The sequence below is a fragment of the Paenibacillus sp. FSL R5-0623 genome, from assembly GCF_037974265.1.
Lineage (GTDB): Bacteria > Bacillota > Bacilli > Paenibacillales > Paenibacillaceae > Paenibacillus.
In genome coordinates, this window is the sequence record NZ_CP150233.1 from 5824821 (window position 1) to 5940163 (window position 115343).

At 46.1% G+C, this 115343-nt stretch carries 103 protein-coding genes and 1 riboswitch (2 of these 104 cut by a window edge); of the genes, 22 read left to right on the plus strand and 81 right to left on the minus strand.

Going from position 1 to position 115343, the window contains the following annotated elements; all coding sequences use genetic code 11:
- Both MKY92_RS25675 and yyaC read right to left on the minus strand, forming a co-directional pair.
- Positions 1–514, minus strand: partial view of an alpha/beta hydrolase gene (locus MKY92_RS25675; RefSeq protein ID WP_339298116.1) — the 5' portion only. Its footprint begins 278 nt before the window's first position; 514 of the gene's 792 nt are visible here — the first part of the coding sequence; the start codon lies at positions 512–514; its stop codon lies beyond the left edge, outside the window.
- A gap of 60 nt (positions 515–574) precedes the next feature.
- A complete protein-coding gene (gene yyaC / locus MKY92_RS25680) occupies positions 575–1132 on the minus strand; it encodes a spore protease YyaC (protein WP_339298117.1) in 558 nt (185 codons plus the stop codon).
- A gap of 158 nt (positions 1133–1290) precedes the next feature.
- Between yyaC and MKY92_RS25685 the strand changes: the two genes are divergently transcribed.
- Complete coding sequence (locus tag MKY92_RS25685; protein WP_017692283.1) at positions 1291–1515, plus strand: DUF1128 domain-containing protein; 225 nt, start codon at positions 1291–1293, stop codon at positions 1513–1515.
- Between the two features lie 96 nt (positions 1516–1611).
- Here the strand turns inward: MKY92_RS25685 and MKY92_RS25690 are convergent, their stop codons facing one another.
- Both MKY92_RS25690 and MKY92_RS25695 read right to left on the minus strand, forming a co-directional pair.
- The gene (locus tag MKY92_RS25690; RefSeq protein WP_036607001.1) at positions 1612–2337 is read right to left on the minus strand and encodes a pirin family protein; all 726 of its coding nucleotides are present in this window, start codon (positions 2335–2337) and stop codon (positions 1612–1614) included.
- 138 nt (positions 2338–2475) lie between these two features.
- Positions 2476–3495 carry an asparaginase gene (locus MKY92_RS25695; RefSeq protein ID WP_339298118.1) on the minus strand — a complete coding sequence of 340 codons (1020 nt, stop codon included), beginning with the start codon at positions 3493–3495 and terminating at the stop codon, positions 2476–2478.
- 177 nt (positions 3496–3672) lie between these two features.
- Here MKY92_RS25695 and MKY92_RS25700 point away from each other — a divergent pair, with 177 nt between their 5' ends.
- From MKY92_RS25700 to MKY92_RS25715, 4 genes are all read left to right on the plus strand, one after another.
- Positions 3673–4374 carry a phosphatase PAP2 family protein gene (locus MKY92_RS25700; RefSeq protein ID WP_339298119.1) on the plus strand — a complete coding sequence of 234 codons (702 nt, stop codon included), beginning with the start codon at positions 3673–3675 and terminating at the stop codon, positions 4372–4374.
- Between the two features lie 134 nt (positions 4375–4508).
- Positions 4509–4766, plus strand: coding sequence for a GlsB/YeaQ/YmgE family stress response membrane protein (locus MKY92_RS25705; RefSeq protein ID WP_145325797.1), 258 nt, complete (start codon positions 4509–4511; stop codon positions 4764–4766).
- A gap of 64 nt (positions 4767–4830) precedes the next feature.
- A complete protein-coding gene (locus tag MKY92_RS25710; RefSeq protein ID WP_339298120.1) occupies positions 4831–5238 on the plus strand; it encodes a YtxH domain-containing protein in 408 nt (135 codons plus the stop codon).
- 83 nt (positions 5239–5321) lie between these two features.
- Positions 5322–5687 (plus strand): DUF5665 domain-containing protein, encoded by a 366-nt coding sequence (locus MKY92_RS25715; protein WP_237178247.1) that lies wholly within the window; start codon positions 5322–5324, stop codon positions 5685–5687.
- A gap of 17 nt (positions 5688–5704) precedes the next feature.
- On the opposite strand, the gene MKY92_RS25720 is transcribed toward MKY92_RS25715, so the two are convergent.
- From MKY92_RS25720 to MKY92_RS25770, 11 genes are all read right to left on the minus strand, one after another.
- The gene (locus MKY92_RS25720; RefSeq protein ID WP_339298121.1) at positions 5705–6745 is read right to left on the minus strand and encodes a magnesium transporter CorA family protein; all 1041 of its coding nucleotides are present in this window, start codon (positions 6743–6745) and stop codon (positions 5705–5707) included.
- 118 nt (positions 6746–6863) lie between these two features.
- Positions 6864–7637 (minus strand): sigma-70 family RNA polymerase sigma factor, encoded by a 774-nt coding sequence (locus tag MKY92_RS25725; RefSeq protein ID WP_047841571.1) that lies wholly within the window; start codon positions 7635–7637, stop codon positions 6864–6866.
- Positions 7634–8086, minus strand: coding sequence for an anti-sigma B factor RsbW (gene rsbW / locus MKY92_RS25730; RefSeq protein WP_076212654.1), 453 nt, complete (start codon positions 8084–8086; stop codon positions 7634–7636). The genes MKY92_RS25725 and rsbW overlap by 4 nt, the downstream gene beginning before the upstream one ends.
- 18 nt (positions 8087–8104) lie before the next feature.
- Positions 8105–8443 (minus strand): STAS domain-containing protein, encoded by a 339-nt coding sequence (locus MKY92_RS25735; protein ID WP_036606989.1) that lies wholly within the window; start codon positions 8441–8443, stop codon positions 8105–8107.
- Positions 8444–8529: 86 nt separating this feature from the next.
- Positions 8530–10206 carry a response regulator gene (locus MKY92_RS25740; protein WP_339298122.1) on the minus strand — a complete coding sequence of 559 codons (1677 nt, stop codon included), beginning with the start codon at positions 10204–10206 and terminating at the stop codon, positions 8530–8532.
- Between the two features lie 16 nt (positions 10207–10222).
- Positions 10223–11095, minus strand: a complete 873-nt coding sequence (locus MKY92_RS25745) for a protein-glutamate O-methyltransferase CheR (protein WP_074096446.1) — start codon at positions 11093–11095, stop codon at positions 10223–10225.
- An 86-nt stretch (positions 11096–11181) separates the two neighbouring features.
- Complete coding sequence (locus tag MKY92_RS25750) at positions 11182–14907, minus strand: response regulator (RefSeq protein ID WP_339298123.1); 3726 nt, start codon at positions 14905–14907, stop codon at positions 11182–11184.
- Complete coding sequence (locus MKY92_RS25755) at positions 14904–16073, minus strand: fused response regulator/phosphatase (protein WP_339298124.1); 1170 nt, start codon at positions 16071–16073, stop codon at positions 14904–14906. The genes MKY92_RS25750 and MKY92_RS25755 overlap by 4 nt, the downstream gene beginning before the upstream one ends.
- Before the next feature lie 533 nt (positions 16074–16606).
- Positions 16607–16951, minus strand: a complete 345-nt coding sequence (locus tag MKY92_RS25760) for a general stress protein (RefSeq protein ID WP_076212661.1) — start codon at positions 16949–16951, stop codon at positions 16607–16609.
- A 94-nt stretch (positions 16952–17045) separates the two neighbouring features.
- On the minus strand, positions 17046–17579 hold the full coding sequence (locus MKY92_RS25765) for a hypothetical protein (RefSeq protein ID WP_339298125.1): 534 nt from the start codon (positions 17577–17579) through the stop codon (positions 17046–17048).
- Positions 17580–17647: 68 nt separating this feature from the next.
- A complete protein-coding gene (locus MKY92_RS25770; protein ID WP_339298126.1) occupies positions 17648–18157 on the minus strand; it encodes a DUF948 domain-containing protein in 510 nt (169 codons plus the stop codon).
- A gap of 220 nt (positions 18158–18377) precedes the next feature.
- Between MKY92_RS25770 and MKY92_RS25775 the strand changes: the two genes are divergently transcribed.
- Positions 18378–18542 carry a DUF1328 domain-containing protein gene (locus MKY92_RS25775; protein ID WP_017692264.1) on the plus strand — a complete coding sequence of 55 codons (165 nt, stop codon included), beginning with the start codon at positions 18378–18380 and terminating at the stop codon, positions 18540–18542.
- Between the two features lie 372 nt (positions 18543–18914).
- On the plus strand, positions 18915–19433 hold the full coding sequence (locus MKY92_RS25780) for a hypothetical protein (protein ID WP_339179422.1): 519 nt from the start codon (positions 18915–18917) through the stop codon (positions 19431–19433).
- Positions 19434–19524: 91 nt separating this feature from the next.
- Here MKY92_RS25780 and MKY92_RS25785 read toward each other — a convergent pair whose 3' ends face one another.
- Positions 19525–20412 (minus strand): cation diffusion facilitator family transporter, encoded by an 888-nt coding sequence (locus MKY92_RS25785; RefSeq protein WP_339298127.1) that lies wholly within the window; start codon positions 20410–20412, stop codon positions 19525–19527.
- 252 nt (positions 20413–20664) lie between these two features.
- Here MKY92_RS25785 and MKY92_RS25790 point away from each other — a divergent pair, with 252 nt between their 5' ends.
- Positions 20665–20853: a hypothetical protein gene (locus tag MKY92_RS25790; RefSeq protein ID WP_017692261.1), complete on the plus strand. Its 189-nt coding sequence runs from the start codon at positions 20665–20667 to the stop codon at positions 20851–20853.
- A 113-nt stretch (positions 20854–20966) separates the two neighbouring features.
- Here the strand turns inward: MKY92_RS25790 and MKY92_RS25795 are convergent, their stop codons facing one another.
- The 6 genes from MKY92_RS25795 to MKY92_RS25820 all read right to left on the minus strand — a co-directional run bounded on the left by MKY92_RS25795 (position 20967) and on the right by MKY92_RS25820 (position 29736).
- A complete protein-coding gene (locus tag MKY92_RS25795; protein WP_062836460.1) occupies positions 20967–22592 on the minus strand; it encodes an ATP-binding cassette domain-containing protein in 1626 nt (541 codons plus the stop codon).
- Positions 22593–22807: 215 nt separating this feature from the next.
- On the minus strand, positions 22808–23854 hold the full coding sequence (locus tag MKY92_RS25800) for an MBL fold metallo-hydrolase (protein ID WP_339298128.1): 1047 nt from the start codon (positions 23852–23854) through the stop codon (positions 22808–22810).
- Positions 23855–23921: 67 nt separating this feature from the next.
- Positions 23922–24095: a hypothetical protein gene (locus MKY92_RS25805; protein ID WP_157116253.1), complete on the minus strand. Its 174-nt coding sequence runs from the start codon at positions 24093–24095 to the stop codon at positions 23922–23924.
- A 32-nt stretch (positions 24096–24127) separates the two neighbouring features.
- Positions 24128–25162 (minus strand): cytochrome d ubiquinol oxidase subunit II, encoded by a 1035-nt coding sequence (locus tag MKY92_RS25810; protein WP_036668011.1) that lies wholly within the window; start codon positions 25160–25162, stop codon positions 24128–24130.
- On the minus strand, positions 25159–26505 hold the full coding sequence (locus MKY92_RS25815; RefSeq protein ID WP_339298129.1) for a cytochrome ubiquinol oxidase subunit I: 1347 nt from the start codon (positions 26503–26505) through the stop codon (positions 25159–25161). Before MKY92_RS25815 ends, MKY92_RS25810 begins: the two co-directional genes overlap by 4 nt.
- A gap of 384 nt (positions 26506–26889) precedes the next feature.
- Positions 26890–29736, minus strand: a complete 2847-nt coding sequence (locus tag MKY92_RS25820; protein WP_339298130.1) for an ATP-binding protein — start codon at positions 29734–29736, stop codon at positions 26890–26892.
- Positions 29737–30081: 345 nt separating this feature from the next.
- Between MKY92_RS25820 and MKY92_RS25825 the strand changes: the two genes are divergently transcribed.
- Positions 30082–30780, plus strand: coding sequence for a response regulator transcription factor (locus MKY92_RS25825; RefSeq protein WP_036668013.1), 699 nt, complete (start codon positions 30082–30084; stop codon positions 30778–30780).
- A gap of 47 nt (positions 30781–30827) precedes the next feature.
- Here MKY92_RS25825 and MKY92_RS25830 read toward each other — a convergent pair whose 3' ends face one another.
- On the minus strand, positions 30828–31247 hold the full coding sequence (locus MKY92_RS25830; RefSeq protein WP_339298131.1) for a hypothetical protein: 420 nt from the start codon (positions 31245–31247) through the stop codon (positions 30828–30830).
- A 242-nt stretch (positions 31248–31489) separates the two neighbouring features.
- On the opposite strand from MKY92_RS25830, the gene MKY92_RS25835 reads away from it, so the two are divergent.
- The 3 genes from MKY92_RS25835 (at position 31490) to MKY92_RS25845 (ending at position 35519) form a co-directional block, all read left to right on the plus strand.
- The gene (locus MKY92_RS25835) at positions 31490–32632 is read left to right on the plus strand and encodes a virulence factor (RefSeq protein ID WP_339298132.1); all 1143 of its coding nucleotides are present in this window, start codon (positions 31490–31492) and stop codon (positions 32630–32632) included.
- Between the two features lie 147 nt (positions 32633–32779).
- Positions 32780–32995: riboswitch (Lysine riboswitch) on the plus strand.
- A gap of 116 nt (positions 32996–33111) precedes the next feature.
- Positions 33112–34608 carry an amino acid permease gene (locus MKY92_RS25840; RefSeq protein WP_339298133.1) on the plus strand — a complete coding sequence of 499 codons (1497 nt, stop codon included), beginning with the start codon at positions 33112–33114 and terminating at the stop codon, positions 34606–34608.
- A gap of 269 nt (positions 34609–34877) precedes the next feature.
- Entirely contained in the window at positions 34878–35519 is a 642-nt protein-coding gene (locus MKY92_RS25845) for a class D sortase (protein ID WP_339298134.1), read from the plus strand.
- Positions 35520–35645: 126 nt separating this feature from the next.
- Here MKY92_RS25845 and MKY92_RS25850 read toward each other — a convergent pair whose 3' ends face one another.
- The 9 genes from MKY92_RS25850 to xylA all read right to left on the minus strand — a co-directional run bounded on the left by MKY92_RS25850 (position 35646) and on the right by xylA (position 52818).
- Complete coding sequence (locus MKY92_RS25850) at positions 35646–40160, minus strand: collagen binding domain-containing protein (RefSeq protein ID WP_339298135.1); 4515 nt, start codon at positions 40158–40160, stop codon at positions 35646–35648.
- Between the two features lie 141 nt (positions 40161–40301).
- Positions 40302–41429, minus strand: coding sequence for a transglutaminase domain-containing protein (locus MKY92_RS25855; RefSeq protein ID WP_339298136.1), 1128 nt, complete (start codon positions 41427–41429; stop codon positions 40302–40304).
- A gap of 201 nt (positions 41430–41630) precedes the next feature.
- Positions 41631–44024, minus strand: a complete 2394-nt coding sequence (locus MKY92_RS25860; RefSeq protein ID WP_339298137.1) for a YcdB/YcdC domain-containing protein — start codon at positions 44022–44024, stop codon at positions 41631–41633.
- Positions 44025–44252: 228 nt separating this feature from the next.
- Positions 44253–45179, minus strand: coding sequence for an alpha/beta fold hydrolase (locus MKY92_RS25865; RefSeq protein WP_339298138.1), 927 nt, complete (start codon positions 45177–45179; stop codon positions 44253–44255).
- A gap of 169 nt (positions 45180–45348) precedes the next feature.
- Positions 45349–45975 (minus strand): bifunctional 4-hydroxy-2-oxoglutarate aldolase/2-dehydro-3-deoxy-phosphogluconate aldolase, encoded by a 627-nt coding sequence (locus tag MKY92_RS25870; protein WP_339301910.1) that lies wholly within the window; start codon positions 45973–45975, stop codon positions 45349–45351.
- A gap of 249 nt (positions 45976–46224) precedes the next feature.
- Entirely contained in the window at positions 46225–48366 is a 2142-nt protein-coding gene (locus tag MKY92_RS25875; protein ID WP_339298139.1) for a glycosyltransferase, read from the minus strand.
- Between the two features lie 11 nt (positions 48367–48377).
- Positions 48378–49094 (minus strand): glycosyltransferase family 2 protein, encoded by a 717-nt coding sequence (locus MKY92_RS25880; protein WP_339298140.1) that lies wholly within the window; start codon positions 49092–49094, stop codon positions 48378–48380.
- Positions 49095–49315: 221 nt separating this feature from the next.
- A complete protein-coding gene (gene xylB, locus MKY92_RS25885) occupies positions 49316–50809 on the minus strand; it encodes a xylulokinase (protein WP_339298141.1) in 1494 nt (497 codons plus the stop codon).
- Between the two features lie 692 nt (positions 50810–51501).
- Entirely contained in the window at positions 51502–52818 is a 1317-nt protein-coding gene (xylA, locus tag MKY92_RS25890; RefSeq protein WP_036606941.1) for a xylose isomerase, read from the minus strand.
- Positions 52819–53016: 198 nt separating this feature from the next.
- Between xylA and MKY92_RS25895 the strand changes: the two genes are divergently transcribed.
- Both MKY92_RS25895 and MKY92_RS25900 read left to right on the plus strand, forming a co-directional pair.
- The gene (locus MKY92_RS25895; protein ID WP_339298142.1) at positions 53017–54183 is read left to right on the plus strand and encodes an ROK family protein; all 1167 of its coding nucleotides are present in this window, start codon (positions 53017–53019) and stop codon (positions 54181–54183) included.
- A gap of 146 nt (positions 54184–54329) precedes the next feature.
- Positions 54330–54527, plus strand: coding sequence for a hypothetical protein (locus tag MKY92_RS25900; RefSeq protein WP_017692236.1), 198 nt, complete (start codon positions 54330–54332; stop codon positions 54525–54527).
- Positions 54528–54666: 139 nt separating this feature from the next.
- On the opposite strand, the gene MKY92_RS25905 is transcribed toward MKY92_RS25900, so the two are convergent.
- Both MKY92_RS25905 and trxB read right to left on the minus strand, forming a co-directional pair.
- Positions 54667–54897 (minus strand): glutaredoxin family protein, encoded by a 231-nt coding sequence (locus MKY92_RS25905; RefSeq protein ID WP_076212704.1) that lies wholly within the window; start codon positions 54895–54897, stop codon positions 54667–54669.
- Between the two features lie 62 nt (positions 54898–54959).
- Complete coding sequence (trxB, locus tag MKY92_RS25910; protein WP_036668032.1) at positions 54960–55901, minus strand: thioredoxin-disulfide reductase; 942 nt, start codon at positions 55899–55901, stop codon at positions 54960–54962.
- A 256-nt stretch (positions 55902–56157) separates the two neighbouring features.
- On the opposite strand from trxB, the gene MKY92_RS25915 reads away from it, so the two are divergent.
- On the plus strand, positions 56158–56889 hold the full coding sequence (locus tag MKY92_RS25915) for a ZIP family metal transporter (RefSeq protein ID WP_339298143.1): 732 nt from the start codon (positions 56158–56160) through the stop codon (positions 56887–56889).
- A gap of 123 nt (positions 56890–57012) precedes the next feature.
- Here the strand turns inward: MKY92_RS25915 and MKY92_RS25920 are convergent, their stop codons facing one another.
- Complete coding sequence (locus MKY92_RS25920) at positions 57013–57822, minus strand: alpha/beta hydrolase (protein ID WP_339298144.1); 810 nt, start codon at positions 57820–57822, stop codon at positions 57013–57015.
- A gap of 132 nt (positions 57823–57954) precedes the next feature.
- Positions 57955–59865: a heavy metal translocating P-type ATPase gene (locus MKY92_RS25925; RefSeq protein WP_339298145.1), complete on the minus strand. Its 1911-nt coding sequence runs from the start codon at positions 59863–59865 to the stop codon at positions 57955–57957.
- A gap of 185 nt (positions 59866–60050) precedes the next feature.
- Here MKY92_RS25925 and MKY92_RS25930 point away from each other — a divergent pair, with 185 nt between their 5' ends.
- A complete protein-coding gene (locus MKY92_RS25930; RefSeq protein WP_339298146.1) occupies positions 60051–60203 on the plus strand; it encodes a hypothetical protein in 153 nt (50 codons plus the stop codon).
- A 184-nt stretch (positions 60204–60387) separates the two neighbouring features.
- On the opposite strand, the gene MKY92_RS25935 is transcribed toward MKY92_RS25930, so the two are convergent.
- The 26 genes from MKY92_RS25935 to MKY92_RS26060 form a co-directional block, all read right to left on the minus strand.
- Positions 60388–61695, minus strand: a complete 1308-nt coding sequence (locus tag MKY92_RS25935; protein WP_036606925.1) for a homocysteine synthase — start codon at positions 61693–61695, stop codon at positions 60388–60390.
- Between the two features lie 238 nt (positions 61696–61933).
- Complete coding sequence (locus MKY92_RS25940) at positions 61934–62779, minus strand: sugar phosphate isomerase/epimerase (RefSeq protein WP_339298147.1); 846 nt, start codon at positions 62777–62779, stop codon at positions 61934–61936.
- A gap of 37 nt (positions 62780–62816) precedes the next feature.
- A complete protein-coding gene (kduD, locus tag MKY92_RS25945) occupies positions 62817–63569 on the minus strand; it encodes a 2-dehydro-3-deoxy-D-gluconate 5-dehydrogenase KduD (protein ID WP_339298148.1) in 753 nt (250 codons plus the stop codon).
- Positions 63570–63646: 77 nt separating this feature from the next.
- Positions 63647–64405 carry a DeoR/GlpR family DNA-binding transcription regulator gene (locus MKY92_RS25950; RefSeq protein WP_339301911.1) on the minus strand — a complete coding sequence of 253 codons (759 nt, stop codon included), beginning with the start codon at positions 64403–64405 and terminating at the stop codon, positions 63647–63649.
- An 87-nt stretch (positions 64406–64492) separates the two neighbouring features.
- Positions 64493–65332, minus strand: coding sequence for a 5-dehydro-4-deoxy-D-glucuronate isomerase (gene kduI, locus MKY92_RS25955; RefSeq protein ID WP_036606918.1), 840 nt, complete (start codon positions 65330–65332; stop codon positions 64493–64495).
- Between the two features lie 354 nt (positions 65333–65686).
- Positions 65687–66274, minus strand: a complete 588-nt coding sequence (locus MKY92_RS25960) for a zinc-binding dehydrogenase (RefSeq protein WP_339298149.1) — start codon at positions 66272–66274, stop codon at positions 65687–65689.
- A gap of 222 nt (positions 66275–66496) precedes the next feature.
- Positions 66497–66826 (minus strand): cytochrome o ubiquinol oxidase subunit IV, encoded by a 330-nt coding sequence (cyoD, locus tag MKY92_RS25965; protein WP_036606914.1) that lies wholly within the window; start codon positions 66824–66826, stop codon positions 66497–66499.
- Positions 66827–67447 (minus strand): cytochrome o ubiquinol oxidase subunit III, encoded by a 621-nt coding sequence (gene cyoC, locus MKY92_RS25970; protein ID WP_036606911.1) that lies wholly within the window; start codon positions 67445–67447, stop codon positions 66827–66829.
- Entirely contained in the window at positions 67448–69418 is a 1971-nt protein-coding gene (locus MKY92_RS25975; protein WP_076212762.1) for a cbb3-type cytochrome c oxidase subunit I, read from the minus strand.
- 21 nt (positions 69419–69439) lie between these two features.
- Positions 69440–70414, minus strand: coding sequence for a ubiquinol oxidase subunit II (gene cyoA / locus MKY92_RS25980; protein ID WP_339298150.1), 975 nt, complete (start codon positions 70412–70414; stop codon positions 69440–69442).
- 318 nt (positions 70415–70732) lie between these two features.
- Positions 70733–70996 (minus strand): hypothetical protein, encoded by a 264-nt coding sequence (locus MKY92_RS25985; RefSeq protein ID WP_036606904.1) that lies wholly within the window; start codon positions 70994–70996, stop codon positions 70733–70735.
- Positions 70997–71313: 317 nt separating this feature from the next.
- A complete protein-coding gene (locus MKY92_RS25990; RefSeq protein ID WP_221820754.1) occupies positions 71314–72675 on the minus strand; it encodes a GH1 family beta-glucosidase in 1362 nt (453 codons plus the stop codon).
- Between the two features lie 16 nt (positions 72676–72691).
- On the minus strand, positions 72692–75073 hold the full coding sequence (locus tag MKY92_RS25995) for a glycoside hydrolase N-terminal domain-containing protein (RefSeq protein WP_339298151.1): 2382 nt from the start codon (positions 75071–75073) through the stop codon (positions 72692–72694).
- 189 nt (positions 75074–75262) lie between these two features.
- Entirely contained in the window at positions 75263–76948 is a 1686-nt protein-coding gene (locus MKY92_RS26000; protein WP_339301912.1) for an ABC transporter substrate-binding protein, read from the minus strand.
- A gap of 331 nt (positions 76949–77279) precedes the next feature.
- Complete coding sequence (locus tag MKY92_RS26005) at positions 77280–78983, minus strand: ABC transporter substrate-binding protein (RefSeq protein ID WP_339298152.1); 1704 nt, start codon at positions 78981–78983, stop codon at positions 77280–77282.
- 388 nt (positions 78984–79371) lie between these two features.
- Complete coding sequence (locus MKY92_RS26010) at positions 79372–81060, minus strand: ABC transporter substrate-binding protein (RefSeq protein WP_339179489.1); 1689 nt, start codon at positions 81058–81060, stop codon at positions 79372–79374.
- Between the two features lie 190 nt (positions 81061–81250).
- Complete coding sequence (locus MKY92_RS26015; RefSeq protein ID WP_036606894.1) at positions 81251–82153, minus strand: carbohydrate ABC transporter permease; 903 nt, start codon at positions 82151–82153, stop codon at positions 81251–81253.
- 15 nt (positions 82154–82168) lie between these two features.
- Entirely contained in the window at positions 82169–83152 is a 984-nt protein-coding gene (locus MKY92_RS26020) for a sugar ABC transporter permease (RefSeq protein ID WP_036606891.1), read from the minus strand.
- 278 nt (positions 83153–83430) lie between these two features.
- Positions 83431–86340: a sugar-binding domain-containing protein gene (locus MKY92_RS26025; protein WP_339298153.1), complete on the minus strand. Its 2910-nt coding sequence runs from the start codon at positions 86338–86340 to the stop codon at positions 83431–83433.
- 175 nt (positions 86341–86515) lie between these two features.
- The gene (locus MKY92_RS26030) at positions 86516–88108 is read right to left on the minus strand and encodes a response regulator transcription factor (RefSeq protein WP_339298154.1); all 1593 of its coding nucleotides are present in this window, start codon (positions 88106–88108) and stop codon (positions 86516–86518) included.
- The gene (locus MKY92_RS26035) at positions 88101–89891 is read right to left on the minus strand and encodes a histidine kinase (RefSeq protein ID WP_100529851.1); all 1791 of its coding nucleotides are present in this window, start codon (positions 89889–89891) and stop codon (positions 88101–88103) included. The genes MKY92_RS26030 and MKY92_RS26035 overlap by 8 nt, the downstream gene beginning before the upstream one ends.
- Before the next feature lie 389 nt (positions 89892–90280).
- Positions 90281–90703: an OsmC family protein gene (locus tag MKY92_RS26040; RefSeq protein WP_017692209.1), complete on the minus strand. Its 423-nt coding sequence runs from the start codon at positions 90701–90703 to the stop codon at positions 90281–90283.
- A 278-nt stretch (positions 90704–90981) separates the two neighbouring features.
- On the minus strand, positions 90982–91728 hold the full coding sequence (locus tag MKY92_RS26045) for an amino acid ABC transporter ATP-binding protein (protein ID WP_339298155.1): 747 nt from the start codon (positions 91726–91728) through the stop codon (positions 90982–90984).
- Positions 91729–91744: 16 nt separating this feature from the next.
- Entirely contained in the window at positions 91745–92389 is a 645-nt protein-coding gene (locus tag MKY92_RS26050; RefSeq protein ID WP_017692207.1) for an amino acid ABC transporter permease, read from the minus strand.
- Positions 92390–92421: 32 nt separating this feature from the next.
- Positions 92422–93273, minus strand: a complete 852-nt coding sequence (locus MKY92_RS26055) for a transporter substrate-binding domain-containing protein (protein WP_221820733.1) — start codon at positions 93271–93273, stop codon at positions 92422–92424.
- 114 nt (positions 93274–93387) lie between these two features.
- The gene (locus MKY92_RS26060; protein WP_221820732.1) at positions 93388–94020 is read right to left on the minus strand and encodes a TetR/AcrR family transcriptional regulator; all 633 of its coding nucleotides are present in this window, start codon (positions 94018–94020) and stop codon (positions 93388–93390) included.
- Positions 94021–94201: 181 nt separating this feature from the next.
- Between MKY92_RS26060 and bacA the strand changes: the two genes are divergently transcribed.
- Complete coding sequence (gene bacA, locus MKY92_RS26065) at positions 94202–95044, plus strand: undecaprenyl-diphosphate phosphatase (protein WP_339301914.1); 843 nt, start codon at positions 94202–94204, stop codon at positions 95042–95044.
- A gap of 269 nt (positions 95045–95313) precedes the next feature.
- Here bacA and MKY92_RS26070 read toward each other — a convergent pair whose 3' ends face one another.
- From MKY92_RS26070 to MKY92_RS26095, 6 genes are all read right to left on the minus strand, one after another.
- The gene (locus MKY92_RS26070) at positions 95314–95496 is read right to left on the minus strand and encodes a hypothetical protein (protein WP_074096490.1); all 183 of its coding nucleotides are present in this window, start codon (positions 95494–95496) and stop codon (positions 95314–95316) included.
- Positions 95497–95711: 215 nt separating this feature from the next.
- Positions 95712–96038, minus strand: coding sequence for a thioredoxin family protein (locus MKY92_RS26075; protein ID WP_017692202.1), 327 nt, complete (start codon positions 96036–96038; stop codon positions 95712–95714).
- A gap of 85 nt (positions 96039–96123) precedes the next feature.
- Positions 96124–97032, minus strand: a complete 909-nt coding sequence (locus MKY92_RS26080; RefSeq protein WP_339298156.1) for an aldo/keto reductase — start codon at positions 97030–97032, stop codon at positions 96124–96126.
- A gap of 179 nt (positions 97033–97211) precedes the next feature.
- Positions 97212–97385, minus strand: a complete 174-nt coding sequence (locus tag MKY92_RS26085) for a hypothetical protein (RefSeq protein WP_339298157.1) — start codon at positions 97383–97385, stop codon at positions 97212–97214.
- A 171-nt stretch (positions 97386–97556) separates the two neighbouring features.
- Positions 97557–98300, minus strand: a complete 744-nt coding sequence (gpmA, locus tag MKY92_RS26090) for a 2,3-diphosphoglycerate-dependent phosphoglycerate mutase (RefSeq protein ID WP_339298158.1) — start codon at positions 98298–98300, stop codon at positions 97557–97559.
- Between the two features lie 73 nt (positions 98301–98373).
- Positions 98374–98946, minus strand: coding sequence for a DUF420 domain-containing protein (locus tag MKY92_RS26095; protein ID WP_074096493.1), 573 nt, complete (start codon positions 98944–98946; stop codon positions 98374–98376).
- 376 nt (positions 98947–99322) lie between these two features.
- Between MKY92_RS26095 and MKY92_RS26100 the strand changes: the two genes are divergently transcribed.
- Complete coding sequence (locus MKY92_RS26100; protein WP_339298159.1) at positions 99323–100513, plus strand: cation:proton antiporter; 1191 nt, start codon at positions 99323–99325, stop codon at positions 100511–100513.
- Positions 100514–100726: 213 nt separating this feature from the next.
- Here the strand turns inward: MKY92_RS26100 and MKY92_RS26105 are convergent, their stop codons facing one another.
- From MKY92_RS26105 to MKY92_RS26150, 10 genes are all read right to left on the minus strand, one after another.
- Positions 100727–101212: a DedA family protein gene (locus MKY92_RS26105; RefSeq protein WP_221820722.1), complete on the minus strand. Its 486-nt coding sequence runs from the start codon at positions 101210–101212 to the stop codon at positions 100727–100729.
- Positions 101213–101225: 13 nt separating this feature from the next.
- Positions 101226–101771 carry a CDP-diacylglycerol--serine O-phosphatidyltransferase gene (pssA, locus tag MKY92_RS26110; RefSeq protein WP_339298160.1) on the minus strand — a complete coding sequence of 182 codons (546 nt, stop codon included), beginning with the start codon at positions 101769–101771 and terminating at the stop codon, positions 101226–101228.
- A 21-nt stretch (positions 101772–101792) separates the two neighbouring features.
- Entirely contained in the window at positions 101793–103541 is a 1749-nt protein-coding gene (locus MKY92_RS26115; RefSeq protein ID WP_339298161.1) for a HAMP domain-containing sensor histidine kinase, read from the minus strand.
- The gene (locus MKY92_RS26120; RefSeq protein ID WP_036606855.1) at positions 103538–104218 is read right to left on the minus strand and encodes a response regulator transcription factor; all 681 of its coding nucleotides are present in this window, start codon (positions 104216–104218) and stop codon (positions 103538–103540) included. The genes MKY92_RS26115 and MKY92_RS26120 overlap by 4 nt, the downstream gene beginning before the upstream one ends.
- Before the next feature lie 250 nt (positions 104219–104468).
- Complete coding sequence (gene thiD / locus MKY92_RS26125) at positions 104469–105281, minus strand: bifunctional hydroxymethylpyrimidine kinase/phosphomethylpyrimidine kinase (RefSeq protein WP_211084437.1); 813 nt, start codon at positions 105279–105281, stop codon at positions 104469–104471.
- 105 nt (positions 105282–105386) lie between these two features.
- Positions 105387–106094, minus strand: coding sequence for an ABC transporter permease (locus MKY92_RS26130; RefSeq protein WP_339298162.1), 708 nt, complete (start codon positions 106092–106094; stop codon positions 105387–105389).
- Entirely contained in the window at positions 106078–107001 is a 924-nt protein-coding gene (locus MKY92_RS26135; RefSeq protein WP_237178204.1) for an ABC transporter ATP-binding protein, read from the minus strand. The genes MKY92_RS26130 and MKY92_RS26135 overlap by 17 nt, the downstream gene beginning before the upstream one ends.
- A gap of 128 nt (positions 107002–107129) precedes the next feature.
- Positions 107130–108059 (minus strand): sensor histidine kinase, encoded by a 930-nt coding sequence (locus tag MKY92_RS26140; protein WP_339298163.1) that lies wholly within the window; start codon positions 108057–108059, stop codon positions 107130–107132.
- A complete protein-coding gene (locus tag MKY92_RS26145) occupies positions 108056–108772 on the minus strand; it encodes a response regulator transcription factor (RefSeq protein ID WP_339298164.1) in 717 nt (238 codons plus the stop codon). Before MKY92_RS26145 ends, MKY92_RS26140 begins: the two co-directional genes overlap by 4 nt.
- 152 nt (positions 108773–108924) lie before the next feature.
- Positions 108925–109776: a DegV family protein gene (locus MKY92_RS26150; RefSeq protein WP_076212843.1), complete on the minus strand. Its 852-nt coding sequence runs from the start codon at positions 109774–109776 to the stop codon at positions 108925–108927.
- A gap of 304 nt (positions 109777–110080) precedes the next feature.
- Here MKY92_RS26150 and MKY92_RS26155 point away from each other — a divergent pair, with 304 nt between their 5' ends.
- The 4 genes from MKY92_RS26155 (at position 110081) to MKY92_RS26170 (ending at position 113419) form a co-directional block, all read left to right on the plus strand.
- Positions 110081–110857 carry an ABC-2 family transporter protein gene (locus tag MKY92_RS26155; RefSeq protein ID WP_339298165.1) on the plus strand — a complete coding sequence of 259 codons (777 nt, stop codon included), beginning with the start codon at positions 110081–110083 and terminating at the stop codon, positions 110855–110857.
- Positions 110854–111654, plus strand: coding sequence for an ABC-2 family transporter protein (locus MKY92_RS26160; RefSeq protein ID WP_339298166.1), 801 nt, complete (start codon positions 110854–110856; stop codon positions 111652–111654). Before MKY92_RS26155 ends, MKY92_RS26160 begins: the two co-directional genes overlap by 4 nt.
- 22 nt (positions 111655–111676) lie before the next feature.
- Positions 111677–112645, plus strand: a complete 969-nt coding sequence (locus tag MKY92_RS26165) for an ATP-binding cassette domain-containing protein (protein ID WP_339301915.1) — start codon at positions 111677–111679, stop codon at positions 112643–112645.
- A gap of 96 nt (positions 112646–112741) precedes the next feature.
- Positions 112742–113419 carry a succinylglutamate desuccinylase/aspartoacylase family protein gene (locus MKY92_RS26170; protein WP_339298167.1) on the plus strand — a complete coding sequence of 226 codons (678 nt, stop codon included), beginning with the start codon at positions 112742–112744 and terminating at the stop codon, positions 113417–113419.
- An 88-nt stretch (positions 113420–113507) separates the two neighbouring features.
- Here MKY92_RS26170 and MKY92_RS26175 read toward each other — a convergent pair whose 3' ends face one another.
- The 3 genes from MKY92_RS26175 to MKY92_RS26185 form a co-directional block, all read right to left on the minus strand.
- Positions 113508–113696 (minus strand): hypothetical protein, encoded by a 189-nt coding sequence (locus MKY92_RS26175; protein ID WP_339298168.1) that lies wholly within the window; start codon positions 113694–113696, stop codon positions 113508–113510.
- A gap of 209 nt (positions 113697–113905) precedes the next feature.
- Positions 113906–114322 carry a MerR family transcriptional regulator gene (locus MKY92_RS26180; protein ID WP_339298169.1) on the minus strand — a complete coding sequence of 139 codons (417 nt, stop codon included), beginning with the start codon at positions 114320–114322 and terminating at the stop codon, positions 113906–113908.
- A 26-nt stretch (positions 114323–114348) separates the two neighbouring features.
- Positions 114349–115343, minus strand: the 3' portion of a protein-coding gene (locus MKY92_RS26185; protein ID WP_339298170.1) for a prolyl oligopeptidase family serine peptidase. 493 nt of this gene lie beyond the right edge of the window; the window shows 995 of its 1488 coding nt (coding positions 494–1488); the start codon falls outside the window, past its right edge — the gene reads right to left on this strand; the stop codon is at positions 114349–114351.

The window sequence follows — 115343 nt, forward strand, 5'->3', positions numbered from 1 at the left end:
CCTTCACACGTGTTACATGCTTAGATAACGATTCCACATGTTCCGGTGCAAACAGTCCGGGAACCAGTCCATCTACAAAATTTACGATACCTTCGGTCTGAATGGTGGATACAGCACGAAGGCGCTTTTCCTTAGCTTCTTCACTGTCCGGATAGGCTGTCGAATGGATCAGACCAAATGCATTCAAACGCTCCGGGTGACGTTGTGCAATCGAGAGCGCAATGTATCCCCCCATCGAGTGTCCCAAAAGGACCGCTTTTTCCACATTCAACTCATCCATCAACTGTAATACATCGTTGCCCATCTGTTCGATGGTATAACTTCCTACAGGTGCATCTGTTTTTCCGTGTCCACGCAGATCAGGTACGATACAGCGATAGCTGCGTGCCAGTTCAGGTACGACCTCATCCCAATACGATGAACTGCCACAATATCCGTGGAGCAAAATGAGTGCTTCTCCCTTACCTTGTTCGGCATAACAAATCGTTGTTCCATCACACATCACTTTTTCCATATGAATCCCTCTCTCTGCGCGAATGATATAATTCAGGTTGTATATTATTAAGCCTACATATCATGAATGAAACGTTTGTCTCCATTTCCATGCTTCAATTGCGGCGTCTGCAATCGTTCGGGACATCCCCATGACGAAGTGAAGCGAGGTCATCTGCAAAATGGAATAGGGCCTTGGTCCATTCGCATTAACCACAGCTGCTACACTGTATTGTCCAACAGGGGGTAGCTTACCTCCGACCGATTGGGCCGGGATGAGTGGGTTATTCGAGAGATAGTATGTACCTACGGCCTGCTTGGGACCCAGACATGCATCAATCGCTATGATGGCATGGTGTGCAGGAATAAGTGCCAATTTCTTTTCCAGCGTATCTGCATCACAAGGGGAAGACAGCGTGCCAATTACGTTCTCCATTCCACTCTCTTGCAGTAAACTTCCTGTCAGTGGACCCAGAGCATCCCCGGTGGAACGATCCGTACCAATGCAGACAAACGTGATTTCAGCTGGAGAATGAAGTTGAACGATGTTTTTGAAAAATAAGACCAGATTCTCTGCCGGTACGCCTTTGCGGACTTCCCTTGCTTGATGGCGAACCATTTCTCGCTTATACGCTGCCAAGCTGTATTCCCTCCAGTACACTCAGGTTTCCATGAAATCCTGTTGTTGTATCCATCATTGTAACCGATGCTTGGTTTCCTCGCAAAAGCATTAGCCTGAGCGCTTCCAATCATGATACAATAACAAGAGTTTCCGATACGGAAGGGATGAACTTAACGATGGATTTAACACAAGCAACAGCAGCCAATATGGAATATATGATTGAAGCGATCAAAACCAAACTTCGTATGGCAAGCGGTGCCGCCATGCAAGCTTCTTCATTCCCACTTGAGAAATACGAAGATCTGTTTGACCTGTATGAAATGATTCTGAGCAAGGAACATCTCAGTATCTCTGAAGTGGAAGCTGTCGCTTCGGAACTGGGTAATCTTCGTAAATCCTAAGCAAAAAAAGGACCTGTTTTCCACATCACCGTGGGAACAGGTCCTTTTTCACATGTTTATATTTCCAGACTATCCTTTACGGAATACATCCCATCCTTAAGGCAGGTCAACCAAAACAAATTCGGCAGGTTCACTGTCTGTGCTCGTGATTTGCAGATCACAGCTTTTGCGAATTCGTGCGGCATCCCCTGGCTTGAGGTTGAAGTTACCATCCGAACAATGAATCTCTACATGTCCACTGATCAGAAAAAGATGTGTCCGTCGATCTTCGTGTTGCGGGTACATTAACTTCTTCCCGGACTCCAAATGGGACAGGTAACAGGTTACATCCTGGGAAATAGGCAATGCGCCTTCGCTTCCCTCGCCCCCTTGCCCGGATACAATCGGACATAGACGATTCAAATGCTCCTGCGGCTCTATTCTCCGATTCGTATAGGAAGGTTTCAGCATACGCTCCGATGGCAAAAACCACATCTGTAGGAAACGTACCGGTTCATCCGCTGACGGATTGGTCTCGGAGTGTTCAACACCCGTACCCGCACTCATCACCTGGACCGTACCTGGTTCAAGCAATTGTTCTGTTCCCATACTATCTGTATGTTTGAGTGTACCTGATATGACATAACTGACAAGTTCAAGATCATGATGTGGATGTTTCTTAAAGCCTTCTTGCGGCATCAGCGTGTTTTCATTATGAGCCAACAGACAGCCAAAATGGGCGTTGCTTGGATCATCATAATCCGCAAAGGAAAAGCTGAATTCACTGTGTATCCAACCTCGATCCGACGTGTGCCTTTCTTCCGATGTCACCACTTTAATCATGTTCATCCACCTCCAAGGGTTTAGAGCTGCCACATTACCGCGGCAGTCCATGCGTGTATATGAATTGTATAGATGAATACCAGTTGGTATGCATCTTTACCCCGGGTCCGGCAACTCTAATCACGCCCCTTCTTAAGGTTATACGCTATCTTCAAGTGAGTGGAGAATGAACTCACTATCTGCATGACCTACAAGGGTACCCGCATCATTTCGAATGCCCGATGGAAAGACTTCAGCCAGTCGTGCAATAGTTTGCTCATTGGAATAACCAATCTGTTTCAGAATGGATTGGGTAATGATGGCCCACTCTTCTTCGGAACCATCAAGTACCTTGAAGGTGATTCCCAGTCGTTCCTTCTTCAGGCCGAATCCGAATACACCCTTGAATCCACCTTTCGCTACTATATTATCGTCTTCCAGGAGTACTGAATCTACCCGCTCCGTGCCACCTACCATCAACGGATGTTCATTCATAGCTGATGTTATGGTCTCTACAGCTGTTCTTGTGGAAGGATCAGGAATAAGATCCGGACAAGCTAGCTTCAGATAAGCATTCGACAATGCCGACAACGGCAAAGAAAATACCGGAAAGCCGCAGCCATCCGTCCCAAGCTCAATCTCTTTTTCCTCAATACCTGCCAAGTCGGCAAAGGTTTCAAAAATCTCACGTTGTACTGGATGATCCGGTTCAGCGTAACTGCCCAGATCAACCTGCTTCATCTGACTGTACCCCAGAATTCCCAGATGTTTTCCGGAGCAGTTGTGCAAGATGCGCCGTTTCTCTCCTTGTGCACGTAACCATTGATTACGGCTTTCTTCATTAAGCGGATAGCTTGGTGCACAGATCAGGCATTCTTCTCCCAATCCGATCTTACCGGATAACTGCTCCAGCACCCGAATGTGTTCCGGTTCCGAACGATGCGAGGAGGACATAATGGCAATCTCCTGTGCTGATAGGCCATAGTGACTGGCAATTCCTGCCCGAATACCTGGAATAGCTTGAAAAGGTTTGGCAGATGAGCGAGTGAACGCTCTAAAATGAGGGTCACCAGCCGAGTATACGATTCGGCCATACTCATCCGTAATACTTATGTGTCCGTAGTGGGCGCATTCCATAACGCCTGCACGGTATTCTTTAATTAACAAGGCACTCTCCATGCGAGTTCTCTCCTTTGTGCTCCCGATTTCATCTCTGCTTTGCGTCACGACGCCGCATGGGATATCTTAAATAGTATAGTACAAAAGCGACGTTTTTACAGTTTTTTCGACAGGCATTTCGGGTATAGCTTTATCATCTATGTTCATCTACTACAATAACTGAAGGAGAAACTCATTATGCCGCGCAAAACGTATTCACCAGCCTCATTCAGTTCAAATTCCGGCACGTTATTACGTCCACTCCTCAACTGGGGTTTGGCTGGTCTGGCCCTCAGCGCATCAGTCGTATTCATCCTGGCAGGTCTGGGTGCCTGGTTGGGTGCTGATGTTATTATTCGTCTGGATGATCAAATTCAGCAATTATTTTATCTGAATTCAGTTTCACGTCTTCATCTATTCCCTTACACTGCATTCATAACCGCACTGGGCTCATTCCAGATCTCTGCTGTGGCTGCAGGAGGTTTTGCTCTTCTTTTCTTCATACAACGCAGTCCAAGGTTTGTTATATATGGATATGCGCTCACAGGAAGTTTTGCCATGATGTGGGTTCTGAACACGTTATTGAAGGAATTTTTCAGACGAAGCAGACCGGAACTGGATCATCTGCTGGTCGTTCACGGGTACAGCTTTCCCAGCGGACATGCCATGATCTCCATGGGCTTCTACGGCATGCTCTTTGTAATCTGGGCCATTGAACGACAGCGACATAACTGTTCCGGTGTGTGGCTTCCTGTTCTATGTGGTATCAGTTTTATTTTCTTGATTGGTATCAGCCGGATCATGTTGGGCGTTCATTATCCTACGGATGTATTTACTGGATTTACTGCTGGATTGGCATGGATCTTCTGCATGGTTAAAGGCATTAAACAAAGCCGCTAAAGAATGAATTCCTCTGATTTCCAGTTCATTCATCCTCATCTTTATTGTTTCACAGGGTTGCACGGGGTTTATATACGAAGTAAGCAAACGCGAACAGACAACATCCTACATCAAGTTTAAAGGAGGCGGTTGTTATGTGGGGCATCATTATCAGCATTGTGATGGCGGTCATCATCGGTTTGATCGGAGATGCACTAGCCGGTCACAATATGCCTGGAGGCATCATCGGTGCAATGATTGCCGGATTTGCCGGAGCTTGGCTGGGAGCACTTTTGCTTGGTAACTGGGGACCGGTTATCGGTAACTTTGCCATTCTTCCTGCCATCATTGGTACAGCGCTCTTTGTTTTCTTGCTGGGGCTTGTGTCCAGACTGCTAAGACAGGCTGCCTGATTCGGGCAACAAGGTGTTCGGTGTTTCGTATTTGTTTTTTAATTTGAAGAAGGAGTGATTAGACATGAATAAAGTAGAAGAACAATATCCTGTACAGACGGGTTCGACTTTCGCCAAAGGAATTTTCATCGGGGGTTTGCTGGGAGCTGCAGCAGCACTACTCTTTGCACCTAAACCGGGACGTGAATTACGTGGTGACCTTTCCGAGAAAGTGGGCATCGTTACTGACCGCACCAAAGAAGTGGCAACTGTTGTAAGTGACAAAGCCACTGAACTGGCTAAAACGGTCTCTTCCAAAACTTCCGATATTGCAAAAACGGTAAATCAAGGCCGCAATGATGTCATGGACTCTGTGAGAAAAGCGTCAGCTGATGTCGCTAACGAAGCATCCCGTGCATCGGATGAAGTGGCTGCCGCTTCCGTTGAAGCGAAGGAAGATGCACGTAAAGAACTTAACTCGACTAGCCTGTAAGGCGATACAGATCGAGGACCAATAGCCAGCTGCACTTCAGCTGGCTATTTTTTATCCAATGCGAGTTGAGGAGGACGATTAATATGAGTAAAGTAACAATCAACGGTAATACTCCAATTACCGGAGGAACACCTACACAGCAGTATGATACAAGCGAGCATCCTTTTGAATTGCGTCATGAGGTAAAACGATTGAACACCCGTCTGGACCAGATTGCAGACAGTCTGGAGAGAGCACAGATCAAGGATATTATTGAGAATTACAGCAGCCCCAAGAAGCGGATCATTACTAACTTTACAGCAGGAATGGCAAGAGGACTCGGCCTAACTGTAGGTACCTTTGTTGTTCTGGGTTTGCTGGCATTCATTCTCAGTCAATTCGTGAATATGCCGATTGTTGGACAATACATTGCTGATTTACTTGGTTACATTGAAGATTACAAAAACTAAGAGGACTAGCCAATAGGCTATCCCCTACGCGTTTCAGTTGCTCCTTTTTTCTCGATCTCTTCAGCGGAAGGCTGTGAAGACTTCACTTTGAGCAGATCTCCTGTCCAGCCTTTCATCATCAGCCATACATACATGCTGATCATGCTTAAGATAATGACAACAAGGACCAGTACAACTCCCCATGATTTGTCGATAAAGGGCAGGTTCTCAAAGTTCATCCCCCATATCGCGCCAGCTGCCGTGGCAGGTATGAACACAGCGGTAACTATGGTTAGCGTCTTCATAATCTCATTCCCACGAACTCCTGAGATCGCATTATCAATGGAAATTAACGTATCGATCTCTTTCTCGTAATGATTGAACAGACGCTCCATACGTTCCACACGATATTGAAGCTGTAGAAAGAAACGATTGTCTTTCATCTCACTCAGGTAAGCTTCATGGGCAGCGGCCATGAGTTCCGAGTACGGGATAAACAGATTGCTCCAGTATAACAATTCAAATCGGGCAGCGAGAATCTGGTCCATCAAGGTACGTGCATTACGAGACTCCATCTTCCGTTCCAGATCACGCAGGTTCATCTCAAAGTGATCCATACCCACATGATAGTAATGCAGTATTGCTCGAAAAAGTACGAACATGCCATCCCTCGCCACTGTACATTGTTGCAACATATTTGCACGTTCATCTGTCTTCATAATACCTCTTGTATTTTCATCCATATTCAAGGTAACCAGGTTGGTGCGATCGACATAAAAGAACATCTGATTATCTTTTCTTTTGTCATCTCTTTCATTCTTAATCGCGTACAACAAGGAGCCAAATATGACGGGCTCAGTACCATTCACGAAACGGACGGACAGATAATTCGACTCCACTTCCGGAATTTTATCGAGCCAATACTGCATATCGGGAAAAGACTCTGCCAGCTCCTCCAAGGCATTTTTCATGCTATCCGTTTCAGGTGCAACCCAATCCCACCATTGCCAATGGTCTGAGCAAGATAACTTGTCGCGACGGGCTTCCAGCTTGATTTGGTTCACAATCACAATATCCACTCCTGCACATATGTTTATTGCATACAACCTTTTTAATCCCAAAAAGGACACGTATGTATTCCAATGGAATTACGTGTCCTTCTCTATGCCGTACTCAACAACATTTGGGTTCCATTTTTCATAACATTGAAGCATTAGACATGATCTGTTTCAATTTCTCTGTAGCTCGCTTCTGAATCCGAGATACACTCATCTGTGAAACACCAAGCTTCTGGGCAATTGCCCGCTGAGATTGGCCATCCTGGAATGCTAGAATAAGTACCTGCTGTTCTTGTTCCTTCAATTGTCCCAATGCCTGTTGCAAGTCCATCCGTTTTTCGACCGAATCATAGTCATTAACATCTGCACTGATCAGTTCTCCCAATGTTGCTGCACTATCATCCTGAGATAAAGGAGAATCCAGTGATACATAATGGTAACATTCCCGACCAGCCAGAACTTCAATCGTCTCTTCTGCAGTCAAATCAAGGTATTCAGCAATTTCGTTCACACCGGGTGAGCGCTCCAACTTGACGGTTAACTCATCAATGGCATGTTGCACAAGGGCTCCCTTTTCCTTAATCCTCCGGGGCACCTGAATATACCAGGATTTGTCACGCAAGTAGTTCTTCATATGACCGATCATGCTCTTCATGGCATAAGGTTCAAACGGAATACCTAGGTTGATATCGTATTGCTTAAGCAAACGAATCAAAGCCATCTGCCCGGTCTGATACAAGTCTTCGTATAGATCGGGGCGATTCCGAGCAATTTTACCTGCTGCCATCTTAACCATTGGTTCATATTTACGGATGAGAACTGTTGCAATTTCATTATCTTGGGTCTGCTGGTATTCCCAGATCAAACCTATAGCTTCAGACATGGACTCTGGGGGAGTCACTTTTTCATTCATACTTTCTCCTCACTTCTTGCAAGACGTTTTACGAGTACTACTTTCGTACCTTTGCCCGTCTCACTTTCCACACTGACATCGTCCATCAAGGCTTGCATCAGGTAGAACCCAAGTCCGCCAATCTGTGCTTCTGTCAGTTCTTTGTCGTGAAGACCAGCACGTGACACAGCAGGATTCATGTTCTCGAAGCTGGCACCTTCGTCCTTGACAGTAATGGACAATGTTTCGCCTTCCACTTCGAATACAACTTCAACCATGCCACCTTCGTGTGAGTAGGCATACAGTACAGAGTTGTTACAGGCCTCGGATACAGCAACTTTCATATCCTCAATGTCTTCATAAGAAAATCCCATTTTGGATGCTACCCCATAAAGATTAAGTCTTACAATATCAACGTAATCAGCTGTCGCCGGTAAATTAAGGGTGACTCTTTGAACTTCTGCATTCATTCCTTTTTCGATCCTTTCCTATTGGGAATTCTTCTGTGTGACAAAGAATTTGGCGATGCCCGTCATGTCAAAAAGTTTCTGAATCTGCGCAGGAACTTCCTGTACTTCAAAGCGAGCTTCCATTCCATGTCTTGCCTTCAGAACAGATAACAGGATACCAATCCCTGTACTATCGATATACTTCAATTCTTTCATGTTAATCACAAGATCCTGTTCCTTGTTATCCACGAGCGGCTCCATCACCAAGCGGAAGTCAGGAGCAACCGACAAATCCAGTTCGCCAGTCAGATACACCGTGCACACGCCGTCCTGAGTTTCAGTTCTTGCATTGAATTTTTCATTTTTATTTGTATTCATTAGACATCTCTCTCCTGATCAATGGTTTCCTTACCTAATAACCCAACTTCAGCACAAGTGAAACAGAAAGGAGTTTGGTAAATGTTTCAATTGGCCTGATTCATGGCTGAGGGACCTGGGTCTAACATTTGTCGTTGTTTCTGAAACTGGGCTATTTTTTGTTTTACATTGCCCATTTTTACCGGTTTACTAATATAATCATCCATGCCGGCAGCAATACAGCGTTGCTGAATACCTTCCATCACGTTAGCAGTCATCGCTATAATGATTGGCTGATTGGACTGGGACAGGCTCTCTCGAATCCGTCGTGTACATTCCAAACCGTCCATAACAGGCATCTGCAGATCCATAAACACATAGTCATAGGGATAACGGCTGCCGTTTACCATATCGAGTGCGCTCTGCCCATCTTCAGCAATGTCTGAGAGCAACCCAAGCTTACCGAGCATAATCGCCATCAACTTCTGGTTAATCGGATGATCATCCACGATTAATACCGTAGGATATTTATTCTCATTTTTCACATCCGTTGGATTCTCTTCCCCGTTCCTCTGGACCAGTTCAGTTTCTACATAACGTTTCGCCTGAATTGTGAATACAAACGTTGCTCCCCGTTGCTCTGTTGTATCCAGGTAGATCTGTCCACCCATCATTTCAACCAGAGTCTTGCATATTGCCAGTCCTAAGCCAGTTCCACCGTATTTACGTGTCATGGATGTATCCAACTGGGAAAACGGCTGGAACAGGCGATCCACTTTGTCTGAAGCGATACCTATCCCAGTGTCTTTAACGGCAAACTCCAATGCCATTTGTCCATCCTTTTCTTCCTTAACCGACACGATCAGATACACTCCACCCTGATCGGTAAATTTGATCGCATTTGCAATAAGATTCAAGAGAACCTGACGGAGCCTTGCCATGTCTCCATAGATTAATTCAGGGACAGAATCTTCCAGGAAATAATCCAGTTCCAGGTTCTTTTTGCCTGCTTCTGCAGCAAACAATCCCAGCACTTCCCGAATACAGGAGACAATTTCAAAAGGATGCTCTTCAAGTTCCATTTTGCCGGATTCCATCTTGGTAAAATCAAGAATGTCGTTGATGACCGTGACAAGTGCATCTGCGCTGCGACGAACGATATCTGCATATTCCTTCTGATCTTCCCTCAGTTCCGTTTCCATCAGCAGATCAACCATGCCGATAACTCCGTTCATCGGTGTACGAATCTCATGACTCATCATTGCCAGGAACTCGGTCTTTGCATTGGCTGCAATTTCTGCTTCTTCCTTGGCCTGAATGAGTTGTTGGTTCATTTTCTCCAGTTCCTGTGTCTTCTGGTGAAGAAGCATGGTCTGTGTCTTCAAACGTTTATTGGTGATAAACATCTCCACAAAGCCCTCGATTTTGGATTTCAAAATCTGAGGAATAAATGGTTTAACCATGTAATCAATGGCCCCGGCTGAATATCCGGCAAACAAGTGCTCCGCTTCTCTGCTATTGGCAGAGATGAATATAATCGGCACATCCTTGGACTTGTCCCGTGCCTTAATTAACTTTGCTGTCTCAATTCCGTCCATTCCAGGCATCTGCACATCGAGAACGATAACCGCAAATTCGTCTTTTAGCAGACAGCGGAGTGCCTCTTCTCCAGAAGTTGCCTTAACGAGTTTATATTGTTCCGATTCCAGAACTGCTTCAAGAGCAAGCAAGTTCTCAGGGCGGTCATCTACCAATAATATGTGGATTGGTTCATTGAGCCCCATGGCTAACCCTAACCCCCTATTTGATCTTCCGGTATATTTTTTCGGTCCGGTCTAACGGCTCATAGGTATCACTGAACTCTGTAAAATGTATCGATTCTTTCGACCCCAGAACCAGAATACCAAAGTGGCTCAAGCTCTCATGAAACAGCCCATGCACATGGTTCCGCAGTTCATCATTAAAATAAATCATGACATTACGGCAAAAGATAACATTAAACTCGTTAAATGACCGATCCGTTGCCAGGTTGTGCTCGGCGAAAATGATGTTCTTCCGTAGAAAAGGATGAAATATCACCGAATTGTATTTCGCTGTATAGTACTCGGAGAAGGCTCTGGTACCCCCTGCCTCCAAATAATTTGTAGTAAATAGTTTCATTTTTTCAATACCGTATACGCCTTCTTTGGCCTGTTGCAAAGAGCGGTCATTCATATCCGTTGCGTAGATTCTTGCCTTGTCATACAGTCCTTCCTCATGCAACATGATGGCCATGGAATAAACTTCCTCGCCCGTAGAGCATCCCGCATGCCATATTCGGATATACGGGTAGGTTCTCAGGATAGGAATAATCTGTTCCCGAAACATTCGGAAAAGCGAAGGATCTCGAAACATTTCCGTTACAGGGATGGATAAGTTCTGTACAAAACGGTCAAACGCGGAACGGTCATGAAGAACACGTTCCTGTAAGCCGGATATGCTCTTAACACCTTCAGCATGTGCATGATGCCAGATTCTTCGTTTCAGGGAGGGCAGTGCATAGTTTCTAAAATCATATCCATATAAACGGTGCATGCCTTCCAACAGCAACTCAATCTCGATCAGCTCGCGCTCTTCATCTTGCGGCATACGGACCAAATCTGCCCCCGTCTCGGTAGGTTCCCACGGTGTCATAAGTTCTCTCCACTTCTTCATTTGTTACTTACGTATTCGTTGTATTGTCTTTCATTACCCAAACAATGAACATACGAATAATGAACTTACGAATACAGCCATACGCGCATTAAGGATAACAATTGATCTGTCTGGATCGGTTTTTTCACATAATCAGATGCTCCGGCCTCAATACATTTGCCGCGATCCTCTTTCATGGCTTTGGCCGTAAGCGCAATAATCGGCAACTTTTCAAACTGCGGGATCTGTCTGATTCGTGTCATCGCTTCATAACCGTCCATCTCTGGCATCATCATATCCATCAGTACCAGATCAAACTCCGAATTTTTGTCCAAAATCTCCAAAGCCTCTCGTCCGTTCTCAGCAAACGTCACATCCATCCGATAGCCTTCAAGAACACTTGAAAGGGCAAATACATTACGAATATCGTCATCTACAAGCAATATTTTCTTGCCTTCAAACAACGTTTCCTTGTTGTGTAGTTTCTGCAAGATTCGACGCTTATCTTCCGGCAAATTGGCTTCTACCCGATGCAGGAACAATGTAGTTTCATCCAGCAAACGTTCCGGTGACTTCACATCTTTGATAATGATGGATTCCGCATATTTGCGCAGCTTCATTTCTTCCTTGGAATCCAGTTCTTTGCCTGTATAAATTATAATCGGCAGATCGTTCAGATATTCATCATCGCGAATCTGGTCAAGCAACTCAAACCCGGTCATATCCGTTAACATCAGATCAAGTACCATACAGTCATAACGCTGGCTGTGTAATTCATTCAAAGCCTCACTACCTGTCGATACAGCGGTGATTGCAACATCATCATGACCAATCAATTCAATAATGGCTTTACGCTGAATTTCATCATCTTCGACGATCAACAGTCGTTTCAATTGATTCTCGGTATATGATTTGATATGCGAGAATGCTTTATCCAGTGAATCCTTGCTCGAAGGTTTTTTCAGATACGCAATGGCGCCCATCATCAGACCTTGCTTCATATCATCAATGACTGAAATCACATGAACCGGAATGTGGCGTGTTGCCGAACTGCTCTTCAGCTCGCCCAGAATGGTCCAACCATCCATCACCGGCAATTGAATATCCAGGATAATGGCATCCGGCAGATATTGACGTGCCATTTCAAGTCCTTTATCCCCTTGCAGGGCAACAAGTGCTTTGAAGCCTCTTCCTCTCGCCATATCCATCAAAATATGTGCAAAGTTCACATCATCCTCGATGATGAGGAGGATTTTGTCACTCTCCATGATATTCTCCCGATCATCTTCGATCTGCGTGACATCTGGAGTATGGGTAGGAGACAGATCTGTACCCACGCTACGCTCCGGATCAGGAGAGAGAATGGACTGATGACTTGAAAACATGGTCCGTGCTTCGATGGACTGTTCATAAAGATCCTCTGAGGAAACAGCCGCTTCTCTTGAAGCACCTTCCTCTGCCAAGGCTTCCTCTTCATGATTATCCGGCAGGTACAAGGTGAAGCAGCTACCTTCCCCTTCGGATGATTCCACCTGGATTGCGCCACCAAGCAAACGTGCCAGTTCCCTGCTAATGGACAATCCCAGGCCAGTTCCACCGTATTTCCGACTTGTGGTCCCGTCTACTTGCTGGAACGCTTCAAAGATCAGATCCGTCTTGTCCGATGGAATGCCAATGCCCGTATCTTTCACACTGAATCCGAGATATTCCTGATTGGTGTTCATATAACCCGGCAGCTCTTCCGGTTTCATCCGTCGTCCAATCAGACTAACCGAACCTCGATTGGTAAACTTAAATGCGTTCGACAACAAATTCCGTAAAATCTGTTTCACGCGATGACTGTCGGTGTACACCCATTCGGGTAGATCGCTGTCGAAATCGATATTCAAGTTCAGTTCCTTTTTATTCGCCATCGGTCCAAAGTTCTGTTGAACAAAGCTGGTCAATTCTTCCATTCGAACTGTCTCATAATTGATATCCATCTTGCCTGCGTCCACCTTGGACAGATCCAAAATCTCATCAATCATCTTCAGCAGATCCGCGCCCGACATGTAGATGGTTTGCGCATATTCCTGCTGTTTGTCAGTCAGATTTCCACCCTTGTTCTCCGACAATAACTGGGACAAAATGAGCAGACTGTTCAATGGTGTACGGAGTTCATGTGACATATTCGCTAAAAATTCGGACTTGTACTTACTTGTCATCGACAGCTGTGTAGCTTGCTGTTCCAACTGTGTCTTCGTTTTCTCAATTTCGTCATTCTTCTCTTCGACTTCACGAACCTGCTCTTCAAGCGCCCGCGTCTTGGCAATGAGTTCCGTATTGAAATGCTCCAGTTCTTCCTGCTGACGCTGCAGCAATTCCTCAGATCGTTTAAGCGCCTCTGTCTGCTCCTCCAGATTCTCATTGGAACGACGAAGTTCTTCTTGCTGTGTCTGCAATTCTTCCGATTGAACCTGCAGTTCCTCAGTCAGTGCCTGGGATTCACGCAGCAGCTCCTCCACACGCAAACGACGTCGAACGTTGTTCAAAATTACGCCCAGGTTCATAATCAGTTGTGTGAACAACTGCTTGTGAAGTTCATTGAAACCTTCAAAGGAAGCCACTTCAACTACACCAATCAGTTCATCTTCAAACACGACAGGATAGATCATGATACCCGCAGCACGTGTTGAGCCTGAAGCTGAACCAATATGAACGTAATCTTCAGGCGTATTTTCCAGAATAATCGGTGTCATATCCAGCGCGGCTTGACCAATCAGGCCTTCACCGATGCGATACATTTCTTTACCAACATCTTCGTTCTCTTCAAATGCGTATGCACCGTAACGTCTCAATTCGTCGGGATGTTTCTCCTCATCGATCAGATAGACGACACCCAACTGAGCGCCAAGCACAGGTGTGAACTCACTGATAAACATCTGTGAAATTTGGCGAATAGAGCCAATCCCCCGAAGCAGCTCCGGGACTCTTGCGATGTTCGAACTCATCCAGTTTTGATCCTGCTGAGCCTGTACATAAGCCCTCTCGATTTCCAGTTTTTCTTCCAGATCACTGGATACATCTTGGAACACACTGGCAATCTGACCAATCTCATCCTTGGATTTGACCTGAATGCGCCGAATGGTTCGATAACGTCCTTTACCAAAGCTGGTAATCATCATAGATACAGTGTTCAGACCCCGTGTAATACTCGGCAGCACCCACATAATGACACCCAATGCAAGCAACAACCCTGCAATCATGATACTTATCGTGATCTGTACGGCTCTCGTATACGCTGCATTAGCGTTCTTGATCTCGGCATCAATCTCTTGGTCCTGATAACGGGAAAGAGCATTCAAACTATCCACAGCTTCTTTTTGCACCGCGAGTCCTGTTGAATTGCGGTAGTTATTCGCATCTTCTACCCTGCTTTGGGACATCAGGCTGATCTGTCTCGTTGCATAGGAAGTATAAGCCGTCCACGCAGTATTCACACGATCCACCAGTTGATGTTCAGGTGCACTGTCTGCTCGGTTTCTTACTTCTACGAGGTTGCGATCGCCTCGATCCTTCATCTCCTTCAGGTCAGCGTCTGCTGCTGCAGTCGAGTTGTTTGGATTCAATAACAAGTTAGCCAGCACTTTAGCGATATCATTAACCTCTCCGCGTGCAGCAGAAGTGAATCTTACTTTGAGATAACGTTCCTGATACATCTGATCTATCTGTTGATTACTGCTGTTCAGCCGTTCATAACTCACAAATGTGAGCACAATCAAAATGGCCATCAGAGCGGTAAAACCAATCAGCAGTTTATTTCTGATCTTCATTCATCCCCCGCCCCCTTATCCAAAGTAATCCAGACCAGACATTTATCATCATCCCGCTCCTGGGGAATTTCGTCGTCAAAAAACATGGCCTGCATGGCAGCTTCATTCCACTGATGTGAGCCGGTCAGTTTTTCAATCAGGAATTCATGTTGTTCCTCCTGCCCGCCCTGAACAGCTTCCAATAATCCATCCGTATAGAGTGCAATATGCCCGTCACCCTCGTAATGGATCGTTTGTGGTTCAATATCCATCTTGTCAAATAAACCAACAGGACAGCAGACGCTGTCAAATGTGGTGACACTGCCGTCGTTTCGGAAAAATAAAGCAGGTGGATGCCCTGCATTAACATAATCAATGCGCTTCATCCGTGTATCAACGACCAGATAAATGGCCGTGAAATAATACTGCACCAATTGTTTTTCCAGATGGAGCTGGTTAAAACGACGGTTCAACTCCTGAATGACCTTCTCTGGATCCACATAAGTGGTAACCGTATCTTTCAACACAGACGCAATAAACATGGTAAACAGGGATGAAGATATCCCGTGTCCCATCATGTCGAGCAGCAGTACTCCGTAACGGCCTTCCCCAAGGGGGTACCAAGAATAGAGATCACCCGCAAGCTCAAAGGATGGTTTATAGATGGCATGCACTTGGAACAACGGGTCCCTAATTGCCGGACTTAATACAGCATTTTGGACCATCGCTGCCAACTTAAGCTCATCCTGTATACGTTGATCACGCTCTTTATGCCAATCCTTCTCCTGTTTCAAACGAAGTGCGAGTCGAATTCTGGCCATCAGTTCGACTTTATTAATCGGTTTGGTCACATAGTCGGATGCACCTGCATCCAATGCTTCGGCAAGTTTCTTGGAGTCTCCGATGGCAGTCACCATAATAATCGGTATATCCTTCAGATTCTCAAATTTCTGCACAATACTGCAGGCTTCGATACCGTCCATCTCGGGCATCATCATATCTAGCAAAATCAGGTCAATATCCGACGATTTTGGACGAAGTTCGTTGTTTTCCTCCCCAATTCCCAACACTTCAAACATTTCCATGGCGGAACTCGCCGTTACAATGTCACGATAGTTTTCTTTTTTCAGAATTTCTCGAATGATAATGACATTCGTCGGATTGTCGTCAACAATAAGTATTCTCATTGATATCTCCTTATCTGTGGCGTCCGGGTTTGTCGATTCTTATTAGGTTAATACGAACGTTGATTATACAAATTTTGCATACAAAACGGCAGTAGACATAATAATTCCTAGTATAACTATAATCGTAAAAACAACAAAACTCTATCAATACGTGTTCAAAAAGACCGGTTTTCAGTACCGAGAAGATGGGATAAAGCTAGAAATGGAGTAGCGGAGTGTAGGGAAAACTACGTGAGCAACGGACATTTCGGCTGAATTCCATATTCGATGCTGATGATGCCGATAGGCATCCTTCGTAATCAAAAGCGGACTTTATGAACATCCTTTATCAGTAAATAGCACCATCGCAGGGGAAATCCCTCGCTCGTTACCCTGTTTTTGCAGCGTCCTGATCCCGCTTCCAAACTTGCAAAAACATAGATAAGGAATGGGGCTTTCCCCATTCCTTATCTATGTTTTTGATTAAGCATTTTACATAAATGATTTAGAAGCTTGTCCATGTTCAGCAAACTTCAACTTGCAAGTATATCGGGTTAATCTTTCTTTTTAGCAATAACGAGTACTTTACCTTTGTCGAGTTCACTCTCGTAGAAGTCCGCTTCCGCTTCGGTAAAGCCCATCGAAACAATTTTGGCCCGGAGTTCATCACCACGTGAGCGGAACAGATTCGCCAAGGAATCAAATACGCCTTCTTCCTTAATACCAATTTCTTTGGCATCTGCTGTATCAGCAATTCGATCTGTACGATCCTTCTCATGGGCGAGAACAAAGATTTGATCAGGAAGGTATCCGGTAATCTGCAATTCTTTCACCGCTTCTACCGCCTGGACTCCGTTTTCTACCACTTTTGCATAAGCTTGCTCATTGGTTGAATTCATCGTTTCCACTCTCCTCTGATTTAATCTTCTGTATCGCGCTACTTAGTATATAACCATACTATATGGGGTTGAAACGATTCGGTAATAACCAATCCTAGGAAACTGTATCATCAAAAAGATCAATGCCTTCAATCTGCTGAGATCCTGACTTCATATATACCTTCAGAGCCTGGTCTCCACGGAGAAACACTTCTCCGTCCTCTGCCACATAATAAGGTTTCCCGAGAGCATGATGGATCGCTTCAATATTCATCTCAATTATCTTTCCGTTTAACATGATGTGATTCTCAGATGCATCGATATGCACATATTGAATAACATCCGTATCTTCACACAAGCCAACCTTCACATCATGAAAGTGATATTCAGGACACCCCAGATAAGGATCTTCCTGTTTATGCCCGGGCTGGCCCTTCTTGGCCAACAAATCATCCATAGTGTCATCCAGAGAAATGCCATTCAGAGTCCGAAAATGCTGGAAAGTCTCGGATCGATCAACAGCCAGAGTTACCTCTGACGCCTTCTCTTCCATTGCCGTCCATTGCATATCGTGAGCAGCGGGTACCGCTGCCGGCTGAACGGAAAAGGGAGAAATTACGCTAAACATCACAAGCAGTAGTTTCATCATGATTCTCACCCTTTCATCAGGTTCATCACCGCTCTGAAGGCTTCTTCATGGGTTACAAAGCGGTCATGTTACTTGCGCATCCGTTGCCATACATTCGCTGCAAGATCAATATACTTCATCCAGTTTTTCCCGCCCTTAGCTTCACCATTATATGTAGCTTCATAGGATTGCAAGGTACGATCCGTTGATGTAGCAGGAGGTGCAGTTACATGAACCGATTCAGCATGCTTGGTCTGTTCAGCGTTGTTACGTTTGGTTTGAAATTTCGCCATCAGCGTTGTGGAGACTTGTTTGGCTGCTGCCGTCACTTCATTCAACACTTCACCCAGATTCTCAACAGATTCCATAACAGGATCAATTTTTTTCATTTTGTGCTGTACATCCACCGTAATATCATTGGCGTGTCTTACTGTCTGCTTCACTTCATAACTAAGTTCATCAATGGTTTTCTGTACCTCCTGCAATGTCTGTGAGACATTGTCCAAAGAACTTTGAGCGGATTTCAAGGTACGAATTAAAAAGAATACCAGTACTGCAAATGCCACTGCAATCAGGGCCACGCTAATTTGATAGATCATAGAAGAACCTCTCTTTCCATATGTGCATCAGTTTGTTATTGCTATAGTTACCCGGCGATTTCCCGGACGAAACAATATTATATATCCCTTCATATATGCCTTCGCTTGGAAAAAAAACCAATGTTTCAAGCGGTTAGCACTCGGTTAAAGTTAGACTACACAAGGCGGTGAGGTGAACACAACTCACTCCACAATCAAGTATACGAAAGGATGAATACTTATGTTGAAATGGTCTGTATTATTTCTAATTATTGCACTGGTAGCTGGTATTTTTGGATTCTTTGGTATCGTTGAAGCAGCTGCTTCAATCGCGAAAGTACTCTTCTTCATCTTTGTTGTACTGTTCGTAATCTCCCTGATTACGGGACGCAGCCGAATGCGATAACCTCAGGTTCTGATATGACTGAGTGTTTACTAAACGAATACATACAAAAGCCGATCGTGCTACCAAGCCGATTGGCTTTTGTGCGTTCAGGCATAGTTCAACTTTTCTATACTATGTATTGCACTCCCTTCTGCTTTATTCCAATCCGCTCTCGTATGAATCACAAAAAATCAGGACCTTTTTGAGATAGCCAACCCGGTTTTATCCCACCGAAGTATGATATTAACAGGCTTGCTATATACCCACATATGAGCCAGTTGACACTGGAGAATGCAAGAAAATATTGTTATAATTTGTGATTCATAAGGGTGCTTGCTTGGTTACTTGTAATCAGGACAACATTTTACATACCTACCGAGGAGGAAAAACAAAATGAAAAAAATCGTAAGTTTTGCCGCTGCTTTAACGTTGATGGGTTCGATGGCTGCTGCTGCGGGTGCTGAGGAAGCGGTTACTGGAACGGTGAATCCGGAAAAAGGAACAGAAGCTACAACAACGACAACGACCACAACAACTCCAGCTGTTGAAGTGAACAAACCTGCTGTAGAAACAGTAGAAGGTACTGCTGAGACTGTAACAGGTACAACAACAGACACTACAGGTGCAGAAGGTACTTCAACTACAACTGAAACGCCAGCTACAACTACGGATGACAAAATGTTTGAAGAGCCACTCGTAAAACCAGGCGATGAAGTACTGGCACCAACGATGTTGCTGAACCTTCTGGAGCGCACTTGGTTCTATGATGCACCTAACGGTAAACCAATCGGTGCATTAGGTTCCCAAGTCATCGATACAACAGGTGAAGTGGTTGATGGATTCGATGGCGGCGAGTGGGTACAAGTATACACGTGGAAAGGCAAAGCGTGGATCCACGTTGCCATTCAGTAACATCGTATAATCGTTCTAATGATAAGTAAAGAGGACAGCGCGCACAAACGCGGCTGTCCTCTTTTGATTTTCCAAGATGTTCACTCCCTGTTCATGAGTTGCTTGTGACTTCTTCCGTCTTTGGCTCCACATGAACATGTACATGCATGATGTTATGCGATCGCTTCAACCGCTCTTCAACACGATCACAGATCTGATGTCCTTCAATCAAGCTCAGACCTCCGTCCACTTCAATGACTACATCCACAAGTACATGACTGCCATGCACACGTGCCTTCACATCCTTGATCATCTCAACACCAGGAACGCGTGCTACGGAGGATCTGAGATCCGTCAGTTCCTTCTGGTCAAATCCATCCGTAAGACGATGTGTAGAATCCCGGAAAATCTCCCAAGCCGTCTTGCAGATCAACAGACCTACAGCAATGGCAGCTACTTTATCCAGCCATGGAAGTCCAAACTGCGCACCTATAATTCCAATTGCAGCACCTATGCTGACCCAGGCATCCGATCGATTATCTTTCGCCGCAGCCATCAGAGCCTGACTATTAATTTGTTTAGCCAGACGGTTATTGTAACGATATACACCTAACATCACCACTGTACAGACTACAGCCACCGCTGCCGCCCACAGATTTGGAGCAACAAAGGCTCCTTCATACCAGGAGCGAACGGCTTCAACCAATACTTGCAACCCAACCATAGCCATAATAAATGAAGCCACCAAGGCAGCAACCGTCTCCGCTCTGAAATGACCATAGGCATGATCGGAATCAGGTGGTTTCTGGGAGATCCGAAGCCCAATCAATACAGCAACGGATGCCACAATATCCGTAAGGTTATTAAAACCATCGGCCAGCAAGGCGCTGGAAGCAAATAAATATCCACAGATCAGCTTAAAGGCGGACAAGACGAGATAGGCTGCAATACTAACCCAAGCCCCTCGCTCCCCTTTTCGAATTTCTTCATAAGCGTTCAAACCGGGCGACACCCCTTTAACGTTTCGTATTACAGTTTTTCCATGTTAACAAATGCGGAGCGTGTGGGTCTACAGAAACAGTGTTGCCAGGCTGCATTGCTGTAGGCAAGCCGAAACAAAGTTGGCCTCGGTAAAACCAATGGATTTGAGCATTTTATCAGGTTGCCCTTGTGGGGCTTTTATAAAACGTATAAAATAGGTACATCCCGTCCAATCTGGACGGCTCACTGTAAGACCGGGAGGGAAATAACGATGAGCGAAAATAACGAACCGAAAAAGGTCAGTTTGCAGGATGCTATACGCCAAAAACTGGCGCAAAAGAAAGAACAAGCAAATTCTGGTAACCAATCCAGCGCCTACTTTGAAGGCGGACCTAAAGCGATGAAGAGTCAAAACAACAAGAAGCCTAACAACCAACGTCGCCGTACTGGTGGATCTTAGGACTTAGAGTCGTAAAGATACACAGTGCATAACAAAAAGAACCGCAAGCCATTTACAGAGGCTTGCGGTTCTTTTGTGTCTATATGCATAATGTGCCGTAGATGATGCTTAGTTTAAGCTTCTACCGGATACATTTTATTGCGCAGTTCTTTGATTTCATCACTTTCCAGATATTCGTCATAGCTCATTTGGCGATCAATGATGCCATTCGGCGTAATTTCGATAATCCGGTTAGCAATGGTTTGAATGAACTGATGGTCATGAGATGTAAACAGCATGGTGCCGTCAAAATCAATCATACCATTGTTCAGCGCTGTAATGGATTCGAGATCCAAGTGGTTCGTAGGCTCATCCAGAATCAATGCGTTCGCACCAGTCTGCATCATTTTCGCTAGCATACAGCGAACTTTCTCGCCCCCGGAGAGTACACTTGCCTTTTTCAAGGATTCCTCACCTGAGAACAACATACGTCCCAAGAATCCACGCAGATACGTTTCATCCTGATCTTTGGAATATTGACGGAGCCAATCCACAAGAGTCATGTCCACACCGTCAAAATATTTGGAGTTGTCTTTTGGGAAATAAGCTTGAGTTGTAGTTACACCCCAAGTGTATTCGCCGCTATCCAATTCCGTTTCACCCATAAGAATATCAAACAAGAGTGACTTGGCATTCCCATTCGGGCCAACAAATGCAATTTTATCCCCTTTGTTCACGACAAAGCTGATATCATTCAGCATGTTTACACCATCAATGGATTTGCTGATACGATCTACGGTCAACAATTGTTTACCGGCTTCACGCTCAGGTTTGAAGTTGATAAACGGATATTTACGGTTCGATGGACGAAGGTCATCCAGCGTGATTTTGTCGAGTTGTTTCTTCCGGGAAGTTGCCTGTTTCGATTTCGAGGCGTTCGCAGAGAAACGTTGGATAAAGGCTTGAAGCTCTTTAATCTTCTCTTCTTTTTTCTTGTTGGCATCACGTTGCAACGCAAGTGCCAATTGGCTGGATTCATACCAGAAGTCATAGTTACCTACGTACAACTGAATTTTACCAAAGTCGATATCCGCAATGTGCGTACATACTTTGTTCAGGAAGTGACGGTCATGGGATACCACAATAACAGTACCTTCATAGTCCATCAAGAAGTTCTCCAGCCATTGAATGGATTCGAGATCCAAGTGGTTGGTAGGCTCATCGAGCAACAGGTTGTTTGGACGACCAAACAATGCTTGTGCAAGCAGGACACGAACTTTTTCGTTACCACTTAGTTCATTCATTTTCTTATCGTGCATGTCACGGTCGATACCCAGACCGATCAGGAGTGCCGCTGCATCCGGCTCAGCATCCCAGCCATTGAGCTCCGCAAATTCACCTTCAAGCTCACCTGCACGCAGGCCGTCTTCTTCTGTGAAGTCCGCTTTGGCATACAGCGTATCTTTTTCTTTCATAATGGCATAGAGACGACTATGACCCATAATTACCGTTTCGAGAACCGGATACTCATCATATTCAAAGTGGTTTTGCTTCAAAACGGCCATACGTTCGCCCGGGGTGATGTGCACCTCTCCCGAGTTGGATTCAATTTCACCGGACAAAATTTTCAAGAATGTTGATTTACCGGCTCCATTGGCGCCGATGAGGCCGTAACAGTTTCCTGGTGTGAATTTGATATTTACATCTTCAAAAAGTGCACGTTTTCCGTAGCGGAGCGTGATGCCGCTTGTACTGATCATTAAGCATACCATCCTTTATTGGTTAATCTGCATACTGCATGAATAGCAAGTTGCGTAAATCATGGATTCAATATCCCGATGCCTATTCTGGCACCATATTATAACACAAAAAAGCGGCAAATTCGAAAATTGGCCGCTTTTTACTTATTAAAGATTTGGTAAATACACTGTTCATGCAGGCATATCCCTACATTAACATATTTGGCTCACTTTTGTTAGCCCTGTTTACCTTCCTCGTGGTGAATGCGGAGTGTTTCGCCATGACCAAGCACCCGAATCCGCTCTTTACCAATGCCTAAACGTTCACGTTCAACTTCCAGCCGATCCAGCGCTTCCTTGGGCGTATCATCCGCCAGCTTGAATGTGCCGTAATGCATTGGCACCATGAGCTGTGAGCCAGATTCAACAAACCCCTGCAGCGCTTCTTCGGGTGTCACATGCTGAGAAGTCATGAACCATTCCGGATCGTAGGCACCGATGGGCATCAGGGTAACCCCAATGTCAAAGCGTTCTCCAATTGTTTTGAAACCCTGAAAGTAACCTGTATCACCCACAAAATACAACACAGGCGGACCGCCTGATGTTTTGGATGTATCGTTCTTCCCTGATTCCGTGGATGATTCATGCTGATTGTTCGTTGTTGCAGCACTTTCCGCTGCTGAAGTCGTTGCCGGATGGTTCGATTCCAATACATAACCGCCCCAATGGGACGTATTGGTATCAAATAACGTTCGGCGCGTCCAGTGCTGTGCAGGGACAAAGGTTATTTTGACTCCGCCAAGAGTCATATGATCCCACCATTTCATCTCCTGGCATCGATGGAATCCTTTGCGAATCATCTTGCGTTTCAGTCCATCGGGTACGATGAGCAACGTCTTGGCTGTAATCAGCTTACGCAAGGAAGCCAGATGCAGATGATCATAGTGGGAATGGGATATCAGAATCACATCCAAAGGTGGAATATCCTGAATCGGAATGCCGGGGGCACCGAGCCTTCGTTGAAATCCCATTTTTTCGGCCCACACCGGGTCAGTCACGATGTTTAATCCATAATATTGAATGAAAAACGTGGAGTGACCAATCCAGGTAATACTTGTGTCATCCCGGTTGGCATGCAGATAATCCAGTTCAGGCGGGTGTTTGGGCACGGTGTAGGAGTAGTCCTTCACTTTATTCCGCCGCTGCTCCCTCCATTGTTTGAATTCCTTCAGCGTTTTGTCCGTACTTACATTATCGATATTGTTATAACGGATTTTCGGCATGAAAGGGCCCTCCTCCCTTCCTCATTTCTTAACAAGAGATTACCCCAAACTGGAATGGACGTACCAATCAATCCTTTGGGTTCTTATATACGGCCAGATATACAAACAGAAAGACAATAGCAGCCGCAATGATCAATGGAGGGGCGTACATAATGGTGAATGTCTCAAAAAAGCTCAATCCGGTTATACCGGGTATCCCCGTGACTCCCTCAGTAGATAGTGGATCAAGCAAGGGAGTCATGAGTAAGAACATGTTTGGGTGCATGAACAGACTCATCCTTTCTTTTTACCAGAATTACCGCGCACATAATTGGCATCAAACAGGAACAGCTTCATAATCAGCACAAGCGAAGGAATGAGCACGAGTAACCCCAGACTAAACGCTGTAATGAGCGCAATCCCCATCGTGCGATTCGTAAAGCCGTCGTAAATATTGATGTAAGGATACAGAATGTACGGAAGGTGGGATCGCCCGTAACCATACCAGGCAAAGGCAAACTGAAGCATGACAGCAACAAAACACCAACCTAGATATTTACTTTTCCACACCAGCGACACGGCAATGACAAAACAAATAAACGAAGCGATGAACATCCACGAAATATTCACCATCTGCTCAAAGTGTTCGGGATTCTGTTTGTTAATCTGCAGAAAAGCCAGAAAGCTTGCAAAAATGGTAGGCAAACTCCAGAGCAGCGCGTACTCTCGAAGCACCTCATATGCTGGCTCATCCCCCGCCCGTTTTGCATAATAAGATAGAAACATCGCCGAGATGTACAGCACACTAACCAGTGCAAGCAAAACAACCGACCAGGTATAGGGATTCGTCAAAAATTCACGCCAGCGAAAAAACACCTGATCGCCCACCTCTTCAATGATCCCGCCTTCGGATATCGCCAAAATGGTGGAAAATACAGCCGGAATCAACAATCCCGTCGCCCCGTACAATGCCATGTAGATCCGGCTGTTCTGCCCATGGTTGCCATAGGTATTGTAGGCGTAATACACACCCCGGATGGCAAGCAGTACAATGGCCAGGGAACCCGGAACCAGTAAAGCCGTCCCGTAATAAAAGGCGCTGTCCGGATAAAATCCGACCAGTCCAACCACAAAAAAGATCAAAAACACATTCGTCACTTCCCACACGGGAGACAGGTAGCGCTGAATGATGTTATGAATTTTGTTCTCATGCCCGGTCAAAATGCTATAAAAGCTGAAGAACCCGGCGCCAAAATCAATCGAAGCAACGATCAGGTAACCGAACAAAAACGTCCACAATATTGCGATGCCTGCAATTTCGAAACTCAATGCACGATCCCTCCTTCAAGCCCCAGAGACTCTAGTTCCTTCTCTGCTTCCTTGTTACGGAACAGCTTGCTGAGTACCCGAATGCACGAGAAACACAGGATCAGATACAGCAAGATGAACAACACTAACATCCATCCTACCGAAGTTGACGTCGTGGCTGCTTCCGCCACCTTCATATATCCGCGTAAGATCCAAGGCTGCCTGCCAACTTCAGCGAACATCCACCCCAGCTCGATGGCAATCATGGCCAGTGGCCCCAGCAAAACAATGCCGAGTAGCAGCCATTTGGGGTATGGCTTGCGCCCTGGTAACCACCGACGCAGTACATATAATACAGGAATCATAAGAATGATCACTCCGGTTGTGACTTTCAGGTCGAACATATAGTGAATAGACAATGGTGGCCTCAGATCCGCAGGATACTCTTCGAGACCTTTCACTTCCGTATCGGGACGATTACCTGCCAAAATGCTAAGCGCATAGGGAATCTCAATCGCATATTTCACCTCATTGTTTTCATCCAAAATCCCCCCATAGACGAGCGGTGCCTCTTTCATCGTCTTGAAATGCCATTCTGCGGCAGCCAGCTTCTCTGGCTGATATTTCGCCAGGAACTTACCGGAGGAATCGCCGATCATGACGGTACTGATAGCAAATACGAGAGCAGATACCGTCGTGAGTTTCAGTGCTTTTTTGTAATACACATGATCCCGTCCCCGAAGCAAACTGAAGGCGGCTATCCCCGCCAGGATACCTGCACTCAAGGTGTAGGATGAGGCGAGTACATGGGACACTTTGGTTGGCGTTGCCGGATTCAACATGGCAGCAATCGGATGAATGTCCTTCATAATGCCATTAATCAGGGTGAATCCCTGAGGCTGGTTCATGAAGGAGTTCACCGTTGTAATGAAGATCGCAGATGCAGATGAGCCGAGAGCTACCGGAATCAACAGCAGCATATGCGTATATTTCTTTTTGAAACGATCCCACGTATAGAGGTAAATCCCAAGAAAGATCGCCTCTACAAAAAAGGCAAACGTCTCCATGAACAGCGGCAGGGCGATTGCCTGACCCGCTACCCGCATAAACATCGGCCACAGCAGACTGAGCTGTAATCCGATCGAGGTGCCTGTAACGACACCAACAGCAACGGTTATGACAAAACCTCGTGCCCATCGGCGTGCCAGCAAGGTGTAATGCATATCATTGGTTCGGAGTCCTCGCCACTCGGCCAAGGCAATCATAAGTGGAACACCTACACCAATAGAGGCAAAAATAATGTGCACAAACAAGGTAAGGCCGGTTAGTATCCGGCTGAGCAGAACAGGATCCAGGGATGACATGGTTACACTCCTCTTTCACATAATCGTTATGTACGACAGCAGTTACACTGCATGAACATGTATCTCAATAACTCATGATTCGGATGATGCTCTTCACAACGGCATACAGCACAACCACAGCTGCAACCAGACAGACGATGATGAGTGTTTTCTCTTGTTTACGGAACATATACCTGCCGTCCTCCTTTTGCATGGGATGCAAATTATGGCTCTATAGACAGTTTGCAAAAGAAGTTGTTTTTTTATCCGGGGAAATTGAAAAACAAAAAAGGCCTTTCCCCTTATCACGCTCACACGTTGAAGGGAAAAGGCTCTATCCGTAGGTCTCGTACATAAACATTATTCATAAAAAAGTGAAATACATTTCTTCATCCATCAATAAATTCACACCAAGACGTCCTGTTTGGGCAGTCGAACCTTGAACGTACTTCCTTTGTCCGGTGCAGATATAAAAGTCAGCGTACCCTTGTGATCCTCTATAATTTTACGGGAAATGTACAACCCGATTCCTGTTCCACCAATCTGCCGATGATCCGAATTATCAACCCGATAGAATTTGTTGAACAGCATGTCCTTCTCTTGCTCCGCAATACCAATTCCGTAGTCACGCACATCAAGACATAACCATTCCTCTTCTTCCCATAACGTAACATCAATACGATCAGCTCCCGGAGAATACTTGACTGCATTGCCCACCAGATTATGCAGAACCTGAACCATCCTGTTCTGGTCAGCATAAGCAAAGAAGTCTCCATTAAACGTATGCACGTAGATCCGTTGGGCAGACTTCATATTCCACTGTTCGGCAACCCCTTCTACCAATTCAACCAGCGGTACATATGTCATGTGGTAAGTCATACCTTCGTTGTCGAGGCGCTGAATATCGAGTACATCATCGAGCAAACTGCTCAGCCGCTTGCCCTCCGAAGAGATGGTCTGCATGAATTCCCGCTGTTGAGCTGCCGGAAGGTCATACATCATCATTAATTCCACATATCCCATAATGGTGGCTACAGGCGTTCGAAGCTCATGAGATACCACACTGATGAGCTCATTTTTCATCCGATCCAGCCGTTCTTCTCCTGTCCGGTCACGGAACACCAGCAGAAACCCATGGTTTTTACCCGGGACATCCATCTGCTTCATGTACAAGGAAAATACACTTTTATCCACATTATTGAATATAAATTCGGTCTCGATAAACGCCGTTTCTCCATTCAGGAATGCTCTCGTCTGTTCCATCAGATTGAAGTTGTCCGTTAATACCATCGTATCAATCGCCTGCGCCAAATCTTCAATGGATCTGCCCATAAAATCACCCAAACCAAACATCTCTTCTATCCTTCGGTTGACGATGGTTATAGTCCCTGATCGATCAGACATCACGAGCCCTTCCCGTACGGATTCAATGAATTGCTCACTGATATCTCGCTGTTCCTGAATGGCAATCTTCTCATTGAACAACTCCGAGTTCAGCTTCTCCAGCGCAAGGGCATGACGTACACGATCTTCTTCTGCTCTGGTCCGCTCGGTAATATCCTTAATGAATAGATTATATAATGTCTCATTTTTGCCCAACTGGATCTCAACAATTTTGTACTCGATCGGAAATACGGAACCATCCCGTCGGATACCTGAAATTTCTTCAACAATGGTGTATCTTTTACCTTCAACATATTCAAATCGCTCCAGCAAATTCTTGATCTCACTGCAGCTGGCCCCTTGAAAAAGAGATGGTGCTTCCTTGTGCAGGATCACTTCTTCCCGAAGCAATCCAAACATTCTTTCGGCCTCCGGATTAAACTCAACGATGATTCCATTCGAGTCTACAGCGATAATCGCATCTATTGACGATTCAATAATTGCACGTTTGACTTCTTCACTATTCTTGAGTTCCTTGGTCCGCTCTATGACCCTGTCCTCCAGAGTTAACTTATCGTGACGAATCTGTTCGAATTGTTCCAGCAGTACATCAGCCATTTTACGCAAATTACCAATAAGAATCTGTACTTCAGTTACATGGCTCGTTGGCCACTCCATCTTCCCATTTCGAAACAGCAACCTCGGAAGAGAACCTGTCATTCTGGTTAGTCTTAAGAGTGGACTAACGACCTTACTGCTCAGAGGAGCCGCTACAATCATGGAAGCCACGATGATGAGGAACAGGTATTGCAATGTGGTAAGATAGATCGATTCTATTCGAGGATAATACTTGGTTGAGCTGGTCTCAATGAATACCCGATAAGGTGTTACAGCTGTCATCTCCGCTTCATAGATGAAAGATGCCTGTTTCCAGTGATTCAATACAGCACTGTAATGGATATTTGCGGAACTTAACAGAAAGAGGTTCTCCGTTGATTTCAGAAGACGGAATCTGTCCATGTCCAGGTAATCGCCTGCTTGAAGTGTATTCAATCCAGAAGCGACGACTGTATCATTCCGATCCAGCAGAATCACATTCACACCCAGTAGATGATGATAACGCGCCATATTCTGATCCATATTCTCGGAGGTTACATACTCTTCATCAATGTCCTGAACAACCGCAGTCGCTGCATATTTCATATCACGTAATATGGCATCATTCATTTGACCCAATTGTCTGCGGCTATCTGCGGATAACAGTACCAGAGAAACAAATACCACAAAGGCGACTACGTATTTAAACGCAATTCTTGTTAGTGGAATGGTTCCCATGCGTTTTGATTTGTGTTCACCCGTGGTGATCCAAAAATCAACTACAATTCCCGCAATCAGCGCATTCACCATACCAATCACAGCAACATACATATACTCATACTTCATATCGTCTATATTTAAACCCAACATAAAATGCCCGGCATAGATAACAGGAAGTAACATCACTACCCAAAAGACAGCATTAGCCTTGATTAAGCTGCCATTCTTCCAACGGATCTGCCAAACGAGCATCCAGATTAATTCCATGAAGTGGGCAAGCATGACAGTTAAATTGTGCGGCACAAAGCCGACAACGGTGGTATTTAACAGATAGATGACTGTAAGGGTGACAAAACCATAGATGGCCCCATGCAAACGAAGAGCGATGAGTGCTGCTGCGCTGCCAACCATAAACTGCACGCCATAGAATAAGGTAAGTGGAAAAATAGTACTTAGTGAGCCAAGAATGATCAGTATGCTGGTTCCAAACCAGGGTATCCTTAGCTTCAGCACGACCCACTCCAGCAGCTGTTTTGCCTTTATAAGATCCATAAGCAATTGCCCTCATGGATCATTTTTTCTTCTGTTTTCAACAACAACGTTGGTTCCCCCTATAAACTTAAGCGGATACAATCTTACTTTTTTCCCCTCAAATCGTTCTGATCCATTATACTGTAATTAGTACTTGGTGTAGCTTTGGGAAATTTTGATTGATCGGCAACCAAACTGCATTCATGCTAGAATATTGAAGTTCATTTCAAAAACTTATTTTTTTCTCTACATATACATCCTATATTTTGGGATAGAAACATTAAAAAATTTGCGGCATTTATTCGCAATTCACCTTGTTTTTTTAGCATTTTCTTAACATATTATTTTCACCAGGAGTGTGACCCTATGACTATCAAAGTACTTCTTATAGAAGATGAGAAAAATCTGGCCGACATGATTGCTTTCTTTCTTGAGGAGGAAGGATACATCACTGAACGGGTTCATCATGCCCGCGAGGCACTTCAACTGTTTCCACAATTCCAGCCGGATATTGTTGTAACGGATCTCATGCTTCCTGAAATGGATGGAAATGATCTCGTAGAAGCCTTTCGCCAGCACTCCACTGTGCCCATTCTGATGATCTCGGCAAGCACCATGCTGAATGATCGACTTCGCGCATTGCATAATGGTGCGGATGACTTTCTGTGCAAACCATTTAGTTTGAAAGAGTTGGATGCCCGGATTAAAGCACTGCTGCGAAGATCAATCATTTCCTATAAGGATAAACCGGTAAAAGAAGACAAGCAGGCAGAGGTTACTGGACATGTGAATGTGAATGAGTACAGAAGAACTCTCTTTGTGGATGGTGTTGAAATCGAGGTCACTCATATTGAGTTTGAGATTATGAAGGAATTGTACCGCAATCCGGGTAAAGTGTTTACACGCAATGAACTGATGGATCGCATCAAAGGCTCCGAACGCGCCTATCTGGATCGTACCATTGATGTTCACATCTCAAGTCTGCGTAAAAAAATAGAGCCTGACCCCAAGAACCCACGTTATATTAAGACGGTTTGGGGAACAGGCTATAAATATGTGATCTAATAGGACCGTAACGCTTGAAGTTAAAAACCCTCTGCCATATCCCTCTTTTATCTCATGGATAAGATGGGCGGTATGGCTATTTCTGATTTATGGACAGACGACAAATGTAACCAATTTTCTATATCCTTGATTAGTTGATCCGGCTCATGCTCATTCCAGAGAATCATCTTCATCTCACCTGTACCTGTAATCTGTTGAAGGTGACGCTTCCGAATAAGGGATTTGAAATCCGTAATGACCAGTAACGGAAGTTGTGGCATAAAAGCCCGAATGGCATTTGCTGCTGACACCGCTTCTTCGGCAACCTGATAATCAACAATACAGTAACGGGCGTTTTCCCAACTTCCACGATGTGTTTCTATCGCAGAACCAGATGCTGAGTCCTCAAACCAGTTCCTGAACAATTGAATAATATTCTCATATGTAATACGACGTTTTCCATCCGAGAGCACGGTAATGGGTTCCATAGGTATAACCTCCAGTTGATTCTTATCTTTATTGTGCCAATTTTCGTTTAAAAATGTTTGTGCGTGAACATGAAAGAAGTGTTAACAAATTTCGTACTTCTTCACATTAAGTGTTAGACAATTCCCCTTCACTTCTGTATGATTTCGCAGATTCCTCACATTGATGTAAAATAGAGAAATACCCGTGTGATTTAATTTACGGGAAGTTATAGATGAATCTGGTACTATAGGAGGTTACATTGATGAATATTGTTTCCATTGAACCAACACCGAGTCCAAATACGATGATGTTACATCTCGATGAACGTCTGGAGGACGGAATTCGCAAAACATATACACTGGACAACGAACGATCTGCTCCGGCGTTCATTCGCCAGATGCTTCATATTCCCGGTGTAAAGAGTGTGTTCCACACAACAGACTTTGTAGCACTTGATCGTAAAGGGAATGCCGACTGGTCCGTTATCTTGGGTGAAGTCCAAAATCGCCTTGGACAGCAAGGTATCGATCTGGACTGGATAGAATCTGAAGATGGTTCAGGCGAGCACTTCGGAGAAGCACAGGTATTTGTACAATTCTTCCGAGGCGTACCGATGCAAATTAGGGTCAAGGCCGGGGTCAAGGAAGAACGAATCTCGTTGTCAGATCGTTTTGTCAAAGCCGTAACAGAAGTCGCCAGTGCGACGATGATCAAAGAACGCAAACTGAGTGATTACGGTGTTCGATATGGTGAATTGCCTGATATTGCACGTGAAGTCGAGCAGGAATTGGAAGCCGCTTACCCGCCGGAACGATTGGAGCAGGTCATCAAACAGGCCATTGAACATGGTACCAAATCCGAAGAGTTCGTCGAGCGCCGCCGTGAATTGGATGGAGCCGAACTTGAAGAGGCTCTGCGAAACGAGGACTGGAATGTTCGCTATGCGGCATTTGACGGCATGGAGCCTACGACAGAAAGACTGCCTCTCGTAGCCCATGCCTTGCATGACAACAAAATGCAGATTCGCCGCTTGGCTGTCGTATACCTGGGTGACATTCGTACACCGGAAGCGATGGAATTGCTGTATGAAGCGCTTCAGGACAGTTCTCCTGCGGTACGCCGGACTGCCGGGGATACCTTGTCTGATATCGGTGACCCTGCCGCAACCCCAGCCATGACAGCCACTTTATCCGATAAAAGTAAACTTGTACGCTGGCGTGCAGCACGTTTTCTCTATGAGGTCGGAACTGAAGAAGCAGAGCAAGCGTTGAGAGTGGCAGCCGATGATCCTGAATTTGAAGTCAGCCTGCAGGCCAAGATGGCTCTGGAGCGGATCGAATCGGGCGAACAGGCCGCTGGAACGGTATGGCAGCAGATGGCTGGTCGTAACAAAAAAGAGGAATAGTCGTCTCGCAGACCTCACATCCAACAATTGTTATTGCACTGGAAAACCATGCGCGTTATACTGATTGTCTGTTTACTAAACAGGACACACGGTATTAAGTTGTGTTGTTCATAATTTCATAGACAATAGATACACCTCATCCATTGATGGTGAGGTAGAGGTCGCGGGTGCGATCAGTATGCTGATGGAGGCGCTAAGGAGCCGCTTATGAGATCAGCCGAAAGGTGTACCCGCCGAAGCTTGCTGGACGTTCCTTATACGGTCCGGTGAGCTGGGGCTGCTGTCGAAAGGCGCAGAACTGTCACGGAAGCACATTTCCTTTATATAAAGGTATGAATTCTTCTGTGTTGAGCTATCTTAATCATCTGGACATGGTGCGGACATTGAAATATTAAAGACCGCAGGCTGATGCCTGTGGTCTTTTTGTTTATGAATTCAAGTATCGCAAACATCAGTATATCGAATGAAGGAGTGTTTCCATGCAAGACCGCAGTAACCCAACAACAACAACAACAACAACAACTGGACCTTCCCTGAAAAAAGGATTACGCGCACGCCATATGACGATGATCGCCCTCGGTGGCTCGATTGGTACCGGGCTGTTTCTCGCAAGTGGTACCGCCATCTCAACCGCAGGCCCTGGTGGAGCATTAATTGCCTATGTGGCCGTTGGCATCATGGTTTATTTCCTAATGACCAGCCTTGGTGAGCTTGCTACCTTTATGCCGGACTCCGGTTCATTTAATACGTATGCCGCACGTTTTGTCGATCCTGCTCTCGGGTTCGCCATGGGCTGGAACTTCTGGTACAACTGGGCGGTAACTATTGCAGCAGAGCTTGCTGCCGCTACTGTACTCATTAAATACTGGTTCCCTGACAGTTCGTCCATGTTATGGAGCTTATTATTCCTCGTGCTGATCTTTTCCTTGAACGTGTTGTCCGTTAAAGGCTATGGAGAGTCCGAGTACTGGTTCGCCATTATCAAAGTCGCTACTGTTATCATCTTCCTGGCCGTTGGTGTGCTCATGATCTTTGGTATTATGGGCGGAGAAGCGGTTGGTTTCAGTAACTTCACCATCGGTGATGCGCCCATCCATGGCGGATTCTTCGCCGTGTTAGGCGTATTCATGGCTGCGGGATTTTCATTCCAAGGTACCGAGCTTATCGGGGTAGCCGCCGGTGAAAGTGAAAACCCGCGCGAAAATGTACCTCGTGCAATTCGTCAGGTATTTTGGCGCATTCTGATTTTTTACATTTTGGCGATTACCGTAATCAGTTTGATCATCCCGTATACGCATCCGAATCTGCTCAAAGGTGATCTGGAAAATATCGGTGTCAGCCCGTTCACACTGGTGTTTGAGAAAGCTGGACTCGCCATTGCAGCTTCCGTGATGAATGCCGTTATTCTGACTTCTGTACTCTCTGCCGGTAACTCAGGCATGTACGCTTCAAGTCGGGTTCTCTATGCCCTTGCCCGTGACGGTAAAGCCCCTCGTTTCCTGGGCAAGCTGAACAAAAAAGGCATTCCAATGAATGCACTTTTGCTTACAACAGCCGTTGGTATGTTAGCATTCCTTGCCTCCCTGTTCGGCGATGGGATTGTGTACACCTGGTTGCTGAATGCATCCGGTATGTGTGGTTTCATCACTTGGCTAGGTATCGCTATCAGTCATTATCGCTTCCGTCGTGCATACGTTGCACAAGGCAGGGATCTGAGCGATTTGCCTTACCGTGCACGCTGGTTCCCGTTTGGGCCCATCTTTGCTTTTGTCCTGTGTATCATCGTGATCATCGGACAGAATTATCAGGCATTCACGGGTGATCAGATCGACTGGAGTGGAGCCATCGTTGCCTACCTGAGCGTACCCCTGTTCCTGGTGTTGTGGCTTGGTTACAAATGGATCAAAAAGACCAAAGTGGTGCCGCTGCAGGAATGTGATTTCACACCTACTGATTCACCAAGTGACAAGCACTAACGAAGAATCACGCTATTTCTGTCCTCTACGTTCTCATGTAAATGGTTAGTTCAACTTATACAACGATACAATCTGACACCATATAATAAAACCTCCCCGTGGCGTTGCAGTCTTCCTACTGTAGCGAAAAGGGGAGGTTTTGTGTTGGATCGGCTCCCCCTTTGAACATTTCTGTACGTCCTTTCGTCCCTGTCCATATTTTGTATAGATCCGTAAGTAGAATAGAGAAGGGTATACTATTTTTCTTGGACAACGGGAGTTGATGTATAATGAAAAAATTCTCTATTCTGCTCGTTCTACTGGGCATCCTGATCATCAGCTTTCCTTTCCTGCGGGAAACGTATTATGACTGGCAGCAAACCCGTGTCATGAACGATCTGGAGCAGTTGCAAAATGGCTTGTCTAAACTTAATCACTCCTTTGAACAAGGCATACAGGATGCAGCTTCTGCCGAGCCAACTACTGACAATACAGGTACAGTGCAAGAGGACTCCTCGGATACGTTGGGGGTGCTATCGATTGACAAGATTGATGTCCGCTTACCCATTCTGGAGGGTGCAACGGAGGACAACATGAAGGTAGCTGCAACCCATCTTGTCGAAACCACTAGGATCGGGAACAATGGTAATGCTGCCATAGCCGCTCATCGTGCCCACAAAAAAGGACGACTGTTCAATCGTCTGGGAGAACTCCAGATTGGCGATTCAATGGAAGTCACCCTGGCAGATCGAACAATTATCCAGTACAAGGTAGATCATATATCCGTTGTGGAGCCAACTGACTTATCTGTGCTGGAGGATCCCGGGCTTGGACAGGTCCTTACCTTGATTACCTGTGATCCACTCGTCAATCCAACACATCGCCTAATTGTAAGAGCTATTGCAGTGAATCCGAATGTTACGGAGACCTGATCCTCCCTAAATATCACCAAAAAATACCCTCTAGCATATTCACACGTCGACGCTAAGTCTTCGTAGTGATTGCTAGAGGGTATTTCTATCTACACAAGATGAATCTTAGATACTGCGTTTTTCGATCTAGCGTTGAAGCTGTTGTCTGCGGCGGAAGTACATGAATCCCGCGCTACCTAGCGCTATCAGCATCATACCCACAGCAGTGTAAGCCAATGTGCTCTCTTCACCTGTTTGTGGCAGCATTCCCTGAGATCCAAGATTTCCGTTTGGCTGTGATGCAGAATTTCCATTGCCCTGTGATCCATCTGTATCCGTTCCAGCAGGAGGTGCAAGTGCACCATCCCCATCCGGTGCATCAGTATCCCCAACTGGAGGTGCAGTGTCGTCACCGTTGAAAACGCCTGGTGTCGTTGGGACTACCCCGGAATCTTCATCTGTCGGACTTTGGGTTCCTCCCCCAGACTCTGTAGGTTCAGTAACAACAGTGCCTGGGATAGACGTTCCTGGTGTTTCCGGTTCCGGTGTTGTTGGTTTATCCGGATCTGGCGGCGTTACCCCCGTATTAGGTGTTCCCGGATTATAAGGTCCACTAGACCCACCACCCGATACCGGGATAGCCTGATTTGTTTTTTCCACAACTACGGCTTCGGTTTGTATGTTCGTAATTTCAAATGGTACTGGTGTTGTTTCCAACATGTATCCGTTGGGCGCTTTTATTTCAACCAACTGATATTTATTGATATCCAAGTCTTCAAGTACAATTTCACCTTGTTGATTGGTTGTCAATGTAGCTTCATCCAGACCTGTTACCTTGCGGAACTCCCAATTCCCATTTGCATCCATTAATGCAGTTTGGGCCCGTAATTCAAACACAGCTCCTTGCAGGTGCTGTGTTCTACCCGCATTGGTTTTAATCAATTTCACGGAACGATCATTTTTTTTATTTTCTATGGTCAATTGGGTTTCCGGGCTGATAATAGATACAAGGGTCTCCGGCTGTTCAATAACAAAGCCTTCTGCCTTGGTCTCTACCAATGTATATGGACCATAGTCCAAACCGTCGAATTCAATGACCCCATTGAGGTCGGTTACTTTTGTATCGATGACAATGTTGGAACGATCACGCAATTCGAATTCAATTCCGCTTAATACGGACTGATCCTTGGCATTTACTTTGGTAACGACAAGTGTACCACCCGTCCCCATTGCATTAGACTTCGTCAATGTAATAATCTCCGTCTGATTCTCTACAATCGTGAACGGAATTGGTGTAGCATCCAACTGATAAAACTCGGGTGCCACGACTTCTACCAATTCATAATCTCCTGGTAACAGTCCCCCTTTGGCGATCTTTCCATCTTCCCCTGTCGTTAACTCATCGATTTTCTCTCGCGTAGCGCCGTCCTTGGCGTACAATTCGAAAGTTGCACCGTTAAGTGTCTTGGAGGAGTCCACCGCATCTACCTTGATTAATTCAAAGCCTTGGCGAATCTTTTTATTTTCAATTTCAAAAGTGATATCCGCATCCTTAAATTCAATCGTTTTACCTGAGGCAGAGCCATATTCAGGATCAACCAAGTACCCTGCCGGTGCAGATAATTCTTTTAACTTATAAGGTACACCGTTGGTTAGATTGTTTAATCGATAGTTTCTGGAGCTTTCAACCACACCATTCTCGTCCGTTGGTTTCAATGTTTCCAGAAGCGTAGTTCCAGACGCATTATAGATTGCAAATATTGCACCCTCCAGCGGAACTCCTGTATCACTGACTTTGTGAATTCTGATTTTGCCCAGACCTGTAGAGGCTCCTCCACCTGCTCCAGCCAAGGAAACTTTGATTCCCGACTGATTACCTTCTCCGATTACCGAGGAAGATTGGCCTGCAAATTCAACCTTATTCTCAATTCGGGCGCCATGATCGGCATTAATATAAGACTGATATTCCAAAATGAATGCAGTATGGATATCTTTCTTGAAGGTGAAGGTAAATGTATTGCCCTCCACGTCCAATTCATAATCAGCCGGATCAACAAGTCCAGCTTTGGTAGATACATTGCCTGAATTGTTGGCAGGTAAATTGGTTGCATATAATTTCAATGAATCAGCCAATAAAATCTGGTTCTCTGACATGGTATCTGTTAATTGATTACCCGCAGGAATGAAAGATTGACTTGGATTGATATTTACCGTCCATGATGCTTTATCCGTTGTACCTTCTTGCTTTCCTGTTTTGTGCACGTATACACCACCGTTGGCAGGTGTAACACTAGCTGATCTATTAAATCGTATTGCACCACCCTCACCATCCGTCAGAACAGCCTGGTTGGCATAAGCGCCTACGACAGAATATGGTCCATCCAGACTTGTTTGGTACTGAATGCGATAAGCCATTTTGCCCATGTTACCCAGATCCAAGACAAAACCTTTACCGTCCGGGTTCAGTTGGAATTGATCAGGTGTGAGTGGTACCTCGCTACCTACAGCAGTAACATTATTAGCTCCCTGTAACTCTAACTCATGAACTTTCAATGAACCGTCTACGAAAGATTGGTCTCCAGTGTAGGCATCCTTAAGGATTGCATCCTGAATATCAAACAAATTGTAGTTTACATCGATTGTCCAGGTGATCTTTTTATCTTTGGCGCTATATTCACCCTTTTTGTTACCATTTTGAATCGTGTAGTCCTGCGGTTTGACCGCAGCAGATTTTGTAATCGTAGTCTGTTTTACATCAGACTCTTCCCAATCGATCTTGGCCGAGTTGCGATATTCATCATTCGTTGGCATACCCGCTGTGGGATCGAAGCTTGTCTTATAAGTAATAACATGCTCCGTACTGAGCGTTACGCCGTCCTTCAAGCGAAGTGAGAATCCTTTTTCATACGTTGGATCAGCCGGGTCTGGAGTCAGTTCAAAGTCGTCCTTGTTAACACCACTCACTTGAAGACTACCCGGAATCAGTTTCATATGTCTGCCTTCGTAATTATCGGTGATGACGATATCCGTCATGTCCTGCAAATCATGATTCAAAACCATCTGCCATTCAATTTCTTTTGTGTTGAAGTTTTCACTTTTTACACTCTTTGCAAAAATGACTTCCTGAATGTCTCTTCGGCCTGTTTTGGAAGTACCATCATACATGTTCACTGTGTTCGTAATGGTGTCGTTTGTATAAACACGATGAATGGATTGTGTATCATATTCAATCTCATAGGCCTTTGTAATATCGTTCTTAAAATGTAATCTGAAGCCATCATCGAACCCTGTACCGATCGCTTCGAGTGTGTATTCATTTGGATTGATCAGTGTTCTGTTCGAAGCCGCTCCACTTGCATTAATGTCCACTTGATACACTTTGACGGAATTGTTGATCAGTTGCTGTTTTGCCGTATCAAAGCGGTCTTCAATCCATGCATTCGTTTGCATGATTTCTTGCTGATTGTAGTTATATTGCACTTTCCATGTGATCGTCTGCGTCACCGGATCATACGTACTATCTTGCCCTGACTTGTTCAAAGGCTCATTAAAACTCACACGAACTCGACCAATATCTGTTTCGTTGTGCTCGCTCTGATCTGTTGTAAGCGCAACCTGATTTTGATACTCCACGTTGGTGAACGGAGCAGTGGTTGGTGCTTTAACACTTGTCGTATAGGTTACACGATAGGCCTTATCTGTATCTCCCAATTGAATTGGAAACTCTGATTCTGTGCGAACCCCTGGACCTTCTTTAACAGATCCATTCAATTGCACTTCCAATTCGCGAATTTCGATATTGCCCTTGAGCTCTAGCTCTGCCGGGAACGTGTCTGCAAGAACAGCATTTTTCATAGCCTTCTCGCCTTGGTTAAAATCTACGGTCCATTTAATTTCATCCGAGTTGAAGTTGTTTTTGTTTGCTGTTCCCGATTTCTTTAACTTATCTATGGCTGTGTTGGCAAAATGCACATCAATGATGCCCTGCCCTACGGAACTAAAGTCTATCTGTTGTTTCAAACCATCTTCCATCTTGCTCTCATCGAACTTAATCCACACGTAGAAGTTGCCTTCCAGTTTTGCATGCTCGATCAGTTCATTAAAGGTAAAGATGATTGTGCCATCTGGATTCACCACATACTCCCCTACACCGCCATCCAGATTACCCTTAAGCTGTGATCCGATGATGAATTTATCGGGCAAGTTAAAGGTGAACGTAGAGCCATCGCTGTAGTTGTGGTTGTCATCTGCAAGTCCCCATGCAAAGACTACAGCCACCTCATCCTGAATGCGTGGTCGAATATCCTCGATTTTATCTCCTTTGACTTCAATCGTGCCATTCCCGTTGTCTTCTGGTGCCTGATTGTACATCTGCACACTGGTAATCAATTGATCTGTAATTACCGGACCTGCAGCTGCCACTGCTAAACTGCTCTGGTTGAGGTTTCCCTCCCCCTCTTCTTCCGGAGTGGCAGCAACGTCAACGTTGTTGACCTCTTCCGAACCTGCCAAACCTTCTTCTGACGCTGTATCGCTGATTGCACTGGCTGGCAAATTAGTTAATTCATCCTGAGCATGCATTGTTGGTGTAAATATCCAACCCTGCATCATTTGCGTGACCAGTAACAGAGCAATGATCACTATGCTCACTTTTTTCCTCATTGTTTGCATATCCTCCTCGTACGTAGTGTTGGCATACGCCGAAGATTAGAATAGCAAAGCGACATATACAAAAAATAGACAACCCTAAATTGAACACAAAAAAGGATACTCCTCAATCGAAGCATCCTGTTCAAACGGTTGTTATAGTGTCCAGTTAATTTTGACGCGCAGATCCGTAGTACCTTCCATTTTGGACACATAATAAGATATCGATTCCATGCCAAGCTGGTACAAATCCTGCAAATCTTCAATCAGTCCAGCCTCCGTACCCTTGTACCTGAATGTCAGCGAGGTTCCGCCTTCCTTCAGCTTACTCTGAACTTTGGTCTTCAGCGCAGCATGGCCTTTAACAGCATCCTGTTCATCATACAGGGAATAGTCGAGAGCATGGTACAGCTTCTGATAGGCTGCCTTTTTGCTATCTCCAGCCTTCACCAGCTTCAGTAAAGCTTCCCGATACGGGGCTGGCGCAGCGGGGTACTTGCTTTTGCCTGTCCAGATATGGTCACGCGCCATCTCATCATCACTCAGCATATAATAACTGTGGCTCACCTTACCTTTGCGGTCAGGGGTAGGATCATCCCAGGTTGTGTCCATATGGTACCACTTGCCGTCCAGGTTCACGATATTCCAGGCATGAAGCTGCCCGCCCGCTGTACCTTCCACAATCCGGTTATCGATACCTACTCGCTCCAGCATCCGATATGCCAGCAGTGAATATCCCTGACAGACGGTACTGCCTGTAACAAGCCCGTCATAAGCCGTATATTTCTTCAGAGAGGTATCGTAGGAAAGGTTAAGCACAATCCAGTCATGAATGACCTTGACCTTCTCATGATCCGTCATGCCGGGTTTGATGATTTCTTTCAACACGTTTGTGACTTTACGATTCACATAATCGGTCTGCTCCTTGGTCTCCCGATAGGAGAGCGTCACATGCACCTCGGCCGACACATTGGAGCCTTTATAATTGAATGCATAACTTTTAACGGTATATTGGATATAAGGGTCACTCTTCATTGCCTCATCGATGGAGGTTTGTAATTGTTTTTTGAGGCCTTTCACATTGCCTTTGTATGTAAAAACAAGTTCCTCCGTTCGCTGTGACATTGCGGTAAGCAAGGTCTGACGCAAATCTGTTGCCGTGGATATATCTGATGTCCCTGATGCAGCATACAGTTGATCCAGATCAACCGTACGTGGTAACGCTACAGCAATCAGACAGCCTGCCAGCAGTATGGTGATAATTCGTTTCCCGTTCTTACCCATGAAAGGAACCCACCCTTCTTTGCAAAGTTCTCACGCCCTATTGTATCACAAAAGGCTCTGTCGTCATTCTTCTAGTTTTGTCAAAGCAAATCAAAAGAGACCTTCTATGGAAGGTCCCTTTGATCTTCAGTTCAATCAATCACGATAACCCGTTATTTTCATCCTATGATTCGCTTGGGCATGATATGTGTGATTCCTCGTCTAATACAGGCGATTACCACTCATAAACGTATCTGTTTTACCTTGAAGCTTCGCCAGCCGTTCCAATACCTGTGACGCTTCAGCTACCGTCACTTTTCGTGCAGGCATGAATCGTCCTTCAATCGAAGGAAGCAATCCCAGCTTCAGACTCAGGGAAACCGCTCCCTTACTTGTAATGGCACTGGCATCCGCAATGTTGGGAAGATCCGATGGCAACGTATAGAATCCGGCCAGCTTCTCATAGCGTAAAATACGTACAAGCAGCACTGCCAATTCTTCACGTGTCATCTCTTCCTGCGGATTCAAATTCTGTTCAGGGTCCGCTCCGGCAAGCCAGCGCTGATCGATTAATGCCCGAACTGCCTTATAATACGGGCTGTCAGGTGTCACATCAGCGTATAACTTGTCATCTCCGTCCCCACTGTAGTACAGATCCATATTTGGATTAATCGCTCTTGCCAGATAGTTAAACCAATCTCCTCGGGTGATCACACGATCCGGGAATACGCGTCCCTGCTCATCAGCAAGCAATACGCCATGCTGTGTCATATTGCGTAGAGCTGCTTCGGCGACATGACCGGAAATATCCGTAGGATCCGCCTTGGTTGCAGAGCTTGTATCCCCGTATAACAACATCCATTTTCCTGTGTTAGCATCCAGCACTTCATAGTTGCCATAGATCGAATTTTCATCTCGTGTAGGCATATAAGCTAGGTTAACTCCCACCGGGATGACTTCACCGCTGTTCATACCCCATCCACCGTAACGAGAGTACGCCAGAACCAGCTTGAACTCTTTCAGATAGATTGCCTTTGCCTCTTCGTAACTAATGGCTGGCTCTTTCTCTGCTGGCAGTTGTTCAGGCGTTGCGGCAATACGTGTATAGAATTCGTTAATCGTTCCGTTGTTCAGCACCTGTACTTGTGCCGTATCATCCTTAACCGGAATTCCGTTCAGATAACGCTGGAACATAAAGGTACGCGCATCATCTACCTCAATAACGTTAGATAGGCGGAACTGTTCCGTTGCATCTGGAACTAGCGCAATGACCGTGTCCATCGCCAGTTTCTCAGCCTGCTTTCGGGTTACCCCTTTGCCTGCCTTCTCTTCAGTTGTCTTCTCCTGCTCCATCTGTGGTCCCATTCGTTGCATCATCGTATAACTGTAGATCTGTCCAGTAACTGCATCTACCTGTGCTGAGATATCCCGCATGAACATATAGGACATATTGGCACTTCGATCGCTCCAGCTCAGACTCCATACCTGATTGTTCGGGCTTGCATATAATCCCTTGCTTAACTGGCTGTGCTCCAGCTTGTAACCCTTGGGAATATCAAAGTTCGTAGCCACCCGATTGGCGGCCTGCTGTACATTTAACCTCGTACCATTGGCTGGGACAAAAGGCGTTACATCGCCTTTCAGCTTCGTATCCTGCTGCAAAGAGTCTTCATCTACAGCTTTACCGGTTAATGTATTAATCCGTTCCAACGTATTGGCTTCAATCGGAACGATACTGATAGTCTTTGGTGTGTAGCCAAGATAATACTGCTGACCTTGTTTGGAAGACAGACGATCTTTGGAGATATAGGCCAGCTCCACATCAAACTGTTCTTCAAACTGCTGTCTCGCCTTCTCTTCCGAAGCTGCCGGTTTCGATGAAGGATACTTAGCTGAGGTAGTACCTCGTGAGTAACCTGTCACCAAACCACTTTCATCCACATTTATGTAGACTGTCTCTGCGTCAGATAATAACCCGTCATGCTTCAACTGGTAACCGTATCGATACTCTGTTCTGCCGAATAATGACTGTTGTTCAATAGAAGAATACAGATCTCCAAGCGGAGCATACTCTGTATCTTTCAGACCTGGAATCGCTTGGTACAACAGGTTCACGGCCTTCTCTTCGGCTTCAGCTTTGGTTAGCTTAACATCCGATGCCGTGACATATTTATCCATGACATCCGACGGCAAATGTACACTTAACACTTCCCCTGTGCCTGCATGTACGGTTGCATTGAATCCTGACGTATGATTGCCTTGCGTAATCTGGAATCCGATCTCCCATGCCTTGTAGTCTGGCGGTGGATAAGAATTAGGTGAATCGAATCGTGCAGATGAGATCGTTGCTTTCTTTAACAAAGGAAATAGCTTCAGTATATTTTCACTGGCTTGCCTGGATGAGATTTTCGCTCCCTCGGGCACGTCATTGCTCGTTGCGTCTAGTTGTTCATTTTCCCCCGTTGTCGCTTCAGTCAACTGTTCTGCTTGCGCGGCTGATGCACTGCCTGCAAAACCTGGTGTTTGCGAAGCAAGTAACAGTGTTGCCATCGCTGCCGTTGCAGCTTTGGCTGTGAACATTTTGAAACGTACATTAAACTTCCAATTCAAACTCAAATCTGGACCTCTCCCTTCAATTTCATACAAAGATGCATAGCAAATAACCTCGCATGAATATTGCCAGTCTATCCTATGATACCATAAGCTTCCTTTTTAATGCTCATTTTCGGGGCAATTTTACAAATGTGAATTTCTGCATATTGTTCATAACAGCAAAAAAACGCCAACGACGTTGGCGTTCTCTCTGTTAGCCTGCACTCTTATGTAGGCCTGATTTTACCTGGTTTAACTGCTCGCAATAGTGGAATCGTTCGACTTTGACCGACCTTGGACATGAACTTGCAAGAATGGAATAACGGTATCCCAGAAGGCGGGGTCTTCCTCGGAACAACTGTGTCCTCCGCTGTTGACCCATAGATGTTCTACAGGTGGATCAGCTTTGGACATAAAATATTCAAGCTCACTCGGGGGAATAAAGTTGTCGCCCTTGGAGTGCACCATAAGCATTGGCAGTTGCACTCCCCTGCGCCGTTCATTGAGCATCATCACCGGTTCACGCTGACGATAGGATTTCAGAGATTCACCAAGCCGCCAGAACCAGATTCTCGGAATTAACTGGGCCAGTGGAAACAAGGGCAGACGCCGGCGTCTCAGCTCTGAACTGACGATTACCTCAAATTGCGAAGGCATCGAGTCCGTAATCACTGCTGATACAGGAATCCCCTCCGTCACTGCAAGAATCGTACCCAGTCCCCCCAAAGAATGTCCAAGTACTCCGATGGCATCCGGATCGATCTCCGGTCGTGCGGTCGTATACTGCAATGCCGCCAGCAAATCATCCCTGAACAAATAGGCAGATGCAGCACGAACCGGATCACTGGCCCCGTGGCTGCGAACATCATACATAAACAGGGCATATCCTGCTTCCCAGATCGGCCGTGCATAACGAAGAACACGGGAGCGATTGGAGCCCCAGCCATGGGCAATAATAACGAGCGGCCATGGCTTCGGAATGTCCGCTCTGGCCGGTATGAACCAGCCATGCACGCGACCACCCCCACTGTCAAAGGTCACATCCTCAAATGGCATTGGGGGTGTTAGTGTGATTGGAATCTTCTTAGGTGTCTGGCTCTTTACCGCTGCCTTCCATAATCCACCTGCCGTTACTGCGGCCACGGCGAGCATGCCGCCTATCATTGTTTTAGCTTTCACAGGGCATCTCTCCTCTCCGAATTCTGGCATACATCCATCATAAAACAATAGAGTGAACGGCACGTTAAACGACATGGGTTTTTATGATAAAGATTGATCCAACAACTAATTTAAAGGAACCATCATATATATACCCAAATATACATATCCTTCATCTGACGTTAAAATTTTAGGCTTTAGCTGCTTCCACAAATCTTCTTGCACATGCTGCAAGCTGCTCATGATCTCCTGCTACAAGAGCTTCTCGTGGTAAAAGTGCACTTCCCAGACCCACTGCAGCAGCGCCTGCTGCATAATAATCAGCAATATTCTCCAGTGTGGCACCACCTGTTGCCAGCAGTGGTATATGATTCAGTGGAGCTTTGATCTCCCGCAGATACGGTATGCCCAGACTCGCCATCGGAAACAGCTTTACAACTCGTGCTCCCGCTTCATGGGCAGCGACAATCTCCGTAGGTGTCATGGCTCCAGGCCAGATCTCGACACCATGTTCTACAGCATATTCAATCACAGACAGATCGACATTGGGAGACACCAGAAATTGTGCTCCTGCAGCAACTGCTTCCTTCGCCATCTGCACATTCAGTACCGTACCCGCTCCAACAAAAGCCTTTCCTTCATGCCGCCCACGCCAGTCTGCAATAATATCATGTGCTCCAGGTGTGTTCAGTGTGACTTCCATCAGTCGGATTCCACCACCTGTCATACCTTGTCCAGCTGTTACTGCCGCTTCACGGCTTATACCGCGTACAATCGCGACCAGCCTCGACTCCAATAGAACTTCTGTCAGATTCATATCCAGTTCCCCTTGCTTCATCAATTCGTCAGCCGAAGACATATAATCATGTTTACCGCTTTTCCGTTATTCATTATTGTAAAGCATATCCTCTCCTAGATGAAATACATTAATCCATTTTTCAATGTGAATGCGTCTGTCACCAACTCTATGATGTACTTTTATCACAATGCAAAAAACCTCTCCATGGAACATGGGCTGATTCACCCATTCAATTCCACGAAAGAGGCTGCATTTCGACTGAAAATACTAAGCGTTTTCCAATACGTTATCCTTCTCCAAATCTTTAAAGTATCGATCGTTATATAACATGCTCGGATGTGTTGGATGATAGGCAAGTGCGATATCATTATGTTCCCGGGCCTTGGCGCGGTTCCCCATCCGGTCATAACACACACATAGTTGCAGATGCGGCATCCAGGTCCAGGCTGCTTCATTCAGCACTACCATAGGATCATCAGGACGTACAGCACAAGTCGCCTGTTCGTACCAGAACAGGGCCTTGCGATAATCTTCACGGTCGGCAAAATAACCACCCAATCGACAGCAAATCTCGGCTCTTGGCAAATCATAGGCAAATGATCGGAACAACGCCGTGACTTCCTGCTCGGGACGTTCAAGTGCAGCTTCACAATCCGCAATTTTCTGGCAAGCAGCAATCTGATCTTCCACCCAGCCCAGTCCGGTATCCAAAAACTTCTCATAGTAATTTACCGCATCCTCATGTTGTCCGTGGTCCTTCAGTTCATTACCGAAATAGTACAAGTCACGCGGCCCGAATTCCTCTCCGGCCTGTTCCCTTTTGCGATAGATTCGCAGATTCCGATCGGTATACTCCTTATCTTTCTTGTGGGTAACCGCGATATCACTATGAAGCAGATTGCCCGCTACAGCCAGATATTCATGCACCGCACCAATCCAGCGAAATTGCCGATCCCGACGGACCAGACGATTCCGGCGCAGGCTGTAGGCTACCTTGCCATCTGCTGTGAATGACAGGTTGTAATCCATCGTGACACTATCAACATCCGGGTCCAGCGAACGTTTCAAGGCGATCATTTTCGTCCGATCTTCCGGTTCGAACACATCGTCGGCATCCAGCCAAAGAATATATTCACTCTTTGCCTGATCGAAGGCATAGTTGCGTGCTGCTGCAAAGTCATCCACCCATTCAAAATCAACGATACGATCCGTATATCTGGAAGCAATCTGACGGGTACGATCCGTCGAACCGGTATCCACGATTACAATCTCATCGGTAATACCGTTGACCGAGTCCAGACATCTGGCGAGGGAAGCTTCTTCATTTTTCACAATCATACACAGGGTAATACTGATCGTCTCCTCACCTCGTCTCGCCCTGCGGTTAAAAGCGGAAACCCCCGGCAGTTCGGACAATCGATAGATGTGGTACGCAGGGAAATGAGTATCGACGAACAAACGAAAACCCATTGCCTGAGCACGAATGCAGAAATGACGATCTTCGCCCCAGAAGGATACATTGGGAATCTGGTCATATGAAACTCCTGCTGCCAGAACATTTTTGCGAATAAGGGTACAAGCCCCTAGCCCTCCAACTTCATAACAACCCGGGATCCGCAGTTGATTCAGAAATGCAGTCGTTTGCGTACCCTCGTCCTCCGCCTTGGTTCCGTCTAATGTTTTGCCACCGCGGCGATACAAAGCATACTCATCTTGCAGCCATACCTGTGGCATTTCCCTGGCATCCGGCTGCCAGCGGGTCCAAAAGATATTGGATACAATGTCTTTCCCACTCGATACAAGTTGCTCCAGCGTCCGCGGATGCAGCACCAAGTCAGAATCAATCAGGAAAACCGCATCGTAGTGGTTGTCGCGTGCATATTGCAATATGCGATTTTTTAAACCGGCTACACGCCAAATCTGCTCATCCTGCCAATAGTGTCCTCCCTCATCCTTGGTGTACACCCCTTTGTTGTCAGGACTACCGCTGCCATGTTCATCTGCTTGAATAACCGTCCCTTCATGCTGAAGCACAAATTCACTTAATATATTCGATGCGGCTTCTTCCACGTTATCGTCTACAAACAGATAATCCGTCTTCACTGTTGTTCGTTCAAGTGCATGCAGAGAATCCAGAAATTCACGGAGCACCGGAGTTGTCTGGCGAACCGGGCTGGCGATCAGTATTCTTTCTTGCTCAAGCGCTTCAAGATTTTCCGATTGGCGGGTTTCTTGTGATTTAGTAGAACCTCTGGACGGTCGATGATTATTCTGGCTCTCTTTCTGATTCTCATTTTCGCTCTCATGTTGCTTCTCATTCTGATTCTCTTTCTCATGTGAATTCAGCTCTTTTTGAGGTTGGGATTCTTCTTGCGATTTGCGTAACGGGTCTTTCTTCAACGTGCTCACTCCCCCTCTCCTTAATCGAACCATGCCAACAGTCGTGGCTCTTGATCCAATATCGATTCATACTGCTCCTTCCAACCGTATCTTGCTTCAGGGTCCAGTGCTTGATAGCGTTCATATTTGCGGATGCGGTCTTCTTCCCGCGCCCAACCATAGTGCTTCACCCGGGGAGCATGACATCCATAGGACCAATGCTGGATCGTTAACGGAAAACGACCGCAATGCTGGGGGGTCTCCTTCCATTCATAGTTCATCCCCGGGTGATAACGAATCAGAAATGGCCGATAATAGGCATGCGCCTGCCAGAACTCATCTTCCCGGTAATGCGTCTCACTCCACATATCAAACAATCTGAAATAGATCGCATCTTCATTGCCACTGAGCAGCAGATCCCGTACCAACCCAAAGTCACTGGTTAGAATCTCATCCGCATCCAGATTCAAAATCCACTCCGGATCGGTTGCCACCGTCTCTTCCCATTGTTGTTTTCTCAGGCTTACCTCGTCTGCAAAACGTGAAGCAGCGTTCTCCACTAATACGAGTGGAATACCGTCCAGAAGTTCCCTGCACAGCGCGACCGTTCCATCCGTGCTTCCGTCATCAATGATTACTGCGCGATCAATCCAGGGACGATGTCTCTCCAGTGCCTGCCTGAGATAACGATTCTCTTCATTACGAACGATCATCGACAAGGTAATATGTGGTCTTCCATGTTCCTCATGTCCATCCAAAGCTTCACCCCCATGCTCAAGCTTCTACCTATTAAAATGTCCGACACACGATGCCTGGACGAATCACAATCCTCTATTTCCAATCTATGCAGGGCCGGAATGCGGATATGCAGGCCAAGTAAACCTTTCATGGGGTTAATCTTGATGAACGACAAAGAAGCACCCGCCTTCGCGGATGCTTTTAAGTGTAATCACAAGATTAATGTAGTGAAATAAATGAATTAACGGTATTCAGCCAAACGATCATTGAGACTACGTGTCTGTCCATAGACTTCCTGGTACAGTGCAAACAGTCCATCATAGACGGCAACCGTTTCCGGGTTCGGCTCATAGGACTTCGCTGGACGAATAAACGCTGTTGCACATTCTTGCATAGTCGGGAACCAGCCGGAACCATAGGCAGCCAGCATTGCTGCACCCATCGCAGGACCTTGTTCGCTCTCCAGCTTCACAATCGTGGCGTTAAAGACATCAGCCTGCATTTGCAACCAAGCTTCGTTCTTGGCACCGCCACCAATGGAGATGACTTCATTGACGGTTTTGCCTGCACCTCGCAGAATATCAATGGACTCGCGCAGCGAGAAGGTAATGCCCTCCATCACCGCACGTCCAAAGTGCTCCAGCTTATGTCCTGCATCCATACCCATGAAGCTACCACGGATATTCGCATCCGGATGAGGTGTACGCTCCCCAACGATATATGGTGTGAACAACAATCCGTTGCTGCCCGCCGGAACCTGATCAATGCCCTGCAAGAGCACATCAAACGATTTGTCCGCTGCAAACGTATCCTTAAACCAGGACAGGCTATATCCTGCGGCAAGTGTTACACCCATAATATAGAAGGCATCTTTCTCCCCGTGATTGAAAAAGTGCACTTTGCCTTCGAAATCGAGATCTTTACGCTCTTCGTAGGAAAGCACAACCCCGGACGTTCCGATGCTGCACATCGTCTGTCCTTCACTCAGAATACCTGCGCCAATGGCACCGCAAGCATTATCCGCACCACCTGCGTATACTTTCGTCGCAGCCGTCAGACCCGTTTGATCCGCAATCTCAGGTAGCAACGTGCCCACTTCCTCAAACGATTCCACAAGACGTGGACATAGGGAGATTGGTAGCTCGAATGCTTCTGCAATCTCTTTGCTCCACTGCTTGCCTGCAACGTCCAGCAGCAAAGTTCCCGCTGCATCGGAATAATCCATAGCATAATCACCCGTCAGGCGATAACGCACATAGTCTTTTGGCAACAGGAACAAGGATGCTTGCTGTAACAATTCAGGCTCGTTCTCCTGAACCCACAGAATTTTTGGCAAGGTGAAGCCTTCCAGTGCACGGTTCCGGGCAATACTTAACAGCTTGCCGTCCAGTACTTTTTCGATCCGGCGGCACTGCGCCGTAGTACGTGTATCGTTCCACAAGATTGCATTTCGCAGCGGTTTACCTTCTGCATCCACCATGACCAGTCCGTGCATCTGACCGGAGAAGCTCAATCCCTCGATTTCCGAAGGCTGCACGCCAGACACTTCCAGCAACTTGCGCAAGGAAACAATGGTCTGCTCTACCCAATCTTCGGGATTTTGTTCGCTGTATCCGGCCTTGGGCTGGTACAACGGGTATGCCTCGGATGCTTCAAATGCCACTTTACCTTCACGATTGACCAACACGGTTTTGACCGCACTGGTTCCCAGATCGACGCCGATTACGTAACTCATAGGTTAACTCCTCTCGTTTATCACAGGTTATATCCACGAAAGATCCAAGTACGCATGAAAGTCACTCCGTGATCAGAAAACCCTTGGATCGCCGTTACCCCCAGATTTCCTTTATACCCCTTAGCAAGGGTGAAATCCGGGGATAAATGCGACCGCTTTGCTTCCTCGGGTCCTTTCTGCTCACTCCGTTTTGCATGCATGATACTGGACACACATGGATATGAAACGTGTAAAATATACTCGTTCTTATAACAGAAAGATTGATCCAATGACCTTGATTCGTCATTGGTTATAAATGAAACCTTGATGCTCATGTGGTCACTCCGTGATCAGAAAACCCTCGTATCGCCGTTACCCCCGGATTTCCTTTAATCCCTTTAGCAAGGGTGAAATCCGGGGATAAATGCGACCGCTTTGCTTCCTCGGGTCCTTTCTGCTCACTTCGTTCTGCATGCACCATCTTAAAGAAACATTTATATCAAAAATCTAAAAAATAGCGTTGTTTGTTTAATCAAAAAACCGTCCCCGTCTTCCCAAGGGAAAGTCGGGGACGGTCCGAATGTCATGCTTGTTCAGGCGTTCCATGGTACAAGCTAATCTTGTGCATAGGCAAGCTTGGATACTAATGTCCAACACATATGAGTTGAGTAACCATCGGTGGTCGACGTACACCAACCCTGCCTAATCCGCTATTAGTCAGCCAGAATGTACTGGTTAAGTTGTGCTCTCAGCAATTCCTGACGTCCGGATTGGTTTTTGCGTGGGCTTTCGTTGTTCAACGCGTACTCAGCAAGGGAAGCCAGTGTTGCTTTACCTGCAACCACATCTGCACCAATACCTTCGCTGAAGCTGCTGTAACGTTTTTCGATGAAGTCATCGAATACGCGATCTTCAATCAACTTCGCTGCTACTTTCAGACCTTTTGCATACGTGTCCATACCTGCGATGTGTGCCAGGAACAGATCGTCTGCTTCGAAGGAACCACGACGTACTTTCGCGTCAAAGTTCACACCACCACGTCCGATACCGCCGTTTTTCAATACTTCATACATTGTCAACGTAGCATCGTACATATCAACCGGGAACTCGTCCGTATCCCAACCGATCAACATATCGCCTTGGTTCGCATCAAGGGAACCGAGCATGCCGTTTGTACGAGCAACACGGATTTCGTGATCAAATGTATGACCAGCCAGTGTAGCATGGTTTGCTTCCAGGTTGAGTTTGAAGTGTTTGTCCAAACCGTATTTTTGCAAGAAAGCAATGGAAGTTGCTGCATCATAATCATATTGGTGTTTCGTTGGCTCTTTTGGTTTAGGCTCGATCAGGAATTGTGCATCAAAGCCAATTTCCTTCGCATAGTCTACAGCCATGTGGAACATGCGAGCAATGTTATCTTGCTCCAGTTGCATGTCTGTGTTCAGCAATGTGTCGTAACCTTCACGACCGCCCCAGAATACATAGTTTTCAGCGCCCAGACGTTTACCCACTTCCAGACCTTTTTTGATCTGTGCTGCAGCGTGAGCATACACGTCTGCGTTACAAGTGGAAGCTGCACCAAACATGAAGCGTGGGTTCGAGAACATGTTTGCCGTGTTCCAGAGCAGTTTTTTGCCGCTGGATTTCATATGATCTTCAATCAGATCAACGATTGTATCAATGTTGCTGTAGAACTCGCGCAGGTTGTTGCCTTCTGGTGCGATGTCCACATCGTGGAAACAGAAGAACGGGAGATTCATTTTTTCCAAAAATTCAAATGCCGCTTCCACGCGTACTTTCGCGAGGTCCAGACCCGAGTATTTATCCCACGAACGAACAGCTGTCTCCGCACCGAACGGGTCACTGCCGCCTGCAGTTAATGTATGCCAGTAAGCCATGCCGAAACGGAAATGTTCCTCCATCGATTTGCCGGCTACCACTTCTTCCGGATTATAATGTTTAAAAGCAAAAGGATTCTTGGAATCTTTACCTTCAAATGCAATTTTATTAACGGATTCAAAATAGGCCATGTGTAAAATGCCTCCTCAATAGTTTTAAGAAATCGTTTACACCGTTATCCTATCACATCGAATTTACTTTGTCTATTGGTTAAACAAAGTAAAATAAAATTGTTTTTTACATGTTTGTTTACGCTATAATAGTCGAATAACTTGTTTCGGATGTGGGTCAGAACCCTTTTATCAGAAGAATAGGAGTGCCTTAACCATATGAAAATTACCGGAGACCAGATGCTGGTCAAAAAAATAAACAAGTCGATCGTTCTGGATACGATCCGGCGCCATGCCCCTCTTTCTCGCGCACGCGTGTCCGAGGTTACGGGGCTGAACAAAGCAACGGTATCCAATCTGGTTGCTGATCTGATCAGTGATGACCTGGTGCAGGAGATTGGCCCTGGTGAATCCAGCGGCGGACGTAAACCACTCATGCTGCTGTTTCGAGGGACATCAGGCTATGCAGTCGGTTTGGAACTCAGTGTGACTCATTTGAAAGGCGTGCTTACAGATCTGGAAGGACATATCATTACAGAGTACGCAGTGACCTTGGAACATCATGATGTGTCCTCTGTACTGGAGCAATTGAAATTGGCAGCAAAGCAGCTCATTGAAGAAGCTCCTGCTTCCCCTCATGGAGTCATTGGTATTGGCATCGGGGTGCCCGGCATGGTGGATGAGGCAGGAACGATCCTGTTTGCACCCAACTTGGGGTGGGAGAAGGTAGCTCTGCGCTCGATGCTTGAAGAAGAATTTGAACTGCCTGTAACGATCGATAATGAAGCCAATGCGGGTGCCCATGGAGAGCTGAATTTTGGGGCAGGTATCGGTGTCCGTCACATGATCTACATCAGTGCAGGCATGGGGATTGGTTCAGGCATCATGGTAGATGGTGAATTATACAAAGGCGCGTGGGGCTACGCAGGGGAAACAGGCCATATGTCCATTGAAGCTGAAGGTCTGCCCTGCTCCTGTGGTAATCGTGGTTGCTGGGAGTTATACGCATCGGAAAAAGCCTACGAGCACCCGAATCATCAGCTAAAATTACCTGCCCATACTACACGCGAGCTTATTCATTATGCCGAGCAAGGCCACGAGGCTGTTCAGGAATTATACAACACGATTGGGCGCAAACTGGGGATTGGCATTACCAATATTGTTAACAGTTTCAACCCGGAACGTATTATCATTGGCGGTCCGCTCTCTGAAGCAGGTCCCTGGATTGAAACAGCGTTAAAACAAGTTGTCGAGGAACGTACATTACCTTACCACCGCCGCAGTTTGCAGATTGAGTGGGCAGCTCTAGGCAGCCGTTCCACCCGCGTTGGTGCCGCTTACTCTGCGATATCCCAGTTTTTAGGAAAAATCAGGGTGTCTGTCTAATAACAGATGAAAATTGACATCATTTCGCCCCATTTCCTCCCTTTTTGTTAAAGAAATCCAGATGTATAATGGGGTTATGTGATTTTTGTCATGGCTGTGTGAATCAAGCTGTGTTAATTCCGATAACGAAACGGAGTGAAAAAAGCGTGACCTACGTGGATACTTCAGATATCTCGGCGCAAATGTTTGTCACCGTACTCCTGTTCCTGATTGTGCTTGCGCCTTTGTTCAGCCTTGGCATACTCCGATTGTTCCAGAGCAAAAAGAAGGCTGGTTTCATGTACATGCTGTCAGGATTGCTGGTGTATGTTGTATTTCAGACTTTCATGAGTATTTTTTTCTAGATCATATTCTGCGTTTGCACAAAAAACCGTACCCTTCCGGGTACGGTTCTTTCTATATCCTAACGGCTCGCGAAAACCGGAATTACATATGAATCGAAAATTTCTTTCAACACATGACGATTCAGATAATCAGCCTGATTTAAGCGTCCAATGCTTTGGCAAATTGAGTTTTGTTCATACCCAGAATCCGGTGTTCACCAATTACAGTCAATGGCACGGCACGTACGCCCATGTCCCATACTTGTTGTGCATATTCATCGCTAGTTTCGATGTTACGCTCTTCATAAGAGATACCTTTGTCAGCCAGGAATGTTTTTACGGATTTGCAGTTCGGGCAGTTCGTCGATGTATATACAATTACGTTTTCCATGTTTAATTCACCTCATATGGTTTTATATTAATCTATAGTTTGGTTGAAAACAGCTCATTCTATTACAGAACAACGGCGCTGTGTTCCAAGCTTTCAATGTATTTCTCTGTGTCCATGGCAGCCATACATCCGCTACCTGCAGCTGTAATCGCTTGTTTGTAACGTGTATCCTGTACGTCACCACATGCGAACACGCCTGGGATGTTTGTCTCGGATGTACCTGGTGTAGTCAGGATATAACCATGTTCGTCCGTCGTGATCTGTCCGCCAAGGAAACCAGTGTTTGGTGTGTGACCGATCGCTACGAATACGCCGCTTGCCGGAATCACTTCTTCTTCACCTGTTTCGTTGTTCAACACTTTCAGTCCGGTTACGCCGTTGTCGCCAGCAAGTACTTCGAGTGGTGTACGGTTCAGAGCCATTTCTACTTTTTCGTTGCTGCGTGCACGATCCTGCATGATTTTGGAGCCACGCAGTTCTTCACGACGGTGTACCAGCGTTACTTTGGAACCGAAACGGGACAGGAAGCTTGCTTCCTCCAGAGCAGAGTCACCACCGCCGATAACGATGATTTCTTTGTTACGGAAGAAGAATCCATCACATGTTGCACATGTGCTGACACCGCGGCCCACATTTGTTTCTTCGCCAGGAATACCGAGGTATTTAGCAGATGCGCCTGTAGACAGGATCAATGTTTCCGATACGAGTTCACCCATACCTTCAACTTGAATCTTGAATGGACGCTCGCTCATGTCGATGTTGTTCACCCAGCCTGTGCGGAATTCAGCACCGAAGCGCTCAGCTTGTTTACGCATGTTGTCCATCAGTTCAGGACCCATAATCCCATCAGGGAAACCTGGGAAGTTCTCCACTTCAGTCGTTGTTGTCAGTTGGCCACCAGGTTGTGGTCCTTCAATAACGAGTGGGTTCAAGTTGGCACGTGCCAGATAGATTGCTGCTGTCAGCCCTGCAGGGCCTGTTCCAATAATAATTGATTTATACATGTATAGTTCCTCCCCCGGGTTCTGCAAAAAGGTTAGGCCCTCGAGCATCAAAAGCTTAGGCTTTTGCATACACTAGAACGAAAAGCCCACATCATGTCCACAAGTCCTGCCTGCGAAATGAGAATTGTCCTATGCAGAAACGGAATTCTAATTTATAATCATTCTAATCTGTTGTTCATTATGATCTCTTTTATGTACGGTGTCAATGCTCGGCAGCGATTATGAAGAAGTCTTCATCAGGAGGGAAAATGGAAGCATGAACGATGCACTCATTGGCAGTTTTATATCAGCCATGTCTACCGGCCTAGGGGCCGTACCGATTTTATTTATGCGCAAAATATCACACCGTCTGCGTGATATCTTGCTGGCCTACGCTGCAGGTATTATGACCTCGGCTTCAGTGTATAACCTCATTCCGGAAGCACTTGGCCAATCAAATCTTTTTGTACTCGCATTTGGTATTTTGCTTGGTAGCCTGGTTCTACTGGTGCTGGAAATGAAGATTCCACACGTCGATCTGGAGAATCCCGAGAAAATGCCTTTTAAAATTGAAACCAAAGCTTTCATGATTATTGCAGCCATCACCATGCATAACCTGCCGGAAGGGTTATCCGTTGGCGTCAGCTATGCAAGCTCGGATGAGAACCTGGGCAATCTCATTGCCTTTTCCATCGGATTGCAGAATGCGCCGGAAGGATTTCTGGTGGCCCTTTTCTTAGTAAATCAGAACATTGGCCGCTTCAAAGCGCTGGGTATTGCCACCCTAACCGGAGCGGTAGAGATTATTACAGCTATGATTGGTTACACTTTGAGCAGTCTCGTAGCTGGTCTTGTCCCTTATGGTCTGGCCTTTGCAGCCGGTGCGATGATGTTCATTGTTTATAAGGAACTTATCCCTGAGAGTCACGGCGATGGTAATGCACGTGTGGCGACAATGTCTTTTTTGCTCGGGCTCATCACGATGATTGGTCTGACCGAACTGTTTTAATTGAAGACTAAAGAACCCGAGCGAACAGTCCAAGACTGTCGACCGGGTTCTTTGTTTAGCCACAAATGAAGATTCCATGAAATTACTGGCATCGTCTGTCAGAGGTATTGCGCCCTCTCCTGATCAGGATTGGATGAAACGAATCAGTTCCGAATTGAATTTTTCCAATTCATCATAGAATGCACCATGACCGCTCTCTTCAAAAGCAATCAGTTGAGACGAAGCGATGCCTTGGTGCATCTTCTCGGCGAACTCAAACGGGCAGATCTCATCTTTTTTCCCGTGCAAAATGGCTGTTGGCACCTGAATCGAACTCAGGTCACCTCGCAAGTCCTCATCCCGCAACGCAATTGCACTGCGAATGGTACCATAAGATGAAGCCTCCATGCCAAGCGCGTGGAACCAATCCATGAATGGCTGGCTGTGTTTCTTCGCGAAGAACATGCCGCCAAACGTCTCCAGTAACTTCGGACGATCTGCAAAGATCGGCTCAATGATCTGCTCGTTCAGCTGCTCTGGAGTCAATCCATACGGATAACCTTCACGCTGTGTGAACACAGGTGCTGCCGCAGATAACAAGGCCAGCTTGGAGACACCATGTCCCTTATGGCGAGCCATGTAATGTACTGCGATCGCTCCACCCATGGAGAACCCTGCAAGTACCGCATCTGTTAGTTCCAGATCATCAATAACGGCACGAACATCGTCTGCCATGCGATCATAATCATATCCTGTGGAAGGTTTATCCGATAAGCCATATCCTCTAAAATCTATCGCGATGGCACGAATGCCATGGTTGGGCAGTACATTCAACTGATATTCAAACATTTTATAATTGACAGGCCAGCCATGCAAAAAGACAACCGGGGTGCCTTCGCCAATATCTTCAACATATACTTTTACATTTGGTTCAACTTGTACATAACGTCCCATATTTCACAGCTCCCTTTATCCTCGAATCGTCTCTTCGAATCATTACCCACTGACCCAAGGTTCAAACGTAAGCGTTCAATGAGCCGCATACTACCTGCGAAACCAGTTAGCCATTTTCCTCTTCAAATCTCATTACCGCAGCAGCCTAAGCCCATTCAGAATAACCAGAATTGTACTGCCCTCATGACCTACCACACCCAAAGGCAGTGCGACATCCTGGAGGAAGTTACCCGCAATTAAGGCCAGAATAACGGTGATGGCAAAACACATATTCTGTTTCACCGTATGCTGAGCTCGACGAGCCTGCCCAATCACCCAAGCGATCTCTTCAATGTTATCGTTCATCAATACTGCATCAGCGACCTCCAGTGCAGTCCCGCTGCCAGACAATCCCATCCCCATACCCACAGTAGCTGCTGCAAGTGCCGGTGCATCATTGACACCATCCCCTACCATTAACACAGGACCATACTGTTTGCGGAGCGCCTGAACCTGCTTCACTTTATCTTCAGGCAGCAAACCTGCATAGACCATGCTTACTCCAGTTTCACGCGCAATTACAGAAGCTGATCTGGCTCGATCTCCTGTTAACATGGCAACTTTTATGCCCATCGCTTCAAGCTTTTTCACTGCAGCTGCTGCCTGTGGCCGTACCGTGTCCCGCATCGCGATCAGCCCGACTAATTCACCATCAGCCATAACAGCGGATACGGTTTTTCCCTCCCCTTCAAGACGAGAGCATACATCGCCCCACTCAGAAGATACCTTCACAGGGTTAACATCATGTTCATCTGGATCAACGTTGCTGCCTGTCATCTTCTCTGACTGCATTGATCCCAGTATATCTGTTTTGCCAATGCTCCAGACCACATCGTTCACAGTTCCTTCGATGCCCCAGCCTGTTAGAGCCTGTACGTGTTCCGCTTCCTGAAGTGTAATGTTCTCCTTGTTCGCCTGATCTACGATGGCACGAGCCAAAGGATGCATCGAGAGGTTCTCAATGGCTGCTACCGCACCTAACAACTTGGCGCGATCTACATTCTCAGCTGTAATAATATCGGTGACTTGCGGGGTGCCCATGGTCAATGTACCTGTTTTGTCAAAAGCCACGACCCGCGTGCGAGCCATATTCTCCATATGGGCACCACCTTTGAAGAGAATGCCACGACGTGCACTGCTGGACATCGCGGACAGCATGACAGGCATGATCGAAGACACCAATGCACAAGGTGAAGCAACAACCAGAAACACCATCGCTTTATAAAATGCCTCATTCCATGTCCACCCAAGCAACAGTGGAGTTCCTGCGATCACAAGTAAGGTCACCCCTACAACAATACGTGCGTAAATTCCTTCAAACCGCTCCATAAAACGCTGGGAATCCGGCACTTCTGCCTGCGCTTCTTCCACCATTTTAATGATTTTGCCAAACAGTGACCCTTCAGCCGATTTTGTAACCTCTACGTATAAGGCACCCTGCCCGTTTACCGTACCTGCATAGACTTCATCCCCCGCAACTTTGTCCACAGGCAGGGATTCTCCGGTGATGGACGACTGATTGATAAAAGAACTCCCCCGGTACACGACACCATCTGCTGGGATGAGTTCTCCCGGTTTGACCAACAGCAGATCACCCGGCTGCAGATCATCAATAGCCACAAGGTTCATCTGTCCATCCTCAATTCGCAGTGCAGTCTCCGGCTTCAGCGCGAGCAACGATGAGATATCCTTATGACTGCGCTCTGTCGCATAACTTTCCAACGCACCACTGAGTGCAAAAATAAAGATCAGCATCGCGCCTTCATTCCAGTAACCAATGGCTGCTGCCCCAAGGGATGCGGCAATCATCAGCAGGTTTACATCCAGATCACGGTCCTTGACCAGTGTCTCGATGCCTTCCTTCGCTTTGGTCCAACCGCCAACGGCATACGCCACAATGTAGAGCATGATGGACAAAGTCCCGAAATACGGTGCAGTTCCCCAGGCAATCAGCATCAACAGCCCGCTGCCCAATGCTGATTGCATCTCTTTATTCTGTATCATGGCTCGAAAATCAGGCTTCTTGCCCTGATTGGGGCCTGGTGTTTGGGATGAGCATTGTTCTGCTTGTTTCTGTCTGTGTAAAGATTGATGTATCGCTTGCATATGAATCACGTTCCTTTCGATGGTAGTTTTGCGGATAGTGAATGTGCTCCAGTTCCGCTTCCAGAAATGAAGTTGTATTGAGAATGAGAGCCATTGTTAATGCCCTAAAAATGACACATGCTGCTGCGGGAGTCCCGCAGCAGCATGGTTTTGTGAATGATTTTGCAATAATCTCGAATGAGAATGATAATCATTTTTGTGCTTATGCAATTATTTTTACCCAATACAACTTTTAATCAGTATATGCCCGCAGTCCTCATTTGTAAATGGCCTTTTTTCGATGGTTACTCATAAATCCGTATTCAAAAAGACAAAAAACCGCTGTCCCGGAGGACAACGGCTTTAACCATCTATTGATATTCATATAACCTGTTTATGGCAGATCGCTTAAGTGATTGTTACACATCCACCCAATGCCATTTACGCGCCTACACTTGCTCCCTGACTTGCTTTGATGGCTTGCTCCAGATCATAGATAATGTCTTGAATGTTCTCAGTACCCACAGACAGACGAATCAACTCCGGATTAACCCCTGCTGCGGTTTGTTCATCTTCAGTCAACTGCGCATGAGTTGTGCTTGCCGGGTGAATGATTAGAGACTTGGAGTCACCAACATTCGCAAGGTGAGAGAACAGTTTGACACTTTCAATCAATTTACGACCTGCGTCCGCACCACCTTTGATGCCAAAGGTCAGAATAGCACCCTGCCCTCTTGGTAGATACTTCTGTGCAAGCTCATAAGAACCATGGCTCGGCAAACCTGCATAACTTACCCAAGACACATCCTCATGTTTCTCAAGGAATTCCGCAACCGCAAGGGCATTGCTACTATGACGCTCTACGCGCAGATGTAATGTCTCAAGTCCTTGCAGCAACAACCAGGAGTTGAATGGAGAAATCGTTGCACCCAAGTCACGCAGAAGTTGTACACGAGCTTTGATAATATAAGCAATCGGTCCAACCGCTTCCGTATATACAACACCGTTATAACTGGAGTCCGGCTCCGTCAATCCCGGGAACTTGCCACTTGCTTTCCAGTCAAATTTTCCGCTATCCACGATAACGCCACCAATGGATGTACCATGACCCCCAATAAATTTCGTTGCAGAGTGAACGACAATATCTGCGCCATGTTCGATTGGACGAAGCAGGTACGGACTCGGGAACGTATTATCCACGATCAAAGGAATTCCATGTTCATGGGCGATAGCTGCCACTGCTTCAATATCCAGTACATTCCCCTTTGGGTTACCGATCGTTTCGGCATACAATGCTTTGGTTTTCTCAGTAATCGCAGCTCTGAAATTCTCAGGATCACTGGAATCCACAAATTTCACGTCCAGACCCAGTTTCGGCAAAGTCGTCGAGAACAGATTGTATGTACCTCCATACAAACTTGCCGAAGAAACGATCTCATCGCCTGCACCAGCAATATTCAGGAGTGAAAACGTAATGGCTGCCTGACCAGAAGCTGTAGCCAGCGCTCCAGCTCCGCCTTCCAACGCCGCAATCCGCTGCTCAAACACGTCGGTTGTTGGATTCATCAGACGGGTATAAATGTTGCCAAACTCTTTCAAACCAAACAAGTTAGCTGCATGCTCGGTGTCCTTGAATCCATAGGATGTTGTCTGATACAAGGGTACAGCTCGTGCGTTGGTGGTTGGATCAATCTCCTGGCCTGCATGAATTGCCAATGTTTCAAATGAAAGCTCACGTTCGTTTGACATAAATCTGAATCCTCCCTCGATATATACGTTCTTGAAGTTCCTGATGTCTTCGCATGGTGGCGTATGTTTTCCATATTCTCTCACAAGATGTCGTATTTGAAAAGACTTATTTCCGATTGTTCCGATAAGAAAAATTAAATATGTGCTTTATCGATTTCTGTACCAAAAAAACCTTTGCCCTCGCAAAGGTTTTTCAGCTACTTTGGCTTCGGTATGCAATACCTCATCCTGGGTTGGGTTAGACCCGAACTGCACTCCATACTTCACGCAAATGTTTGGCCGCAGGTACAGCTTCCTCCGCAGTTACGCCTTCAAGTGAAATATCAATATGTGGCTTGTACGTTTTTAGCAATTCAAAAAATAACGGGTAATCCAGTATACCTGCCCCAGGTACCGGATTAAACTTCTCTCCCTGTGCATCAAAGGCTACATCTTTGGCATGGATTACAATCATGCGCTGATACAGCGATTCCATCACCTCGCGCAAGAAAGCCCCTTGATCTGCTGCATGTGGTTGTTTGATCAGATTACACGGGTCGAAAAGCATCCCAAGATTCGATGAAGGAATCTCTTCAAACAAACGTGTCATATGTTCATGGGTATGAAGGGTATGTGTGGACACAGGCTCAATCGCCGCATGCACACCCCATTTCTCCGCTTCCTCAGCCAACTCCTCAACCGTTTCTTTCAGCACACTCCACGCCTTCTCTTCATATCCATCCGGATGTGTATCCTGATAGGTGTCCAAGCTCCCGGTCTCCGTTGCTACCATGCTGCAACCAAAATCCCGGGCATAACGCAGATGCTCCTTGAATCGATCAATGTCCGCACGCCTTGTTACCGGATCAGGGTCAATCGGATTAATATAACAGCCCAGTACCGCAATCTTCACCCCGCGCTGTGCAAATTGATCTCCAATCTCATTTGCCAGTCCAGGGCTGAGCTTGCCATTCGATGAGTCCACATCTGATAATGCTTTGGCCAGCGCCAGCTGTACGGAATTAAATCCGTTATCAGCAATCGTCTGCGCAAGCTGTGCTGTAGGCTGTTTGCCAAATGTATGTGCCAGAATACCAAGTTTCATCTCACTGCCTCCTTATGCTAATCCGATTATCAAGTGATTAACGTGCCATCCAGCCGCCATCGACATTCAGCACATGACCATTCAGATAATCCGAAGCGGCAGATGCCAGAAAGACAACCGGGCCTTTCAGATCTTCAGGTGTTCCCCAACGCCCAGCAGGAATACGGGCTGTAATATCCCGGTACCGATTCTCGTCCGCACGGATCTGGGTAGTATTATCAGTTTCCATATAACCAGGTGCGATACCGTTAATCTGGATTCCCTTCCCTGCCCATTCATTGGCGAGTGCTTTGGTTAAACCGGCAACGCCATGTTTACTGGCTGTATACCCTGGCACATTGATCCCACCTTGATAGGACAACATGGATGCAATATTAATGATTTTGCCACTTCCGCGTTCAATCATATGCCTACCTGCCAATTGGCTTAGGAAAAATACAGTGTTCAGGTTCAGACCAATTACATCATGCCAGTCCTGCCCTGCATGATCAACCGCAGGTGTGCGACGAATGATTCCGGCATTGTTGACGAGAATGTCAATTCTGCCCTGGAACGCAAGCGCCTGTTCGAACACTGCCGACAACTCATCTTCACGACTTAAATCCGCTTCAATCACATAAGCTTTGCGTCCGAGTGCTTCAATGGCACTTGCCGTTGCCGCAGGCTTGGAATAAGAGATCAGCACCACATCAGCACCTGCTTCTGCCAAACCAATGGCCATCCCTTGTCCAAGTCCTCCCGAGGTACCTGTTACCAGTGCAACTTGTCCGCTTAAATCAAATGGGTTCATGAATGATTCCTCCGCATGGTTTTGATATGCAATCCGTAGAGCCTTCCGTTCTTTAATCCCATGAATAATGAATGAGGTTAACTTTGATAATCCACTGTGACACCGCTCTGCTCGTATAAGGCAACCGTCTCTTCATCCAAACGACTATCGCTGATAATGTAGTCCAGTTCCGAACACTGGGCGAAAGTTCGCAGTGCAAATTGTCCGAATTTATAATGATCCACAACGCCGTATACTTGCTGCGAGGCAGATATCATTGCTTTTTTTAAAGGAACCAGATCTCCCGTGTATATGGATAATCCAAATTCCGGATGAAGGGCTGTCGTGGATATAAAGGCTTTATGAATGTTAAGACTGGAGATAAACGCAGCCGTATCATCCCCAACCAACATATTCCGAACACGAGCCCCACCAGGCACAACCAGTCGCACTTGCTCCTTCCTGGTCAGCTCCGCAATAATGAACAGGTCATTGGTCACCACCGTCAGCGGTTGATTATCGAGACGTTTGGCCATCTCCAGCGTGGTGCTACCACCATCGAGAGCAACGATATCTCCAGGTCGAATGTAAGCAAGGGCACGTTCAGCAATCTCCGTCTTCTCCAGATGATGTTTCTCGGTAACTCCACGGCTATTCAAGATGCCATACTGGTCATTCTGAGCCAGCATAGCACCACCATGGACACGTACGAGCAGTCCCATACTCTCCAACTTGTCGAGATCCTCTCGCACTGTTTTCCCAGTCACCTGCAGCAACTCACTCAGATCACTGACGGTTACTTCCTGGCGTCCCAGCAGAGCCTCCATAATTTTTTCATGTCTTTTCAATGGATTCATCATAATCAACTTCCTATACTACCTGAGTCAAATGAATGAGTGTTCTAGTGTCTACCCTGTCAAATTAACTCAGACATCTGTAATTTATTATTTCAGGTCTTTCATCGCTACGCCGTCCATATCTTCGAACGTCTGGTTCTCCCCAGCCATCGCCCAACAGAAGGTGTAATTGCTTGTACCTACACCACTGTGAATGGACCAGCTTGGGGAAATGATCGCCTGGCGATCACGTACAACCAGATGGCGTGTTTCGTTTGGCTCACCCATCATATGGAATACAACACCGTCTTCAGGCAAGTTCCAGTACAAGTATACTTCGGAACGGCGGTTATGGGTATGTGCAGGCATCGTGTTCCACATGTTACCCTTGTCGAGTTCGGTAATGCCCATCACCAACTGACAACTCTGAATTCCACCTTCTCCTTGGTGAATGTAACGATAGATCGTACGCTCATTGGAAGTTTCGATGCTGCCCAGATGATTCGGCTGAGCTTGTTCTTGTGTTGCTTTTACTGTTGGATAGGTGTGGTGAGCCGGTGTGGATACAAAATAGAATTGGGCAGGTTGAGCCTTGTCACTGCTCGTGAACACAACTTCCTTCACCCCTCTACCGATGTAGAGACATTCCTTCGCTCCAATCTCATAACCTTGTCCATCCGCTGTCACTGTTCCGTGACCACCTACATTAATGATACCGATTTCACGACGCTCCAGGAAAAAGTTCGTTCCGATATCTTTCAGGTTCACTTCAAGGGTAATGTCCTTGCTCTCAGGTACAGCCGTTCCCACAATATAACGATCCACATGAGAATACACCGTTACCAATTCATCGGTTGCAAACAGTTGCTCCATCAAAAATTCCTCACGCAGGCGAGATGTATCATACGTTTTCACTTCATTGGGATGTGCAGCATAACGATTTTCCATTATTAATCCATTCCTTTCGTCATTTAAATTAGTTGAGATAGAGTTTGATAATGTTCATATAAGTTCATTTTAGTTCATTATGTATCTTTTGTGTACCCTTATTTTCGAAAAAAGAATTTTCTGCGATAAAACATTTATGATTCTAACTGTCTATGGATTACCAATCGTGGATCGGAGTACCTACTCCTCCCAAGAAAATGGTAGCGGAATCGGCAGTAACAGTCCAAGTACTGCAATAACGGCTGCCATAATCGCAGTAAACATCATATCTTTAATCTTCACAACAAGGCCCCCAATATGAATTAGTTGTTAATTACGCATTTTTTATGCTGAGTTTTTCCCAAGTCTTATGTACTACTGTAATAAGAGAACCTTCCCCTCGATACCCGATTCAGCCGCTGCAATAGCCTGTTGTACATTCGTTAGGTCATAAGTCGCCCCAATGTTTGCCATGACAAGTCTCCCTGCTCTGACCAGCTCCATTACCTCATGAAATACCTGTTCCCAGCGTTCCACCCAATGTTTTAACCAGAAAAGTTTCACATGAACTTGTGTTCCCCGGGTTGCTTCATGCCATAACGGTGTGATCCCCGAAAGTAGTCCTACACTGATGACCGTACCATTTGGCTTAAGGCAGCTCACCAACTGTTCCCCGTCTGTCCCTCCAATACAATCCAAGACACGACGCCCCAACATTTGATTGGATACTCCCAATCCTACTGCTTCTACTATCCCTATACCCTCAAACCCGGGAACAGCTGGTAATTGGGTACGATGCGGGTAAGCTCCTCGAACAGGAATAATATCGGAGGGATTAATAGGCCGAGCATACATCCTCACTGCTAATTCACCGGGGCCAGGGGGTATCACATCTTTTTCTTCCATACATAACACTTCACTTGGTTCGCCAAAACGATAATAACGGATTACCCTTGCTTTCATTGGTACATCTCCTAAAATAATTTTGCTAAAATTGCTCTAACTAAAATATTGAATATATTGACAGAGTGAATAACAATAATATCACTGGAAAATTATTTCATAAACCACTTATTAAGATATAATACAACTTTTCTTCATTAAAATATGCGATAACTTCAGCTTAGAAAAAAAGAGCCCCACAACCTTGAATACCAAGGTCGTGAAGCTCTTTCATCATATCAATTAATGTGCAACAGCATTGTTAAGCATAATCCAGATCGAACCAATTACGATGGTCATCATAATCAGTAATCCAAAAATAAGGGCCATGACATTCCAGCGTGGTTTCTCTGTTTCACGGATATGCATGAAGAAGAAGAGTTGAACCACAAACTGAAGTGCTGCCGTGCCAAGAACAACAATGAGTGTTCCTGTTCTTTCCATCATATCATTGAGAACCACCACAAGTGGAATGATTGTCAGAACGACGGACAGGATGAAGCCGATGACATAAGACTTCAGTGAACCATGTTGCTCATGACCGTGGGAATCATGTGAGTTGTGCTCTGACATCTACATCACCCCCATGAGATAGACGATCGACAGGAGGAAAATCCATACGACGTCCAAGAAGTGCCAGTACAAGCTGATGACGTTGATTTTACCGCGAGTAACATCGGTAATACCACGTTTTTTCAGTTGTAACATAAGTCCAATCATCCAGATCAGACCGAGCGATACGTGAAGTCCGTGAGTTCCCACAAGGGTGAAGAATGCGCCAGAAGCAGCACTCGTTGTAAAGCTGAACCCTTCGTGAATCAACTCAATAAACTCATATACTTCCAGTGCGATAAAGCTTGCACCCAGAACGGCTGTAACAGCCAGCCAACTGATTAATTGTTTTACTTTGCCTTGATTCATCGCCAGTACAGCTAGTCCGCTCGTGAATGAACTTGTGAGCAAGATAAACGTTTCGGCAATAACACCAGGCATTTTGATCAATTCAGACAAAATCGGTCCGCCCGCCGTATTGTCACGCAACACAATGAAGGTTGCGAACAATACGGAGAACAGGATAACGTCGGAAATCAGGAAGAACCAGAATCCGAGAATTTTCATTTCCTGTGGATCATGATGTCCATGGTCGTGACCATGTGCATGATTCTCACCGTGCTTAGCGGCTGCTTGAGCCATCTATACCGACCCCCTTAACGACGCTTCGGTACGCTTAATTTCGTCGACCGGAATATAATAATCCGTATCGTATGAGAATGAACGGGCGATCATACAGATCCCTACGCCAGCGAGTCCGAGAATTGCCATCCACAGCCATCCGAAGACAAAGCCGAAACCGGCGATGAACCAGAAGACAGACATGATGAACGGAATTCCAGAGTTCTTCGGCATATGAATCGGCTCAAGCGGTTGCTCTGGCGGATAGATGCCTTTGGCACGACGTTCTTTCTCTTCCCACCACTCATCAATATCATCTCCGCGCGGTGTAACAGCGAAGTTGTATTCAGGAGCTGGTGAAGGAATTGACCACTCCAGCGTACGGCCATCCCATGGATCTGCAGGAGCTTTGAGTGATTTGTATTTGCGAATACCGTCTGCGATTTGCGCAACTTGGAACAGGAATCCGACACCCATCAGGAATGCCCCGATTGTGGATACGAAGTTCAATTCCCACCAGCCAGTATCCCAGCCGTAAGTGCTCAGACGACGTGTCATACCCATCAAGCCGACAGCGTACTGCGGCATGAAGCAGACATAGAAACCAATATTCCAAGTCCAGAATGCCCATTTGCCCAGTTTCTCTTCGAGTTGGAAACCGAACATTTTAGGCCACCAGTAGTACAGACCTGCGAAGTATCCGAAGACAACGCCACCGATCAATACTTGGTGGAAGTGGGCAATCAGGAAGTAACTGTTGTGGAACTGGAAGTCAGCAGGAGCAACGGATAACAGAACGCCTGTCATACCCCCGACAATAAAGCACGGGATAAAGGCAAGTGTCCACATCATCGGAGTCGCCATGCGTATCCTTCCTCGATACATGGTAAACAGCCAGTTGAATATCTTAACCCCTGTTGGAATAGCAATCAACATCGTAGTTACGGCGAAGAATGCATTCACGTCTGCTCCGGAACCCATCGTGAAGAAGTGATGCGCCCATGTGAAGAAGGACAGGAAGCTGATGATTAACATTGCGAATACCATCGACTTGTAACCAAACAGTTTTTTCCGAGAGAAGGTACTTACAATCTCGGAAAATACACCGAATGCCGGCAAGACCACAATGTATACCTCAGGGTGACCCCACATCCAGATCAAGTTGATATACATCATTGGGTTACCGCCCAAATCAAGTGTGAAGAAATGCGCCCCGGCAAACCTGTCGAGGAATAACAATGCAAGTGTCACGGTCAAGATTGGGAAAGCGAACAAGATGATAATACAAGTGGAGAATACCGACCATGTGAACATCGGCATTTTCATCCATCTCATGCCTGGCGCACGCATTTTAATGATGGTAACCAGGAAGTTGATACCGGTAGCCAGGGAACCGATACCTGATATCTGTATACCCCATATATAGAAGTTCTGTCCTACCCCTGGGCTGTGCGACAGCTCCGATAGAGGCGGATAACTCAGCCATCCTGCATCCGGTGAACCACCGATAACGAAGGACAGGTTAAACAGCATTGCGCCCAAGAAGAACAGCCAGAAGCTGAGTGCATTCAGGAACGGGAACGCAACGTCTCTTGCTCCGATCTGTAGTGGCACAATAACGTTAAATAGACCAAACATAAATGGCATCGCCATGAACAAGATCATGATCGTACCGTGAGTTGTGAAGACCTGATTATAGTGTTCAGGATTTAGAAATTCATTGTTAGGCATAGCCAGCTGAAGGCGCATCATTAGCGCATCCACACCACCACGGAATAACATGATAATGGAAGCGATGATATACATGATACCGATCTTTTTATGATCGACAGTCGTTAACCAGTTACGCCAGAGCCAGCCCCATTTTTTGAAATAAGTTAGCACCGCTACAATAGTAATCATGGTAATTCCGATAGCTACCATCGCACCATAAATGAGCGGATCACCGGTTACGAAAAACTCCGATGCAAACTCTTTAAGTCCCTCTAACATTGGGGGCCTCCTTTCGAATCTTTAGTTAGCACTCTTGTCCTCGTCTTGATTGGACGTATCAGTTGCATTTTGAATGGCTCCAGAAGCTTCTTTTGAAGTTCCATGCTTACTGTGAGCACTTTGACCATCTACTACATACTTGGTCACAATATTTTGGAACAATCCTTCTGGGAAGGCAGAATAATAAGCAACATTGCTTGTTCCTGGCTCAGCCAGTGCATTGTAACCTTCTGTGGTCAATTCCTGGGAACTTTGTTTCACTTCAGCTACCCAATTGTCAAAATCTTCGTCCGATGTAGCATTCACATCAAAACGCATTTCTCCAAAATGCTCACCTGTGAAGTTAGCACCGGAACCCCAGTACTTACCTTCATGATCTGCCTGCAGGTACAAGGTCATTGCCATACCCGACATTGTATAAATTTGTCCTCCAAGTTGCGGAATCCAGAACGAGTTCATTGGTGAATCCGCAGTGAGTTCAAATTTCACGGGCCGATCTGCCGGAATATTCAACGTGTTGACCGTTGCAATCCCTTGCTCAGGATACATAAACAGCCACTTCCAATCCAGTGAAGACACTTGGATGGTAATTGGTGCTTTCTCGTGAGCCAACGGCTTCGAAGGCTCCAGATCATACGTGTAACGAATCGTAATAATGGCAAGTATTCCAATAATAATAATTGGAACGGTCCACCAGATTGCCTCAGCCTTTGTACTATGAGACCAGTTAGGTTCATAAGCAGCTTTGTTATCCGGCTTGTCGCGGTAACGCCATACGATGACGGCAGACAAAATGAGTACTGGCACAATAATGACAGCACACAAAATTGTCGAGATGACAATCAAATCTCTCTGCGAAGCGCCAATTGGTCCCTTCGGATCCAGAACAACGTACTGCCCGCCTGCCAGCATTGGCCAGACAATCAATGCAATTGTAACCAACGTCAGGACAACCGGAATGATAATCCGGGTTAGCGACCTAGGTTTCTTGTTCATTTTGATCCCCTCTCCTTAAATTCGCTCATACTGAAAAATCAGTATACTACTCTCTTCCTACTAAAGATATCAGAAATGAACAACTTTTTTGTTCTTGTTAACAAATTTGTCGATTTTACACCTTAAATGTGTGAATTTTTTCTCACAAATCGCTTGCATGGTTGATATTTGCTTATTGTAATCTTTACACATCAAGTCACAAAATAAAACCCTTTGCAGTCCCGTTGAACAATGTCAACGAATCCGCAAAGGGCTTTATTGACTGGATTCCGGGAACTTATCCAGTCTTATTATGAACGAATTAACGCAGGATTATAATCAATCGGCGCCTTCGTCTTCCCGGCGTGTATGAACAAGGCCAATCGCTTTGGCAATAACGTAAATAAACACACTACCTACAAGAAATCCAATACCGACCATCAAGCCAAGATTACGATCATTAAATTCATTCAGATTGATCAGACACATGATCACTCCCGTAATGAGTGCGACCCATGCCAGAACTGTCATCGTCAAGACGGCGCGCCGCATATTTTTGTCTTTGCGCTCCAATTGGCTAACCATTGCTGTCTTCGATGCCATAGTAAACACTTCCTTTTCCCTTTTTGTAAGTGCTTTCCTTATACCAATATACCACATCAGTATGATTTTTAGTCAACAAATGTTCAAATTTTCTCCGCAATTTGGACACTTTATTTTAAAATTACCCGTTGACAAAACATTATTCATTTCTTCCTTACTTCTTATAACCCAAAAACCGTCTCTTCATAACAGAAAACACACTTGACCTAATGAAACCTTTATGAACTACTCATTTTTATCTGTGAAAAAACAAAAAAAGACGGCACATTGGAATACTCCAATGCTACCGTCTTACTCATTTTTAGCTGTCATTGTGTCTATTGGGGATTATGTTCGTTCCGTGTTTCCAACCAATTATTCTTGATGACATTCTGATACCAGTAGTAACTCTCCTTCGGCGTTCTCACCAGTGAACGATAATCCATATGAACGAGACCGAAGCGCATACGGTAACCTTCTGCCCATTCGAAATTATCCATCAGTGACCATGCCATGTACCCTTTCAGGTTAATACCGTCATTAATGATGCGGTGAATTTGAGCCAAATGCTGTTCATAATAGGCAATCCGACGATCATCATTAATTTTGCCATTCTCCAGATCATCATTGATGCAGGCACCATTCTCTGTGATATATACATCCACATTGCCGTACTTTTGCAAATAATGCATAAATTCATACAAACCACGTGATTCCACAGGCCAGCCAATATCGGTTTTGGTGAGGCCCATATCAACTTCTTCCGATTGCAAAGCACCTGCCTCCGGATTGAAGCGATTGATCCCCATCGTGTAATAGTTAATGCCGAGCAGATCGATCGGTTGTGAGATGATCTCCATATCGCCTTCCTGAATTGGCACAGTAGCCCCTGCTTCTGCAAACCAATCCACCATAAACTGCGGATATGAACCTTTGTAGATTGGATCAAGGAACCAATCGGTGTTGAGCGCAATCGATCGGTCACATGCAGCTTGGTCCTCAGGGGATTTGCTGTACGGCTCAGCCCAGCATACGTTCGGAGCAATACCAATCTGACCCGTTGTTCCCAAGCGACGGAAGGATTGAACGGCTTTACCATGAGCAACCAGCAATCCATGAGCCACATTAATTGACGTTTGCAGGTCTTTGTTTCCTGGCGCATGAATCCCGAGAAGGTTCGACAGGAACGCGATACACCATGGTTCATTGAATGTCAGCCAAAAGTTGATCTTGCCCGAGAATTCTTTGAAAATCACTTCGGCATATTTCACAAAAGCGTCTACCGTTCTGCGGTTGCCCCAACCCCCGTCATCTTCCAGCGTTTGTGGAAGATCCCAGTGATACAGGGTAAGGAACGGTTCGATGCCAGCCTCTAACAATGCATCCACGAAGCGATGGTAGAAGTCCAGTCCTTCCCGATTGATCTCCCCATCTCCGTCAGGAATAATGCGCGGCCACGCAATGGAGAACCGGTACGTATTAATCCCGAGTTTCTTCATCAGTTCGATGTCTTCCTCGTAACGGTGGTAACTGTCACATGCGACATCCCCATTGTCTCCGTTATATACCTTGCCAGGTGTGCGCGCAAACGTATCCCAGATGGATACCCCGCGTCCACCTTCCTGTGCCGCTCCTTCTATTTGATAGGAAGCTGTTGCTGTACCCCAGCGAAAATCTTGCGGAAATTTAAAAATGGTCATGGTTGGCTCCTCCGTCTCATGATGACACGCGGATCGTCTGTCCTGCGGTCATCGTTAAAATAATTACATAATCGCCCTGAGGCGTAAGCTCTGCCTTGGCTTGTTCATGTCCTTCCACGCGTAGCGGATAAGCACTGCGAAGGGTCAGCGACTCACTTCGATCTGCCATAATAACCGCTGAAGCAAGCTTGTTGTCCGTCCACGTTATGGCTACCGTATAACCACCTCTTGCACGAAGCCCTTCAACTCGACCTTGAGTCCAGAGTTCAGGTAGTGCCGGCAGTAAATGTAACTCGTTCAAGTGGCTCTGCAATAACATCTCTGCGATTCCGGCCGTGCCTCCAAAATTACCATCGATCTGGAATGGTGGATGGTCATCAAACAGATTCGGATGTGTGGACCGGGCCAGCAACGTGCGCACAAACTGATGTGCCTGGTTGCTATCCAGCAGTCGTGCATACAGATTGATCAACCATGCACAGCTCCATCCTGTATGCCCGCCACCTTGTGAGATACGACGTTCAAGCGATACCCGTGCTGCTTCTACCAATTCCGGTGTGTTCACTCGATTGATCTGCTCCCCCGGATACAGCCCATACAGATGGGAGACGTGACGATGCCCTGGCTCGGATTCGGCAAAATCCTTAAACCACTCCAGCAATTGTCCTTCGCTTCCAATTCGGAATGGATAGAGTCTGTCCAGAGCCTCGCCCCACTCGCTCGCCAATGACTCATCGAGATTCAATTGCTTCGCGGCCTCAATACAGCGGGTGAACAGTTCACGAATTAACGTCATATCCATCGTTGAAGCCATGGATATACTGCGTGCCTCCCCAGCATCTGTGAGAAACTTGTTCTCTGGTGAAGTGGATGGAATCGTAACCAGATAACCATCAGGCCCTTCCACCAGCCAATCGAGACAGAACAGCGCCGCCTCTTTCATGATGGGATACGCACGTTCCTCAAGAAAACGCTGATCACCGGTAAACTGGTAATGTTCCCATAGATGCGAGGTCAGCCATACACCGCCCATCGGCCAAAATGCCCAGCTCGCGTCTCCACCTGTAGGCGTGGTGGTTCTCCAGATATCCACGTTATGATGGGCAGTCCATCCACGGGCTCCATACAGAATCCGTGCCGTTCTGCGTCCTGTATCACTGAGATCGGTCAGCATATCAAACAGCGGCTCATGACATTCACTGAGATTGCAGACTTCTGCCGGCCAGTAATTCATCTCCGTGTTGATATTGATTGTATAATCACTATGCCATGGCGGCTCTACCTGATGATTCCAGATTCCCTGCAGATTGGCTGGCTGGCTGCCCGGACGCGAACTAGCCATTAACAGATATCTTCCATATTGAAAATAAAGTGCCTCAAGCCCAGGGTCTTGTTGCCCTTCCTGATAGGCTTGCAGCCGCTCATCTGTAGGTATTTCGGCGTTAGCCGATACCCCTAAATCAATTGAGACTCTGTTAAACAACGCACTATGATCCTGAATATGTCGGTCACGAAGGCCTTCCGCACCATATGTGATCGCTTTGGAGATCAGCTCCCTGCATTCCTCTTCCAATACAAGATGATCCTTCACAGGCAACACATCGTAACTCTCAAAGGAGGTAGCCGCTGCCAGATAGAAAACAACCTGGTCAGCACCCTGAATATGTAACTTGCCTTCCAGATTGGAGACCTTCACCTGATCGCCAGATGCCGTGAACGATACACGGACAGCATAAGCCGTTCCCCGATCCTCTTCATAGAGGACGGATTCCGGGTGATCTCTGAAGTAATTGGACTCCACATGACTTGGGCACCGACTGAACATGGTTAGTGCATCTCCCGAAGTCTCAACGCGATAAGGATGGGGACTGTCTAGCGTAACACTTACACTCACAGCGCCCTTCTGATCAGCAGTTAATGTGCAGACCATCAGATCATCCGAAGCACTGGAATACACTTCACGTACGTAACGAATTCCTTCCCATGAGTACGTCGCGGATGCAATACCCGATTCCAGATCAAGCTCCCGTTCAAATGCATCATATGAAAGATCATCCAGACCCTCATGGTGCAATAGAAAATGACCCATCGGCTGGTAGGCCTCTACATCACGACCAAGCATTTCACGGTTCAACAAATCCTCAGCTTCACCATACTGCCCAGACATAATCAACTCTCGCGTCTGCTTCAAATACCGCTGGCTGCTATATTGAATCGTATCCCGTGGAAACCCTGACCATAATGTATCTTCATTGAGCTGAATTCGTTCATCTGCTGCGCCACCGTACACCATGCCTCCAAGACGGCCGTTTCCGATGGGCAATGCTTCTTCCCAGCGTTTTGCCGGTTGTCGATACCATAGACGATTGATTTTAGTTTGGTTATTGTGTTGGGACATGATTAGCTCCTGTTCCTGAATCAGCTGTATATTCCTCATGACATAAAACGTTTTCGGTAAGTGCTTACAATAATAAAATTATATGTGATTTCAAAATTTGCGTCAATGCAAATCATCACATCATTCCACAAAAAAAGGCCCCATATAGGGCCCTTTCCTTGTTTAACCATGGATCACAGACAATCCATATTATTTTACATCTTTTCCTGTCCACAGAGAGACACGTTCCTTAACCCAAACCGTAAATTGTTTCTCCATTTCAACTGCACCCGCTTTGTCCAAATCAGCCAGTAAAGCATCATAGGTTGCATCAAAGTTGGCTGGTGTAGTCAGAACAGCTTCCGGAATCCGTTTACGGATGATATCCTGCGTTTTCTGGAACGTTACCTCATAGTCTGTACCGGAAGGTACGGACATGTTATACGCTGCGCCCCAATCCTTAACTGGCAGATCTTCTTCAGCCGGATAGAACTCTTTCCAAGTCGTGATACCATAAGCTTTCAGCGTTTCTTTCTCTGCAGCCGTGTAACCAGCTACAATCTGCTCAGGGAAGTTTGTTGTGTAGTAGTTATCCGTAGAATCTTTTACACCATCACCGTATCTTGCACTAAATACGTTATACATCCCAATTCCTGTTTCCTTACTGAAATTGGAGTTGTCATTCGTTTTGCGGTCTTGAACGTCTTCTGGAATCACGCGTTTACCATCTTCTACGTTGTAATGTTCACCTTCGATACCCCAGTTTCTCAGAACTTGTCCTTCATCGGAAGCAAGCCAATCCATGAATTTGATGATACGCACTGGATCTTTGGCCGAAGTTGTAATCCCGATGCCATAACCGTCAAATCCGGCTGGTTGGAACGTATGATCCACAATCTCATCGTTAAGTGATACAGAGAAGTGAGCGTATGTGGCATCATCCTTGCCCGATGATTTAAGCGCGTTCTCCGCTTCTTGATAGTTCCACTCTTGGTCAATCAGACCGAGGACACGGCCACTGGCAATTTTGGACTTGTATTGGTCATCCTTTTGAACGAAGGCATCTTTGTCCAGTAGGCCTTCATTGTACATTTTATTCAACCAGCGGAAATATTCTCTTTCCTCTGGACGTTTGTAGTGCAATTTGGCTTCATACGTTTCAGGGTCAATGTAATATTCACCATCATCCGGTGCACCTGTTGCCTGGAAAGCCGGGTTCGTTACTGTGATCATGATTTTCCAATCATCTGCATTCAATGTTAATGGAATGGTTGGTTGACCATCAATGGTTGGATGTTTTTCATAATAAGCTCTGAGTACATTCTCGTAATCCTCAAGTGTCTTCACTTCAGGGTATCCGAGCTCTTTCAATACTCTTTGTTGAATTTCAAATCCACCTGTAGCGTCAAACGTAACATTATCAACGCCCATATTGGTTGGAATGGTATAGATCGCTTGATCTTCCAGACTGTATTTCAAACGGTTCATCTGTTCCCCATAGATTTTTTTCAAATTGGGAGCATGCTCCTCAATCAGATCCGTGAGATCCAGCATCGCGCCTGCATCCACAAGCTTAGATAAGTTACCTTTAGGGTAGATCATATCCGGAAAGTCACCACTGGCAGCCATCAGTGCAATCTTCTGGTTACCACCATCGTTTACATCATACTCTGCTTCAATGGTAACGCCTGTTTGCTCCGTAATCTTTTTACCAACAGCATCTTGCATCTTGTTCCAGGTCGGACTAGCATCCGCCCCGAAGAATGTAACTGTGATCGGTTCGGTTCCGCTGGACTCCGAAGTCTCTTTGGTTCCCGAATTCCCACAACCAGCTGTAACCAACATTGCACTTGCGAGCATCAACATTGCAAACGTCTTGGGTGTATTGCCTTTCATTTTGCCTCTCATTGTCTAGTTCCCCCTATTATTTATGAAGGTTTTATCTGTATAACAGGCTTTATGCCTGAGGATACCACTTTTTTTGAATACGCTTTCGAGTTCATTCATTTCGACGTTTTTAGTGAAGCTGACATTTCGATTCTGTAAAAAGAAGATTATTCTTCTAACAGACGTAAAACGTTTTCGGAAATGAAATAAACCGCTTACTGAAAGTGCTTACATGATAGATTATACTGCTATCACCACCTTACGTCAACAACAAAAAAAGCCCTTTTTCAAGGGCTTTTTTGCAATGAAAATCCTTAACTTTAATGCTTTGTTTTCAAGCTTATTTCACATCTTTTCCAGTCCACAGGGAGACACGTTCTTTCACCCAAACCGTGTATTGTTTCTCCATTTCTACTGCACCTGCTTTATCAAGTTCAGCCAGGAGACTGTCATACACGCTGTCAAAGTTCTCAGGTTTGGCAAGGATCGCTTCTGGGATCCGTTTGCGGATGATATCCTGTGTTTTCTGGAATGTTACGTTGTAGTCTGTGTCAGAAGGTACAGGCATATTATACGCTGCGCCCCAATCTTTCAATTTCAATTCGTCTTCGGATGGATAGAAATCTTTCCATGTTGTAATACCGTATGCTTTCAACGTTTCCTTCTCAGCTGGTGTGTAGCTTGCTTGGATCTGCTCTGGGAAGTTCGTTGTATAGTAGTTGTCTGTAGAATCTTTTACACCATCACCGTATCTTGCGCTGAAAATATTGTACAACCCAACTCCTGTTTCTTTCGTGAAATTGGAGTTGTCATTTGTTTTGCGTTCCTGAACCTCGTCAGGAATCACACGTTTGCCATTTTCTACATTGTAGTGTTCGCCTTCAATACCCCAGTTTCTCAACACCTGGCCTTCATCGGAAGCGAGCCAATCCATGAATTTGATAATCCGTACCGGATCTTTGGCCGAAGTTGTAATCCCGATGCCATAACCGTCAAATCCTGTTGGCTGGAAGGTGTGGTCCACAATGTCCTTGTTCAGGGACACGGAGAAGTGAGCATATGTGGCTTCGTCCTTACCTGCTGCTTTGAGAGCGTTCTCAGCTTCGCCATAGTTCCAGTCTTGGTCGATCAGACCGAGTACACGGCCACTGGCGATTTTGGATTTGTATTGATCATCTTTTTGAACAAAAGTATCCTTGTCGAGCAGGCCTTCATTGTACATTTTGTTCAACCAGCGGAAGTATTCTTTCTCCTCTGGACGTTTGTAGTGAAGCATCGCTTCATACGTTTCAGGATTAATATAATATTCCCCATCATCCGGTGCACCTGTTGCCTGGAAGGCCGGGTTCGTTACCGTGATCATGATCTTCCAGTCATCTGCATTCAGTGTCAGTGGAATGGTTGGTTGACCATCAATCGTTGGATGCTTTTCATAATACGTTCTAAGAACGTTTTCGTAATCCTCAAGTGTTTTCACTTCTGGGTATCCCAGTTCTTTCAACACTCTTTGCTGAATTTCGAATCCACCACCTGCATCAAAAGCGACGTTATCTACACCCATGTTGGTTGGAATAGCATAGATCGCTTGATCTTCCAGACTGTATTTCAAACGATTCATCTGATCGCCATATATCTTTTTCAGGTTAGGTGCATGTTCCTCAATCAGGTCGGTCAGGTCCAGCATTGCGCCTGCATCCACCAGCTTCGACAGGTTACCTTTAGGAAAGATAATATCAGGGTAATCACCGCTGGCAGCCATCAAAGGTATCTTTTGGTCGCCACCATTGTTCACATCGTATTCTGCTTCAATTGTAACACCTGTTCTTTTGGTAATCTCTTGGCCCACTGCATCTTTCATGTTGTTCCAGCTTGGACTTGCATCTGCACCAAAGAATGTAAAGGTTACCGGGGTGGTCGTATCTCCAGAATCAACCGGCTTTTCTGAAGCGTTAGTTCCTCCTCCACTGCCACTGCATCCTGCGGTAATTGCAAGTGCACTGGCTAACAGAAGCATTGCGAATGTTTTTGGTGTTTTGCCCTTCATGTGTAATCCCCCTTATGGATATAATGAAGCTGTATATTTGTATAACAGGCTGACCTGCACATACCGTGACCAGATGAAGATATTGTAATTTTATTGTTACTCTAACATTAAAAGCGATTTCTCTAAACCAGTGAATGGATCTTCACACACCTTAATTTACTCGTCACCCTCTGGAATTCCCCTTGAATAAATGAGAATGATGTATGTTGTTTTTCTCTGATGTACAAGAAAATGTAAGTGCTTTCATAATTGAATAATAATCGCTCCTATATCCCTTGTCAATAGTGAATTTATAAAATTGAAAACGTTTTTTAGAAAACGTTTTAGGTATAAAAAAGAACCCGGTTATCCGGGTTCTTTCTCGGTTTGAATCCATTCAATCGATAGCTTATTTAGTCTCTTCACCGCTCCACAATTGAACACGGTTTTGAACGAGTTCTGTGTATTGTTTCTCCATGTCCTCTGCTCCTGCATTGTTCACTTCATCAATCATGCCATCATAGATGGCATCGAACTGCTCAGGAGTACTCAGAATGGCTTCCGGGATACGTTTCCGAATGATATCCTGTGTTTTCTTGAAGATGACGTTGTAGTTGGAGTCACCTGGTGTTGGCAGATTGTATGCTGCTCCCCATGGTTTGATCGGGAACTCGTCTTCACTCGGGAACAGATCTTTCCACGTCGTAGCACCGTAAGCTTTGAGTGTTTCTTTCTCTGCATCGGAATATGCTGCCACGATCTGTTCAGGGAAATTCGTAGTGTAGTAGTTATCCGTTGAATCCTTCACACCGTCTCCATAGTGACCAGACATATTGGTGTACAGTCCAATACCCGTTTCTTTTTGGAATACGGCTGCATTATTGGTTTTCTGATCCAGAATGTCGGCAGGAATGACACGTTTGCCGTCCTTCACTTCGTACTGTTTGCCCTCAATTCCCCAGTTCATCAGCACTTGCCCTTCTTCAGAAGCCAGGTAATCGAAGAATTTGATCGTACGAACCGGATCAGGATTCGATGTCGTAATCCCTACACCCCAACCGGATACAAAACCTGGATCTTGGTAAGCATGATCCTTAATATCCTCGGACAGGGTTACCGGGAAGTGTGAATACGTTGCTTCATCCTTGCCCGCAGATTTCAGTGCATTTTCTGCATCGGAATAACCCCAATCCTGGTCAATGACACCCAGAACACGTCCACTTGCAATTTTGGATTTGTATTGGTCTGTTTTTTGGATAAAGCTGTCCTGATCCAGCAATCCAGTGTTATACATATGGTTCAACCAGCGGAAGTACTCTTTTTCCTCTGGACGTTTGTAATGCAGACTTGCTTCATACGTCTCTGGATCGATATAGTATTCACCGTCATCCGGAGCACCTGTTGCCTGGAAGGCAGGGTTCGTTACGGTAATCATGATTCTCCAATCATCCGCGTCCAATGTTAACGGGATTGTTGGCTGACCATCAATTGTTGGGTGTTTCTCTTTGTACGCCTTCAATACATTCTCGTAATCCTCAAGTGTACGCACTTCCGGGTATCCGAGTTCTTTCAGTACACGGTGCTGAATACCAAATCCACCACCTGCATCAAAGTACTTCTGGTCTACCGCATAATACGTCGGCAGCACATAAATAGCCTGATCTTCATTACTGTATTTCAACCGGTCCATGTAATTACCATACAGCTTCTTCAGATTGGGAGCATATTGGTCGATCAGATCTGTCAGATCGAGCATTGCTCCGGCATCCACCAGTTTGCTGAGTTCTCCTTTGGGGGAGACAATATCCGGATAGTCTCCGCTCGCCGCCATTAAGGATATTTTATCTTGACCACCACTAACGGCAAATTCACCGTTAAGGGTTATCCCTGTTTTTTCCGTAAGGACTTTACCTACTTCATCCTTCATGCCATTCCAGTTCGGACTGGGGTCAACGCTAAAGAAATCAAAAGTAAGTGGAGTTGTCTCTGCGCTTGTATCCTTGAACGACGTATCACTGCCGCTTCCTCCACCGCAACCTGCGAGTAAAGACATTGCAAGCACTGGTGCCAGTGCAATCTTCATTTTGGAACTTGCCATAATGGTAATCCTCCCTGTTTCATATGTCTGTTTGTCCGGGACTTTTTTGTCCCTGTCTATAGCTTCATGAATACCACCCCGCAGCCCTATACGGTGAAGCGCAGACCAAATGGCTGCGCTTCGGGTATCCTGATGCTTCATTTGTTTGTAGATGTACGGCCGCTCTATTTGGCAGCCTGTACCCAATTGTTTAACCTTTTACTGCGCCCAGTGTCATACCGCCAACAAAGTACTTCTGAAGGAATGGATATACAATGAGGATTGGAACCGTTACAACGATCGTAATCGCCATTTTGATCGATTCCGGTGAAATCTGTGTCATTTGCTGTGCCATATCATTGGCATTTCGTCCAGCACCTGAGCCTTGCTGCGTACTTTGTAATACTTTCATCAGCTCATATTGGAGCGTCGTCAGATGTGCCTTTGAACCATTATACAGGTACGTATCGAACCACGCATTCCACTGACCTACAGCCAGGAACAATGCGATGGTAGCAAGCACTGGTTTACACAGTGGCAAGATGATTCTGTAATAGATTGTAAAGTCATTCGCTCCGTCCAGCTTCGCGGATTCCTGCAATGAGTATGGCAGGCCATCAATGAATGAACGGATGATGAACACGTTAAACGCACTGATCATGCCAGGCAATACATATACCCAGAATGTACCGATCAGGTTCAAGTCACGCATCAGAATGTACACCGGAATCAGACCACCGGAGAAATACATCGTGAGCGCGAGCGTTGTGGAAACAAATTTTCTAAGTCCAAAATCAGGTCTGCTCAGTGTAAAGGCGATCATGGATGAACTGATCAATCCGAGCACAGTACCTACAAGTGTACGCAGAATGGAGATCTGCAAACCTTGTAGCAATCCATCATATTGGAAAATCGTTTTGTAGTTCTGTAATGTGAATTCGCGAGGCCACAAGTAAATTCCGCCACGTACTGTATCTGTCGAGTTATTGAGTGAGATGGCTAGTACGTTAAGGAATGGATAAAGTGTTACAACCAGCACCATGGTCATCGCGAGGATGTTGAATATATCGAACAGTTTATCGCCCCGAGTAGCATTGAATGCTTTGTTCGCCATAATGTCGTCCCCTCCCTACATGATGCTTTCTTTAGTGAATTTTTTGAACAAGCCGTTCGCAGTAAACAGAAGGATGATACTGACAACGGAGTTGAATATACCTATGGCTGTACCATACGAGAATCGTCCCATATTCAAACCATAATTGAGCGCGTATAGATCAAGTACTTCCGAGTAGTCTGTGACCAGACTGTTGCCAAGCAAGAACTGCTTCTCGAAACCGATACTGATAAGATGTCCAATTGACATGATGAAAAGTACGGAAATCGTGGTCCGTATGCCAGGCAGCGTGATGTGCCACATCTGTCTCCAGCGGTTGGCTCCATCTACACGGGAAGCTTCATACAGCTCATTGTCGATACCTGTTATCGCCGCCAGATAGATGATGGCATTCCAACCGGTTTCCTTCCACATATCTGAAGCGGTTACAATGTACCAGAACAAGTTACCCTTGGCCATGAATTGGATCGGCTGATCGATAATGTTCAGTCCTACCAATAGATCATTGATAATCCCGCCATCGGTGGAGAGCATCTTGGTGATAATACCTGCCACAACGACCCAGGATACAAAGTGAGGCAGATATGATACCGTTTGCACGGCACGTTTGAAGAACATGCCTCTCATTTCATTCAGGAGTATGGCGAAGAATATCGGCACAATAAAACCGACAACCAGTCCCATCAAGCTCATTGCAAGCGTATTTCGAAGTACCAGATAGAAACGATCATCACTGAACAGCTCTACAAAGTGTTTAAAGCCAACCCACTCTTGATCACCAAACGATCTGGCAGGTTTATAATTTTGGAAAGCCATCGTCCATCCCCATAGTGGCAGATAGTTAAATACGAAAACCCAAGCTACGAATGGCAATGACATGAGATAGAGATATTTCTGCTGTTTCATTCTGTCCCAAATTCCGTTCCGCCGATTCTTTAAAGGCGGTTTGGGGTCACTGCTTCTGTTCGCGGAAGCGGATTTTTTTGTTAGCGTTTCCATCTCCGTTCCCCCTCCTCTGTTTTATAAAATAATCATACCCGATAGAGCGTTTTCAAAATACCATCTGGATTTTAGAGAAAATCATATAAAAATTAGATATAGACATATATAATCAGACATTAATTCGTTAAAATCAGTGATAAATTCTACTTTTAAATGAAATAAAAGTTATATTAAGGTAATATATTATCTAAATTGGTAAATTTCGAAAACGTTTTATAGAAATCGTTTACTTCAAACTGATTGCATACAAAAAGGACCCTTTCGGGTCCCTATATTTACAATGTGAATTGAATCGTTTGCAGTTTAACGATGCCGAGTAATTGCGCTACGGATATGGAGGTTGTTGGACGGAATTGATCTCCATTCAGATAAGCAAGTATCTCCTGAAATAAAAAGGCTGCTTCCGGACGCTTCATTACAGCCAGATTGGCAAACGGAAGTGAGGATATCAAAATCTTACCCTTCCCTACTTTTGCCTCAAAGGCATAAGCGAGTCGTTTGGCCCGATGGAAATGGTCCACCACTTCGATCAGCGGCTCCACCCCGGGCAACGTATCCAAACATATCGCTGGTGTACCGTTCACCAAGTGATACCAATGCCAGTCCGAAGCCCCATCATGCGGGAAGGAGCCTAGTAGTGCTAACTGTTCTCTCAAATACATGCCCATCGTTGCACCAGGCTGTGTAGCAAACATCAGGTAATTCCAGAATACAGGCAGATACTTGGTCTCCACTGAATCATATAACCCTTCTGCGGTTGGCTGTAGCCAAACACTCCCCCCGTTGACCACATAATCAACGACATTGGGTGTTAACGACTGAACGATAACCAAGTCAATCTCCCGATTTTTCAACAACTGAAATCCATCGATGCGATCTACGCCATCATGTTGTGCTTCCCCGAGAAGTGGCTGCAGCTCTGCCATGGTATTCCAGAAGCGATTCGAATTCGGATGAGACTGATAAAAAGGAAAAGACCAGCCATGCCATACATTCGCTACAGTTCTTTCCAAATCGCCTGATATCAACTCCGCTTCAATCCGAAAAGCCGCTGCTGCTTCCCGAGGTGCTGTAGCGACGATGCTTCCCAGTGACATGACGGACCCACATTGGATATTTCCGGTCTTCCATGCTCCTTCAGTGAATATCACATCATCGCTTATTAACCTCCACTGAATGACCGCGTCCTCAAGCGGCTCCTTACCGTAGTGAGAGATGCGTACATCGACATGAATGGATTCTCCGGCGTAAAATGTACGCTCCTTGCAACTTAATAACAGCACCACATCTGCGTTGAAACGCATGAATTCTTCTGGTGTTGTAATGCCTTTGTCATCCCAAAATACATCCAGAATGCCCGTCGTAGCATGTCCCTGCCCTGGAAAATCGCGAATGTCCAGAAGCTGTACGCCCGCAGCGTCCGGTGTTCGCCGAATTCGCTCCATGGCTTCTTTTAAGGAACGTACCAGATGGGTAGCACTGACCTGTTGAAAATGCTCGAGGTCCTCCATCATTCCTTTGTTTGTTAACGATTCTTCGATCGGTCGCAACCAGCTAGGACGCAATACGCCAGTATACTTGGCTCGCTCTTGGGGCCGCACATACATGGTGTACTGTGCATGTTCATGCCCAATGACGGGATGCTCCGCAAGCCGGGTGACTGCATGATAGTCCTGCGTGGTATCCGGCACAGCAGAATATGCGGATTCCAACGGGGGATGCCAGTTCAACGACTGGATATAATAATCACCTTCCCGCCCTTGCGCCGGAAGTTGTCCAAATCCTGTATTGTCCGTATATAACCGGGTTGGGTCCATATCCCTTGCCCTCGATACCCATGCATTGAGTTCAGGGTGGCCATTCGGGCCAATGAGTTCATTCCCCATGGAGAACATGACGAATGAAGGATGTCTATGCAGCGACTGAAGCAACCCGTCCATTTCTTGTGTCAGATAGGACAATACTTCAGCTGGCGCAGACTGATCCGATTGCTCAAAGAAACGAGACCAATGGGGAAGTTCTGCCTGTACCAGCAAGCCCACTTCATCAGCCGCCTCCCAGAAAGGCTCCGGCGCGCTCCACCCATGCAGTCGGACATGATTGAAACCATACGATCTGGCGATTCGAAACTGCTGAAGATAATGCTCCTTGTCCCAGACGGGATAACCCGTCAGTGGGAAGATACAGCAATCGACGTACCCACGCAAATATACTGGTGTCCCATTCAATTCAAGCTGCTTCCCGTTTGTTGCAAAGGAGCGTACACCAAATGATTGCTCCAGTCGATCCAGTTCCTGTTCACCTTCATGGAGACGGATCACTGCCTTGTATAATTCAGGGGATTCATCCGACCATTTTGCGATAGACTTCTCTGTTCCAAGTTCCAATTGCCACTGTTCTATTACAGCTTTGATTTCAGTTAAACCTGCTGAGCTTATATCCACATGTGATGGATCACTCAGATTCACATTACAACTATATCGATTAAGCCATGTGCCGTCCGGATGCTGGATATCCACATGTAATTGCATTGATCTAGCCGATTCATTTGCGGGAGCGCTTACAGTACAATCAACCAGAATGGTTCCGTTCTCAGCATCTGGTTGAATACGTAACCTCTGTAATCGGCAGGGAGGCATACTGTCCAGATAAACACCACCTGTGATCCCCCCCCAGGCTGTGGCCGTATGCAATGAATGAATATGGCTACCCGCCAGCGGAAGTTTCATCGTATTATCCACGCGGATCTCCACACGATTCACTTCTCCCTGCTTCACCAGAGAAGTGACATCCCACTTCTGTTGATTCACCAGACTATCCTGCTGCCCGGCATACTGTCCATTGATCCAGAGATGCGTTGTCCATCGGACACCTTCCAATCTGAATACATAGTGGCATCGGGGATCCTCTGATGGAACATGGACATCCTGAGCATACCAGACTGAGCCTTCATACTCGCGTACCTTTGTCCAGGTATCGAGCCTTTCGTATTCAGGCTCATCTCCGTATCCTTGCTCTTCCCACGAACCGGGAATCTGAATGGTCTCCCATGATGTGTTTTCACACTGTGATGGCGGTAATACCTCTTGTTCAACGAGTTTATCGGACTGCAGATCCAAACAAAACTGCCATGTTCCATTTAAGTTCAATGTATGACGTACAGCGCCTATATCAGATAAATTCATATCGTATAGCCATCCCTTCAACTGGATTCTTGTAAATCCAGTCTAAGTTGTGAAACATTCCGTGACCATTGCTTATCATGGGAAGTGCATGGACAATATGATGAATCTGGAAAATGTCCAGTGATCCCGAAAACGTTTTATTATATGAGCATGGGCAAGGCCCGGCATTTCATACTTATTCTTCGTTCATATCCGTGGCAGATTCTTTGGACAGGGACTGGGTTCTGGCCTGTTTGTACGCGGAGGGTGATTCACCTACATACTTCTTGAACTTACCGTGGAAATAGTCCACGTTCGCATATCCCACTCTGGCCGCAACCTGATGGACCTTGAGTCCTTCATCCAGCAATTCCTTGGCCTTTTCCATACGGACCTTGTCCAGAAATATATTAAAGTACTCTCCTGTATGGTTCTTGAACAACTTGCCCAGATAACTACTGTTATAGTTGAATACTTCAGCAAGTACCTCCAGCTTGAGATTTTCGCCAGGGTTACGCTGGATAAATTCAATCATCTGTTTTAATACAGTATCCTTGCTTCCCCCACCCATACGTTGAATTAGTCGATTCAAATGTTCCGATGCCATGACTTTGAGATCAGACATCGTAAATTGATGATAGACTTCATTAATCAGAACCGAATGTTCCTGCATAATGGAGTGCATATGTTGATTCGTCGCTGCAAGCTTGTTGAACGCCAGGGAAAATACCTGTGAGAACGCCGTCTTGATCGCTTGCTCTGTTCGGTGATATGGAACCAGGCGCTCTTCCATCTCACCCAGCACCCGCATAACGGACTCACTACTGCGGATGTCTAACGCATAATACAGCTTGTCCGCAAGTTCGTCCTCAACTGGCTCATGTGCTCCGTCCACAGCTTCAATTTCTGGCTTAACAACGCTTTCGCTGCCTTCATTCCACAGAATGATGCGTTGCTCCGTGAACAAGAAGCGTTCCCCGAGTAAACGATTCGCCTGCGTGTATGACCGCGCAATTTCAGAAGTGGAATGTACAGGTTCTCCCGCAGCACCGTACATGTGAACCTCCCATTCTCCCAGCAGTCCTTCCAGCTCATCATACAGATTTCTTGCAGATGACTCGGATGTGATTGTTTCCTTACTTAACAGCCCCAGACCTGAATGGAACGAGAATACAATGCCTCGGTCTTTATGGTCAAATGCTTCAATCAGTTTGCGTTTCATAACACTTCCCCGTTGCAGGTCAGGGGCTACATGCAGCTCAACCAGCACAATCTGATAGTGAGGCCAGTGCAGCCCCAGGCTATCTTCTTCCATGCTACCCGCACCCTCCAGACTGTCAAAGAGCAAAGCCTCGATCTGATGCTCCCGATAGACGGTATCTTCACCAGCATGACGTGCCATTGTCTCCCGTTCACGGGTCAGTATCGCAGCAATACGCTCCAGTTCACCAATAATCTCTTCTTCATCTACCGGTTTCAGCAGATAACCATCCACACCAAAACTGATGGCTTTTTTGGCATAATCAAAATCTGCGTAACCACTTAATATCAAAAAGTGCGAATCCGGATGATTCCGGCGTACTTCTTCAATCACATCCAGCCCGGTCATACCGGGCATACGAATGTCAATAATCGTCAGATCAGGCTCCAATTCCTCAAACCGGGAGATGGCCTCACGCCCGCTGGCAGCTGTAGCGATGACCTGGAATCCATATTTTTCCCACTCGATAATGGTTGTCAGTCCCTCACGTATGCTCGGTTCATCATCCACCAAAAATACTTTATACATGTTGGTCCCCTCCTGCTGGTAAAGTGAAAGAAACCTCTGTTCCTTCCCCATATACACTCTTAATCTGTAATCCATATGGCTCGCCGTACGTCAATGTTAATCGTTGATGTACATTACGCATGCCGATCCGACTCTTCTCCTGTTCCTCCGGTCCACAGATAAACTGCATCACCTCAGCCAGTCGTTCTGGCGTTATGCCTGCACCATTGTCATCCACACGGATCTGCACAATGTTCTCTACTAAACGAATACTTATATGAACACGGACTGTCCCCTCTTTGTTCTCCAGACCATGGACAATCGCATTCTCAACCAAAGGTTGAATAATCAAAGGAGGAATGTACATCTTCTCCACCTCGGGATCGATATGGATCTGGAATGCAAGGCGGTCGCCGTAACGAAATTTCTGAATCTCCAAATAGGAACGTACCATTTCAAGTTCAGCCCGAAAGGTTGTTTTTCCACTGCCAATCTCCAGACTCTTGCGCATTAGTTTGCCCAACAGTCTCACGATGTTAGCAATCTCTGCTTCTCCCTTAATATGCGCTTTCATCCGAATGGACTCCAATGCATTAAACAAGAAATGGGGATTGATCTGGCTCGCCATCATTTTCAGTTTAATCTCTTTTTGCGCGATTTCCAATTGATTGTTCTGTTCGGTCGCTTCTACCACCTGCGTCATGAGTTCATTGATACTTTTCACCATATAGTTGAACTGTCGTGATAGTTGCCCAATCTCATCATTTCCATCAATCCGTGAAGTCACGTTCAGGTCTCCTAATGCAAGCTTGTTGAGGTGTTTACTCAGCCGGAGCAATCGGTTCGAAGTGAGGAACGAGATGATATATACGAATAGTAGGGCGATCACCAGCACCAGTATAATAAAAATCATGCCAATCAAGCTGACGGTGTTGGCGTCTTTGACGATATTTTTGGTGGCAAAAACCGAGATCACCTTCAGGCTGTTCATGCTCGATCCAGGGCCCAGCTCATCAATAACAATATTAGATGGTTCCCCCCGGAAATCACCCTCTATGGTGCCTTTCGCCTGATTCTGCAGATCAACGCCAAAATCAAGCTCATCCAGCGTTTTACCCACCAGCTCGGTATTCTTGGCTGCAACCACATACCCCTGCTCGTCCGTAATCATCGTCTCGAACTGTTCCTGACGCAACAATCCATTCAGCTCATCCTGATTGATCACAATCATCAACACGCCCTCTGTCCGATACTCGGCAAAAGGCACTTTGCGCACCAGGCTGAGCTTGTGTACAGGGTTATCTTCCTTGTCTGGGATGTAGAACCACCCGATACTGGTTGTTTTCAATGCCTGTTGGTACCAGTAGCTCTCTTCCGTCTGCTTGTCTACCGGAATGAATTCGAGGTTGTTGATCAATGTTGGGTTAGTTGAGTAAAAGCGAATGCCGGCTATCTCACGGTACAAACGCCTGTATTCCTGAAAGTCTTTGTATGCAAGATACGCTGAAGTTAACTCCACAACGCTCTTGTACCGCTTATTCACGATCTCCTTGAGATCCGCATTAAACATTAAAAGATTGGATATATCGGTTGGTACACGCAGCATGGTTGCCGTCTGGCTCTTGATCTTGTCCACATTGATGATCGTCTGTCCTATCGCATTGTCCAGGGCTTGCTGGCGAAAATAACTGGTCACAGCAAGACCAACAATCAGGACCGGAATCATGACAACCAGTACATATGAAATGAGCAATTTATGCTTTAATTTGAGATTATTGGTGGTTCGTATCAGCCTTTTCAACATGTCTGCACCTTCCGTCATCTGTATAAGCGCTTACATATAAACAGCAGGATCAGGATGTCCTGTCCTCAGAATTAATCATACCACATAACCGCCAGAATTCGGATTGTCATTGCAATGGGTAATATATTGCCAGGCTACAAGCCCGCCTATCTCTAGTAGAAGAGGCCGCCATTAACATGGCGACCAGGCTTACGGAATTATTTTCTACTGACAGAAATTTAGTGACTCCTAGATGGACGGAATCTACATCCTTTGGTTCATGAGCATCTGGAACCTTGTTCAACATTCAGTCTGACTTTACCTACGAATTGTTGATGGGTTAGAAAAGCCAAAAAAGGCACTCCCACGATTGGAAGTGCCTGCTTAGTAAAGAATCTGTTCGTGTGCTATTAAGGACGAGGTGTACTTACCCCATTGAGGATCAGTTTAGGATGAATATCAGCGTTCAGCGAAGCAGAAACTGCACAATATTTTTCCTCAGCCATCTGGATGGCTTTCCAGATACGATAATCCGGGATATCCCCATCGACTTTGAAGATCAGATCAATGGATGTGAAGCCTTTGGGCATCTCTTCACTGCGTGTGCCTTGCGCTTCAATCTCAATCGACTCAATTTTGTCCAGGAAAGCATCCAAAATCATGGTAATATCGATTCCCATACAGCCGCCGAGACCCGCCAGTAACAATTCCATTGGGGTAGCTCCCTTGCTGTCACCACCATAAGCAGCAGTGGCATCCATGCCAACGGCGTAGCCAGAGGGTCCTTCGGAAGTAAACGCACGTTTGCCTTTCCATACGGTTGTTACATTCATGATGTTATCCTTCTTTCTTAGAATAGGTTAAGTTCAAGCGAAAAAGGTTTGCACTTACCACTCCGATGACAGAATAACCTTCCGATCGCTGTTATCCCCAGATTTTTTTGATTCCCTTCTTCAAGGGGAAAATCAGGGGATAAAGGCGCACGCTCCGCTTCTTCAGGTTTCTTCTGTCCTCTCCGTTCTTGTGCAAAAAGTTTAGTTGAACTGATATCGTTCATGACCTTAAATACCCGCTCCGAGTACGTTCGTTCTTCCGATCGCTGTTATCTTCATCAAAATTCAGTAATTTGTTGCAAGAAACGGCGAGTGCGTTCTTGCTTCGGGTGTTCAAAGAACGCCTGTGGACTTGCTTCTTCCACAATCGATCCATCCGCCATAAAGACGATTTTGTTCGCCACATTACGGGCAAACTTCAATTCATGCGTCACAACCAGCATCGTCATACCCTCCTCTGCCAACTCCTTCATGACGGAAAGTACCTCTCCGACCAATTCAGGGTCAAGGGCTGAAGTGGGCTCATCAAACAGCATCACTTCCGGCTCCATTGCAAGTGCACGTGCAATGGCGACCCGTTGCTGTTGTCCACCGGACAATCGGGATGGATACGCATCCTGCTTGTCCGACAAGCCGACCCGATCCAGAAGAATTCGGCCGCGTTCAGCCGCTTCGTCCCGTTTGATTTTTTTCACCGTAACGAGACCTTCCATCACATTACCCAGCACTGACTTGTGCGGATACAGATTGAATTGCTGGAATACCATGCCGGTCTGGCGACGAATCTCCAGTACCCGGGCACGCTGGACTCGCAGCGGATCTGCGCTGTTGACCACAATGCCGTTGACTTCGATCTGTCCTCCGGACAGCTCTTCGAGGCCATTCAGACAACGCAGCAAGGTACTTTTGCCTGAACCACTTGGGCCAAGCAATACAACAATATCTTTGGCATCGACATGAAGGTCGATGTTCGTAAGTACTTCATTTTGCTGAAAACGTTTGGTAAGTCCGGTTGTTGTAATCATCGCTTCTCTCCTCCCATCAGTAAGCCCGGGCCAGCCGGCGCTCCACTTGTTCCAGAATGGCCGAGAAGCCTATACTCATAATCCAGTAGATCACTCCGATCGCCAGATAAAACGGCATGTTCAATGCATATTGTGATACCAGCAGTTGTGCTGACCGCAATAACTCGGTAACACCGATCGCCGCCACAAGTGATGTTTCCTTCAACATGCCAATAAACGTGTTTCCCATCGGCGGGATCGCAATGCGCACAGCCTGCGGGAAGATAATCCGTCTCATCGCTTGAGCCGGGGTCATTCCCGTTGCATATGCAGCTTCGGTCTGTCCTTTTGGTACAGCCTGAATGGCTCCACGGAACGTCTCCGACAGAAACGCTCCTGCATTCAGACTGAGTCCCAGACATGCAGCCGTGAGTGATCCCAAGGTCACTCCATAATCGACCAACCCGTAATAAATGACGAATAATTGCACCAGCAGCGGGGTTCCCCGCATGATGGATACATAAAACCTTGCGATCAACCTAAGCCACATCGGTCCCTTCAGACGAGCAATGGCAACGAGCACTCCAATGATGAATGCAAAAAACATGGAGATCACAGTTACATACAGCGTATAGTAAGCCCCCTTCAGAAAGAAGGGGATATTCTCAAATACCAGTTCCATGGGTCAAATCTTCCCTTCGCCTTGCAGGTTCGTTATTGCGCAGGCTCTTCACCAAACCACTTTTTGAAAATGGTATTGTACGTGCCATCATCTTTCATCCCTTTGAGAGCATCATTCAGTGCTGCTACGAGTTCCGGATTGTCTTTACGAACAGCAATACCTGCCTGGTCACTCTTAATCGGTTCACCTACAGCTTTGATATTCAATCCGTTGGCATCCACAATCGGTTTCAGTGCATACATATTGTTGATTGTTGCGTCAATCCGCCCAGCATTCAGATCTTTGAGTGAAGAGATGACATCGTCATAGGTTTTAATCGTGAAGTCTCCCACTTTTGGCAATACTTCATTGCGCAGATATGATTCATCATTTGTACCCAAACCTACGCCAATCGTTTTTCCTTTGAAGTCTTCCAGCTTGGTAATATCGTTATTATCTTCTTTTACAATAATTTTAACTTGGTTCGTAATATACGGATCACTGAAATCCAATACTTTCTTACGATCATCGGTAATCGTCATCTGGCTGATAATGGCATCAAGCTTCTTCGCTTGCAGACTTGGTGTCAGACCGGAGAACTCCTGAGATACAAATTCAACTTCAACCCCAAGACGCTTCGCAACTTCACGTGCAATATCAGCATCGTAGCCGTCCATTTCTTTCTTATCGTTCAGGAAGTTGTACGGTGCGTATGTGCCCATCATGCCCACTTTGATAACGCCAGCCGACTTGATCTGCTCCAATTCATTACTTGCCTGTGCACCATTTGTGCTTCCATTGTCTGTTGCCTTACTTCCACAAGCACTAAGTACCAGCACGGTCATCAGCAGAATTGCTGTCAAAGACCAGCCTTTACGAGTTTTCGATCCATATGTTTTGTTCATTACGTTAACTTCCTCTCAGTCGTGTATTAATCTGGATGTACATTGGGTTACTTTATTGTGACTAAACCGCAGTTGTACCCATTATTCCCTGCTATTTGTTTAATCATGTGAATCTTACGAGCCTAATAGTCCGTAAAACTCAAAGCTTGCTGCCTCAGCTGCCAGCGATGAAGCTGTCATGGCTGAGAACTTGCTGTGCAACTCATCGGAACCGAACAACCAGCGGGTTATCATGCCTTCAATCATGCTTACCAATAGCGCTGCTCGAAGCGGTACATCCATGCCCTTAGGCAACATGCCGAGCTCGATGGCACGTTCCATATTGTGACGAAACGCAGTTTCCACAGCATTACGTGTCTCCTCGACCAGGCGTTGTACGGATTCTTCCGTCACGATGCCTTTGAGCAACAGTTCCATAAAATAGCGATTCTGCGCGGCAAATAAAAACAAGTCAGTGAACAGCCTTTCCGATGCTTTCACCATATCTTCTACCGATCCTGCATCCTTGCGGTACCCTTGTCCGATCGCCTCAAGCAACTCCTCCTTGCCCGTTAAGACAATCTCCGAAGCAATGGCTTCTTTACTCTTGAAGTGCCAGTAGAACGTCCCTTGCGCCACACCAGCCTCGCGGACGATATCGGAAATTTTCGTCTGATGGTAGCCTTGGGTTGCAAAACGCTCCATCGCTATGCGTATTATTTGGTCCCGGCGTTCTTCACCGGGTTCCAAACCGTTGATTTTGGTCATTCATGTAACCCTCCCGATTGATCAGTCAGTCAGTTAATTTATATCCTATGGGATAACTAGGTTTTTGTCAATATAGTTTTAAACAAATGGTTACAAGCATAAGTTGAAGTTGAGTGCATTTGTGATCATAATAGGTGATAGCCTTGTTCAAATGAACAGGCATGGTCAAGCAGGACAGCCTATGCTGTCACCTGCATTTCAAGGAGGAAGAGAATTGGATATTATATCATCCATTATTATGGGCATCATCGAAGGTTTGACAGAATTTTTGCCCGTATCCTCCACTGGACACATGATCCTGACTGCCCATTTGCTCGGTTTATCAGAGGACAACGAGTCAGTCAAAACGTTTGAGGTGGTTGTTCAACTCGGAGCTGTACTTGCTGTTGTAGTACTGTACTGGAACAAATTCATTGATATGTTCCGCTTCACCGGCGGGAGCAGACCTTACTCCCGCCGCCTCAATCTGGGACATATCTTCCTGGCGATGGTTCCTGCCGTAGTCATCGGACTTGTATTCCGCGACTGGATCAAAGCACATTTGTTTGGTCCGGAAACAGTTCTGTACAGCCTCGTTATAGGTGGTATATTGATGATCTTGGCCGAACGCTGGAGCCGTAAGAGTGAACGAATTACAACCCATGATGTTGACGATATCTCTTACAAACAGGCATTCACGGTGGGTATATTTCAGATCTTGGCATTGTGGCCAGGCTTCTCCCGTTCCGGGTCAACGATCTCAGGCGGTCTCTTTGCAGGGGTAAGCCGTGTAGCCGCTGCGGAGTTCACATTCCTCGTGTCTGTGCCAATTATGATTGGTGCTACGGGATATGACCTGTACAAAAGTATCGATCATCTGAACGGCAGTGATTTCCCAATCTTTGTCATTGGATTCATCGCTGCTTTCATCGTCGCCATGCTTGCGATCAAGACGTTCCTGTCCATTTTGAAGAAATTGAGCCTGACCGTCTTTGCTGTATATCGCTTTGTCTTGGCAGCCGTGTTCTTTATTATTTTGATGTAAGCATTACAACTCAAGTAAATTGAACGGCAAAATCAATGGCGGCCTCACGTTCCCTTGGGAAGCGAGGCCGCCATATTTTATATTCTGAGCTACGTTTCTGTTGCTTCACGATTCTGTTACGGCTTCAGAGACAGGAATATCTGTAATTAGAAGAAGTTTGACCCTTCAATACTTCCTTCTTTGCTGGGTTGGATCATGGGTGATGCCGACTAGGTTTACTATGTATCATGTACATCCATATTTATGTTCACTTCTGAAATGCAGGCTGGCTAGTACCACTCTTTTACTTGAATGTTCCGGTGTTTCTTTCGACTCTTTAATCTCTCACGCAGATTATATCTATTCTCCTTTTGTTCCTGCAGCAGTTGTTTTACTCCAATCATCAACAATCGATATCTCCGGTCATCATTGTGACTTAATTGGTGCATTTCCTCAAAAATTTCATTCTTCATATGGATCTTGTTCACTCCAAATATTCAGTTTGTTCTCACAGTATACATGGGAGCACTGAACAAATTCTTAACAAGCGTTGTTTCTCCACTTCGAATGCAGATTTGAATACACATCATGCGTGCTGGAATGAAGCAGAAAAACCCCTTCCTGTCGCGTGACAAGAAGAGGTTTCCTTAGCTAAGTTAATTAAACAAACTGCTGAGCCTTCGTACGCTTAAACTTTGGATTCAAGCGTCTCCAGATACTCGGAGATTTGAGCAGGTGTTTTAGCCCATTTGCTATGCAGATGTGCGATTTTCTTGCCGTTCTGGAAGACGAGCAGGCTTGGAATCCCGCGTACACCATTCTCTTCGGCAAAAGGCTGGAACTTTTCTGCATCCAGGGCATAGAAGGTTTTGTCCGTATGTTGGTCGATAACATCCCCGATAAAACGATCCAGGTTTTTGCAATCCGGACACCAGGTTGTATCAAATTTAATGACGGTAAAACCATCAGAGTTAATTGTATCCAAATACTGCTGTTCACTTTGAATTCTTTCCATATGTCTTCTCTCCCTTTTATGTTCCTTTTTTGGCTGATCTTCATTGTACCTTGTATAGTTACAATTGAAAATAGGCTGGATCGAGTTAACGATGCTGCTTGTACAGATTAGCGGGACTAAACTCTCGTATTTCCTGAATTTCCGTAGCGGTGAGTGAAGGCGAATTCGAAGCAGCAATATTGTGCAGTAACTGTTCTCTTGAACTGGCACCAGGGACAACAGCTGCTACAGCAGGATGGGATAATGCGTAGCGAATAGCCGTCTGAGCCATGCTCCGTTGATCCGTAACAAGACGACTTAGCCCTTGCCGAATGGTATATAGTTGCTCTGGTGTGTAGTCCAGATAACCTTTGTCTGCCTTGGCAGATCCGGAATCAGCAAGCACACCGCTAGCTACAGGCCCACGGGCAATTACGCTGATCCCCTTTTGTTCCAATAAAGGCAGCACTTCTTCTTCCGCTCTGCGGTCAGCAATGCTGTACTGGTTCATCACACTTACGATGGATGCCCTCTTTACATACTCCCGAATCACATTGGGACGAATGGAGGAAATTCCGTAATATCGGATAAGGCCTTCCTTCTTCAGTTCCTCAAACGCTTCAATCGTCTCTTCGATGGGGTCGTCCAAGGTCCCGCCATGCAGCTGATACAGATCGATGTAATCGGTCTGCAGACGCTTCAGACTTTCATGTACAGCCTGCTTAATGTAGGCTTTGGACGGGTCCCATGACCAGCCCTCTTTGCCCGGCATACGACGATTACCTACTTTGGTTGCCACAATGACCTGGTCCCGACGCCCTTTAATAGCTTGTCCTACAATCTCTTCATTACGCCCTGCGTCGTACAGATCGGCTGTATCCAGCAGATTGACCCCATGATCCAGAGCCTCATGAATCAGGCCCATAGCGTGCTCCATTTCAGTTCCAAGTGACATACATCCCAGCCCAATCTCAGACACCATCAGTTCGGATGTACCCAGACGATTTTTCTTCATATGTGCATCTCCCTCCATACGTTCTGCAAGTATCCATTGTATCATTCTTGCTGACAAAAATCGCTTTACACACACAAGCAAGGGATTGCTTTTGATTGCACAAAAAAACCTGGAACGACTTCATCTCCAGGTTTCTCATGATCATCATTTTAATTCAACGATAAACGAACTATCGCAATCTATTTCACTTCCACGCGTGGTCTGGTTTTACTTGTTCCATTGGACGACGAATTGGAGTTTTTCACCATACCCGAGACAGTGCTAAACAGCTTATCTCTTGCTTGTTTGTTCCTCATCAGATAAGTCACACCTGCGCCGATAGCCGTCATGAGTATTCCTCTTCTTTTAGACATGTGCTTCTCCTCCTTCAGGATAAATGTACATCGTGTCTTGATTGACAATTACCCTATGGGAGCAAAACGAAACGAAGTGCAGGCTTGATCGCAGAAAAAAAAGATGACCTCCGAATTAATATTCAGCGGTCATCTTCACTTGCTCTGTTGAGGCATAACGTTCACACCCGTTTAATCAGATGGCGTTGCCACATGGGTCATTTCTTCATGTTTGTAGGTAGAACCATCGGCGGTCAGATAAAAGTGTCCGATGGGATGCAGATCTTCATCCAATTCGTAGACAAGCGGAATGCCTGTCGGGATATTGAGTGCCATCACGTCTGCTTCGGACAATTGGTCCAGATGCATGACGAGTGAACGGAGTGTGTTCCCATGCGCAGAGATCAGCACTCTTTTGCCAGCAGACACCATCGGTTTAATCTCCGCATTCCAGTAGTCCAGTACACGCTTCGAAGTATCCATCAGGTTCTCCGTAAACGGGATGGTACATCCGAGCCGCTTGTACTTGTCCAGATCCTGCACATATCGGTCATCCGTTTCGTCCAGTGCCGGGGGAGATACGTTCACGGATCGTCTCCATTCCTTTACTTGCTCTTCCCCATACTTCAGAGCCGTCTGCTGTTTGTTCAGTCCTTGCAGCGCACCATAATGGCGTTCATTCAGCTTCCAAGTCTTTGTAATGGGAATCCACATGAGGTCCATTTCATCCAGCGCAATATCGAGTGTGCGGATAGAACGTTTCAGCACGGATGCATAGGCGTAATCAAAATCAAATCCCTGTTCCTTCATGATCTTCCCTGCTTTGCGAGCTTCTCCGTAACCATCCGTCGTCAGATCCACATCTGTCCATCCGGTAAAACGATTCTCTACATTCCACATGCTCTGTCCATGGCGAATCAAAACAACTCTGTACATAAACGTGAACCCTCCTTCCATGGAAACATTACCCGCGAGTCAAACTAATTAGCACAGTGAAACGTTCATTACATTAATAATATGGTGCCATCATGAGATATACCACAACACCTGTAGAACTGACGTACAGCCAGATTGGCATAGTCCAACGTGCAATTTTGCGGTGTTTTTTCAATTGATTCGTCCAACCCCACACAAGTGTGAACAACGCCAATGGAACAATCAGGGCTGCCAGTATACTATGGGTAATCAGAATGAAGAAATAGATCGAACGAATGATGCCCTCGCCGCCGTATTTGGACGTCTCTGGTGAGAGGTAATGAAACGTCAGATAGGTCACGAGGAATAACAGTGTCGTTGAGAATGCAGCAAGAATAAATCGTTTGTGCAGCTTCACATTCCGCTTGATAATAGCTATAAGCGCTGCGAGCAGGAAGATGAAGGTAAAGCTGTTAAACACGGCATTAAACCGCGGCAACACCGTAATATCAAAAGTTACATCACCTTTGTAACCAATGGACGGCGCGAAGAACAATAATAAAATAATGACATTAGCGAGAATGGAAATCGTGATAATGATGCCTGCGAAATTTTTATTACTCGTCGGGGACTGGATGTTCGGCTCCCCTTTGTTATTTTTGCCCAATGCAAAATCCTCCTCATATCCTAACTTCTATGTTCTATATCATTATATCTCGGCAATTCCGGGCTGTTAAGTGACAACACTCTGAACAAAAAGCTTTACATCCCCTATAAAATGCCCCTTTGCGGCTATTTTCAATCAAATCCAATCCGGTTCCCATTTACCCGAGTCCATATTTGTGGTATAATTAATGCAATTAATCACATACGCGTTGAAACTGGAGGAGCCTGTCACCAAGGGCCCCTCTTTGTCTTTTTCAGGCACAGAACGGCACTTTTCCTAATGCCTTTCTGTGTCTTTTTGTCTTTTTTGAAGCTGAGAATGGATCGCCCTTGGGCTGGTTAACCTATAGACGCCACTACTGGAGAGGAGTACACCTATGGAATTTATTTTGGTTCTTGCACTTATTTTAATCTTTACCAAGCTTGCTGGAGATCTATCCGTAAGATTGGGTCAGCCATCCGTTTTGGGAAAATTAATTGTAGGTGTCGTCCTCGGGCCTGCACTGCTCGGTTGGGTTCAGCAAAGTGATTTCGTTCATTATATGGCCGAGATCGGGGTACTACTGTTAATGTTCATTGCCGGATTGGAAACCGATCTGGAGCAATTGAAGAAAAACTGGAAGGCGGCCTTTGCCGTAGCGGTCGGCGGTATTATTTTGCCTTTTATCGGAGGATACGGCTCGGCCATAGCCTTTGGTATGTCGACAACGCATGCTCTGTTCTTTGGACTTTTATTCTGTGCCACTTCCGTCAGTATTTCGGTTCAGACACTGAAAGATATGGATCAACTCAGCTCTCGTGAGGGTACAACAATCCTTGGCGCAGCTGTTGTCGATGATGTCCTGGTGGTTGTTATTCTTGCCGTTATGATGAGCTTGCTGGGTACAGGTGGAGGAGACACTTCAATTTCTCTTCTGATTGGCAAGAAGCTGTTATTCTTTGTTGTCATTATCGCTGCCAGCTGGTTCCTTGTTCCACGCATCATGAAGTGGATGGCACCACTGAAGGTAACGGAGACCGTTATTACTGCGGGCCTGATCATTTGTTTCGGCTTCTCCTACTTTGCAGAGTGGATGGGTGTTGCTGGAATTATTGGTGCTTTTGCCGCAGGTATCGCCATCTCTCAAACCAACTTCAAACATGAAGTCGAAACCAAACTGGAACCGATTGCCTACGGAATATTTGTTCCGGTGTTCTTTGTCAGTATCGGCTTAAATGTCACCTTTGATGGTGTGGGTTCACAGATTTGGTTTATTGTCGTCATCAGTCTCATCGCCATTGCAACTAAACTTCTTGGCGGCGGAGCCGGTGCACGTCTTACCGGATTTGATCGTATATCGTCTCTTGCCATTGGCTCAGGAATGATTTCAAGAGGTGAAGTTGCACTCATTATCGCTTCAACCGGACTTGCCTCCGGATTACTTGATCCGGAATACTTCACGAGCGTTGTAATCATGGTTATTGTGACTACACTGGTTACTCCGCCACTCCTCAAAATCACCTTTGCACGCAAAAAAGGGGAAAAACAAGTCGAAAGAGGAATTGAAGAATCACATTTAAGTGGTTAAGGGCATGTCACCGTTCAAAACTTAACAGTCCGCTTTGATCCATTTTCCCTTCAACGCGAAGGTTGGAAATGGTCGGAGCGGCTTTTTGTATTTTTATAAAGTAATCCTTATTCGTTACTCATGCGATTTCGCTATATAGAAAAACAAAAAAAGACCACCTTACACTCAAGAGGTCTTCGATCTTTGCCTGTTGTTGCAACAGGCTGTCCCATTTTAAGTTAGTACACCGACATAAAAACCAATGGAGATAAAGGCAACACACCATACAAAAGCACCAATCCCCGATACGAGGACGTACCTGCCGATGGCCATCTTGCTAATTCCGGAGAAACAACACATCAGATGACGAATGCCTGGAATGAAGTAACCCAGGATGATGGACCAATATCCATATTTGAGAAACCACGACTCCACCCTGCTGAATCGTTTGGCGTTGACGCCGACCCACTTGCCGTATTTTTCAACCAGCGGCCTGCCCGCCTTCTTGCCGATCATGTAGCTGAGCAATCCGCCGGTAAATGCCCCACCGAAACTGACGGCGATGGATACGGAGTAATTCAATACCGAGATGGAGGCGAGATATCCGACAAAAGTCATCATCACCTCATCCGGAATCGGCATGCCAATAACGCCAAGAGCCAGTAGTCCGTATATTGCGAAATAACCATATTGACCAATAAATTCTTTTGCAAATTCCATACTGACTCGCTCCTTATTTCGGTTCCACAATATCCTTCTCATGTGAGGCTAACACTTGTTTTAGAGACGGGAATCGGATTTGGCTCACCATGAGACCGGATAATACAATAATGACAAGATAGGCTACACCATGTGTGAAATAAGGACTCCAGAGTGCGAAAAAGGACATCAGACCTCCGGCAAATGTAATCGGCATCCCGACAAAACCACTGCTTGCTGTCTTCTGACAGTTATAACGGGCCAGACGCAAAGCACCACAAACCGGAAAGAATGCAGTCAGGGCCATCCCCAGCACACTCACTTCAAGCATGGAATTCAGGTACAGAATCAGCACGGGTGCTGTTCCGAATGAAACTACATCCGCAAGTGAGTCCAGGGACTTGCCGAACTCACCCTCACAATGCAATTTACGAGCCGCATACCCGTCAAACAGATCAAAGAACATCGCTACCCATATCATCATCACAGCCAGGGCAAATTCACCATGAATAGCCATAATAACTGCCAGCATGCCTGAACTCAGATTCCCCAAGGTTAAAATCGATGGTAAAGACTTCATAAGATTTGACTCCCTTTCGTACTAGGCTTTAGGAAAAATAATATAAAAACGGACTCCATCCGGTGTATTCTCCACTCCATAACTGCACCCATGCAGATCAAGAATCTGCTTCGCAATGGCCAGACCAAGCCCGGTCCCCCCCATTTTACGATTACGTGAGCGCTCTACCCGATAGAACCTCTCCCATATATACTGCCGCTCAGCTTCAGCTATCTGCTCGCCCTTGTTCTCAATGGAAATATGGACAAAACCTTCACGCCTGCTAATCTCAATAGTTATATCGGTATGTGGTATCGCATGACGTATAGCATTCATCATGATATTGAAAATAACTTGCTCCAGCTTGCTTCGGTCACCCTCAACCGTCTGTTCTGTTGTGGATACAAGCACCACATCCAATCCTTTGTCCTTCAGTTGCGGACCCAGACGGCCGGCGATATCTTCAATCATGTCAGCCAGTGCAACAGCATCCGTATTCAATTGAACCGCTGAGGATTCCAGTCGAACCAGATCCAGCATCTCTTCAACCATCGTTTCCATTTTGATTGCCTCATCGGCAATGATCTCAATGTAACGCTCCCGTTTGCTCTCACTCACGCCATCCTTCAGCCCTTCAGAATATCCCTTAATAATGCTGATTGGCGTCTTAAGTTCATGTGATGCATCGGCAAAAAACTTGCGCTGACGCTGTTCAATCTCCTGCTTCATTTCCATATCTGTACGCATCTGCGTGTTGGCCTGCCTCAGTTCTTCCAGTGTCTGACCCAAAGTTCCCGACAAGGCATTGAGGCTGTTAGACAGACTGCCGATTTCATCATTGCGCCGGATGGGTGATTTCACCGTGAAATCCAGTGTAGACATTTTCTTGGCAACATGGTTCAAGGCCAAGAGCGGCTTCGTTACAATTCGGGACAGGAGTAACGCCAGCAACAGAATCAATATAAATGCCCCTATGCCGAAATACGCATAGAACAAACGTGTTGCCTCATTCGCTTCCCTCATCTCCTGTAGAGAGGTGAGCGAGAAGATCAGTTGTTGCTCGGGTCCGGAACGATGCACTGGAGCAATGGTGATGACATTGCGAACACCGCTCCAGCTATCCATCCACTCTTCATTGAGCATTTTGCCATTCGCCAAGGCCAGTTGGTCTTCGGTGGACAAAGGGAACCGGCTATCTAGTGCTTGCACCAGCAGGCCCTGCCTCTGACTCCACGTTGCCAGATTGGGAAGAACTACTTCGGTCAATACGCCTGACCATTCCTTCACCGGTTCAATTGATTCCTGAAAGCTTTCTGTTCCCCATGCGGCAGAAGTGGCATCCTGGATTTTGAATGGATAGACCATGGACTCGCTGGCCGGACCTCTCACCGTCAGTTCTTGCCCATATTTCAGATGGGATGTAATCCAGCCAGCATTCTCACTATTGATAAACAAGGACAAGGACACCTTCACGTGACTTCCATCTTCCTGAAGCAACGTAATGTGGAACGGGTCATTAACCAGTCTTCCGGTATTCGTCAGAATGACCAGATGTGACTGATTCTGACGCATGAATTTCCCGGTCTCCTTGGCTAGCTGTAAATCACTCCAATGTCCATTGGAATATTGCTGTTCGAACTTGGACAGCTTTTTCTTCATACTGCTGACCTTTTGATGCTGATAGAAGTCGGGGAACCAGACCAACTGGGCAAAAACCGTCGTACCATATAAAAGAACCAGACATCCTGCCATGACCAGGAAAAGTTTCATCGTTACGCCATTTCTTCTCATGCTTCTGCCTCGAAACGATATCCAGTGCCAATCACCGTCCGGATACACTTGGCTTCATCACCCAATTTGCTGCGCAACTTCTTGATGTGGGTATCCACAACACGTGAGTCCCCTTCAAAATCAAATCCCCAGATCCGATTCAAAATGGCATCCCGGGACAACACAATGCCTGCATTACGTACCAAATAAAGCAACAGATCATATTCCTTTGGTGCAAGTTCCACTTCAATTCCGTCCTTCTCCAGCCTCCGAGCCCATGGATCAAGGGTTACCTGTCCGAAGCGAATCACACCCTGCTCTCGTCCAAATGCACCTTCAACACGCTTCATTAATGTCTCTGCACGTGCAACCAGCACACGTGGACTAAACGGCTTGGTAACGTAATCGTCTACGCCCAGCTGAAATCCATGAATTTTATCGTCATCCTCGGACCGTGCAGTCAGCATGATAATAGGTACGGTGGATTGGGATCGAATATGCCCACATAACGTCCATCCATCCATTTCAGGCATCAAAACATCCAGAATAACCAGATCCACCTCATGTAGAGCCAACAGTTCCAGTGCCTGTACTCCATGTTCTGCTTCTATGACGTTCCATTGTTCTTTTATGAAATAATCGGCCACAATCTCACGAATGCGGCTTTCATCTTCCACCAGAAGCACTGTTCTGATCATGGCCGACTCTCCTTTTTAGATTTCTGATGTTAACATACCTATTCCATGTGTCGTTCATGTGTCCATACATGTTTTGGAATGCTCCCATGATATATACGATTAATATAAGCCAAAAGTTACTAATTTTTATAAAAATTCGCATAAAAAAGAAGCCATCAACGAGCAAGCTCCTGCTCATTGACAGCTACTTGAATGAAATCGAAGTGTGATATCCAGAATTGATGCGCTACTGCGCGCTCCCTGGCAACACTTAACGTTGTTGCTCCAGACGGTGTGCCACATGCAGTGTCGGGCCGACAAAACGGTTCAGCGGGAATCCGCCGGCAATCGCTTTGGTCACAAAGGCTTTACCTTCACGAACAGCCTCTTTCACTGAAAGACCACGAGCCAATCCTGCGGTAATCGCCGCAGACGTCGTGCAGCCCGCACCATGCGTATATCCGGAGCCGACAACATCGGCTTCAAACCATTCGTAGTTGGTTCCATCATAGAGTAGATCCATTGCTTTACCCGGGCTAATGACACCTCTGTCCTTGATCAGGACATGTTTCGGGCCATGGGCATGAATTGCTGCTGCCGCTGCTTCCATCTGTTCCTTGGAGCGAATCGGTCCACTCTTCGCCAGTTGGGATGCTTCGAACAGATTAGGTGTAACCAGATCGGCACCTGGCAACAGGAATTCGATCATCGCTTCCGTATTTTCCGGTTGCAGAACTTCGTCTGTACCTTTGCAGACCATTACCGGATCGATAACGATCTGTGGCAGACCGCTGCGGCGAATATGTTTTGCTACCAATTCAATAATATCTACAGAACCGAGCATACCTGTCTTCATTGCATCAAAACCGATGCCGTCCAGAACAGTGCGAAGCTGCGCTTCAACTACATTTAATTCAACAGGAAAGACCTGGTGATCCCATGTTTCGGGCTCCATTGCCACAACCGTAGTCAGTACGGTCATGCCATACACACCCAGCTCCTGAAAAGTTTTCAAATCAGCTTGAATACCTGCACCGCCGCTCGTGTCCGAACCAGCTATTGTTAAAGTTTTTGGAATCGTCATGGTAGTTGCATTCTCCTTCGTGTCTCAGTTGACATTATCCTATCCCTTGTACGAGCGGATGTCAATGGCATCTGAAGCCATACAGAGCATGGTTTTCCGAATGGTTCAGTTCACATCTTTTGTCTCCAGACGAACCATGGACATTGAAGCAATCCATATCCCTATTGCTCCAAGGGTCAGAGGGATAATAATAAGCGAATGAATGGAAACTTCCGACCCGTTGAAGCCGGAGCAGACAATCAAAACCAGCAAAATGGACGAGACCATCGTAGTGGTAACAGAATGCTTACGCATACCGAAGAATAGGGGAATAAGTGCCATACACGCAGCCGATAGAGAACTCATACTGTACTTCACCAGAAGTCCCAATATATCCTGATTTGTCAATGATCCGGGAATGAAAGAGTAGAAATGATTAACAATCAACAACAGTGAACCCACCAACAGATCGGTAACCATAATCATCACTAATGTAAAACCAAACACGATAATCAATTTTGCAGCAATGATTTTATGACGCTGGATGGGATAGGTGAACATGACGTTCATCGTTTTATTTCTATACTCACTGATCACCAGCTTGGATATTAAAGCTCCGGCAAATATGATAAAGGTCGCTCTCACAAATGTATCGATAATCATAAAGGCGGTCTGGTAATCGGCATAGGCATAATCTTCTGCTCCCACATCCACGAATCCAATCATGATTAGGAAAAGAATAATGGCTATACTGGCAATACCTGCACCTGCAAAATTACGTGCAAAGCGGTGCTTCCGCATCTCAAGTCTGATTAGTTTAAGCAACGTCTTCATCCCCTTTCACAAGCTTCATGAAGTGTTCTTCCAGGGAATGAGCCCGTTTGGATATCGATTCGATCTCAATACCATGCTGAATCAGCTTGGTGGTTAATTCCGATGGAATAATTCCCGGATCATAGATGCGTAACGTTTGGTCATCAACCAGTTTATAATTACTCAAACCAAGCTGATGTTCAATGACATAGGTCGCTTTGCGGATATCTACTGCCTGTAACTCGATGTACTCATTTTGACTTCCACGAATGCTCTCCATCGATACTTCTTCCACCAAACGACCGCCGCGAATGACACCAACTGTGTCCGCAATCTGCTCTATCTCACCAAGAATGTGACTGGAGACCAACAGGGTGATCCGATACTCATTACTAAGTCTCTTGAACAAATCTCGCATTTCCCGGATCCCTACCGGATCCAATCCATTAATCGGTTCATCCAGAATGAGCAGTTCAGGTGTGGTTATGAGTGCACGAGCCAGTCCGAGCCTTTGCTTCATGCCCAAGGAGAAGTCTTTGACCGATTTCTTGCCCGTATCCTTCAGCCCTACCATTTCCATCGTGTTGTTGATGATCTTTTTGTTGTAGAATCCCATGTATTCACAGTGAAGCTCCAGATTCTCGCGAGCAGAGAGTCTATCGTAGAAAAAAGGATATTCAATAATACTGCCCATTCGCTTTAGCACTTCATAGGAGGTCGGCGTAAGCTTCTCCCCAAACAGTTCAATCTCTCCTGTGGTTGGTTTGACGAGATTGGTGAGCATCTTCATGATGGTTGTTTTACCTGCACCATTCGGACCGAGGAATCCATAGATCTCACCTTGCTTAATATTCATATTGACGTTGGATACAACCTCCACCCCTTCATATACTTTGGTCACATCTATTGTTCGTGCGATATAATTCATCGTCTTGTTCTCCTTTACGTCCCCTGTCCGGGTTCCTATATCTATATTGTAAAGAGAAAAGTCTTCTTTTTTATTAATCAAATCTTACAAAAACCTTAAGTCTGTCCGGACAACCAACGCAGGGTCTATCATGCCTTTAAGGTAACTGAAAATACCGTCCGTTGATGTGGCACACTATGCAAGTGAATACTTCCACCCATCCGCTCAACTAGCCGTTTCGTAATGGTCAGACCCAGGCCGCTGCCTTGATAGAGTCGATTGCGGGAATCCTCCAGTGTATACATGCGTTCAAACACACGACTATGCTCGCTCTCAGGAATCCCTTTTCCTTGGTCCCAGATCTGTAACGTCACAGGTCCACCTATCGAATAATCCAGTGAAAGTCCCAGTACCTTACCCTCTGCTCCATATTTCATTCCATTGGTAATGAGATTATCCAGCACACGGTCCAATGCTTCTTCATTCGCTTGCACGAAGATATCCCCATCAGGTATCTCCAGCTCCACGTGCAACCCGAGATTCGTCAACATTTCATAAAAGGAAAGCATCTTCAACCGGCATAATTCGCTGATATTCACTCGACTAAGTACCAGTTCCGTATCCCCAGATTCCAGCTTCGCCAGATCAAAAAAGGAATGGATCAAACGCAGCACTTCCTGCGCCTTATCCTGTATTTTCTCCGTCATCATCTTCCGTTCCTGATCGGTCAATGATGGGCTGTGCAGCAAGGTCTCACTATAGCCCAGCACTACCGTGAGTGGCGTTTTCAGATCATGCGAAATGTTGGAGAGCATATTACGCATCTCCTTCTCCTGGTTCGCATACCCTGCTTTGGCGCGGTGCGCATGATCCAGCAGCTGGTTCATGTCTTTCAGAAGCTCACTGACTTGATAATCACTATTGAATACGAGCAAGCGCTCAAAGGTGCCTTGGTCCAGAATTGCGGATATTTTCTGATGAATATAGGACAGGTGTTGGTTTCTTTTCCGGAATTTCAACCACAACACAATAAAGGCAATGGCCAGAATACCCGTCGTGATGGCAAAAATCAGTGTCATCCCTGCTCCGCCTCCAGCTTATACCCGATGCCCCAGAGTGTCTTGATATACTGGGGAGCCGAAGGATCTGCCTCCAGTTTCTCACGCAGACGACGCATATGTACGTTAATGATATTTTCGTCTCCATAATAATGATCGTTCCAGACGGAAGCGTAGATCTGAGCCTTGGTGAACACTTTGCCAGGATGGGTAACCAACAGCTTCAGAATTCCAAATTCCTTGGATGTCAACTTGACGGGTGTACCATCACGCTCCACCTCGTACGTCTCCATGTCAACTACGAGTCCTCCGATATGAATACGCTGATCTGTAGCCACTTCAGCCACAGGCGGAGTCGTATAATTGGCGCGGCGAATCGCGGCTTTGATGCGGGCAGTCAGTTCAATTAACGAGAACGGTTTGCTCAAGTAATCATCTGCGCCGAAGCCCAGGCCTAACGCTTTGTCCACCTCCCCATCCTTTGCAGACAGAATGAGCACAGGTACTAGACTTACTGCCCGAATGGTTTGCAGCACATCCATCCCACTTTTGAGGGGTAGCATCAGATCCAAAATAACCAGATCATACCCGGGTTGGGACTGGCTGAACTGACGTTCTGCCTCTAAGCCGTCATATGCATAAGTGACGTCGTAGCCCTCTTTTTCCAAGTATGGCCCGACCATCTCACTAATTGAACGATCATCTTCAACAAGCAACAAGCGGTGACTTAACACATGTTTCCCTCCAACAAGAACAGTTTTCTTTATTACCTCACAGTTTGTTTGAATTGGCAATGACATACGAAAAGACCTGACAGGATCACCACTTTGACATCAAGTGTATTTCCTGCCAGGTCTATGAGAGTCTATAGATGAATGCTGTGCGTCTAATCTCTGTATCCGTTCTCGCTGTGTATCCAGCACAGTCCAATGGTTCCTGCACCTGCATGGATACTTACCACAGGGATAAACGGCATGATTTCGGTCTTTAATCTAGGCAGCAAAGCTGCGATCTGTTTTTTGATTGTAACAGCTTCTTCCTGATTGTTGGCATGCATAATGCACACATGCTTTACTTTCTCCATATCCAGCTTGAGCATATCGAGCATGCGCTCTTTTGTCCGCTTGAATGTACGGATCTTCTCATTCACAACCACTTTGCCCTCTTCAAATCGAAGCAGCAGATGGATCTTGAGCAGTTGACTGATGATCAGCTGTGTGCCCGACACCCGTCCACTGCGATGAAGATGCTGAAGACTGGCAGGTATGAGGTAAAAGGACATGTTATCAATCATCTGTTCAATGTTTACTTTGATCTCGGCAGCTGAACATCCCTGCTTCTGCCATTCCAGTCCCTGCATAATCATCTCACGGTGAGGATAGGCACCTGCCTTTGAATCAATTGCGGTCACCGTGACCCCTGCAATCTCTGCAGCCTGCATGGACGTATGCAGCGTTCCGCTAAGCTCTGTAGAGCAATGAATCGTAATAATCTCATCGTACTTGTCTTTGAGCGACTCATACAGTTCAATGAATTCGCCAATAGGTGGCTGCGAACTGCTTGCACGTGAAGCCTCCGCAAGTTTCTCATAGAACATTTCAGATGTAATGTCATCGGTCTCCCGGTAACATTCCTCTCCAAATACGATGCGCAGCGGTACGATATAGATATGATTTTGCTCCGCAAAAACGGGATCCAGTGTACTGGTACTATCGGTGACCCATGCAATTTTCTTCATGACATCCTTCTCTCTTGCCGGATTGTTCATTCTGTATCCTAATCGTCAAGCACAAGCCCGGCGGTTTATTTAAAATTTGAATATTTCACATTGTAAACGTTTGCGATATTACCTCTCAATTATAAAGGAACGGACAGACCGTTGTCTTGTGGCGCAATCATGAACACCCCTGTTAATACCATTATTAGCTAAAAAAATGTCTTGCCTGTGAAGGAATAAATTGGTATGCTGTTGTCCTTCTCTCTTTTTCGCCTTGACTGAAGTGAACGGAAACGCCGTTCAATCCACTTATCGGAGGTGTCACATGCTTTATTTCACTCTGGCTTCCAAAGCCTACTCCCGGAATCTGCAATACCGCGGGGCACACATGGTACATAACCTGGCAAGCGCCATGTTTGGTTACATGTATGCCTGCCTCTGGATCGGCATCGGGGCCGACCATACTCTCGGAGAATACGGGACACAGGGGATGATCAGTTACATTGCGTTCACGCAATCCTCTCTCTGGATCTCGGGTTTTCTCACGAACGGATTGGGTATTCCCTTATCCGTCAGGACAGGGCAGATCGCACTGGATCTGATGAGGCCTGTTCATCTATTCACCCACCTGATGGCACGCGAATGGGGGCAGATTGCCTACCAGTTTGTGTACAAAAGCATTCCGATCTACCTGCTCTTCTCCATTGTCTTTTCCCTGCATTGGCCCTCAGACGTTTCAACACTATTCTATGCCGCACTTGGTCTAGCCGGTGCCGCATACCTATCCATCTGCATGAATTACATCATTGGTGCCACGTCGATGTGGACCACGGAGTCATCCTGGCTTCACTGGGGCAATCACGCAATGATGAATCTGCTGGCTGGTTTCTTCATTCCGCTGGAGTGGCTACCGAACTGGCTTGGACAACTTGCCTGGATATCACCCTACCCTTTCCTGCTCTATGTACCAACCCGAATCTATCTTGGTTTCGAAGATGGCTCCTTGTTATGGGGAACCTTGCTTTGGTGTGTCTTCATGACGTTGATCTGTCTTGCGATTACCCAAGTGTTACGTCGTAAAGTGGAGGTACAAGGCGGATGAAGCGAACTTCCTGGTTCAATTTATATAAAATGCTGATTCGAACAAGCATCCGCAGCCGGATGCAATACAAGTTTAATTTCATCATGGCATCCGTACTCGCCGCTTTAATTCAAATCTCCGAGTTTCTGATGGTCGCTCTCGTGCTGCACAAATTCGGAGCAATTAAAGGCTGGTCCCTCCATGAGATCGGTTATCTCTTTGCCATCATGACGTTATCCAAAACACTGTATCGAACGTTCGGCAATGAGGTTCACCATCTGGAAAAATATCTGGTTAATGGCGAGCTTGACCAACTGTTAACTCGTCCCATGCCCGTATTGCTCGCACTGCTGCCGCAAAACTTCCGCATCATGGCTGGGGAAGTCCTGCAAGGCGGGTTCATTCTCTGCTGGTCTTTGGTAGGCATGATGCATAGCGGACAGATTGGCTGGATAGCCATTCCCTTCTCCCTGCTCATTATCCTGACGGGCGCAGTCATTCTCTTTTCCATCGGACTTGCTACCGCCACACTCGGATTCTGGACCACACGTATCGAGGAATTACAGACGATCACTGAAGATGCCGCACGAACGGCTGCCCAATATCCGCTAACGTTATATCCCAAATGGATGTCTGGCATTCTACTAACGGTGATTCCGGTAGGATTCGTCAACTACATTCCGTCACTTTACCTGCTACGGGGTGAAGGAGGAGCGTGGATTCTTGTTGCTGTTGCGGCGGTTGCCGTACTGAGCTTGGCTGCAAGTCTGCGTTTCTGGCAATTCGGCATGACCAAATATCAAAGTACAGGTAGCTAAGGAGGCGGTACGAATCATGAACATGATCACAGCACGGCATCTGCAAAAGGAATTCAAGACCCCTGTTATTCGCGAAGGACGTTTCTCTGGATTACGTACGTTATTTTCACGTGAATATGTGTCCAAGGAAGCGGTACGCGATATCAGTTTTGATATCGGCCCAGGGGAGTTTGTGGGTTACATCGGTCCGAACGGGGCTGGCAAGTCTACCACGATCAAAATGCTGACGGGTATCCTGCACCCAACCTCAGGTGAGGTACTGCTTGACGGTATGAACCCGCATCAGGACAGGCGCAGGACCGTTGGTCGACTGGGCGTTGTGTTTGGACAGCGCAGTCAGCTCTGGTGGGATCTGCCTGTGAAAGATTCATATGATATTCTGGCCGAGATGTACGGCGTCCGTGCCGAGGACAAAAAGAGACGGCTGTCCCAGTTCGCTGAGCTGCTGGACCTTGAATCGTTCTGGGCCACGCCTGTACGCAAGCTCTCGCTTGGGCAACGCATGCGAGCGGATCTCGCAGCTTCCATGCTACATGATCCCGAACTGCTTTTTCTCGATGAACCAACGATTGGACTGGATGTGAACGCAAAGCGGAACATTCGCCAGTTTCTACGTACATTAAATGAAACGTTTGGCAAAACGATTTTGCTGACCACCCATGACATGGACGACATTGAGCAGTTATGCAGCCGTGTCATGGTAATTAACCATGGTCAACTAACATATGACGGCACGATCTCGTCTCTTCGCGAAACCATCGGACTACCTACGTTGATTCGGGTAACGTTCCGGGGAGCATTTCACATCCCGGATGTTGTGTCATCCGCGATACATATTACTGGAGTGGAAGGACAGATCCTTACCGCCCAAGTGAACCGTAAGGAATGGAGCACAATGGACATTCTGAAACAGTTGGAGCACTGGGGTGAGATTGAAGATGTAGAGATGAAAGAACCGGATTTTGAAGATATCATTCATCGGGTGTATTAGTTGGCCCATTTTGTGGAGAAATTGGATGAAGACCTGTTCTTGCGCCGTTACATGAAAGAGGAACATGGCGTACTGTAATAACGGAGGTGAAGCGTCATGCTTGTGACCAAACATGTCCTTCTAGCATCCAGCGCACACGCCACTCCCTATTACATCGTACGTGGCATGATGCCGGGACCGGTGATGTTCATTACATCCGGGGTTCACGGGAATGAAACGGCGAGTATGGCCGCTGCACAAAAGCTCGCAGATGATATTGCGACAGGTCGTCACGCCATTCAGCGAGGGCTGTTAATTATCGTGCCACGCGTGAACCAGCAAGCCTACGCAAAGAAAATCAGAGGCAAGCCAGATCTGAATCGTACGTTTCCACGCCGCATGTCAGGCAAGGCCAAGCATCCGCTCGCTGCGGCAGTTTTTCAGCTGGCGCGTGAACATCGGGCCGACTGGTGGCTCGATCTGCATGAAGCCAACGGCCTGTCACAGCTTAGTTCACGGGTGCTTGGACAGACGTTGGTCACGAATCCCGGCAGTCGGACGATTCCAGCTTGCAGAAGAGTTATCGAACGGATGAATCGGTCGATTAGCATTCGTGATCGTCATTTTAACCTCAAACAGCATGAATTGCCGGGATCTGCCCGTACAGCGGCTTCAAGACTATTACAAGCCCGTTCCGTCACGGTGGAGACCTGTTGGAGTCTGAATCGCTCAACCCGTATCAAGTATCAGACGAAGATTGTGCACCATTTTCTGCGTGAAGCGGGTATGTCATGATCAAGACGATTAAGATAGAACTAAAAGAAACCTCGAACAGAGAGTGCCCGAAGTACATCCGCAGGTGTTCTCTGTTCGAGGTGTTTTTTTATCTCTGCATCATTGCTTCCAATATATTTTTACCCGTAGGGTCCAGCGGCATGAGGGGATAAGGGTCTTTTTTAGTTATAAACTTGAATATCGCATCCAGATACACATCCACAATAGAGGCTGATCCAAAACAATAATTGGACAATAATACGACTAGCCAAATAACTGGAGAAACCAAATGTGCCACCGTTATGCCAGAGAATATTCTGATCTAAGATGTTATCACTAAACCAGGCGTAATGATGGGTTGAATCTCCGATTGACCACCACTATGTATTGGCAAACTACACTATGTATTCGTTTTAAATCTCCGATTCCCTGCTCGATAGTACACGCCTGTTATCTCTTAAACAGGAAAAGAGCCGCAATTGTGGCTCCAGAGTCTCTTTACCTATTTTATGGATTAATCTCATCCGGTTCTTTCTTTGTCACCCTAAACGACTGGATATAGCTATGGATATCCTCTTCTGGCGTCTTGAGCAATCTGGCCAGATGAATCTGCATCTGTTCAAGGTGATCGATATGATTTTGAATATCTGCGATTCGGTCACGGACGAGTATTTTTAACGTATCACTCTCCATATCCTCCTGGCTTAGCAGTTGCAGGGTCTCTTGTATCTCCTTTAGAGAGTAACCCAGCGACTGGGCATCCTTAATGAACTTAATTTTGACCAGATAATCCTCGGTATACACCCGATATCCGTTGGAGGAACGACGGGGAGCAGGCAGAATTCCACTATCTTCGTAATAACGGAGGGTTGCCATACTTACACCGGTACGCTTGGCCAACATTCCTCTTGTCATGGTTTCCATGCCTACGCCTCCATCCTTCTGCAGATTTATTGTGTTTGTTCGTTGCGTATCTTAGTATATGTGGCATCATAGGTGGCCTCGGGAAATTGTGCTGAAGATCCTTGCAGCAATGGCTGCTCTTTCCCTTTCAGATAACGGTCAAAGAATGCCAGCGCATAGGATCTGGTTATATCCACATTATGTTCTGGCGTCATGCCTCTGGCAAACATTTTCGGTGAAATCAACGATATATCCGTAAAGCTTTGATGGAACAAATTCTCCACTGTCAGATAATAGGTATCATTAAGACTATTTGACATCACCCGATCCAAATCAGGCTCAAACTCGGGATAAAATACTTTATCCTTGGCAGTGGCGTCCGGGTCCAGACTTTTGGCTGTCCCACCCGACATGATATACATAAACGGCTGTTTCAAGGCTGTTGTGGATACCGATCCCCAGAATCCGCCTTCCAAACTCAAGCCTGCCTGGAAACGTTCATCCTGCGCCAGTACTTCAGCTGTCGTTGCCCCACCATATGAATGTCCCATGATGCCGACGTGATCCAGATCAAGTTTGCCTTGGAGCCGTTGATTCGGGTCATGTGAATTCCAATCGGTAAGCGTATCAAGCACAAAACTTGCATCATCTGCACGAATGCCTATGCCTTCTACATTATATTGATATAATTCCGCTGACGTTGCAAACTCAGGGTCGGCCATATAGGAAACTGCATGTCCATCGGGGAAATTCACTTGTGCAGACGTATAAGGGTGATCTATCCCCACGACAATGTAACCGTGGCTAACCAGCTCCTCAATCATCGTCATGCTCTGAAACCGGGCTGAGCGAATCCCCGGCGAGAACAATACTACTGGATACTTGTTCTGGGCAGCGGACATCTCGGCTCCTTGGACCACATGTGTTGGAATGGTATCCAGATAACTGAACACCTGTGACGGAATGCCGAAGACCAGACTGATCGCTTCTCCCAGTTCACCAGGATAATGCTCCAGGGGCAGCCCTTGGGCAGCCTTCTGAT

What these genes read in the sequence shown, in the direction of transcription:
- MKY92_RS25685 (WP_017692283.1), top strand. Translation starts at nt 1,291, where the DNA reads ATGGATTTAACACAAGCAACAGCAGCCAATATGGAATATATGATTGAA.
- MKY92_RS25690 (WP_036607001.1), bottom strand. Translation starts at nt 2,337, where the DNA reads ATGATTAAAGTGGTGACATCGGAAGAAAGGCACACGTCGGATCGAGGT.
- MKY92_RS25695 (WP_339298118.1), bottom strand. Translation starts at nt 3,495, where the DNA reads ATGGAGAGTGCCTTGTTAATTAAAGAATACCGTGCAGGCGTTATGGAA.
- MKY92_RS25700 (WP_339298119.1), top strand. Translation starts at nt 3,673, where the DNA reads ATGCCGCGCAAAACGTATTCACCAGCCTCATTCAGTTCAAATTCCGGC.
- MKY92_RS25705 (WP_145325797.1), top strand. Translation starts at nt 4,509, where the DNA reads ATGTGGGGCATCATTATCAGCATTGTGATGGCGGTCATCATCGGTTTG.
- MKY92_RS25710 (WP_339298120.1), top strand. Translation starts at nt 4,831, where the DNA reads ATGAATAAAGTAGAAGAACAATATCCTGTACAGACGGGTTCGACTTTC.
- MKY92_RS25715 (WP_237178247.1), top strand. Translation starts at nt 5,322, where the DNA reads ATGAGTAAAGTAACAATCAACGGTAATACTCCAATTACCGGAGGAACA.
- MKY92_RS25725 (WP_047841571.1), bottom strand. Translation starts at nt 7,637, where the DNA reads ATGAATGAAAAAGTGACTCCCCCAGAGTCCATGTCTGAAGCTATAGGT.
- rsbW (WP_076212654.1), bottom strand. Translation starts at nt 8,086, where the DNA reads ATGAATGCAGAAGTTCAAAGAGTCACCCTTAATTTACCGGCGACAGCT.
- MKY92_RS25735 (WP_036606989.1), bottom strand. Translation starts at nt 8,443, where the DNA reads ATGAATACAAATAAAAATGAAAAATTCAATGCAAGAACTGAAACTCAG.
- MKY92_RS25740 (WP_339298122.1), bottom strand. Translation starts at nt 10,206, where the DNA reads ATGGGGCTCAATGAACCAATCCACATATTATTGGTAGATGACCGCCCT.
- MKY92_RS25745 (WP_074096446.1), bottom strand. Translation starts at nt 11,095, where the DNA reads ATGACACCGTGGGAACCTACCGAGACGGGGGCAGATTTGGTCCGTATG.
- MKY92_RS25750 (WP_339298123.1), bottom strand. Translation starts at nt 14,907, where the DNA reads ATGAAGATCAGAAATAAACTGCTGATTGGTTTTACCGCTCTGATGGCC.
- MKY92_RS25755 (WP_339298124.1), bottom strand. Translation starts at nt 16,073, where the DNA reads ATGAGAATACTTATTGTTGACGACAATCCGACGAATGTCATTATCATT.
- MKY92_RS25760 (WP_076212661.1), bottom strand. Translation starts at nt 16,951, where the DNA reads ATGAATTCAACCAATGAGCAAGCTTATGCAAAAGTGGTAGAAAACGGA.
- MKY92_RS25765 (WP_339298125.1), bottom strand. Translation starts at nt 17,579, where the DNA reads ATGATGAAACTACTGCTTGTGATGTTTAGCGTAATTTCTCCCTTTTCC.
- MKY92_RS25770 (WP_339298126.1), bottom strand. Translation starts at nt 18,157, where the DNA reads ATGATCTATCAAATTAGCGTGGCCCTGATTGCAGTGGCATTTGCAGTA.
- MKY92_RS25775 (WP_017692264.1), top strand. Translation starts at nt 18,378, where the DNA reads ATGTTGAAATGGTCTGTATTATTTCTAATTATTGCACTGGTAGCTGGT.
- MKY92_RS25780 (WP_339179422.1), top strand. Translation starts at nt 18,915, where the DNA reads ATGAAAAAAATCGTAAGTTTTGCCGCTGCTTTAACGTTGATGGGTTCG.
- MKY92_RS25790 (WP_017692261.1), top strand. Translation starts at nt 20,665, where the DNA reads ATGAGCGAAAATAACGAACCGAAAAAGGTCAGTTTGCAGGATGCTATA.
- MKY92_RS25795 (WP_062836460.1), bottom strand. Translation starts at nt 22,592, where the DNA reads ATGATCAGTACAAGCGGCATCACGCTCCGCTACGGAAAACGTGCACTT.
- MKY92_RS25800 (WP_339298128.1), bottom strand. Translation starts at nt 23,854, where the DNA reads ATGCCGAAAATCCGTTATAACAATATCGATAATGTAAGTACGGACAAA.
- MKY92_RS25805 (WP_157116253.1), bottom strand. Translation starts at nt 24,095, where the DNA reads ATGACTCCCTTGCTTGATCCACTATCTACTGAGGGAGTCACGGGGATA.
- MKY92_RS25815 (WP_339298129.1), bottom strand. Translation starts at nt 26,505, where the DNA reads ATGTCATCCCTGGATCCTGTTCTGCTCAGCCGGATACTAACCGGCCTT.
- MKY92_RS25820 (WP_339298130.1), bottom strand. Translation starts at nt 29,736, where the DNA reads ATGGATCTTATAAAGGCAAAACAGCTGCTGGAGTGGGTCGTGCTGAAG.
- MKY92_RS25825 (WP_036668013.1), top strand. Translation starts at nt 30,082, where the DNA reads ATGACTATCAAAGTACTTCTTATAGAAGATGAGAAAAATCTGGCCGAC.
- MKY92_RS25830 (WP_339298131.1), bottom strand. Translation starts at nt 31,247, where the DNA reads ATGGAACCCATTACCGTGCTCTCGGATGGAAAACGTCGTATTACATAT.
- MKY92_RS25835 (WP_339298132.1), top strand. Translation starts at nt 31,490, where the DNA reads ATGAATATTGTTTCCATTGAACCAACACCGAGTCCAAATACGATGATG.
- MKY92_RS25840 (WP_339298133.1), top strand. Translation starts at nt 33,112, where the DNA reads ATGCAAGACCGCAGTAACCCAACAACAACAACAACAACAACAACTGGA.
- MKY92_RS25845 (WP_339298134.1), top strand. Translation starts at nt 34,878, where the DNA reads ATGAAAAAATTCTCTATTCTGCTCGTTCTACTGGGCATCCTGATCATC.
- MKY92_RS25850 (WP_339298135.1), bottom strand. Translation starts at nt 40,160, where the DNA reads ATGAGGAAAAAAGTGAGCATAGTGATCATTGCTCTGTTACTGGTCACG.
- MKY92_RS25855 (WP_339298136.1), bottom strand. Translation starts at nt 41,429, where the DNA reads ATGGGTAAGAACGGGAAACGAATTATCACCATACTGCTGGCAGGCTGT.
- MKY92_RS25870 (WP_339301910.1), bottom strand. Translation starts at nt 45,975, where the DNA reads ATGAATCTGACAGAAGTTCTATTGGAGTCGAGGCTGGTCGCGATTGTA.
- xylB (WP_339298141.1), bottom strand. Translation starts at nt 50,809, where the DNA reads ATGAGTTACGTAATCGGCGTCGATCTGGGAACCAGTGCGGTCAAAACC.
- xylA (WP_036606941.1), bottom strand. Translation starts at nt 52,818, where the DNA reads ATGGCCTATTTTGAATCCGTTAATAAAATTGCATTTGAAGGTAAAGAT.
- MKY92_RS25895 (WP_339298142.1), top strand. Translation starts at nt 53,017, where the DNA reads ATGAAAATTACCGGAGACCAGATGCTGGTCAAAAAAATAAACAAGTCG.
- MKY92_RS25905 (WP_076212704.1), bottom strand. Translation starts at nt 54,897, where the DNA reads ATGGAAAACGTAATTGTATATACATCGACGAACTGCCCGAACTGCAAA.
- trxB (WP_036668032.1), bottom strand. Translation starts at nt 55,901, where the DNA reads ATGTATAAATCAATTATTATTGGAACAGGCCCTGCAGGGCTGACAGCA.
- MKY92_RS25915 (WP_339298143.1), top strand. Translation starts at nt 56,158, where the DNA reads ATGAACGATGCACTCATTGGCAGTTTTATATCAGCCATGTCTACCGGC.
- MKY92_RS25920 (WP_339298144.1), bottom strand. Translation starts at nt 57,822, where the DNA reads ATGGGACGTTATGTACAAGTTGAACCAAATGTAAAAGTATATGTTGAA.
- MKY92_RS25925 (WP_339298145.1), bottom strand. Translation starts at nt 59,865, where the DNA reads ATGATACAGAATAAAGAGATGCAATCAGCATTGGGCAGCGGGCTGTTG.
- MKY92_RS25930 (WP_339298146.1), top strand. Translation starts at nt 60,051, where the DNA reads ATGAGAGCCATTGTTAATGCCCTAAAAATGACACATGCTGCTGCGGGA.
- MKY92_RS25935 (WP_036606925.1), bottom strand. Translation starts at nt 61,695, where the DNA reads ATGTCAAACGAACGTGAGCTTTCATTTGAAACATTGGCAATTCATGCA.
- MKY92_RS25940 (WP_339298147.1), bottom strand. Translation starts at nt 62,779, where the DNA reads ATGAAACTTGGTATTCTGGCACATACATTTGGCAAACAGCCTACAGCA.
- kduD (WP_339298148.1), bottom strand. Translation starts at nt 63,569, where the DNA reads ATGAACCCATTTGATTTAAGCGGACAAGTTGCACTGGTAACAGGTACC.
- MKY92_RS25950 (WP_339301911.1), bottom strand. Translation starts at nt 64,405, where the DNA reads ATGAATCCATTGAAAAGACATGAAAAAATTATGGAGGCTCTGCTGGGA.
- kduI (WP_036606918.1), bottom strand. Translation starts at nt 65,332, where the DNA reads ATGGAAAATCGTTATGCTGCACATCCCAATGAAGTGAAAACGTATGAT.
- MKY92_RS25960 (WP_339298149.1), bottom strand. Translation starts at nt 66,274, where the DNA reads ATGAAAGCAAGGGTAATCCGTTATTATCGTTTTGGCGAACCAAGTGAA.
- cyoD (WP_036606914.1), bottom strand. Translation starts at nt 66,826, where the DNA reads ATGTCAGAGCACAACTCACATGATTCCCACGGTCATGAGCAACATGGT.
- cyoC (WP_036606911.1), bottom strand. Translation starts at nt 67,447, where the DNA reads ATGGCTCAAGCAGCCGCTAAGCACGGTGAGAATCATGCACATGGTCAC.
- MKY92_RS25975 (WP_076212762.1), bottom strand. Translation starts at nt 69,418, where the DNA reads ATGTTAGAGGGACTTAAAGAGTTTGCATCGGAGTTTTTCGTAACCGGT.
- cyoA (WP_339298150.1), bottom strand. Translation starts at nt 70,414, where the DNA reads ATGAACAAGAAACCTAGGTCGCTAACCCGGATTATCATTCCGGTTGTC.
- MKY92_RS25985 (WP_036606904.1), bottom strand. Translation starts at nt 70,996, where the DNA reads ATGGCATCGAAGACAGCAATGGTTAGCCAATTGGAGCGCAAAGACAAA.
- MKY92_RS25990 (WP_221820754.1), bottom strand. Translation starts at nt 72,675, where the DNA reads ATGACCATTTTTAAATTTCCGCAAGATTTTCGCTGGGGTACAGCAACA.
- MKY92_RS25995 (WP_339298151.1), bottom strand. Translation starts at nt 75,073, where the DNA reads ATGTCCCAACACAATAACCAAACTAAAATCAATCGTCTATGGTATCGA.
- MKY92_RS26000 (WP_339301912.1), bottom strand. Translation starts at nt 76,948, where the DNA reads ATGAAAGGCAATACACCCAAGACGTTTGCAATGTTGATGCTCGCAAGT.
- MKY92_RS26005 (WP_339298152.1), bottom strand. Translation starts at nt 78,983, where the DNA reads ATGAAGGGCAAAACACCAAAAACATTCGCAATGCTTCTGTTAGCCAGT.
- MKY92_RS26010 (WP_339179489.1), bottom strand. Translation starts at nt 81,060, where the DNA reads ATGGCAAGTTCCAAAATGAAGATTGCACTGGCACCAGTGCTTGCAATG.
- MKY92_RS26015 (WP_036606894.1), bottom strand. Translation starts at nt 82,153, where the DNA reads ATGGCGAACAAAGCATTCAATGCTACTCGGGGCGATAAACTGTTCGAT.
- MKY92_RS26020 (WP_036606891.1), bottom strand. Translation starts at nt 83,152, where the DNA reads ATGGAAACGCTAACAAAAAAATCCGCTTCCGCGAACAGAAGCAGTGAC.
- MKY92_RS26025 (WP_339298153.1), bottom strand. Translation starts at nt 86,340, where the DNA reads ATGAATTTATCTGATATAGGCGCTGTACGTCATACATTGAACTTAAAT.
- MKY92_RS26030 (WP_339298154.1), bottom strand. Translation starts at nt 88,108, where the DNA reads ATGTATAAAGTATTTTTGGTGGATGATGAACCGAGCATACGTGAGGGA.
- MKY92_RS26035 (WP_100529851.1), bottom strand. Translation starts at nt 89,891, where the DNA reads ATGTTGAAAAGGCTGATACGAACCACCAATAATCTCAAATTAAAGCAT.
- MKY92_RS26040 (WP_017692209.1), bottom strand. Translation starts at nt 90,703, where the DNA reads ATGAATGTAACAACCGTATGGAAAGGCAAACGTGCGTTTACTTCCGAA.
- MKY92_RS26045 (WP_339298155.1), bottom strand. Translation starts at nt 91,728, where the DNA reads ATGATTACAACAACCGGACTTACCAAACGTTTTCAGCAAAATGAAGTA.
- MKY92_RS26050 (WP_017692207.1), bottom strand. Translation starts at nt 92,389, where the DNA reads ATGGAACTGGTATTTGAGAATATCCCCTTCTTTCTGAAGGGGGCTTAC.
- MKY92_RS26055 (WP_221820733.1), bottom strand. Translation starts at nt 93,273, where the DNA reads ATGAACAAAACATATGGATCGAAAACTCGTAAAGGCTGGTCTTTGACA.
- MKY92_RS26060 (WP_221820732.1), bottom strand. Translation starts at nt 94,020, where the DNA reads ATGACCAAAATCAACGGTTTGGAACCCGGTGAAGAACGCCGGGACCAA.
- bacA (WP_339301914.1), top strand. Translation starts at nt 94,202, where the DNA reads ATGCTGTCACCTGCATTTCAAGGAGGAAGAGAATTGGATATTATATCA.
- MKY92_RS26070 (WP_074096490.1), bottom strand. Translation starts at nt 95,496, where the DNA reads ATGAAGAATGAAATTTTTGAGGAAATGCACCAATTAAGTCACAATGAT.
- MKY92_RS26075 (WP_017692202.1), bottom strand. Translation starts at nt 96,038, where the DNA reads ATGGAAAGAATTCAAAGTGAACAGCAGTATTTGGATACAATTAACTCT.
- MKY92_RS26080 (WP_339298156.1), bottom strand. Translation starts at nt 97,032, where the DNA reads ATGAAGAAAAATCGTCTGGGTACATCCGAACTGATGGTGTCTGAGATT.
- MKY92_RS26085 (WP_339298157.1), bottom strand. Translation starts at nt 97,385, where the DNA reads ATGTCTAAAAGAAGAGGAATACTCATGACGGCTATCGGCGCAGGTGTG.
- gpmA (WP_339298158.1), bottom strand. Translation starts at nt 98,300, where the DNA reads ATGTACAGAGTTGTTTTGATTCGCCATGGACAGAGCATGTGGAATGTA.
- MKY92_RS26100 (WP_339298159.1), top strand. Translation starts at nt 99,323, where the DNA reads ATGGAATTTATTTTGGTTCTTGCACTTATTTTAATCTTTACCAAGCTT.
- MKY92_RS26105 (WP_221820722.1), bottom strand. Translation starts at nt 101,212, where the DNA reads ATGGAATTTGCAAAAGAATTTATTGGTCAATATGGTTATTTCGCAATA.
- pssA (WP_339298160.1), bottom strand. Translation starts at nt 101,771, where the DNA reads ATGAAGTCTTTACCATCGATTTTAACCTTGGGGAATCTGAGTTCAGGC.
- MKY92_RS26115 (WP_339298161.1), bottom strand. Translation starts at nt 103,541, where the DNA reads ATGAGAAGAAATGGCGTAACGATGAAACTTTTCCTGGTCATGGCAGGA.
- MKY92_RS26120 (WP_036606855.1), bottom strand. Translation starts at nt 104,218, where the DNA reads ATGATCAGAACAGTGCTTCTGGTGGAAGATGAAAGCCGCATTCGTGAG.
- thiD (WP_211084437.1), bottom strand. Translation starts at nt 105,281, where the DNA reads ATGACGATTCCAAAAACTTTAACAATAGCTGGTTCGGACACGAGCGGC.
- MKY92_RS26130 (WP_339298162.1), bottom strand. Translation starts at nt 106,094, where the DNA reads ATGAAGACGTTGCTTAAACTAATCAGACTTGAGATGCGGAAGCACCGC.
- MKY92_RS26135 (WP_237178204.1), bottom strand. Translation starts at nt 107,001, where the DNA reads ATGAATTATATCGCACGAACAATAGATGTGACCAAAGTATATGAAGGG.
- MKY92_RS26140 (WP_339298163.1), bottom strand. Translation starts at nt 108,059, where the DNA reads ATGACACTGATTTTTGCCATCACGACGGGTATTCTGGCCATTGCCTTT.
- MKY92_RS26150 (WP_076212843.1), bottom strand. Translation starts at nt 109,776, where the DNA reads ATGAAGAAAATTGCATGGGTCACCGATAGTACCAGTACACTGGATCCC.
- MKY92_RS26155 (WP_339298165.1), top strand. Translation starts at nt 110,081, where the DNA reads ATGCTTTATTTCACTCTGGCTTCCAAAGCCTACTCCCGGAATCTGCAA.
- MKY92_RS26160 (WP_339298166.1), top strand. Translation starts at nt 110,854, where the DNA reads ATGAAGCGAACTTCCTGGTTCAATTTATATAAAATGCTGATTCGAACA.
- MKY92_RS26165 (WP_339301915.1), top strand. Translation starts at nt 111,677, where the DNA reads ATGATCACAGCACGGCATCTGCAAAAGGAATTCAAGACCCCTGTTATT.
- MKY92_RS26170 (WP_339298167.1), top strand. Translation starts at nt 112,742, where the DNA reads ATGCTTGTGACCAAACATGTCCTTCTAGCATCCAGCGCACACGCCACT.
- MKY92_RS26180 (WP_339298169.1), bottom strand. Translation starts at nt 114,322, where the DNA reads ATGGAAACCATGACAAGAGGAATGTTGGCCAAGCGTACCGGTGTAAGT.